Annotated in this window: 85 protein-coding genes, 2 pseudogenes, 1 riboswitch and 1 other annotated feature; of the genes and pseudogenes, 73 read left to right on the top strand and 14 right to left on the bottom strand. The window is 44.4% G+C overall.

Annotation, left to right across the window (positions count from 1 at the left end; all coding sequences use genetic code 11):
* Positions 1-343 precede the first annotated feature (343 nt).
* Entirely contained in the window at positions 344-694 is a 351-nt protein-coding gene (locus UQ64_RS20185; protein WP_082651220.1) for a DUF3221 domain-containing protein, read from the top strand.
* 160 nt (positions 695-854) lie between these two features.
* Entirely contained in the window at positions 855-2,240 is a 1,386-nt protein-coding gene (locus UQ64_RS20180) for an MATE family efflux transporter (protein WP_060625279.1), read from the top strand.
* 210 nt (positions 2,241-2,450) lie between these two features.
* On the opposite strand, the gene UQ64_RS20175 is transcribed toward UQ64_RS20180, so the two are convergent.
* On the bottom strand, positions 2,451-3,314 hold the full coding sequence (locus tag UQ64_RS20175) for a CPBP family intramembrane glutamic endopeptidase (protein ID WP_060625278.1): 864 nt from the start codon (positions 3,312-3,314) through the stop codon (positions 2,451-2,453).
* Positions 3,315-3,873: 559 nt separating this feature from the next.
* Here UQ64_RS20175 and alaS point away from each other — a divergent pair.
* The 14 genes from alaS (at position 3,874) to UQ64_RS20110 (ending at position 19,456) form a co-directional block, all read left to right on the top strand.
* Positions 3,874-6,507 carry an alanine--tRNA ligase gene (gene alaS, locus UQ64_RS20170; protein WP_060625277.1) on the top strand — a complete coding sequence of 878 codons (2,634 nt, stop codon included), beginning with the start codon at positions 3,874-3,876 and terminating at the stop codon, positions 6,505-6,507.
* 315 nt (positions 6,508-6,822) lie between these two features.
* On the top strand, positions 6,823-7,098 hold the full coding sequence (locus UQ64_RS20165; protein WP_042125473.1) for an IreB family regulatory phosphoprotein: 276 nt from the start codon (positions 6,823-6,825) through the stop codon (positions 7,096-7,098).
* Positions 7,098-7,514, top strand: coding sequence for a Holliday junction resolvase RuvX (ruvX, locus tag UQ64_RS20160; RefSeq protein ID WP_060625663.1), 417 nt, complete (start codon positions 7,098-7,100; stop codon positions 7,512-7,514). The genes UQ64_RS20165 and ruvX overlap by 1 nt, the downstream gene beginning before the upstream one ends.
* Positions 7,515-7,527: 13 nt before the next feature.
* Positions 7,528-7,836, top strand: a complete 309-nt coding sequence (locus UQ64_RS20155; protein ID WP_038569507.1) for a DUF1292 domain-containing protein — start codon at positions 7,528-7,530, stop codon at positions 7,834-7,836.
* Positions 7,829-8,137 carry a DUF1292 domain-containing protein gene (locus tag UQ64_RS20150; RefSeq protein ID WP_060625276.1) on the top strand — a complete coding sequence of 103 codons (309 nt, stop codon included), beginning with the start codon at positions 7,829-7,831 and terminating at the stop codon, positions 8,135-8,137. Before UQ64_RS20155 ends, UQ64_RS20150 begins: the two co-directional genes overlap by 8 nt.
* 201 nt (positions 8,138-8,338) lie before the next feature.
* Positions 8,339-9,388 (top strand): endolytic transglycosylase MltG, encoded by a 1,050-nt coding sequence (gene mltG, locus UQ64_RS20145; protein WP_245238116.1) that lies wholly within the window; start codon positions 8,339-8,341, stop codon positions 9,386-9,388.
* A gap of 56 nt (positions 9,389-9,444) precedes the next feature.
* Complete coding sequence (locus UQ64_RS20140) at positions 9,445-10,377, top strand: peptidase U32 family protein (RefSeq protein WP_060625275.1); 933 nt, start codon at positions 9,445-9,447, stop codon at positions 10,375-10,377.
* 97 nt (positions 10,378-10,474) lie between these two features.
* Positions 10,475-11,812 (top strand): peptidase U32 family protein, encoded by a 1,338-nt coding sequence (locus tag UQ64_RS20135; protein WP_060625274.1) that lies wholly within the window; start codon positions 10,475-10,477, stop codon positions 11,810-11,812.
* A 315-nt stretch (positions 11,813-12,127) separates the two neighbouring features.
* Positions 12,128-14,299, top strand: a complete 2,172-nt coding sequence (locus UQ64_RS20130) for a methyl-accepting chemotaxis protein (protein ID WP_060625273.1) — start codon at positions 12,128-12,130, stop codon at positions 14,297-14,299.
* Between the two features lie 162 nt (positions 14,300-14,461).
* The gene (locus UQ64_RS20125) at positions 14,462-16,342 is read left to right on the top strand and encodes a sensor histidine kinase (RefSeq protein ID WP_060625272.1); all 1,881 of its coding nucleotides are present in this window, start codon (positions 14,462-14,464) and stop codon (positions 16,340-16,342) included.
* A 28-nt stretch (positions 16,343-16,370) separates the two neighbouring features.
* Positions 16,371-17,672: an ABC transporter substrate-binding protein gene (locus UQ64_RS20120; protein WP_245238154.1), complete on the top strand. Its 1,302-nt coding sequence runs from the start codon at positions 16,371-16,373 to the stop codon at positions 17,670-17,672.
* A gap of 42 nt (positions 17,673-17,714) precedes the next feature.
* The gene (locus tag UQ64_RS20115) at positions 17,715-18,779 is read left to right on the top strand and encodes a LacI family DNA-binding transcriptional regulator (RefSeq protein WP_060625270.1); all 1,065 of its coding nucleotides are present in this window, start codon (positions 17,715-17,717) and stop codon (positions 18,777-18,779) included.
* Positions 18,780-18,839: 60 nt separating this feature from the next.
* Positions 18,840-19,040 (top strand): GNAT family N-acetyltransferase, encoded by a 201-nt coding sequence (locus UQ64_RS32290; protein WP_245238114.1) that lies wholly within the window; start codon positions 18,840-18,842, stop codon positions 19,038-19,040.
* Entirely contained in the window at positions 18,977-19,456 is a 480-nt protein-coding gene (locus UQ64_RS20110) for a GNAT family N-acetyltransferase (RefSeq protein ID WP_342447607.1), read from the top strand. Before UQ64_RS32290 ends, UQ64_RS20110 begins: the two co-directional genes overlap by 64 nt.
* A gap of 143 nt (positions 19,457-19,599) precedes the next feature.
* On the opposite strand, the gene UQ64_RS20105 is transcribed toward UQ64_RS20110, so the two are convergent.
* The 3 genes from UQ64_RS20105 to UQ64_RS20095 are packed head-to-tail and all read right to left on the bottom strand — an operon-like array spanning position 19,600 to position 22,959.
* Positions 19,600-20,772, bottom strand: a complete 1,173-nt coding sequence (locus tag UQ64_RS20105; protein WP_060625269.1) for a glycoside hydrolase family 130 protein — start codon at positions 20,770-20,772, stop codon at positions 19,600-19,602.
* Positions 20,772-21,986, bottom strand: a complete 1,215-nt coding sequence (locus tag UQ64_RS20100; RefSeq protein ID WP_060625268.1) for an AGE family epimerase/isomerase — start codon at positions 21,984-21,986, stop codon at positions 20,772-20,774. The genes UQ64_RS20105 and UQ64_RS20100 overlap by 1 nt, the downstream gene beginning before the upstream one ends.
* A gap of 22 nt (positions 21,987-22,008) precedes the next feature.
* Positions 22,009-22,959 (bottom strand): glycoside hydrolase family 113, encoded by a 951-nt coding sequence (locus UQ64_RS20095; RefSeq protein ID WP_060625267.1) that lies wholly within the window; start codon positions 22,957-22,959, stop codon positions 22,009-22,011.
* A 287-nt stretch (positions 22,960-23,246) separates the two neighbouring features.
* Between UQ64_RS20095 and UQ64_RS20090 the strand changes: the two genes are divergently transcribed.
* The 8 genes from UQ64_RS20090 to UQ64_RS20055 all read left to right on the top strand — a co-directional run bounded on the left by UQ64_RS20090 (position 23,247) and on the right by UQ64_RS20055 (position 34,221).
* On the top strand, positions 23,247-24,026 hold the full coding sequence (locus tag UQ64_RS20090) for a response regulator transcription factor (protein WP_060625266.1): 780 nt from the start codon (positions 23,247-23,249) through the stop codon (positions 24,024-24,026).
* 318 nt (positions 24,027-24,344) lie between these two features.
* The gene (locus UQ64_RS20085) at positions 24,345-25,715 is read left to right on the top strand and encodes an ABC transporter substrate-binding protein (protein ID WP_060625265.1); all 1,371 of its coding nucleotides are present in this window, start codon (positions 24,345-24,347) and stop codon (positions 25,713-25,715) included.
* A 127-nt stretch (positions 25,716-25,842) separates the two neighbouring features.
* Complete coding sequence (locus tag UQ64_RS20080; RefSeq protein ID WP_060625264.1) at positions 25,843-26,724, top strand: carbohydrate ABC transporter permease; 882 nt, start codon at positions 25,843-25,845, stop codon at positions 26,722-26,724.
* 3 nt (positions 26,725-26,727) lie between these two features.
* Positions 26,728-27,561 (top strand): carbohydrate ABC transporter permease, encoded by an 834-nt coding sequence (locus UQ64_RS20075; RefSeq protein ID WP_042186110.1) that lies wholly within the window; start codon positions 26,728-26,730, stop codon positions 27,559-27,561.
* A gap of 76 nt (positions 27,562-27,637) precedes the next feature.
* Positions 27,638-28,669, top strand: coding sequence for a glycoside hydrolase family 130 protein (locus UQ64_RS20070; RefSeq protein WP_060625263.1), 1,032 nt, complete (start codon positions 27,638-27,640; stop codon positions 28,667-28,669).
* A gap of 470 nt (positions 28,670-29,139) precedes the next feature.
* Positions 29,140-30,102 carry an acetylxylan esterase gene (locus tag UQ64_RS20065; protein WP_060625262.1) on the top strand — a complete coding sequence of 321 codons (963 nt, stop codon included), beginning with the start codon at positions 29,140-29,142 and terminating at the stop codon, positions 30,100-30,102.
* Positions 30,103-30,150: 48 nt separating this feature from the next.
* Complete coding sequence (locus UQ64_RS20060) at positions 30,151-32,223, top strand: methyl-accepting chemotaxis protein (protein ID WP_060625261.1); 2,073 nt, start codon at positions 30,151-30,153, stop codon at positions 32,221-32,223.
* A gap of 189 nt (positions 32,224-32,412) precedes the next feature.
* Positions 32,413-34,221, top strand: a complete 1,809-nt coding sequence (locus UQ64_RS20055; RefSeq protein WP_060625260.1) for a peptidoglycan D,D-transpeptidase FtsI family protein — start codon at positions 32,413-32,415, stop codon at positions 34,219-34,221.
* Here UQ64_RS20055 and UQ64_RS20050 read toward each other — a convergent pair.
* Positions 34,182-35,372, bottom strand: a complete 1,191-nt coding sequence (locus UQ64_RS20050) for an AI-2E family transporter (RefSeq protein ID WP_060625259.1) — start codon at positions 35,370-35,372, stop codon at positions 34,182-34,184. The genes UQ64_RS20055 and UQ64_RS20050 overlap by 40 nt on opposite strands.
* Before the next feature lie 208 nt (positions 35,373-35,580).
* Here UQ64_RS20050 and UQ64_RS20045 point away from each other — a divergent pair, with 208 nt between their 5' ends.
* Entirely contained in the window at positions 35,581-36,981 is a 1,401-nt protein-coding gene (locus tag UQ64_RS20045) for a polysaccharide deacetylase family protein (protein WP_060625258.1), read from the top strand.
* A gap of 172 nt (positions 36,982-37,153) precedes the next feature.
* Here UQ64_RS20045 and ilvD read toward each other — a convergent pair whose 3' ends face one another.
* Both ilvD and UQ64_RS20035 read right to left on the bottom strand, forming a co-directional pair.
* Entirely contained in the window at positions 37,154-38,839 is a 1,686-nt protein-coding gene (gene ilvD / locus UQ64_RS20040) for a dihydroxy-acid dehydratase (RefSeq protein ID WP_042125516.1), read from the bottom strand.
* A 317-nt stretch (positions 38,840-39,156) separates the two neighbouring features.
* The gene (locus tag UQ64_RS20035) at positions 39,157-40,197 is read right to left on the bottom strand and encodes an acyltransferase family protein (protein WP_060625257.1); all 1,041 of its coding nucleotides are present in this window, start codon (positions 40,195-40,197) and stop codon (positions 39,157-39,159) included.
* A 186-nt stretch (positions 40,198-40,383) separates the two neighbouring features.
* Between UQ64_RS20035 and UQ64_RS20030 the strand changes: the two genes are divergently transcribed.
* The 4 genes from UQ64_RS20030 to UQ64_RS20015 all read left to right on the top strand — a co-directional run bounded on the left by UQ64_RS20030 (position 40,384) and on the right by UQ64_RS20015 (position 43,938).
* Positions 40,384-41,127 carry an alpha/beta hydrolase gene (locus tag UQ64_RS20030; RefSeq protein WP_060625256.1) on the top strand — a complete coding sequence of 248 codons (744 nt, stop codon included), beginning with the start codon at positions 40,384-40,386 and terminating at the stop codon, positions 41,125-41,127.
* Positions 41,128-41,160: 33 nt separating this feature from the next.
* Entirely contained in the window at positions 41,161-41,922 is a 762-nt protein-coding gene (locus UQ64_RS20025; RefSeq protein WP_060625255.1) for an HAD family hydrolase, read from the top strand.
* A gap of 37 nt (positions 41,923-41,959) precedes the next feature.
* Complete coding sequence (locus UQ64_RS20020) at positions 41,960-42,700, top strand: NAD-dependent protein deacylase (protein ID WP_060625254.1); 741 nt, start codon at positions 41,960-41,962, stop codon at positions 42,698-42,700.
* Between the two features lie 230 nt (positions 42,701-42,930).
* On the top strand, positions 42,931-43,938 hold the full coding sequence (locus UQ64_RS20015) for an aminoglycoside phosphotransferase family protein (RefSeq protein ID WP_060625253.1): 1,008 nt from the start codon (positions 42,931-42,933) through the stop codon (positions 43,936-43,938).
* A 76-nt stretch (positions 43,939-44,014) separates the two neighbouring features.
* On the opposite strand, the gene UQ64_RS20010 is transcribed toward UQ64_RS20015, so the two are convergent.
* The gene (locus UQ64_RS20010; protein ID WP_245238112.1) at positions 44,015-44,911 is read right to left on the bottom strand and encodes an AraC family transcriptional regulator; all 897 of its coding nucleotides are present in this window, start codon (positions 44,909-44,911) and stop codon (positions 44,015-44,017) included.
* A gap of 188 nt (positions 44,912-45,099) precedes the next feature.
* Between UQ64_RS20010 and UQ64_RS20005 the strand changes: the two genes are divergently transcribed.
* From UQ64_RS20005 to pulA, 13 genes are all read left to right on the top strand, one after another.
* Positions 45,100-46,275 carry a galactokinase gene (locus tag UQ64_RS20005; protein ID WP_060625251.1) on the top strand — a complete coding sequence of 392 codons (1,176 nt, stop codon included), beginning with the start codon at positions 45,100-45,102 and terminating at the stop codon, positions 46,273-46,275.
* Positions 46,276-46,279: 4 nt separating this feature from the next.
* Positions 46,280-47,266, top strand: coding sequence for a UDP-glucose 4-epimerase GalE (gene galE / locus UQ64_RS20000; protein WP_060625250.1), 987 nt, complete (start codon positions 46,280-46,282; stop codon positions 47,264-47,266).
* A gap of 49 nt (positions 47,267-47,315) precedes the next feature.
* Positions 47,316-48,896: a UDP-glucose--hexose-1-phosphate uridylyltransferase gene (locus tag UQ64_RS19995; RefSeq protein ID WP_060625249.1), complete on the top strand. Its 1,581-nt coding sequence runs from the start codon at positions 47,316-47,318 to the stop codon at positions 48,894-48,896.
* A 150-nt stretch (positions 48,897-49,046) separates the two neighbouring features.
* Positions 49,047-50,210: an iron-containing alcohol dehydrogenase gene (locus UQ64_RS19990; RefSeq protein ID WP_060625248.1), complete on the top strand. Its 1,164-nt coding sequence runs from the start codon at positions 49,047-49,049 to the stop codon at positions 50,208-50,210.
* A 262-nt stretch (positions 50,211-50,472) separates the two neighbouring features.
* Positions 50,473-51,009 carry an NfeD family membrane protein gene (locus UQ64_RS19985; protein ID WP_060625247.1) on the top strand — a complete coding sequence of 179 codons (537 nt, stop codon included), beginning with the start codon at positions 50,473-50,475 and terminating at the stop codon, positions 51,007-51,009.
* Positions 51,009-52,583: a flotillin lipid rafts scaffold protein FloT gene (locus tag UQ64_RS19980; protein WP_082651219.1), complete on the top strand. Its 1,575-nt coding sequence runs from the start codon at positions 51,009-51,011 to the stop codon at positions 52,581-52,583. Before UQ64_RS19985 ends, UQ64_RS19980 begins: the two co-directional genes overlap by 1 nt.
* Positions 52,584-52,689: 106 nt before the next feature.
* On the top strand, positions 52,690-53,397 hold the full coding sequence (locus UQ64_RS19975; RefSeq protein WP_060625246.1) for an ABC transporter ATP-binding protein: 708 nt from the start codon (positions 52,690-52,692) through the stop codon (positions 53,395-53,397).
* Positions 53,381-55,003: a hypothetical protein gene (locus tag UQ64_RS19970; RefSeq protein WP_209445847.1), complete on the top strand. Its 1,623-nt coding sequence runs from the start codon at positions 53,381-53,383 to the stop codon at positions 55,001-55,003. Before UQ64_RS19975 ends, UQ64_RS19970 begins: the two co-directional genes overlap by 17 nt.
* Before the next feature lie 129 nt (positions 55,004-55,132).
* Positions 55,133-56,008, top strand: a complete 876-nt coding sequence (gene glcT / locus UQ64_RS19965; protein WP_060625244.1) for a glucose PTS transporter transcription antiterminator GlcT — start codon at positions 55,133-55,135, stop codon at positions 56,006-56,008.
* A gap of 279 nt (positions 56,009-56,287) precedes the next feature.
* Complete coding sequence (gene ptsG / locus UQ64_RS19960; protein WP_060625243.1) at positions 56,288-58,351, top strand: glucose-specific PTS transporter subunit IIBC; 2,064 nt, start codon at positions 56,288-56,290, stop codon at positions 58,349-58,351.
* 99 nt (positions 58,352-58,450) lie between these two features.
* Entirely contained in the window at positions 58,451-58,726 is a 276-nt protein-coding gene (locus UQ64_RS19955; RefSeq protein WP_060625242.1) for an HPr family phosphocarrier protein, read from the top strand.
* Positions 58,719-60,431, top strand: a complete 1,713-nt coding sequence (ptsP, locus tag UQ64_RS19950) for a phosphoenolpyruvate--protein phosphotransferase (protein WP_060625241.1) — start codon at positions 58,719-58,721, stop codon at positions 60,429-60,431. Before UQ64_RS19955 ends, ptsP begins: the two co-directional genes overlap by 8 nt.
* 404 nt (positions 60,432-60,835) lie before the next feature.
* Positions 60,836-63,175, top strand: coding sequence for a type I pullulanase (pulA, locus tag UQ64_RS19945; protein ID WP_060625240.1), 2,340 nt, complete (start codon positions 60,836-60,838; stop codon positions 63,173-63,175).
* Positions 63,176-63,235: 60 nt separating this feature from the next.
* Here the strand turns inward: pulA and UQ64_RS19940 are convergent, their stop codons facing one another.
* Positions 63,236-64,849: a diguanylate cyclase domain-containing protein gene (locus UQ64_RS19940; RefSeq protein ID WP_060625239.1), complete on the bottom strand. Its 1,614-nt coding sequence runs from the start codon at positions 64,847-64,849 to the stop codon at positions 63,236-63,238.
* Between the two features lie 438 nt (positions 64,850-65,287).
* Positions 65,288-65,392, bottom strand: a pseudogene (locus tag UQ64_RS32285) (hypothetical protein); the annotation flags it as partial.
* Positions 65,393-65,395: 3 nt separating this feature from the next.
* Here UQ64_RS32285 and UQ64_RS32280 point away from each other — a divergent pair.
* From UQ64_RS32280 to UQ64_RS19920, 5 genes and pseudogenes are all read left to right on the top strand, one after another.
* Positions 65,396-65,748, top strand: a pseudogene (locus tag UQ64_RS32280) (response regulator transcription factor); the annotation flags it as partial.
* Between the two features lie 268 nt (positions 65,749-66,016).
* Positions 66,017-66,303: a binding site (T-box leader), on the top strand.
* 60 nt (positions 66,304-66,363) lie between these two features.
* Positions 66,364-67,398 carry a phenylalanine--tRNA ligase subunit alpha gene (gene pheS, locus UQ64_RS19930; protein ID WP_060625237.1) on the top strand — a complete coding sequence of 345 codons (1,035 nt, stop codon included), beginning with the start codon at positions 66,364-66,366 and terminating at the stop codon, positions 67,396-67,398.
* Positions 67,399-67,402: 4 nt separating this feature from the next.
* Entirely contained in the window at positions 67,403-67,564 is a 162-nt protein-coding gene (locus UQ64_RS30990; RefSeq protein WP_156417621.1) for a hypothetical protein, read from the top strand.
* A 176-nt stretch (positions 67,565-67,740) separates the two neighbouring features.
* The gene (gene pheT / locus UQ64_RS19925) at positions 67,741-70,185 is read left to right on the top strand and encodes a phenylalanine--tRNA ligase subunit beta (protein WP_060625236.1); all 2,445 of its coding nucleotides are present in this window, start codon (positions 67,741-67,743) and stop codon (positions 70,183-70,185) included.
* A gap of 205 nt (positions 70,186-70,390) precedes the next feature.
* Positions 70,391-72,442 (top strand): hypothetical protein, encoded by a 2,052-nt coding sequence (locus tag UQ64_RS19920; protein WP_483414286.1) that lies wholly within the window; start codon positions 70,391-70,393, stop codon positions 72,440-72,442.
* Positions 72,443-72,677: 235 nt separating this feature from the next.
* Here UQ64_RS19920 and UQ64_RS19915 read toward each other — a convergent pair whose 3' ends face one another.
* Entirely contained in the window at positions 72,678-73,028 is a 351-nt protein-coding gene (locus tag UQ64_RS19915) for a cupredoxin domain-containing protein (protein ID WP_245238110.1), read from the bottom strand.
* Positions 73,029-73,422: 394 nt separating this feature from the next.
* Here UQ64_RS19915 and UQ64_RS19910 point away from each other — a divergent pair, with 394 nt between their 5' ends.
* Positions 73,423-74,415 (top strand): GGDEF domain-containing protein, encoded by a 993-nt coding sequence (locus UQ64_RS19910; protein ID WP_209445846.1) that lies wholly within the window; start codon positions 73,423-73,425, stop codon positions 74,413-74,415.
* A gap of 68 nt (positions 74,416-74,483) precedes the next feature.
* Here the strand turns inward: UQ64_RS19910 and UQ64_RS19905 are convergent, their stop codons facing one another.
* The gene (locus UQ64_RS19905) at positions 74,484-74,831 is read right to left on the bottom strand and encodes a phage holin family protein (protein ID WP_060625232.1); all 348 of its coding nucleotides are present in this window, start codon (positions 74,829-74,831) and stop codon (positions 74,484-74,486) included.
* A gap of 150 nt (positions 74,832-74,981) precedes the next feature.
* On the opposite strand from UQ64_RS19905, the gene UQ64_RS19900 reads away from it, so the two are divergent.
* The 3 genes from UQ64_RS19900 (at position 74,982) to UQ64_RS19890 (ending at position 78,555) form a co-directional block, all read left to right on the top strand.
* On the top strand, positions 74,982-77,348 hold the full coding sequence (locus UQ64_RS19900; protein ID WP_060625231.1) for an endonuclease MutS2: 2,367 nt from the start codon (positions 74,982-74,984) through the stop codon (positions 77,346-77,348).
* A gap of 31 nt (positions 77,349-77,379) precedes the next feature.
* On the top strand, positions 77,380-77,799 hold the full coding sequence (locus UQ64_RS19895) for a DUF350 domain-containing protein (protein WP_042125581.1): 420 nt from the start codon (positions 77,380-77,382) through the stop codon (positions 77,797-77,799).
* A 213-nt stretch (positions 77,800-78,012) separates the two neighbouring features.
* A complete protein-coding gene (locus UQ64_RS19890) occupies positions 78,013-78,555 on the top strand; it encodes a hypothetical protein (protein ID WP_060625230.1) in 543 nt (180 codons plus the stop codon).
* Between the two features lie 92 nt (positions 78,556-78,647).
* Here UQ64_RS19890 and UQ64_RS19885 read toward each other — a convergent pair whose 3' ends face one another.
* The gene (locus UQ64_RS19885; RefSeq protein ID WP_060625229.1) at positions 78,648-79,871 is read right to left on the bottom strand and encodes an NAD(P)/FAD-dependent oxidoreductase; all 1,224 of its coding nucleotides are present in this window, start codon (positions 79,869-79,871) and stop codon (positions 78,648-78,650) included.
* 176 nt (positions 79,872-80,047) lie between these two features.
* Between UQ64_RS19885 and UQ64_RS19880 the strand changes: the two genes are divergently transcribed.
* The 11 genes from UQ64_RS19880 to UQ64_RS19830 all read left to right on the top strand — a co-directional run bounded on the left by UQ64_RS19880 (position 80,048) and on the right by UQ64_RS19830 (position 89,099).
* Complete coding sequence (locus UQ64_RS19880) at positions 80,048-80,281, top strand: hypothetical protein (protein WP_060625228.1); 234 nt, start codon at positions 80,048-80,050, stop codon at positions 80,279-80,281.
* A 31-nt stretch (positions 80,282-80,312) separates the two neighbouring features.
* Positions 80,313-80,702, top strand: coding sequence for a spore coat protein (locus UQ64_RS19875; protein WP_060625227.1), 390 nt, complete (start codon positions 80,313-80,315; stop codon positions 80,700-80,702).
* A 258-nt stretch (positions 80,703-80,960) separates the two neighbouring features.
* Entirely contained in the window at positions 80,961-81,461 is a 501-nt protein-coding gene (locus tag UQ64_RS19870; protein ID WP_060625226.1) for an Lrp/AsnC family transcriptional regulator, read from the top strand.
* Positions 81,462-81,474: 13 nt separating this feature from the next.
* Entirely contained in the window at positions 81,475-82,695 is a 1,221-nt protein-coding gene (locus UQ64_RS19865; protein ID WP_060625225.1) for an aminotransferase class I/II-fold pyridoxal phosphate-dependent enzyme, read from the top strand.
* 248 nt (positions 82,696-82,943) lie between these two features.
* Complete coding sequence (locus UQ64_RS19860) at positions 82,944-83,132, top strand: aspartyl-phosphate phosphatase Spo0E family protein (RefSeq protein WP_060625660.1); 189 nt, start codon at positions 82,944-82,946, stop codon at positions 83,130-83,132.
* A gap of 277 nt (positions 83,133-83,409) precedes the next feature.
* Entirely contained in the window at positions 83,410-83,976 is a 567-nt protein-coding gene (locus tag UQ64_RS19855; protein ID WP_060625224.1) for a cob(I)yrinic acid a,c-diamide adenosyltransferase, read from the top strand.
* A 1-nt stretch (position 83,977) separates the two neighbouring features.
* Entirely contained in the window at positions 83,978-84,967 is a 990-nt protein-coding gene (locus tag UQ64_RS19850; RefSeq protein ID WP_060625223.1) for an RluA family pseudouridine synthase, read from the top strand.
* A gap of 180 nt (positions 84,968-85,147) precedes the next feature.
* Positions 85,148-85,525 carry an arsenate reductase family protein gene (locus UQ64_RS19845; RefSeq protein ID WP_060625222.1) on the top strand — a complete coding sequence of 126 codons (378 nt, stop codon included), beginning with the start codon at positions 85,148-85,150 and terminating at the stop codon, positions 85,523-85,525.
* Between the two features lie 307 nt (positions 85,526-85,832).
* Positions 85,833-86,759, top strand: a complete 927-nt coding sequence (locus UQ64_RS19840) for a 5'-3' exonuclease (protein WP_060625221.1) — start codon at positions 85,833-85,835, stop codon at positions 86,757-86,759.
* A gap of 230 nt (positions 86,760-86,989) precedes the next feature.
* A complete protein-coding gene (locus UQ64_RS19835; protein ID WP_256989830.1) occupies positions 86,990-87,871 on the top strand; it encodes an ROK family protein in 882 nt (293 codons plus the stop codon).
* A gap of 211 nt (positions 87,872-88,082) precedes the next feature.
* Entirely contained in the window at positions 88,083-89,099 is a 1,017-nt protein-coding gene (locus UQ64_RS19830; protein ID WP_060625659.1) for an HRDC domain-containing protein, read from the top strand.
* Positions 89,100-89,182: 83 nt separating this feature from the next.
* Here the strand turns inward: UQ64_RS19830 and corA are convergent, their stop codons facing one another.
* A complete protein-coding gene (corA, locus tag UQ64_RS19825; protein ID WP_042125638.1) occupies positions 89,183-90,118 on the bottom strand; it encodes a magnesium/cobalt transporter CorA in 936 nt (311 codons plus the stop codon).
* Between the two features lie 398 nt (positions 90,119-90,516).
* Positions 90,517-90,648, top strand: a riboswitch (SAM riboswitch).
* A gap of 114 nt (positions 90,649-90,762) precedes the next feature.
* Here corA and metA point away from each other — a divergent pair.
* The 11 genes from metA to UQ64_RS19780 all read left to right on the top strand — a co-directional run bounded on the left by metA (position 90,763) and on the right by UQ64_RS19780 (position 102,304).
* Complete coding sequence (gene metA / locus UQ64_RS19820) at positions 90,763-91,683, top strand: homoserine O-acetyltransferase MetA (protein ID WP_042125640.1); 921 nt, start codon at positions 90,763-90,765, stop codon at positions 91,681-91,683.
* Positions 91,684-91,719: 36 nt separating this feature from the next.
* Positions 91,720-92,892, top strand: a complete 1,173-nt coding sequence (locus UQ64_RS19815; RefSeq protein ID WP_060625219.1) for an aminotransferase class I/II-fold pyridoxal phosphate-dependent enzyme — start codon at positions 91,720-91,722, stop codon at positions 92,890-92,892.
* A 267-nt stretch (positions 92,893-93,159) separates the two neighbouring features.
* Positions 93,160-94,296, top strand: coding sequence for a cyclic dehypoxanthinyl futalosine synthase (gene mqnC / locus UQ64_RS19810; RefSeq protein WP_060625218.1), 1,137 nt, complete (start codon positions 93,160-93,162; stop codon positions 94,294-94,296).
* 212 nt (positions 94,297-94,508) lie between these two features.
* A complete protein-coding gene (locus tag UQ64_RS19805) occupies positions 94,509-95,351 on the top strand; it encodes an SPFH domain-containing protein (protein ID WP_060625217.1) in 843 nt (280 codons plus the stop codon).
* A gap of 11 nt (positions 95,352-95,362) precedes the next feature.
* A complete protein-coding gene (locus tag UQ64_RS30225; protein WP_042125648.1) occupies positions 95,363-95,533 on the top strand; it encodes a type II toxin-antitoxin system antitoxin in 171 nt (56 codons plus the stop codon).
* A gap of 494 nt (positions 95,534-96,027) precedes the next feature.
* The gene (gene thrS / locus UQ64_RS19800; RefSeq protein ID WP_060625216.1) at positions 96,028-97,965 is read left to right on the top strand and encodes a threonine--tRNA ligase; all 1,938 of its coding nucleotides are present in this window, start codon (positions 96,028-96,030) and stop codon (positions 97,963-97,965) included.
* A 136-nt stretch (positions 97,966-98,101) separates the two neighbouring features.
* On the top strand, positions 98,102-98,935 hold the full coding sequence (locus tag UQ64_RS19795; protein ID WP_245238108.1) for a 3D domain-containing protein: 834 nt from the start codon (positions 98,102-98,104) through the stop codon (positions 98,933-98,935).
* Between the two features lie 175 nt (positions 98,936-99,110).
* Entirely contained in the window at positions 99,111-99,254 is a 144-nt protein-coding gene (locus UQ64_RS30985) for a hypothetical protein (protein ID WP_156113077.1), read from the top strand.
* A 239-nt stretch (positions 99,255-99,493) separates the two neighbouring features.
* Entirely contained in the window at positions 99,494-100,570 is a 1,077-nt protein-coding gene (gene liaF, locus UQ64_RS19790) for a cell wall-active antibiotics response protein LiaF (RefSeq protein WP_060625215.1), read from the top strand.
* Complete coding sequence (locus UQ64_RS19785; RefSeq protein WP_060625214.1) at positions 100,571-101,647, top strand: HAMP domain-containing sensor histidine kinase; 1,077 nt, start codon at positions 100,571-100,573, stop codon at positions 101,645-101,647. It abuts the gene before it with no gap.
* Between the two features lie 3 nt (positions 101,648-101,650).
* Positions 101,651-102,304, top strand: a complete 654-nt coding sequence (locus UQ64_RS19780; RefSeq protein ID WP_042186223.1) for a response regulator — start codon at positions 101,651-101,653, stop codon at positions 102,302-102,304.
* Positions 102,305-102,507 lie beyond the last annotated feature (203 nt).

The raw sequence follows: 102,507 nt of genomic DNA, 5'->3' as shown, positions 1-102,507 counted from the left end.
TAACGTAAACGAGCCAAATGTATGCGAAAAACCGAATACAATGTGCCGCCAGTAACGTAAACGAGCCAAATGTATGCGAAAAACCGAATACAATGTGCTGATGGTAACGTAAGCGAGCCAGCGCCGTTATCCGCCCCAAGTCACCCGGGAATGGGCTTGTTATTAGGGAATAAGTACAATACGGTCCTTCTCTCGGAACCTCACTACGAAGGTGTATATGGATACGATTATGGAATTTGCAGTTTTTAGATGTAGTGAAGAGGATATCTGGACAAAATGCTGTATTATTGCAGCGGCTTTAAGTGTTATTAAGATATAATTTAGATGAAATATCATACAATAGGTGCGACATCGTTCAGCCTTGTCAATCGAAGTTCCAACCTTGAAGGAGAGAGTCTATGAATCTAAAAATGAATCTTTTTGTAGTTCAGAAAGCGAGTTGTTTATAGGAACGATCCATACTGTAGATACAGATAACCAAAGAATCCTCGTGATTTCGCAGCTACAAAAAGAAGATCTAAATGAAGATTACAAGAAACTAGTAGCGTCTGGGGAGTATAGTCAGGCTATTTGGGTAAGTAAAGTAGCTCCTAGCAAGTATAAGCAAGGTGACGGCATTGAAGTCTTTTATGAAGGCAGTGATGATTCATTTCCTGCGCAAGTTACTACAAAGAAGATCAATAGATTGAAATGAGATTAAATTAACGGCTCAATCTATTCTCCCTGATTAAAGACTTAATAGTTAATTTATAGTAAACTAAATGTAAAGTGCCCCGGTTTAATGGGTATAATTTGTTGAAAAGCTCTTCGGATGAAGAGTTTTTTCCATTTTACAGAAAAGAATGTGATATGTTATGCAGCTTCGTGCTAGTCTTCAGAAGAAAAGATTGCTGGAGAAATATCTTTCTGGGGAGGGGATGGATTATCGGCAAATTATAGCTTTATTTATTCCAATTCTAATTGACCAAGCCTTCATTATTGGACTTAATCTGGTAAATACCGCAATGATCAGCTCGTCCGGGATGGCGGCGGTCAGTGCAGTGAATATGGTGGATTCGCTGAATATTTTTCTGATCAATGTGTTCGTGGCGGTTGCAACCGGGGGGACAGTGGTAGTCGCGCAGTATAAAGGGAGCGGAAACGACCGGATGGTGTCCCAGGCCACGGCTGCTTCGGTCGCCTCGGTGTCGCTGATCGCTTTGGGAATTGGTCTGCTGCTGATGGGCTTCCATTCTCCTATATTGAACCTTCTGTTCGGAACCGCATCACCCGAAGTGCTGGACAATGCCCGCATCTACCTGATTGGCAGCAGCATCTCATATCTGGGCATCGCGGTGGTTCAGGCGGTATGCGGAGCTCTGCGAGGAGTGGGCAAGACACGGGCTTCTTTGATGCTGTCGCTCATCATGAACCTGCTGTATGTTATCCTGAACGTGGTCTTTATTTACCTGTTGCACATGGGTGTGCTGGGGATGACGCTTGCGATTAATATCGCGCGGTATGCAGGGATGGTTTGTGCCCTGGTGTATCTGTTCAAGGTGGATACGGCCCTGCGGGTGCGTTTTCGTGACCTATTCCGAATCCCTCTGACCATGCTGCGGAGAATCATGTTCATCGGTGTGCCGTTCGCGGCGGAGCAGATGTTCTTCAACGGGGGGAAACTGCTCACCCAGGTGTTTATTGTCAGCCTGGGCACTTATGCCATTGCGACCAATGCCATTGCCGGCTCGCTGGCTCTGGTGTTTCAAATTCCAGCCAGCGCGCTGTCGCTAACTATTGTAACGGTGGTCGGCCAATGTATCGGGCGAGGGAATGTCTCTGAAGCCAGAAAGTTCATCAAGTCCTTCCTCTGGATCGGGTCCGGCTCTTTGGCGTTGATTGCCTTGATTCTGATGCCGCTATTCCACCCACTGGTATCGATCTTTTCCCCACCTTCCGAGATCATTGATGATCTGTTTGTGGTGCTGCTGGTGAATTCCATTGCTCAAGTTCCGCTGTGGGCCATCAGCTTTATTTTGCCGTCCGCGCTGCGGGCAGCAGGAGATTCCCGCTTCACCTCAATTACCTCAATGTTGACGATGTGGCTGTTTCGGGTAATTTTTGGATACATCCTTGGGATCGTACTGGGCTACGGCGTCATGGGTGTCTGGCTGGCGATGAACTGCGAGTGGGCCGTTCGCGGGGGCATTTTTCTGTGGCGCTTCAGGGGCGAAAAGTGGTTTGCGCACAAGCTGATTTAGAATTGTTGATAAGGCTACGTACTGCCTACGCCAGCTGACGGAAACGTAGCTCTTTTATATTAAAAACGTAAAAATACAGCACAGGGCAGCAATTCTCATATTTACTTGAGAATTGCTGCCCTCCGTTTTGGTTATCGACTGCTTGCTTTAGCTGATTATGTTTACAACTGGGTCAGTCGCGATTCTAGAAAATTCTCCGATTCCATCTATTCAGCTTGGCACTGCCCCCTCTGATTTTTGCGCTCGGAATTCCTTCCTTTTGAAACAAATTAAAAGACAAGTCAGTAACAACACACAGATTAAAGTTGCTGTATTAGTGAAACTACTATCCCAAAACATAATTTGAACATTCATTAAGGAGTGGACGCCTATCACGAAAAATAGATTCTTGGTTAAGACATAGAGTAGTGAGAATATGACCCCTAGAATTACAAGGATAATGAAATCATAAACAAAGTCCAGTCCAACTAATCCTGAGTAAATACGGTTTGGAATATGTATGGCGGCAAAAATCGATTGTGAAATAAACATTGCATATACAATGCGTGAAGTATTGTTATTGACCTTTTTTAATAAAAGATAAATTTGAACTAGCAGAAAGCCCCGAAACAAAACTTCTTCCAGTAAAGCATTTCCGAAAATCTGACCCAAGAGCTCAGTAAAGACGACATTCGAATTTCTAAATATATCACTATTGAATGATAAACTAGAGTGAGTCAGCAGTGTCATACCTAAATCAACCATGTTAATAGCGATCCAAAATAGTAAAGTGCCGATCATTCCTGCAAATACTTTTTTCTTTGTTAACCCCAAATCCCTTAGCGATAATTTAGCTATCATACATAAGAATATAACCACTTCTAACACAAGACCGAACAGATTTGCAGCTAACGTTTCGTTGATCCATCCGTTTGTGCTTTTGGCAATAACGCTTAAAGTTCCATTTGCAAAAAGGATAAGGTTAACCACTAGAGTGAAGAGAATATGAATAAAAATGAGACTGACAATAAAACGTAGTGGTATAGACTTAACTTCAAAAATCGATAGCTCATCAGTTACTTTATTGCGCAGCATGATTTGTAATCCTCCTTAGAATTATCTTGAGAAGCATGTGTATCCTGGAGTGCTATTAACGATACATATTTTACCAAAAAAATCAACTGGGATTTTACTATATTCTTCAGTGCTTTAGTTCACCATTAGAAAAATCATACTTCCTCACTTTATCTTCACATTTCCCCAGATTGACAGATGCAAGGGCACTGGCTATACTTGAAATGTTAAAATGCAAATCGGATAAAACGTTGATGAAAATGAAGTACGCCGGAGGATGGCTTGATCAGAGAACGGGTTCCTTTACGAAAGCATTTCGTAATGGCTGTGAGAACCTTGAAGACAGGCCGGTGGAAAGCTAATTTCGGAGTGTGAGATCACAAACTTACCGGGGGCACCCGTTATCAGCCGCGACAAGGCGATCGTCTGTAACTTTCCCGTGAATCGGGTCAAGACGATAACCAGGGTGGTACCGCGATATTAATCGTCCCTGAATTATTCAGGGGCGTTTTTTTGTTTTTTTTTTAGAAAATTCCGGCGCATATGCCGAATTAAAAAGATGAGACGGGAGCTGTAAATAATGAAAGCAAGTGAAATTCGTTCTAAATGGCTTAAGTTTTTTGAAAGTAAAGGTCATAAGATTGAACCTAGTGCGTCCCTAGTACCGCATAACGATCCATCGCTGTTGTGGATTAATGCAGGTATGGCACCGCTGAAGGCATATTTCGATGGTCGTGAGATTCCTGAGAATCCGCGCCTGACGAACTCGCAGAAATGTATTCGTACCAATGATATCGAGAATGTAGGGAAGACACGCCGTCACCATACGTTCTTCGAAATGCTAGGTAACTTCTCTATTGGCGATTATTTCAAAGAAGAAGCTATTACATGGGCTTGGGAATTCTTGACTGGCAAGGAGTGGATCGGCTTCGATCCAGAACGTATCTCCGTAACCGTGTACGCTGAGGATGAAGAAGCTTTCAAGCTGTGGAATGAAAAAGTAGGATTGCCAGCAGAGCGCATCATTAAGCTGGGAGATGAGAACTTTTGGGATATCGGCGAAGGCCCTTGTGGTCCTTGTTCGGAAATCTTTTATGACCGTGGCGAAGCTTACGGCAGCGACATGAGTGATCCAGAAATGTATCCAGGTGGAGAAAACGAGCGCTGGCTTGAAGTGTGGAACCTAGTGTTCTCACAATTCAACCATAACAAGGATGGCAGCTATACGCCGCTTCCGAACAAGAACATTGATACGGGTGCTGGATTGGAGCGTTTTGCTTCTATTCTGCAAGATGTAGATTCCAACTTCGACACCGATTTGTTCCAACCGATTATTCAAAAAACTGCTGAGCTTGCTGGTGTAACTTATAAAGATAATGTTGAGCAGGATATCGCACTTAAAGTTATCGCTGACCATGTGCGTACGGTTACTTTTGCCGTAGGTGATGGAGTACTTCCTTCTAATGAAGGTCGTGGTTATATTATCCGTCGTTTGCTGCGCCGTGCCGTTCGTTACGGAAAGACTTTGGGGCTGGACCGTCCATTCCTGCATGAGCTGACGGAAACCGTTGGCGAGATTATGGGTGTGTATTATCCATCCGTTGTCGAGAATCGTGAATATATCGCAAAGATTATCCGTACAGAAGAAGAACGTTTCCACGAGACATTGTCCGATGGATTGGCTATCTTGGGCGAGATTAGCGCTAAAGCAAAAGCAGATGGACTCAGCACGATTGCTGGAGCCGATGCATTTAAGTTATATGACACTTACGGATTCCCGTTTGACCTGACTGAAGATTTCGCAGCAGAGCAAGGATTAACTGTAGACCGTGAAGGCTTCGATGCCGCTATGCAAGAACAGCGTGACCGTGCAAGAGCTGCACGTCATGACGGTGGCAGCATGAAGATCCAAGGTGGCGCATTAGCAGATCTGACGGTTAAAAGTGAATTTGTTGGATATAATGACTCGGTAACAGAGTCGAAAATTATGGCTATTGTTGTGGGTGGCGAATTGGTGGACACCGCAGGCGAAGGCGTAGAGTGCCAAGTGATTCTTGAGGCAACACCGTTTTACGCTGAAAGTGGTGGACAAGTGAGTGACACAGGCGTGCTTACTGGCGGTTCGGTTACAGCTAAGGTAAAAGGTTTGTTTAAAGCTCCACATGGTCAACATGTACATTTGGTAACTGTGGAAGCTGGAGAATTGAAAGTAGGAGAAACGGTTCGCGCTGAAGTGGATCGTGCACAGCGTGAAGATATCGTGAAGAACCATACAGCCACTCATCTACTGCACAAAACACTTAAAGAGGTTCTTGGCGGTCATGTGAATCAAGCAGGATCTCTAGTAGAAGGCGCACGTTTGCGGTTTGACTTCTCCCATTTCGGAGCGATTACACCGGAAGAGCTAAGCGACATTGAACATCGCGTGAATGCACAAATCTGGCGTGGCCTTGATGTAGTCATTGAGAACAAGCCGATTGATGAAGCTAAAGCTATGGGAGCCATGGCACTATTTGGTGAAAAATATGGAAATATCGTCCGTGTCGTTCAAGTCGGCGATTACAGCCTTGAACTTTGTGGTGGATGCCATGTAACCAACACGTCTCAGATTGGGATTTTCAAGCTGCTTAGCGAAAGCGGCATAGGTTCCGGAGTGCGCCGCATCGAGGCAGTGACTGGTCGTTACGCTTATCAGTTCACTGAGAGTCAACTGGATCTGCTCAAGCAATCCGCGGGTCTACTGAAGTCTTCTTTGAACGATGTTCCAAAACGGATTGAAGCACTGCATAATCAAGTTCGTGAGCTTTCGCGTGAGAACGAATCCTTGCAATCTAAGCTGAGCGCAACATTTGCTGCTGAACTAACAAGCAGTGTGAAGACAGTTGGCGCAGATACGCAGCTTCTTGCTGTTGCTGTTCAAGCCGGAAATATGGACGCTTTGCGATCTACTGCAGATGAATTGAAATCCAAGCTCCCGGATGCTGTACTTGTTCTGGGTGCAGCCATGGACGACAAGGTGAACTTTGTTGTAGCTGTACCACAGGATCTGGTGAAGAAGGGCTTCCACGCTGGTAAGATTGTAAAAGAAGTTGCAGCAGTATGCGGTGGCGGCGGTGGCGGACGTCCAGATATGGCACAAGCTGGTGGTAAAGATGCTTCCAAGCTTAGCGAGGCATTGGCTAAAGCAGAAGAATTAGTGGCTTCCCTAGCATAAATAAAAATCACGAAACTATTTCTTGATTTAAACGTATTACGAAAAACATAGCGGTGCTGAGAGCTTGACATCAGTACCGCTACTCTTTATTAACAGGTGGTTAGATTTTCATGAATAATTGTGCTTGACAATAGCTTAAAAGCCAAAAATATCATTATTTTTGTAGAGGAAATGCCAAAAAAAGCGTTATTCCACGCGCAGGATTTCCTCGTTGGGCTATGAATATGTTATGATAAAGGAAGCAAGTGAGCTGCACAGTAGCAACTTTGCGAAGCCGCCCTTTTAGGGTGATTTTGCAGAAGGAAGGTGTCACAAATGGACTCCATGGACAAAACGGTCAAATTCAATGTGAAGGGCGACGAAAAGGAAGCTTCTCCCCAGGAAATTTTGCTCGCTGTATACGATGCACTGGTGGAGAAAGAGTATCATCCGATCAATCAGATCGTAGGGTATCTACTTTCCGGAGACCCGGCTTACATTCCGCGTCATAACAATGCGAGAAGTTTGGTCCGGAGAAAAGAACGTGATGAGCTGATTGAAGAGCTGGTTAGATTCTACCTCGTCAATCACAAGGTGGATAATCCCAGATGATGAAGAAGTTAGGACTGGATTACGGCGACCGTAGAATCGGTGTAGCCACAAGCGATGTTTTTGGATGGACGGCACAAGCTCTTGAAACGATTGAGCGCCGAGGTACTGGTAATGAGTTCGAACGTATTCGTGAACTTGTTACGGAGCACGAAATTGGAGAGATTGTAGTTGGTCTACCGAAGAATATGAACGGCTCAGTAGGACCCCGGGGCGAAATCTGCATAGAGTTCGCTGACAAGCTGCGGGAGCAATTTGCAATTCCCGTACACCTTTGGGATGAGCGTCTGACGACGGTGTCCGCAGAGCGGGTGCTGATTGAAGGAGACGTCAGCCGGAAGAAACGCAAAGGGATTGTAGACAAAATGGCTGCAGCCCTGATTTTGCAAAATTTTTTGGATGCTAACAGTAAAAGGTGAGGGGTGCGAGGATATGACAAACGAACAGATTGGCCAAGAGGAAGAACCGGAAATTATCTATATTCCCGATGAGGAAGGTAATGAAGAGGAATTCGAGGTCATTATGAAGTTTGAGGTTGATGGCTCGGACGCTAAGTACATGATGGTGGTTCCGCTTGATTCTGAGGACGAAGAAACCGATGAGGTTTATGCGTTCCGTTATGTGGAAGAAGGCGACGATCTTCAATTGTTCATGATCGATAATGACGAGGAGTGGGCGATTGTCGAAGAGACTTTCAACACACTGGTTGACGAGTTGGACGGAGGATCGGAGAATGACTGATGTATCCGCTGATCAAGCGGTATGGACTTCGCGCCTTAAGGAAGCCTATGGAGAAACAGTAGAACTGGAAGATGAGCAGGGCAAGTCTTCCATTTACGATATTATCGCCGAATTTGAAGTCGGTGATCGCGGCTATGCGGTGCTGAAAGGCTCTGATAAAGACGTGGATTATGAAATCCTGCGTATCGTTGTCTCTCCTAACGGACTTCCGGAACTAGAGAACATCGTGGATGATGAAGAGTGGGAAGACATCTCTGAGCTATATGATGAGATGACTTTTCCAGTGGATGACGCAGAATAAATCTTAAACATGTACGTTACATTTATGATGAGCACGGAAGAGGGCGGAGAATTCCGCGCTCTTTTTGCTTGGAATATGTGATATTCTTTTTCGAGAATTCAACTTTCAATTCCTGAGATTCAGGGACGATCAAATGAAGTTTGTATTGAATTTTAAGTAATGCCCTTTTATACTTTATAGTCGGAAAGTGAGGAACCAGACTTGAAATCCGCAATCCGTACTGTGCTTATCGTTATACTTTTGCTGGTAGCAGCAGGAGGCGGGGGCGCTTGGTACATTTGGAACGGGATGCAGCCGGTAGAGCCTGCAGGACCTGCCGTAACATTTACGATAGAGAAGGGCATGGGCAGCGCCGAAATTGCTGATCTGCTCGAACAAAATGGCATTATTCGCAACAGTCTTTTTTTTAAGGGATATTTGAAATGGACCAAAGAAGGTTCCAGCTTCAAAGCTGGTACTTATGTTGCTAGTCCAGGAGACACCTATGACGAGCTCATCGAGAGGTTAAATGCTGGTGATGTTGTTAAGGAAGAGACCATAACGTTTACAATTCCCGAAGGATATACTGCTGAGCAGATTGCCAAGAAGCTTGCTGAAGCTTGGAATCAGGATGCTGCTATTTTTCTCGAAATAATGGATACCGGTGCGGGCTTGAAGGGAATTGATGTTCTAGGTATCCCACAGGATAAGAACCTTCGTCATCGTCTTGAAGGGTATTTGTTCCCAGAAACATATGAACTAGCGAAGGATAGTACACCGCTGGAAGTTGTAGAAGCGTTATTGGATCAGTTCCAGAAGAAACTGGATACGATTCCGAATTGGAAGCAAAAGCTTGAAGCACGTGGAATGTCGCTACATGAGCTGTTGACTGTGGCCGCGTTAGTCGAGCGGGAAGTCGTGGTAGATAGTGAACGTCCGCTAGTCGCTGGCGTGATTTATAACCGATTAAAGAAAGAGCAGAAGCTGGAGATTGATGCTACGGTTCAATATTTGCTCGATAAACAGAAGGAAAGACTGTTATTTAAAGATTTGGAAGTTGACAGTCCGTATAATACGTATAAGAATGTTGGACTTCCTCCGGGACCTATCAGTAATCCAGGGTTGGCCTCTATTCAGGCGGCACTCGAACCTGAGGCTTCTGAATACTACTTCTATGTGACCAAGAAAGATGGTACACAGGGTCATCTGTTTGCTAAGACCTATAAGGAACATTTAGCCAATATCGAAAAAAGCAAGCAAGAATCGAAATAAAATATTAAAATGAAGAGTGGTGCGGTTGAAACAACTGTACAAGTAGGAGGTACAACATGACTAACAAACCGGAATTGCTAGTGACAGCAGCATCCTTAGAGGAATCTGCTGCTTTGCTGGATGCCGGAGCAGATGCATTGCTCATCGGAGATGACCGTTTCGGCATGCGTCTTGCCGGACATTTCTCTCTGGAGGATACAGCCGCTGTTGTAGAAATGGCACATGCGCGTGGCTGCAAAGTATATGCTGGACTGGGTGGGCTCATGTCCAATCGTCTGCTGGATGAGCTCCCCGCCTATGTGAAGGCTATAGGTGAACTTGGTGTTGACGGTGTTGAATTTGGTGATCCTGCTGTGTTAACCACAGTGAAGAAGGAAGCGCCGGTCATGAATCTGCATTGGAATGCGGAAATGACCTCTACCAATTACGCAACCGCGAATTATTGGGGGCGTAAAGGCGCTACTCGCGTCGTTCTTGCCCGTGAGTTGAATATGGATGAAATGACGGAAATGGTTCCGCTCTTAGAGGTTGAGGCACAGGTTCAGGTTCACGGCATGACAAATATATACCATTCCAAGCGTAAGCTTGTAGAAAGCTATATGTCTCATCAAGGACGTCCAAGTGAGGGCGGCAGTCTTGGCAAGGAACGTGGTCTATTTTTGATTGAGGCAGAACGAGATGACCAAAAGTTCCCGATCTATGAAGACGAGAACGGTACCCATATCATGAGTTCAGAAGATATTTGTATTTTGGAAGATCTTCATATTCTTATGGCTGCAGGCGTACAAAGTTTTAAGATTGAGGGATTGTTGAAATCAACAGCTTATAATGTAGAGGTTGTTAAGACTTATCGCAAAGCGATAGATCTCTATGTAGCTGATCCGGAGGGTTATTCTTTCCAAGAGGATTGGATGGAAGCAATCAGAACGTTGCAGGATCCAGAACGGGAGCTAAGCTTCGGATTTTTCTATAAAGAGCAAGTATATTAAGTTTAATTTAATGAGTGTTTTAAGTTCCCTGCAAAGATAAGGTGCAAGTAATCAGGTGTAGATATCACTTTGTGGGGCAATGGAGGGGAGAACAGGAATGGGAACCATGACAAAGCCGCAATACAAGGGTAAACGTTACCGTCTGGACAAACCGGAGCTCCTAGCTCCGGCCGGTAATTTAGAAAAATTAAAATTCGCAGTACATTATGGTGCGGATGCTGTCTATATCGGAGGGCAGAAATACGGTTTGCGTTCAGGAGCAGACAATTTCAGCTTTGAGGAAATGCGTGAAGGTGTTGAATTCGCCAAGAAATATGGCGCTAAGGTATTTGTTGCAACGAACATTTATGCTCACAATGAAGATGTCGCAGGGATTGAAGAATATCTGCGTAACTTATATGAAGCTGGCATTGCTGCCATTATCGTAGCTGACCCGGTCATTGTAGATACAGCACGCCGTTTAGTACCTGGATTAGAGGTGCATTTGAGTACTCAACAGTCTACACTGAACTGGCAAGCTGTATCCTTCTGGAAAGAAGAGGGCCTGCCACGTGTAGTACTCGGACGTGAGACAAGCCTAGAAGAGATTGCTGAGATTAAGAAGCATGTTGATATTGAAATCGAGAGCTTTATCCATGGTGCGATGTGCTCCTCGTACTCCGGTAGATGTGTATTATCCAATCACTTCACAGACCGTGACTCTAATCGCGGAGGCTGCTGTCAGTCTTGCCGCTGGAAATATGATTTGTTCGAGGATGCGCGTCCTGAAGGCACTTGGGTGTCTGAAGAAGATCAAGCTGAAGCTGAAGCACAATCTCCGGCACCTTTGATTCCAGGTGTAACTCAGATTCCACTGCATCAGCAAGGAGACAATCCCTTCTCCATGGGATCTAAGGATTTGTGCATGCTGGAAAGCATCCCTGAACTCATTGAAGTGGGCATTGACAGCTTCAAGATCGAGGGACGGATGAAGTCGATTCACTATGTAGCTACTGTAGTTAACGCTTATCGTAAAGCCATTGATGCTTACATGGCTGATCCGGAAGGATACGAGTTGAAGCAAGAGTGGCTGGATGAGCTTAACAAAGCGGCGAATCGTCCGCTTAACACAGGGTTCTTCCATGATACTCCGGATCATGAAGATCATATTTATGAGCCTGAAGAAAAAGCAGCTCCTTATGATTTTGCCGGACTTGTCCTAGAATACGATGCTGACAGTGGAATGGCACTCATTCAGCAACGCAATCACTTCAAGCCTGGTCAGGAAGTTGAATTCTTTGGACCGAATGATACATTTTTTAAGCAGACTGTAGCGGAATTGTGGGATGAAGCAGGTAACCCGCTTGATGCAGCCCGTCATCCTCTGCAACGTGTTCGCATGAAGGTAGATCAGCCCGTAGCATACTTTGATATGATGCGTAAGAGAAAATTTTAATAAGATACAGGGATGTTCTTTCTATAAGAGCATCTCTGTTTTTCTTTTGACAAAGCTAACAATAAGATATATATATTAGTAACTAACAAATAAATCCAAAAAGGAGGGTAGAACGAAGGGGGTTTTTTTGTCTGAGAATACATAGGTTAAAAGTTATAAAAAAAGTATCGTAAAGCTAAGAAAAAAGGCCTAATAAACCGATATATAATATGGTTAGCGCTTTCATATGTCCTCTAATATTAGCGTGTAGATGATCAAGATGGGGATCCTGATCAAGATAGTATTAGTGAAAAGCATAAAGGGAGAAGGTTAGAGATGAAGAAGAATAATAAAAAGTCCGCAAATGTACAGAGTAATGAAACAGGAAAGACATCAAAGCTAGATGGAAATAATAGGATGTTAGGTTGGGGAAGGCAAGTCAAGAGAGTGAATCCTGTTAAATCCGTCGGCGTAAAGTTATTTCTAATATTCCTGTGCTCCACCGTAATCGCAGTTATGTCACTTGGTCTTATATCGTATTCGAAGGCGAAATCAACGATAAAGAATAACGCATCCGAAGCCTACCGCCAGACTATTATTCAGACTGCTGAGAAGCTAGATATTACCTTGAAACAGTATGAGAATATGGTATTACAGCTTTTTTTTGATGCGCAGTTGCAAACGGATCTTAGATCAATGGCTACTGCGAACACTGCTTACGAGAAATTTGAATCAACAAGTGCAATAAGTAAAAAGTTGTCTAATCAGACTACAACAGATTCTAATATTCTTAGTGTCTCTTTGATTCCGGAGTCACTTGAGCATGATATCATTACATCTGGCAGTGGTGGCATTTATTTTGATGGATTACGAGAACAAGAATGGTTCAAGAATATTGTGGCCGATTCTAAAGAATATAATTCATATTATTCAGACGCTGACAATAGCGACGCTAAGAATATTTGGTTCCCTACCTCTCTTCAAGGAGCGGATGAAAAAGATATTGCGTTGGTAAGATCTCTTAAAAGTCTGGGAGCTGACAAAGGATACATAATCATGCTTGTGTTGAAGAATACACTGTTGGAAGAATCCTTCGCAAGTGTGAAGCTGGGAGACGGCTCCCGTATTCAACTTGTGTCTCCGCAAGGTACAGTTGTGGCTTCTTCTAATCCGATAGACGATGGAAAACCATCGGAGTTTTCTTTTATTAAAGAGAGTAAAAAAAATAACAATAGTCTAGATGTCAAAGATTCAAGCGGCAAACCAATACTGGCTGTGTTAAATCCCATGATGCGCGCGGATTGGAAGCTCGCTGGTATAGTTCCTACAGACGAGTTAGTGAAGGAAGCCCATCCGATTCTGTTGACGACGTTTATAACGGCTGCTGCTGCGGCACTACTGGCGATATTAATCGGGATTTGGATGGTTCGTATGTTTGCCCGTCCTCTGGCACGTTTAAAAGATCTTATGGTTCAAGGTGCCAGCGGCGATTTAAGTGTTCGTACACAATATGTGTCGAAGGACGAAATTGGCCAACTATCAGCGTCCTTTAATCTGATGATGGAGCGTATTACTGAGCTTGTATCGCAAACGAGAGAAACCGCACGAGATGTGCTGGAGACCGCTGGCGAGCTTGGAGAAGCTTCACGTAAAACAGCTATCTCGGCGAAGGAAATCGCAGCCGCTACGGAAGAAATCGCTGGAGGAGCAGGTAGTCTGGCACTTGAGGCCGAACGTGGTAATGAGCTTACAGATGTGATAGCTACACAAATGCAGACCGTGATTAGTGCCAACAGTGAGATGGATGAGGCAGCACGCGGGGTTGGAGAAGCTAGTGCTCAAGGTGCAAAGCAATTAACGAAGTTACTAGATCAGACTAGCCGTACTGGGGAAAAGACGAGTGCACTTGTCGAGCGTGTTAATAATTTGAAAGAAACAGTATTCTCAGTGATTAAGGTGCTCGATGTGATGAAGAGTATCACACAGCAGACGAATATTTTGTCATTAAATGCGACGATAGAAGCCGCACGTGCAGGTGAAGCTGGTAAAGGCTTTATGGTGGTAGCAGATGAGGTGAGACAGCTCGCCGACCAATCTAAGCAGTCTATTGCCCTTGTAGCTGGAATCACCGATAAGATCATAACGGAAATGAACGAAACGGAAGCTGTATTATCTGAAGTGGCACCTCTCTTCAAAGAGCAAATAAACTCGGTGAAGAGCACGAGTGATATCTTTGTATCCGTAAAAGGACAGATGGATGAGTTCATTACTAGTCTGGAATCGGTGACGACAGCGATCAGTAGCTTGAATCATTCACAGGTTGTGTTGTCAGAAGCAATGGGTAACGTAAGTGCTGTAGCCGAACAATCTTCAGCGACTTCCGAAGAAGTGGCTTCACTAAGTAATGAACAGCAAAATGTAAGTGACCAACTCGTTTCGCTGTCAGGCAAGCTGGAAAGTGCTTCAGGACAGTTAAAGGACAAACTGTCATTATTCACTATTAAATAAGAGGATCCCTCATTAATCTTTTTATGGTTTACCTAACAAAACCGCTTCTTCGCTATGAAGAAGCGGTTTTGTTATTGTGTAAAGAAGAACTTGCCCGTATAATAATTTTGTTAGGTAATTAATAATAACAAGTTAGGTAAAAAGGTTAAGGAGAAGGACCATATGAAAGGTAAAGGCATCTTTGGCTGGTGGTCCGTTATCGGGGACATGAGTATGGAACGCAAGCTGCTCCTCGTCTTTTTGATTATCATTACCCTTCCGCTCACCTTCATCAGTGTGTTTACTTACAAGAGTTATTCACAATCCATTCAGGGCAATACCGTTGCTTATTCTGAGAAGTTAATCGAACAAATGATGGATGGAGTATATGATTATATCGAAGATATGAAGCGTATTTCATCTATGCCGGCCTATGTGAACGATATTAAACAAAATTTAATTCGTTCAAACCACTACCATGAGCAGAAAGAGATCATGGATGGAAAATCAGGCAGTGCCTCATTTTCGCCTGGAGATTTTGATCTGCTGCTGTCCATTCAGCGGGGGATAGAGGGTAATATTTCATTTATTAACAATATTAAGCGAGGCGCGAACACGGTTTATATTTTTGACGCGCATGGGAATGGTTATTATTCTGCCAAAGATGGTGGCGTACGCCTCGACCTCGATCAAAGCTATAAGTACTGGAGTCAGCAGACGAAGGATTCCACCGGAGAAGCACTATTGTTTGGTACCCAATCGTTTACGAGTAATTTGCAAAGTACTCGATATGCTTTTACCGTTGTTCGTAAAATTGTGGATGGCTTGTTGAATCCGATTGGGCTGATCGCGGTAGAAGCGAATATTAGCAATCTGGAGAATCGAGTTTCAGAGCTGGATAAAGTAACACATGGCAAATCTCTGATCGTTGATGAGAAAGGGATGGTCGTGTACGACAGCGACAAAAAACTTCTTGCCACGGATGTATCTGATTCAGATCTATTCAAAAGGGTCGGTGGGATATCCGGAAGTTTCTATGATACAGTCAACGGAAAAGAATTTCTGAATATATACTCAAGTTCTAGCAAGAGCAATTGGAAGGCCATTATCTCCATTCCTGTGGATGTGCTGATGCGTGATGTGAAGGTGACTCGTAATGCGACGCTCGCAGCTACATTAAGTATCATTGTGTTGGCGTTAATTATTTCAATTATTCTTTCCTTTGCGCTCACTAAATCACTATCCCAAATGATTCACCTAATGAAAAAGGTTCAGGGTGGCGATCTGGATGTGATGTTTAGGGTTAGACGGCGTGATGAGATTGGTCTGCTCGGGCATCAGTTCAATCGAATGTTGGCTCGGATCAGGCAGTTAATTCAGGATATTTACAGAATCGAAGAACAGAAGAAGGAAGCGGAGCTTCACGCTCTGCAGAGTCAAATTAATCCTCATTTTATCTATAATACGCTGGAGTCGATCCGAATGACCGCTGAGCTCAATGATGATATTGAAGCTGCAGATATGATCTCTATTTTAGGTAAATTGCTAAGGTATAGTACAAGTGATTTGAACGGTAAAACGACAATGAAGAAAGAGCTTGGATATGTCTATAATTATGTTGAACTGCTGAATTGTCGCTACCCTAATCGTTTCGTGCTCGAGATCGACGTGCCGCAGGAGTTAGATAACTACTCTATTATCAAGCTGGTCTTCCAGCCGATCATAGAGAATGCTGCCTATCACGGCTTAGATGATAACAAAACGCAAATGCATCTAAGCATCCGTTACGAGATTACTGAGCAAATGCTGTTGTTTCATATTAAGGACGACGGCTGCGGAATGGATAAGGTCACTTTGGAGAGGTTGAACGATGGGCTGCAGAACGAAAGTCCTCCTAAGAAAAGTATCAATGGTGGCATTGGTATGAAAAATGTACAGCAGCGAGTGCGCCTTCATTATGGAGCGGCATTTGGAATTGAGGTATATAGTGAGCTTGGACAAGGGACCGATGTTATTTTGTCGTTGCCATTGCTTGAACCGGAAATGATTAGATTACCTGACTAATATAAGAGGGGGCTGTCCGTTGAAGGGGATGAGATTACACTGGTCTATGCGTACCATACTGCTGCTTCTCTTTTTGTTATCGATTAGTGGCTGTGAGAACAATACCAAGCAGACGGAATCTATAGTGCCTCCAGTTGGAAACGAGGTGAACTCTGACTTATCCGGCACTATAGTTATGATGACCAATCGAATAGATCTGATTGAGAACGGAACCTTTCAAGGATACGCGGATCAATTCAAGCTAAAGTATCCCGAAGCGAATGTCGAATTTGAAGGTCTGTCCAACTACGCGACGGATATTCTGGTACGGCTGTCCACTAAGGATGCTGGTGATGTACTGCTGCTTCCAGTAAATCTTCCTGCTAAGGAACTGGATTATTTTTTCGAACCGCTAGACGAAAAAACAACTGCTGGTGAGCGTTTTCCTTCTTTTTCTAGCTATGAGGGCAAACGATATGGGTTATCGACGGGAACTACTACGATTGGGATTGTCTATAATAAAAGGGCATTCGAAAAAGCAGGAATCACTTCTGTTCCAAGGACGCTGGATGAATTCTATGAAGCCTGCGCTAAGCTGAAACAGGCAGGAGTTATCCCGCTGTATATGAATTATGGAGCGGTTTGGCCACTGCGTGAGTGGGGAAATACTCTAGTTAACTATATGGCAGGTAACCCTGAATATCTTAATAATATGATAAATGAGGATAGTCCGTGGCAGCTTGATAATGAATGGGGGAAATCCATTTCCATTGCTCGCACCTTAATTGCCAAAGGTTATGTTGAAGATGAACTATTCTCGAACAATTGGGAGATATCGAAGACAAAACTTGCTAAGGGGCAAGCGGGTATGTATTTACTAGGAAATTGGACGATTCGGCAAGTTCTTGATGTTGGGGCTTCGCCAGATGATATTGGATTCTTCCCGTTTCCATATGATAATAATGACACTCATTATGCGCCTATTCATTCAGACTGGTTCATAGGGGTCAGTAAATTCAGCAAGAATAAAGAGCTTGCTATGGCTTGGTTAAATTATTTTGTAAAGGAAACTTCTTATAAAGATGATTGGGGATTCCTACCGGCAGATGGTAGCTTGAAGCCTGCTATGCCGCAATACCGTGAATTTCTATCTTATAAACCTAAGCTACTGGACACTACCGTACAAAGTGATGCTTTCATCGATCTCGCGAATAGAGCCAAGCTATCCTTTTGGTCTGGTGACTATATTCAGGAGTTACTTGCTGCACCTGATTTACAGAAGGCTTTTGATGAACTGAATGCCAAATGGAAGGAAGCGCGAGCGGAAACACAGGTGGCTTCACAGCCTTAGAATAAGTACATTAATTTCAAGTAAATATCTGGAGGGTTTAATATGGCTAAAAAGGTCACCATGCAAAAAATAGCTGATCATCTCGGTGTATCTAAATTTGTTGTCTCTAAGTCATTATCGGGTAAAGCTGGCGTTAATGAAACGACCAGAGAACGAGTTATTCAAGCGGCTTCGCAGTTAGGCTACTTTACGCAAAAGAATGCTTTTGTCCAAGGTATAAAACGAACTCCTCCGGTAGGGGGCAGTGATCGGAATAAGCAATCTGTACTTGTATTAATGCCGAATATCCGCTCGCAGACTCAAGATTCCTTATATTGGGGGAAGATTGTGGACGGTATTGCCCTTGCGCTGGATCAAGAAGGACTAGGGATGGTGATCATCTCTGAGAATCGTGCGGATAATTTCGTTAATATCTTGAACCCGAGTGGGATTCTTGGTTTAGTAGGTGTGGGCGAAATCTCCACTTCTTTACTGCTTGAGGTACATCGCATCGGTCTGCCGATGGTGTTGATTGACCATGAAGATCCATTAATTCCAAGCGATACTGTATTCGCGAACAATGTGGATTCTATGGCTCGGCTTACCAACCATTTGATGGGGACAGGCCATACTCAAATGCATTTTATCGGGAATATTGGATTTTCACGCAGTTTCCGGGATCGGTGGATCGGCTTTCGGAGTGCGCTGGAGGAGAGTGGGATAAGACTGCCTTTGGAGGATGATGCGAATCTCTTTTTGGAAGGAGTAGAGGAAGATGTATTCCAAGAGGATTTTAAAAATTGGGTGATGAAGGGGAAAAAAGCTAAGACACTACCAACTGCCTTGGTCTGCGCCAATGACAAAACAGCGCTCTCGGTCAGTGATATCCTGAAGGCAGAAGGTCTTAATATTCCAGGGGATATCTCGGTTACAGGCTTTGATAATATTGAGGATGCCTCAAGAGGCGTTCCAGCACTCACTACTGTGCATGTCCCAAAAGAAGCGATGGGCCGGGCGGCAGTGGAGAAGCTGCTAAGTCGGATTGGGTACCCCACTGCACCACTGGAGAAGATCCTGATCGCAGCAGACATAGTGCATCGTGATTCTGTGGATATACCGCGAGACTAGAAATTAGCCGATTAAAAATAATTGAAAGTCATGGGATTTTCGTTAGGGGGGAATTCAGTTATGTCAGAACCATTTACAATGCCAAAGATTGAGGGCGAGCGTATTCATCTGCGTGGTGTAGAAGCATCTGATCTGGAGGCCTATTACAACTTTTTACTTGATGAGGAGATGGGACGTCTAACGGGGTCGCAGGAGAAATCTCTCGCGAGCAAACTGCGGACTGGATTCGTAAGATTAGTGTTCCAACTGAGGATCGTGTAGATCTTATGATTATCGTCAAGGAAGCGGATGAGCTTATCGGAGAAGTGGTATTGAACGAAATAGATCCAGACAACCGTAGTGCAAATATTAGAATTGGGATTCGTAGTCATGAACATAGAGGGAAAGGTTACGGTACTGAGGCTATGACTCAAATGCTGCGGTATGGCTTTGAATCCTTGAAGCTGCATCGCATCCATCTAGGTGTATATCCATTTAATCCAAGAGCCATTCATGTCTATGAGAAGCTCGGTTTCAAGCGCGATGGTGTGGAGCGGGATGCTCTTTATGTAGATGGAGAATTTCATAACTTGATTTTGATGTCTATGCTTGAGGATGAAATAAATACATTTGCTCCGGTCCATGGATTTCCTGTTGAATCAAAGGCATATTTATCAACCATAAGGGAGATGGAATAGCTCCATGATTCGTTCTAAGTCCGTAAGCCTTTTTGGATAATAGATATACGGTTGAAGAAGGCATAGAATGATCAAAAAACGCAGAGCAGCGATCCTCCAATAACAGGAGAATCGCTGCTCTGTTGATTTTTAAGGTTATCTATTTACAGTGCAAAATTACGATCAATGAGGGCGATACGTTGTTGTACACAAGCATAAGAGCGAAGCGGGTCTTCTGGTGTGTTCAGTACGTAATCTAACATTTGGTCAACGGTAGTTGTAGCTACATGGATATGAGTATCGGAAGAAGCATAGTAAATATAGATCTCACCGTTATCACGTGCAATCACACCATTACAGAATACGACGTTAGAGACATCGCCGACACGTTCTTCACCGTCTGGTGCGATGAAATGACCGCCTGGTGAATGGGTGACTTTATTTGGCTCCTCCAGATCAGATAAAAAGGCATAAAGCACGTATCTGAGACCAGCAGCGGTATTACGTACACCATGAGCAATATGCAGCCAACCTTTTGTAGTTTTGATAGGTGCAGGACCTTGACCATTCTTTACTTCCTTAATGGTGTGGTAGTGGCGCTCATCCATGATTGTCTCACTGGTGATCACAGCATTCTCAATCGTATCCGAGAGTCCCCAGCCAATACCACCACCGGACCCTGCATCAATGAATCCATCCTGTGGACGAGTATAAAAGGCATATTTTCCATCTACAAATTCAGGGTGGAGCACGACATTACGCTGCTGAGCAGAACCTGTCTTAAGATCGGCCAGACGTTCCCAGGTCTTCAGATCCTTTGTGCGTACAATACCACATTGTGCTACTGCACTAGAAAGATCGCCGTGCGGGGCATCCGGATCTTTGCGTTCTGTACAAAAGAGGCCGTAGATCCAGCCATCTTCATGACTGACAAGACGCATGTCGTAGACGTTAATATCCGGAACTTCTGTCTCGGGCAGCACGACTGGATGATCCCAGAAGCGGAAGCCATCCGAACCATTGTCACTTTCAGCCACAGCGAAAAAAGATTTGCGGTCGTTACCTTCAACACGTGCAACGAGGTAGAACTTGCCGTTCAGTTCAATGGAACCTGGGTTGAATACACCGTTGACGCCAATTCTTTCGGCAAAATAAGGGTTGGTGTCTGGGTTGAAATCATACCGCCAGATTAGAGGAGCGTGCTCAGCGGTAAGCAGTGGATAAGTATATCGGTCATAAATACCGTTTCCATAAGGAAGCTTTTTATTTTTACGGGTGATCAGTGCTTCATAACGATCTGTTAGTTGTTGTTTGCGCTCTTGAAATAATGATGACATTATACAGTCTCCTTTATAGTTGATTTCAGTCGTGCGATCATTTCGAAGCAGGCTCTGCTGTTATGATAAGGACATTTCCAGGCACTAACCTTTGGAGCATGAGCTAAAGGCTGGTAATTCTCATCTACACTCCAGTACCATTCGCCTAATTGGTGATCCACCATATATTTATCAATAAAAGTCCAGGAGGCTTGAGCGGCCTCGTTAAATTTGCTGTCACCGGTCAGCTGATAAGCATTATAGAATCCTACAACTGCCTCAGCTTGTGGCCACCAATCTTTCTCTTTGCTCAGCAATCCGTTCGGGTCAGCTTCATTCCATATCCCGCTATCGCTATCTATGCCTTCTGCAAGAACGGCCTCTGCCATGGAGATAGCGACAGCTTGTACGCGCTGCAGCAGCTTCTCTTCACCAAGGATTTCTGCGGCTTCCACCAGCAGCCAGCTGCCCTCGATATCATGTCCATACGAGATAATATCTGATTTCACATTCCATGCCTCATCTAAGAAAAGATGAAAATGCTTGCCTTCCTCATCAATGATATGATCCAGCATCGTTTCGATTAACTCAGCCAGCTTACGCTCTAGCTCTTCTGACTGCCATACTCGATAAAGTCCGGTATACGCTTCCAACACGTGTAGATGCGTGTTCATAGATTTTTTCTCATTCATGTCTTTGCTGCTAAGGCTGAGGTTATCCGTGACTTGCCATTCCCGAGATAAGGCTTCAACATAACCTTTATAAATAGAATCATAGCCATGTTTCTCAACGAACTGGAATATATGAATTACCTCATCTAACACTTCAGGCCGTCCGGTCGCTTGGTAGAACTCAGCCAGTGCATAGATTGCAAAAGCTTGGCCGTAGATCTGTTTTTTCTCCTGTGAAGGTCTGCCCTTAGCATCAACCATCCAGTATAATCCGCCATATTCTTTATCGATGAAGTGATCCATCAGGTATGCATAGGCGCGTTCTGCCATGGCTAGATATTCTGTCTTGCCGTAGATCCGGTAAGCGCTCGCAAAGGACCAAAGAATGCGGGCATTTAGCACAAGGCTTTTCTCCGCGTCAGGCGCAATGTTCAGCTGATTGTCCATTTCGCCAACAAATCCGCCATTGATTTCGTCCTTCGTTTGTTTCATCCAAAAGCTGAGAATATTACCCTGCAGCTCATCCTCAAGTTGTGTCAGCCATAGTTCTGGTGAATTAATCATTGGTCATTAGTCCCTCCTCACATTACTTATTGATTTTCGAGGTGAAATATTCGTTGATGATTCCAGCGGCTTGCTTGCCATACATACAATAATCATCATTCTGTTCAGCTTCATGAATTGGATAAAGGTGAGTAGGCCAGTCCCAGAGCATAAAGCCCTGAACCCAATCTCTGCGATCACAGCCTTGAAACATTGCCTGATAGAATTTGCTTTGTTCCTCTTGGCTTGGTTCACCCTTCAAGGTCCAATCATTAGGAATCGCCGCGCTCCCGCTCCGACTAGGGCAACCAGCTTCCATAAAAAAGAACGGCTTATTCTGTGATCGCACTACACTTTCAATCCGGTCGAGCTGAGCTTCCCAATCGTTGGCTGGATAATATCCACTTGAAGAAATCACATCGAGCGCATCCCACCAGGTCACGTTATCCTCCTGATACTTATCGCAATTATAAGTAAGAATACCTGAGTAAACCTTCCGAACCTCCGCAATAAGCGTACGCCATTCGGTTTCCCGTCTATCCGTTTGTACAAGCTCGCAGCCGATACAGAACATCTCACAGCCTGTTTCCTCTGCGATGGCAGCATAGTGCAGAATAAACTTGGTATATGAGCTGAACCACTCAGACCATTTAGGCTCGCAAGGAACATCCTTATCGAAAAAGTTAATGTGAGCACGCCAAGTTCCGTCAGCGCAATTCACAATTGGCTTCAGACATACCTTTAGCTGCAGTGACTTCGCTTTACTAATGGCGCATTTCACTTCTTCGTCACTAACGGTTGGAGTTTCCCAATAGGGAATTTCCGTTGAATGAGCGGTAGCTTGAAGCGCACTAAGAGCAATGGCCGTCCAGTTCGCACCGGTGACTGAAGACATGAGTTCCATCGAACGTTCAGCTTCTTTCGTTATCCATGAACCACGTATACCCGAGAAACCCCAGGTTACGCCTGCAATGTATTCGTTGTTAAATCCCATCAAGAATCCCCACTTTACATTGAAAATAGAAAAATTAACTATTTGTTATTAAGTTATTATTAATTTGTTAGTTTATAATAACAACTTAATTTAGTTATATACTTTTTCGAAGATGATTTCAAGGACAATTTATAGTTGCGGCTGGGAAATTTGAATAACTTTCGTTATAGTAAATACAACTATAAATGAGCGCAATCGTACATTGACGTAATCCATGGGGAGAATACTATTCGTGATGATCGCGCAATCATAATAACTGGCAGATACAACTGGAGGGCAGGACTCAAATGATAAATGTTATGATTGCGGACGACGAGGAAGTCATTCGCAGGGGACTCGAAAAAATCACATCCAGAATGGAATTAGACGTACATGTAATTGGATCCTACGGTAACGGATTGGAAGCCTGGGAGCATATTGAAAAGTTATCCCGAGATGAAATGGATCTGCTTATTACAGATATAAAAATGCCTAGAATGGATGGCTTTATGTTGATTGAACAGGTTAGAGGACATATGGAGGATATACCTATTGCCGTTCTTAGCGGTTTTAGTGAATTTGAATATGCACGCCGGGCAATCCGCCATGGGGTGATGGATTATTTACTAAAACCTATTGATAAGACTCAGCTATATGAACTGCTCAAGAGAGTAGAGGATGCAAAGAAAAAGAATGTCAAAGAGCAGGAGGAAATGTTCTCTCAAGCGGCTGATGGTGGAGAGCATTATGTTGTTGAACAGACTAAAAGCATACTGGAGAGGGAGTATGATCAGAACTTCGAACTTGAGCGTTTGGCGGAGATCGTCGGTATGAATGCGAGCTACCTCAGCCGTTTATTCAAAATAAAGACGGGCCAAACCATAACCGATTATCTAATTCGGATTCGTATTACTAAGGCGAAAGAATTGCTGATGGAGCATCCCGACCTGAAAAATTATGAAATTGCCGATAAGGTAGGTTATAGTGATCCAGTTTATTTTAATAAATTGTTTAAGAAAATGTGTGGTATGACACCTAAGGATTATAAAAGCGGCTGTAAATTACCGAAAATGCAACGTGAGTTTTAGACTTATATAGGAAGCTATTATTTAGGAGAGCGGAAAGCTCTCTTTTTTTGTGGTTATTTTCGATAAATTAGATAACAAAATTACTATAATGAAAACAAATATAACAAATACAAGACCAGAAAAAGCAATTCAAACCATCGTTTTGCGTTAAAAATAGATTTATAATGAATTTGTAAGCGATATCATCACTTGTTTTCAAAAGTTATCAATGATTTTAGTGTTGATGATTACTCTTTTAAATCGCAAGTGGTGATAAAAGTTATTATTTTTGTTATTAAACTAAATTAGAGTCAAATTGAAGAGAGGGGTCGTAAAAACATGAAAAAAGGCAAAACAATGATGAGTTTGATGGCATTGACACTTATGGCAGGATTGTTTAGCGGTTGTTCTTCAAACAACAACACTAACAATGAAGGCGCTAAAAACACAGGAAGCAATGGATCCTCAACAGAGGCGAGTGCAGCTCCGGCTGATGATGCAGCAGCCAAGGACATTAAAGGGGATATCACGGTTATTACGCAAAGAACGGATATTGTTGATACCGTATTCAAAGAGTATGCGGCTAAGTTCAATGAGAAATATCCTGATGTAAAGGTAAACTTTGAAGCGCTCGCTACTTATGAGGATCAAATTAAAATCCGGATGAGTACTAGTGACTATGGCGACGTGCTCTTGTTGCCAACAAGCATAGCTATTAAAGATATTCCGGATTTCTTCGAACCACTGGGTAAACTCGAAGATATGCAAAAGCAATATACAGGTGTGGAAGAACGTGCAGTAGACGGAATGGCCTACGGAATTCCAATGACAATCAACTTTAACGGTATTATTTACAACAAACAAGTCTTCAAAGATGCTGGAATTGCAGAGGTTCCAAGAACACCTGAACAATTCTTGACTGCTCTGCAATCGATTAAAGACAAAACAAAAGCTGTGCCTCTGTACACAAACTACGCAGCTGGCTGGACATTAACCCAATGGGAATCAGATCTGGCAACTGTTGCCGGCAATCGTGACTATGTCAACATTGGTCAAGTGGCTAGCGATGATAACTATTCTCCAGGTCAACCTCACTATGAACTGTACAAAATTTTGTATGATGCAGCGCAAAAAGGTTTGATTGAAGAAGACCCAACTACAACAGACTGGGAATCTTCCAAAGCTGATCTAGCAAACGGAAAAATCGGTACTATGGTTCTTGGATCTTGGGCGATTGGTCAAATCAAAGGTCTAGCAATGAATCCTGATGATGTTGGCTTTATGCCATTCCCTACGAATGCAGATAAAGTGCTTGTGCCGCTTGCGGGTGATTACAATCTGGGCGTTAGCGTTCACAGTAAAAACAAAGAAGCTGCTAGAGCTTGGGTGGATTGGTTTATCAACGAATCTGGTTACCCAACGACTGAAGGTGGCGGTATGAGCCCGGCGATCGGTGCAGAGCTTCCAGAAATTCTGAAACAATATGAAGGTACAGAGGTAACATTTGATACCCTTGCTCCTGCTAAAGCTGGCGAAGAAGGCTGGTCTGATGAAATCGACAAACAAGCTGAAATCGGTGCTTGGCAGCCAGACTTTAAGAAACGCATTATTGAAGCAGCGATTGGCAACAGAAAAGAATCCTATGACGACATTATGAAAGACCTGAATGACAAGTGGAAGGCCGCTCGCGCGAAAGTCACAGCACAGTAAAAACTATAAGCTTTCTTAATGCTATAGCGGCAGTGAATGTGGGAAGGGATGTGCTAACTGGCATTTCCCCCTTCATATTTAAACTAGACATAACTAAATGAGGATGCTTTTTCTGGAGGTGTATCGGGTGTTAAAGTTTTCAAATTTGAGCTATAAAAATCAACGGATTGCCATCATATTCTTGTTCTCATTAGTGCCGATCGTATTACTACTTACGTTTGCTTATTATCCAGTAATCAGTATGTTTCGGTACAGCTTCACCAGCTGGAATGGACTAAGTAAAAATATGGAGTACGTTGGGCTGGAGAATTATAAGACCATTTTTACGAAACCTGAGTATTTTTCCGTATTTAAGGTCAGCTTGTATTATTTCTTCACCACCTTTATTCAGATGGCGCTTGCTTTGTATTTTGCAACCATTCTGAGCTTTAGTGTTCGTATGAAAAATCTATTCAAAGGGATTTTGTTCTTCCCAACCTTGCTAAACGGTGTAGCGATCGGCTTTATCTTTCTTTTCTTTTTCAAACCAGATGGAACGCTAGACACGATTCTTAATCTGCTCGGACTTAGTGGATTACAGCAGAAGTGGCTTCTCAATCCGAATTTGATTAACTTCTCACTCGCGGGTGCGTCACTGTGGAGATACATGGGGATGAACTTCCTGATCTTCCTTGGGGCTATTTCCTCTATCGGTTCGGATATTTATGAAGCAGCTGAGATTGATGGTGCAAACAGATGGCATCAGTTTATGCATATTATTTTGCCAAGTATTAAACGTATTCTGCAATTGAACTTGATCCTGGCAGTTAGTGGCGCCATTGGTGTATTTGAAATTCCATACGTCATGACAGGCGGATCTAACGGAAGTAGCACATTTGTTATTCAGACGGTCGATGTAGCTTTCAAATATAGCAAAGTTGGATTGGCATCAGCAATGGCCGTAGTTTTGCTGGGTATCGTTATAGTAGTTACTATTTTGCAGCGCGTTCTGATCAAGGAGGAGAAATAAACTATGCATTCTGTAAAATATACCACTGCTAGTATATTCAAATATCTCACCTTGATTTTGGGAGCACTTGCAGCGTTAATACCTATCGTAGTTGTGTTTTTCGCTTCATTAAAAACAGGGCCAGAATACGCATCAACCGGACCGTTAACACTGCCTGAGAATTGGCTGAATTTCTCCAACTACACTAAGGCTTTTGTTGATGGCAAAATGCTTCTTGGTTTTAAAAACACTGTCATTATCGTTGTGATCTCTATCTTGGGTGCGACGCTGACGGGTTCGATGATGGCTTATATTTTATCCCGCTTCAAATTTAAAGGCAGTAAAGTTCTCATCAGTATGTTTCTGATTGCTACCCTGATCCCGGGTGTTACTACTCAAGTGGCGACTTTCCAAATCATCAATCACTTGGGCTTGTTTAATACCAGATGGGCACCCATCGTCATGTACCTCGGTACGGATATTATCGCTGTGTATATTTTTATGCAGTTCTTGGATTCGATCTCCGAATCACTGGATGAATCCGCGATGCTGGACGGGGCTTCTTATTGGACGATTTATTGGAGAATTATTTTGCCACTGCTGAAGCCGGCGATTGTAACAGTAATTATTGTGAAGGGCGTAAATATTTATAACGATTTTTACACTCCTTTCCTATATATGCCGAAAACTGATCTCCAAACGATCTCCACAGCGCTCTTTAAGTTTAAAGGTCCGTACGGATCACAGTGGGAAGTAATATGTGCGGCGATTATGATCGCAATTATTCCTACATTGGTTGTGTTTACCGCGTTGCAAAAGTATATTTACAATGGATTCTCGCAAGGTTCCGTTAAGTAAGCTTAGTAATAGATTTCATAGCAGTACTAGATAAAATAGCAACCTAAAAAGTTGCATACATTTGGAGGGAATACTAATGAGTGAAGTGAAATTGGTAGGAGCGAGTGCAATTAACATCCCGAACATGCCTTGGCAGGATAAGCCTGCCGGCTACGAGAATCCGATTTGGAGACATAATGATAACCCGGTTATCAAAAGAAATCCTGCAAGAGGTGTAGCCCGTATTTTTAATAGTGCGGTTGCTGCGTATGAAGGTAGTTTTATTGGAGTATTTCGTGTGGAAGATAACACAACTCGTCCGCATTTGCGTATGGGACATAGTGTGGACGGTCTAGATTGGAAAATCGATGATGAGCCGATCCAATTTATAGATGAAGAAGGTAAACCTTATCAGCCGCGTTATGCTTACGATCCACGTCTGGTTAAGGTCGAAAATACATTTTATATTATCTGGTGTACAGATTTTTACGGCGCGGCCATCGGCGTTGCCAAAACACAAGATTTCAAAACATTTGTCAGCTTGGAAAATCCATTCCTGCCCTTCAACCGGAACGGCGTTCTCTTCCCTAGAAAAATCAATAACAACTTCGTGATGTTGTCCCGTCCAAGTGACAGTGGTCATACACCATTTGGTGATGTGTTCCTTAGTGAGAGCCCTGACTTCGTATATTGGGGTAAGCATCGTCATGTAATGACCAAGGGTGGTCAAGGCTGGTGGCAAAGTGTGAAAATTGGGGGCGGACCTGCACCGATTGAGACCTCTGAAGGCTGGTTGATGTTCTACCATGGCGTTACTGGAACCTGCAACGGTCTTGTATATAGCATGGGTGCAGTTATTTTGGATATTAATGAGCCTTCAAAGGTGAAATATCGCTCGAAAAATTTTGTGCTAACCCCTGAAGAGTGGTACGAGGAAAGAGGTTTTGTGAATAACGTTCTGTTCCCATGTGCTACTCTGCATGATGCGGAAACCGGCCGTATCGCCATCTATTATGGCGCTGCTGATACTTACGTAGGTGTTGCTTATACAACAGTTGATGAAATCGTCAAGTATGTCATCGACACCCATGAAGAGGTTGGCGATGATGCCGGTCTAGGCAAAATCTAATAGGGTAGATGCTTGGTGGTCGTGTAGCGCTTGAAAGAAGTGAACTGTGCGCTGCGTTTTGATTCTGGGTTCTGCACATTGTGTGTTTTGGGCTTTGGGCTATTCATTGCATTCTTTGCAATAGAAACTCTCGATTTTGTCTGAAAAATAGAATCTATTACACTTTCTGCAATGGATTTCTGAAAAAATCAATTTTATGCTCGTTTCGCTCGATCTGATTGTACAAAGTGCAATAGAACACCGATTGACGCTCATATGGAGTGATTCTATTGCACAAAGTGCAGCCAAAGGGCGACGAGTGAGTGCTATCCCCTTCATGAGACCTCTATACATCTAAGCTAAAGCCGATAGTTGCAGAAAGTGCAACTATCAAGCTCCTGTTATTAGTAGAAGCCAACGGAAAACCCGCATATGCGGGTTTTCCGTTTCCATTGTTTTTAAGTAAAAAAAACTTTAAGGAGGACCTAAATATGGGAAGCGACATGACATTGTCACAATTAAAAAAATATAACGGAAGCAGCCCGAAGCCGGTCGATTTTGACGCGTTTTGGGAGCGGGCTTTACGTGATCTGGACGCCCAACCGCTTGATTATGAACTAGAGCCTGCGGAGTTCGTCAGCGAGCTAGCGGAATGTTATCATCTTTATTTTACCGGCGTTGGCGGAGCAAGAATCCATTGTAAATATGTAAGACCGAAGAAAAGAGGTTCGGAAAAAGGTTCCGGTGTCGTGATGTTTCACGGATATTCCTGTGACAGCGGGGATTGGATGGAGAAGGTGACTTATGCGGCCCATGGGATTAGTGTCCTTGCGATGGATTGCCGGGGACAGGGCGGACTTTCCGAGGATAATCTTACTGTAAAAGGCACAACCATTCGTGGACACATCATCCGCGGCATTGACGATCCTACTCCGGACCACCTGTACTATCGGAATGTGTTTCTGGATACAGCACAGACTGCTCGAATATTGATGTCTATGGAAGAGGTTGATCCAGCACGTGTAGGTGCTTTTGGTTTATCTCAAGGAGGAGCGCTTACTGTAGCTTGTGCAGCATTAGAGCCTCGTGTGAGCATGGCTGTTCCTGTGTACCCGTTTCTTTCGGATTATAGACGGGCTTGGGAGCTTGATATCACTACGTCAGCTTATGAGGAAATTAACTATTACTTCCGCTTTTTTGATCCCCATCATTTACGTGAGGACGAGATTTTTAATAGGTTGGGTTACATCGATATTCAGAATCTCGCGGAGCGAATTCAGGCCAAAGTGTTGTGGGTTACAGGGTTATCCGATGTGATTTGTCCACCTTCAACGCAGTTTGCCGCATACAACAAAATACTAGCGCCCAAAGAGCTTATGGTTTATTATGAGTACGGTCATGAGTATTTGCCATATCTTTCCGATCGGGTGTTACAGATGTTCATGACCTTGTAAACGATAAGCCAGTAGGCAGAACAGACGACAACGGTGGTGAATGATTAGATGAAAGTACAAGAGAAAAAAGGAAAAAGGCGATTCCAGCTGCATCCATCCAAATCCATTGGGGTGCGGCTTTTTCTCATCTTCTTTGTTTCGACGATGGTGCTCGTGCTCTCTCTCGGCTACACTTCCTATTCCGTAGCTGAGCATACGATCGAGACGAATGCGCTGTCAGCCAATCAACAGACAGTCGTTCAAACCGCTGAGAAGTTTGATGTGGAATTGCTACGTTATGAGGATGGTCTAGGAAGAATCTTGTACAACAATGAAATTCAAAATGCACTCAAACAAGGGAATAATCCCACTACGAGTAATGAGGAACGTAAGGTACTGTCTAACCAGATTAGTGCGGAGCTAAATGATTGGCTCACTGCTTCAAACGGTGTGGAGGCCGTATACCTTATTCCGATGAATGAAGGTTTACCAATTTCTTCGGCGGGTACAAAAGATAACGCTTTTATTGAGAGTTTCAGAGAATCCTCATGGTTCAAACAGCTAGAGGAGAAGCCACAGAGTGTATGGATTCCACGTGAATTACAGGGCCAGGAAGGAAATGCGTCAGGTGTTTTCCATTTGGCCAAATCGATTGCCGGTGATTCCAAAAGCTCGGGATACATAGTCGTTAGCGATATCAGAATTAGCGAGTTAGAAAATCAGCTTCGTAAAGTGGACCTTGGAACAAGCTCCTACATGCAATTGCTGACGAATAAGGATGAATTGATTGCCTCCTCCCAGCAAGTGGGGACGGATACATATCTAAATCTGGGAGGTACGCTTCTGGGTGGTCTGCAGAATACAGCAGGCTCATTGCCAACAAAGGATGAGAAGGGGAAATCAATATTAGCTGTATACGGAACACTAGAAACCTCGGGGTGGAGATTACTTGGTGTTGTACCCGCTGAGAACTTGACGAAAGACGCGCTGCGTATTCTCAAGACTACCTATCTTATTGTAGCTATAGCAGCAGTTATCGCCATTCTGATTGGGTACTGGATGGTAAGAATGGTATCTCGTCCGTTGACCAGACTTAAGAATCTGATGTCTGAGGGAGCCGAAGGGAATCTAGGAGTACGTACAAATATCACCTCACGTGATGAAATTGGTCAGTTATCCAGCTCTTTTAACATGATGATGGAACGGATAACAGAGCTGGTTATTCATACTAATGAAACCGCTCGGAAGGTACTGGAAACCGCCGATGAGCTTAGCGGTGTTTCGCGTAAGACAGCTGATGCAGCCATGGATATTGCTGCGGCCACGGAAGAAATTGCCGGTGGTGCAGGCAGTCTGGCCTTGGAAGCTGATCGTGGCAATGAGTTGACAGGGCAAATTTCGGTACAGATGGAATTAGTCAATTCAGCTACTCACGAGATGGATCACACCGCACACAGCATCGGCGAACTTAGTGAGGGAGGCTTCAACAGATTGAAAGAATTACTTAATGAGACGAATAGGACGGGCCTGAAGACGAATCAGCTTGTGATGAAAGTTAACGAGCTGACAGAAACGGCCTCTTCCGTAATGAAGGTTCTTAATGTCCTGCAAAATATTACACAGCAGACGAATATCTTGTCACTAAATGCCACCATTGAAGCAGCAAGAGCAGGTGAGGCCGGGCGAGGATTCATGGTGGTAGCTGATGAAATACGCCAGCTTGCAGATCAATCGAAAGAGTCTATTGCTGTTGTGGCTGAAATAACAGATACCGTTATGAAAGATATGAACGAGACGGTTGTAGTCCTTTCAGAAGTTGCACCACTCTTTAATCAGCAAATGAGCTCCGTGCAGAGCACTAGCGATATCTTTGTATCTGTGCAGGATCAGATGCTGCATTTTATCGCCCGTCTGAATGCTGTAACTGTGTCGATGGACAGCTTGAGTCAATCACAAAAGGTTCTATCCGATTCGATGAGCAACGTAAGCTCTATAGCTGAGGAATCATCAGCTGCATCTCAAGAGGTTGCCTCTCTTAGTGGAGAGCAACAAAGTGTAAGTGATCATTTGGTAGAGCTTTCTTTGAAGCTGGAGGATGCATCCTTGCAGTTAAAGGAGAAATTATCGAAGTTCAGCGTATAGGGTAGACATAACAGAATACTAAATTAATGAACCGCTTCTTCCTTTAGGAGAAGCGGTTCTTTGTTTTGAGCGGTGACCAGCCAGAATATAAATTTTTGCTTCTGATGTTGTGAAGGCAAATTTATGGCGATTCTAATGGATGTAGGTGGGACATAATAGGTATGGAGAGTCTGATCAGGAGGGAAGACATTGCGTAATAACAAACACCGGCGTGTATTCAGCGGTCTTCTTATTTTATCTGCGGCTGTAGCCGTGTTGATCCTTAGGCTGGCGTGGGTTCAACTAATTATGAAGGAACAGACGGTTTCTGGAACAAAATATACACTTGCGAAGATGGCGGAAATTCAAAGTGAGCGGGAGACTGTACTGGACAGCGGCCGGGGGCGGCTGTATGACCGCAAGAATGAGCCCCTTGCCGGGGAAACCATTTGGACGGCGGCATTTTTTCCACAAGAGGAGATGGCCAAGAAACCTGTGACGAAGGTTGTTTACGAAGAAGCTAAACCCATGCAACGACTGGCGGAGATTCTGGGTGTCAGCTATGAACAACTTTTGAATAAGCGTTCTTCGCTTAAAGAACCTTTGCTTTGGCCATCTTCAGTGGGAAAAGGACCTCTCGCGTTGTCCCAGACGCAGGCAGAAGAAGTAAGTGCGCTGGGGATCGACGGAGTAGGTGTGCTTCCTTTCGCACGCAGATATGATGGGAATTCTTCAGGTCGGCAATGGCTAGGCTATTTATCGGAAGCCACCACGAATGCTGGAGCTAAAGCTTCTCCTACGGGTCTTAGAATACCTATGACGGGAACGGATGGTTTAGAGAAGACATTAGAGCCTTTGCTTCAAGGTGTAGGCCACACCGAAGCTTATGTGCAAGTGGACGCACGCGGGAATCGCCTTCCAGATAGCCCCATCCAAGTAAAAGCCCCAGGCAATCCTTACTTCCCTCTGTCTTTATATACAACAATTGATAAGAAGCTTCAGGAGGGAATTGAGGAGCTAGCGCTCAAATCCGGAATGAAGGAAGGTGCGGTAGTGGTGTTAGACACCGGGACGGGAGATATTGAAGCCATGGTATCTTTACCCTTCTATAACCCGGAGAAGATATCACCTCAAGGTGGGGAGTGGAACAATCGGGCACTCCAGGCTGCCGTTCCTGGATCGATCTTCAAAATCGTTACAGCCGCCGCGGCGTTAGAGGCTGGTGTAACCTCTGCTGACGAGCCTTTTTATTGTTCAGGGCAATATGAGAAATATGGATTGTCTTGTCTGACAGGAAAAGGACACGGACCCCTTACGCTGGCGCAAGGATTTGCCGTGTCCTGTAATACTGTATTTGCTGCGCTGGCAGAGCGCTTGAGTGGTGTTCAGCTTCAATCAACTGCACTGGCGCTAGGACTCGGAAGAGATATCAGCTGGCAAGCCGAGAAGACGCTTGGGTTTCCACTTCTAAAACCACTATCCGGAGAGCAAAAGGGGACCATCTTTACTACCCTACTGCCGGATGACAAGGGAGCCAGAGTACAGACTGCAATTGGACAGCGAGATGTACAAGTCACACCCTTACAAGCAGCAAATCTTATTGTAACGCTACTACATGGAGGGGAAGTAAGGGCGCCGAGGATTCTGCAGCGAGTCACATTTGCGAACGGGCAGAAGCTGGAGGAGCTGCCGGGACATCTGTCCCCTTCCTCATCAGGAAGGATTTCTGAGTCTACAGCCCGCCAGTTACTGTCCATGATGCGCAAAGTTGTGACGGAAGGAACCGGAGCCCGTCTACAAAGCACACACTGGCCCGTTGCAGGTAAATCAGGGACGGCACAGACGCTGGTTAAAGGCGTAGCACGTAACAATCAATGGTTTATCGGCTACGGTCCAGTGGATCACCCAAGATATGCTGTATCAGTCGCTGTAGAGAATGTCGCTCCGGATAGTCCGCATCTTGCTATTAAGCTGTTCGGTCAGATATTTGATTTATTATCGTCTTCTACAGAAGCTTGAGGCTCCGGAGGAGTAGCAGTGGCCGTGCTCTTAGATGAAGGGCCATTTGCAGCAAAGGGTGAAACGATAAACTCCTCTTGAGGCAAATAGATCCAGCTCTGAAGATATCCTTGTTGAATTAGTTCTTTGATCAGAATAAGCAGAATCGGCGACAGGATCAGACCGGCCATACCGAAAGCGGATGTGGACAGAATGACGAAGGACAGCATTAGAAAAGCAGATGATACGCCAATCGAATTCCCGGTAATCTTCGGTTCAAGCAGCTGTCTTACAATCAATACAATCGCCAGGAGTACGATTAAACCGATTGCTAATGAGGTATTGCCAACAATGAACAGATAGATGATCCAAGGGACTAAAATCGTCGTTACACCAAGGAGCGGCAAGACGTCGAATACAGCACAGATAAGCGCCATAGTGATCTCGTTACCCGTCCTTAGAATGAATAAGCCAACCAGTACGATAACAAAGGTAATACTGATCAGAATAAGCTGAGCTTTTAAATAAGAGCCGATGGCTTTAAATACATTACCCTGCAAAAAGGCATAAGCAGTTTTAAATGTTTTTGGCATTTTGTCATGGGCAATCTTGCGCCAATCTTTAATTTCCATACTAAGGAAAAAGGCTAAAATAATGGCGATCCCGAAATTGGCCATGAAGGAGGAGAAGGATCCAAGCACACCGACCATATATTTTAGAATAATAATAAGCCATCCAGTAAGGACATTCGTGGCATCTTTAAAGTATCCATTCACTTTGTCGGTAATATCCGGCGGCAAGCTATCGATTTTTTGTTGAAGGTAGGTTGTGGATTCCACGAAATGTTGTTGTACCACATATGTATACTTAGGAAGATTAACTTGAAAATGAAGCGCTTGGATGGTGACCAATAGCCCAGCGCCAAATAACGTACCCAGAAGAACGATTAGGAACAGAAGCACTGAGATCGCCGAAGCGAAGGGTTTGGCAAGCCCCCGACGGTTCAAGAAACGGGCAAGCGGTTCAATAAGCAAAAAGACAAAAAAAGATAGAAATACAGGTGCAGCTAGCTGATACAATTTACTGAAGGCGAACATAACCAGATAGACTGTGAGGACAATTAATCCAATGTCGAAGAACGTGCGCCAATATTTTTTGTATAACGACAGCATAGATATAAACAACTCCCTTTTTAAATTTTTGATATGTCAGGCTGAATACATTGTACATGATTTTACTTGAAAATCGTCTATTTCTTTGATACATGTGTTAAAATAGGGGGTAACGTATTTTTTATCTAACTTCACTTGGCCGTATCACAGGTTCTGCTTGCAGACGTAAGGCGAGCCAAAGTCAACTCTGGAAAAGCGAGGAATTCATATGCAGACTTTGCTGCTCTGGTTATTTTATATCTCATCTTTTTATGCTTTTATCCCGGGTATGATTAGCCGCATTTTTGGTTACCGTGTCTTTCGTAAAGGAACTGGGCGGAATGAGTTCGCGTTGACCTTTGATGATGGACCTGACCCTCGATTTACACCGTTACTCCTGGATTTATTGAAGAAGTATGATGCAAAAGCAACCTTTTTTGTAGTAGGATCTAACGCTGAACGTTACCCGGAGCTTATTCAACGGATACATGAAGAGGGACATCTTATTGGAATTCATAATTATGTTCACAAGACGAACTGGCTTATGCGGCCCGCAACCGTTCGTCGGCAGATTCAGCGCACGAATGATATTATCTATAACATTATAGGTGAGCGTAGTACGTATTACCGTCCACCTTGGGGGATTGTCAATTTGTTCGATATTTCCAAACGTCGTCAAGTTGAAATTGTTCTTTGGTCGGTAATGTTTGGAGATTGGCGTGAGAAGCTTGGTGCGCAGCGGCTCACCGAGAAGATGCTGGCCCGATTGAATCCCGGTGAAGTGATGCTGCTGCATGATAGTGGCACAACGTTAGGTGCCGATCCGGACGCACCCGAGAATATGCTGCTAGCCCTTGAACTGACGCTGCAGGAGGCCCAAAGAAGAGGACTGCGCAGCATTCGAGTGGACGACATGATCAAGATGGCGGAGCAATCACCGATTCGGCGTTTATCCTTTGGTAAACGAGTACTGGTCGGACTCTGGTTGGCTTGGGAGCAAGTATTTCAAGCACTGTTCCAGCTCAAGACGATTAACCCAGTCGATCCATTCATGCATTATCGAATGCGTAAATATCACGGAGAGCCTGTTGAACTCGGTGATGGAACCCTGCTGAGTAAAGGCGATAAAATCATTGAGCTGCATATTGATAACAGGCAATTATTCGAATTAGGTATTCATTCGCGTTCTTCTGCTCAACTTGCGATTCGTATGATCCGCAGAATGGAGAAGGGGTTGCCAATGCTGGCAGAAGTTATTGCCAAAGATGTAAACCTCGCACAAGCCAAAGCACTTTATGGTGTTAGTATGATTAACCGTGGGCCGGAGAAATTCGGCTTTAGTGTACATGATTTGCCGGATGGTATATTCGCACGCTCCACCAAGTTTTACTTAAAGATCCTGTTAAGTGTGATTCATCCAGATGGTGGTGCTAGGCTCAAGGAGCGGAGTGAGGTCCTTGTACCGAAGCTAATCCTGATGCCTGTCTCAGAATTGCTCAAGAAGATGAATCAGCAATTGCCTCATGATGAAAGATCAGTAAGGAAACATAAACCGCAGCAAGAGGAAGCGTTGTCACTTAATGATTCACGCACAGAAGTGGAATTGCCAGGAGCAACAGTAACGAATTGATTCATGATATTATTTAGTCTTATATAATGAACCATAATGTTGATGCCTCACAATCCAGAAATGGATTGGGGCATCTTTCTTGTGTCCAATAAAAAAAGAGCAGTCCGACCATAGATTTTCTAAGGTGGACTGCTCTTGTATGCCAGGAACAACTAAAACTTAGGTTCGCTAATTAAATCTTCAGTACTGCACCGTTACTTGCGTTGGTAACCATTTTGGAATAGCGAGCCAGGTAACCAGTCTTAACTTTAGGCTCAAACTCTTTCCAGCCCGTACGGCGAACCGCCAATACTTCTTCGTCAACCAGTAGTTCAATCTTACGATTGTTGAGGTCAAGTTCAATGATGTCTCCATCTTCAACAAAAGCGATCGGGCCGCCTTCAGCAGCCTCCGGAGAAATGTGACCGATGCTGATTCCGCGGGAAGCCCCCGAGAAACGTCCGTCTGTAATCAGACCAACCTTAGCACCCAGACCCATTCCCACAATTTGAGAAGTAGGAGCTAGCATTTCCGGCATTCCCGGTCCACCCTTTGGACCTTCATAACGGATAACGACTACATGGCCTTCTTTAACCTTACCGTTAGCGATACCTTCGAGTGCGGATTCTTGGGAATCAAAACAGATTGCAGGACCTTTGTGATATCCGCCAACAGAAGCGTCTACTGCACCTACTTTAATGATGGAACCTTCAGGAGCCAGGTTGCCGTAAAGTACGGCGAGACCGCCTCTTTCGGAGTAAGGGTTATCGATCTTATGAATAACAGAAGTATCTTGGATTTCATGTCCGATTACGTTCTCGGCTAATGTTTTGCCGGTAACCGTCATGCAGTCTCCGTACAGAGCACCTGGTTTCTTGAGCAGTTCATTCAAGACGGCACTAACGCCGCCTGCGCGGTCCACATCCTCAATGAAAATATCGGATGCTGGAGCCAGCTTCGCCAAATAAGGAACACGGTTAGCCACTTCGTTAATGCGTTCAAGCGGATAATCGATACCAGCTTCTTGAGCCAGTGCAAGGGTGTGTAGCACCGTATTGGTGGAGCCGCCCATTGCCATATCCAGTGCAAAAGCGTTATCGAGTGATTCTTTAGTTACGATATCTCTTGGTTTAAGGTCTAACTTAATCAATTCCATAAGTTGAGTAGCGGATCTGCGTACAAATTCTCTACGCTCATCAGCTACAGCTAGGATGGTACCATTACCTGGCAATGCCAGTCCAAGTGCCTCTGCCAAACAGTTCATGGAGTTGGCAGTGAACATTCCTGAACAAGATCCACAAGTAGGACAACCGAATTGTTCTAATTCAAGCAACTCAGCATCGTTGATTTTTCCGACTTGGTGAGCACCTACGCCCTCGAATACGGAGGTAAGGGAGAGCTTTTTACCTTTACTATCTACGCCCGCTTTCATTGGACCGCCACTTACGAACATGGTTGGGATGTTGACACGCAGTGCGCCCATCATCATTCCCGGTGTGATTTTATCGCAGTTAGGGATGCAGACCATGCCATCGAACCAATGCGCGGAAACGACAGTTTCCAAAGCGTCAGCGATGATCTCACGGCTTGGTAGAGAATAACGCATGCCGATATGTCCCATTGCGATACCGTCATCTACGCCGATCGTATTGAACTCAAAAGGAACGCCGCCAGCTTCACGAATCGCTTCCTTAACGATCTTACCGAACTCTTGAAGATGCACATGACCTGGAACAATATCAATATAGGAATTGCAGACCGCAATAAACGGCTTTCCGAAATCTTCTTCTTTTACTCCGGCTGCACGCAGGAGACTACGGTGTGGAGCACGGTCAAAGCCCTTTTTAATCATGTCTGAACGCATTTTCTTAGCTGCCATATTGACATTTCCCCCCTAAATAAATTGCAATGAAATATAGTGTCGCATTAACGCAATGAACTCCAAAGACCTGCGTATATACGGTTTATAGAATGAACGGGGACGAGCTTCCTAGAGAAGAAGGGCGAAGCCGATTCTATAAAAAATGCCGCTGTTTTGGTATAAACGGTTCCCGCCTATAAAGAACGGAGAAGTCATTGTTATTAGTGAGTCTATCACAAAGAGCACGTTTTTTCTACCGGACAATGTGAAGTTTCTCTTGAGGAGACCGAGCTTAAATAGTATAAAAAAAACCTATCCGCTAGGGGATAGGCTACTTATAATGAGCGCCGTAAGGCAACACGCTGTAGGGTGATCATCCAGCCAACGGGGGGCTCAACAATAGGGTGCATCAGTCGTTTTACATTTGGTTGGGCTAAGAGAATGGTCAGTAAGACTGCCGAGAGCACCAATAAGACGGCACCTAAGGAATGATTAATATAGGAGTAAAGGCCAGAAACGGCGGCAAAACGAACGATAAATCCGTGAAGTAGAAAGACATACAATGTACGTGATCCCCAGTCAGTCAGCCGGCTGAGCGAGTAAGGAATACACCCCATAAACGCTAGTGCAGCAGTGATTTGCAGCCCATAAACGGCCAGACGATAAATTCCTGCGTACCATTCTTGAAGCCCAAGCTGCATGTAGGTCATACTTCCGTAAAGCCAGCCTATCGGCAATTCTGATCCCCAAGAAGCAAATAGAAGTAATAGAAGGATGGAGACTGCGGCAGCGGTGATTTTAATCCATTTTTGAAAAAAACGGGAAAAGGACTGGAACGAAAAATGATAACCTAATACGAAAAATGGCAGGTATACAAAAGTGCGACTAATGCTGAACCATACGCCATCAAGCTGTAGGTATCCAACGGCAATTCCAGCGGCGACAGCAAAAATGAATTGAGTGGCAGGCGCCCATTTACGCATCCCGATCATAAGTATACGCCAGAAGGCATGACTTGCCAGGAACCATAAGAGCAAATAGGGGGCGAAAAAGGAATGATGAATACCCTGTACCTGATATATGGTGGCGTCTAGCACAGAGTAGAGGCTTTGAAAAATAATGTACTGCAATCCGATTTGCATGATAATGCGACGGCCTTGTGTACCCGTAAGGTGTTTATTGGCAAAAAAGCCCGTAACGAGCACGAAGAGCGGCATATGAAAGCTGAAGATCCACATATATAAGCTATGCAAGCTGCTCATTGATCCTATCAGTGGTTCTATGGCGTTTCCAACGATTACAGTGACAATGAGAACAAAACGTAAATTTAGAAAAAAGGTCTTTCCAGGCGTGTCTAGCGAGTTTTCCCCTACCATGACTTCCCCCCAAAGATGCTTGATGCTTTAATTTTAAAATACAAGATTTTCTTCAATTGAATTGTGAATTAACTCACTATTGAAAGCGTTATCATAAGTGCCGAATGTGGCGATGTGTTGAAGGTTGTTAGAATAGTGGGTTTCTACTATAATTTTCTTATATGCAGTAACATCCAGGAGTGGAGCATGTTGAAGAAAAGAATAACTAAGGGTCGTATTGGTTTAATTGTATTAATCATTCTTGTTGTAGCCGGATTGCTGTTGTTGAAATATTTAACTCCGTATGCACCGGCTGAAGAAGCCGAAACTGCACTGATTTCAAGTGGAGGAGTTACAGTCGAACAGAATGAAAACTGGATTTCGTTCGAACCTCCCATTACTAAGGGGGCCTCAATCATATTTTACCCTGGAGCTCTGGTGAAACCAGAAGCTTACTCCCCGCTTGCAAAGGGTATTGCTGCTGCAGGGCATCCTTTCTACATCGCTAAAATGCCGCTTAATTTAGCAGTAACAAAGGGCGATGCCGCAGAAGAGATTATTCGTGTGCATCCAAAGCAATCTTTTGTTCTAGGTGGACATTCGCTTGGGGGTGTCATGGCGTCACGTTATGCGATCCAGCATGCGGACCAGCTGGAAGGTGTGTTTTTCCTGGCTTCATATCCAGATGAAAAAGGTAGTCTAAGAGAGACTACTTTGTCAGTATTGTCGGTAGTGGGTACTGAAGATCAGGTTATTGACAGAGACAGCTACAACAAAGGACGTTCCTATTTGCCAGATAATACGGTTTATAGTTCAATCGTCGGTGGAAATCACGCTCAGTTTGGAAGTTATGGCCCGCAAAAAGGAGATGGGAAAGCAACCATTTCCGAAGGAGAGCAGCAAAATGAAACAGTGCGTGCCATGCTGGATTGGCTAGGGAATCTCAGGTAGTCTTCGGTCATTCCAACAAAGGGAGGGATATTTATGCCAGTATTACAGATTAACGATGACTTCATTCCCTGTTCAGGAATATTATTCGACAAAGATGGTACGTTATTGGATCTATTAGCCACTTGGGGGAATTGGGCCGAGCTTGTACTGCATGGAATGGAAAATCAGCTTGCGATTATGGGAACCGATTTTATCGTGGATCGGAGTAAAGTGCTAGGTACACAGCATGATGCTGCAGGTAAGTTGATTGGTTATGATCCAGCAGGGCCGCTCACCATGGCTACAGAAGAAGAAAGTTATGGTGTGCTTGCATGGCAGCTGTATGCTGCGGGTGTTCCTTGGAATGAAGCGTTGACCCGCGTTAAGAGTATAGCTAAGGACGCGATGTATGAATTACGCAAACGCCGCACGGCACTGCCTCTAGAAGGGCTTCTTCCTTTTCTGGAACAGTGCACGGCTGCATCACTCAAGCTAGGCGTGGTTACCTCAGACGGTGCAAAGACTACTCAGGAGCATCTGGATTGGCTTGGTATTGCTCATTATTTCCATTCGGTAGTTACAAGAGACAGAGTATTCAACGGAAAACCCGCACCTGAAATGGCTGAATTAGCCTGCCGGGAGCTGGGGCTTTCTCCTGAAGTGACGATTATTATTGGTGACAGTAATGCAGATATGCAGTTGGGTAAGGGTGCAGGCTTACGCCTCGCCGTTGGAATCTCCAACATGGGTGATGGAAAGCACTTGATTGACGCAGATGTGATTATTTCTAGCTTTAATGAGCTACGGATCACCTAATGATCGGCATATTAATGGAAAGGATGTGCTACAACACATGGATCAATTGCAGACACTTGCTTCTTGGATTAAAGACTGTGACAATATCGTTTTTTTCGGAGGGGCAGGTACATCAACAGAGAGTGGGATCCCGGATTTCCGCTCGGCAGCAGGATTATACCAGACTCAGCACAATTCACCTTATCCACCTGAAGTGATGCTGAGCCGAACTTTTTTTATGTCCTCACCGGACATTTTTTTTGATTTTTACCGCAGTAAAATGATTCATCCCGATGCTCGTCCGAATGGCGCGCATCTGCTGCTTGCAGAATTGGAAAGGCAGGGCAAGCTTAAAGCTGTTATTACGCAAAATATTGATGGTCTACACCAGCTGGCGGGCAGCCAAAAGGTACTTGAACTGCATGGTTCCATTCATCGTAACTATTGCATGGACTGTTCACGTTATTACGGGCTGGAGCATCTCCTAGGTACCACTGAGATTGTCCCTCGCTGCCCTGACTGTGGTGGCATTATTAAGCCGGATGTTGTGCTATATGAAGAAGAATTGGACCACTCGGTGCTGGTGAATTCTGTCGAAGTGATAGCAGCTGCAGATATGCTTATGATTGGTGGAACCTCTCTTACGGTCCAACCTGCGGCTAGTCTGGTCACTTATTTCCGGGGCAAACGTACGGTGCTGCTGAATGGCGACCCGACACCTTTTGATGATCAAGCAGATCTTCTGATTACAGATCGGATTGGGAAAGTACTCGGCAGTGTAAAGGATCTGCTTGATTAGAAGGGATATTCTCAGGGCTTATCACTTGCCAGATTATTAATGCGCTCAGTAGTTTAAAGATAAGGTAGTACAGAAGAAGCGCGTAATGAGAGGCAGGGATAAGCAATGGTATATGTAGCAAATGAAGCACGATATGAAGAGGGTTCGGCAGAAGAGCTCTTTGGTAAGGTGCTTCTGCAAACAGAGAATGGTACTTGATGAAGACGTAGGTGAAGGGATGAGATGCATCAGTGGATTTGCATCATGATGAAAACAGGGTGAAAGAGTGGACTGAAGCCAACTCGCAATCTTTAGAATTAAATAGCTCGAAGATTGAGGCTAAGTATATTTGGAACCCTGGAGGGTTTGTAAACCAGTCTTATCGCATAACGGACGGTCAAACCATTCGCCATTTAAAACTCTCGCAAGAACAAAAAGCAACAGGACTTAAACAGTGGGTAAAGATCAGCGGGCATTTGACTAATAATTACAAGGCTCCACGGTTGATTAGGGAGATTGCACAAGAAATAACGCCTGGTTATTCTTATGGTTTAGTATTTGATTTTATCGAAGGTAAACCATTAAGCTCCATCTCCGATCCACTGCCAGTGATTGAGAAGGTTCTGAAGTCCCTTCATCAATTACATGCGGATACAGAGATTAGGATGGCAGTTGCAAGTGAGGCTAAGGACTACAACTATGCCGCCGCATTTACTGACGAATATATCACCCGATTTGAAGAAGATTTACAAATCATTAGAGCGGAAAAGCATTTGCTGGACTTCGTAACGGAGGACACTTTAGATTGGTTCGATACGGAAGTGGAAGCATTGCGAATAATGGTTAATCAGCACCCTTCTTTTCAGAGAAAGGCGACCGACATTGTCCACAATGATATAAATTGGCAGAATGTCTTAGTCGATGATAGTAATGATTTCTGGATTATTGATTGGGATGACTTAACGGTATTTGGAGACGCTGCAATGGATTACTCCGTACTTCTATGGCCGATCTATAAATCAAAGGATTGGGGTTATTGTAGAGACCTGGTTATTGATTTGGCAGGCCATGCAATATTGGAACGGATGGAGTTTTATTTTAGAGCGAAGCTCCTTGATGATGTGATTGATGTTCTGGCTGACTATGTTGATGCCGAGCATGTGCCAGAACTGAAAGAAATGGCTCAGAAAAGGGCGAAAGAGATACATCTTCGTGCTTACCCCGAATATCTGAGTCTATATGCAGATAACCTAAGCTAACTGAAAGGTTAGCTTAACAAAGGGATTCACATATTGGACTTGTCTAATATGTGAATCCCTTTTGCACTGCCTTCTCTTACTGATCTGTTTTCTTTACATGTCTAGTCGTTGTGAGGCGGTAAGCGGTAGGTGACTGAGCACAAAAGCGTTTAAATTGGCGCGAGAAGTATAGGGCGTCAGTGAGTCCAACGGAAGCAGCAACCTGTTCGACAGACAGTTCTGGTCGCTCACGGAGCAGCTGTCTAGACTTCTCAATACGCAGCTTCAGCAAGTATGTTACCGGAGACAAACCGGTTTCTTGCTTAAATACTCGGGATAGATAGGCTCGGTTATAGCCAAGGGTATCACACATTTGTTCAATAGATACTGGATGAGCGTATTGGGAGGCCATGTAGTGGATCATTTGCTTCACCGTACGCTTAACCTGCGATTCAGCTCCGGGAAGACGAGAGAAAGAAGAGAGCAAATCTGCAGCTTCGCCTACAATGAGATAAAGAAAGCCTAGAGAAGTTAGGTGGGCACTTTCTTTGTTTGCTTTGAAGGCTTGCATGATACTGGAAAGAGCACCTGGGATGACGCTATCACCCGTTGTAGTCACCACAGGTTTTTGAGGTGTAAAGCCTGTCTGCAGCACAAGGTCATCAGCCTCACTCCCAGTAAAAGCTGCCCAGCGATAGCACCAGGGCTGATCCTTATCCGAAATATAACTGACCAGCTGTCCTGGATGAATAAGGAAGAAGTCACCTTTTTCCAGTGCGTATTGATGATGTTCAGTACGGAAAATACCTGAGCCAGACTCTATAAAGTGAAATAAATAATAATCGTAAATCTTAGGGCCAGCTTGATGCATAGGAACCGTCTGACTCTGACCAGCAAACAGTACATGGAGATTTTGTTTATCGTAATACACGGGATTAGATCCTACGGAATAAGTATGCTCCATTTGAGACAGCCTTTCTTGTGTTATTGTCATTTTATGGCTTATAGTTTAGGGTGTATCAATTAAGTATGTAATTATTATATTATGTGAAGTCACATTTATCCATACATTACACACATGATTGCATTATCAGAGGATGACTGATTCTATTATAATGAATACATAAAGAACGCTTTACTAATTTCCACTGGCTGAAGCAGCGAAAGGATGGAGTGGCATTAATGAGCACACAGGAACTTAAAAAGAAATTCATCGAAAAGTACGGGGTAAGCGAGCAAGAGGCCCAAGTATTTTATGCTCCAGGCCGTGTCAATCTCATTGGAGAGCACTTGGATTATAACGGTGGATACGTGCTGCCCGCAGCTTTGGAATTCGGTACAACTTTGATTGTGCGTCCACGCAGTGACAGCAAAGTGAATTTTGCATCTACTAATTTTCCTTATGAAGCATCTATTGATTATAGTGAAATTGGCAAGGCCAAAACTGGGGAATGGATCGACTATCCGGTTGGAGTAATGGTTGAATTGGAGAAGAAAAACACTCCGGTATCCAAAGGTTACGATCTACTGTTCCATGGTGATATTCCGAATGGCGCAGGCTTGTCCTCATCGGCTTCTCTTGAAGTCGTGACTGCTTATGCGTTCCTAACTCTCGAAGGCGGCGACACGGATACCGTTGAGATTGCACTATTGTCTCAGCGTGCTGAGAACCAGTACGTAGGTGTGAACTCCGGAATTATGGATCAGTTCGCAGTTGCTAATGGCAAACGAGATCATGCAATCCTCTTAATGTGCGATACGCTTGAATATAATCTGGTACCTTTCATCACGGGTGCTTACAAACTGGTCATCGGCAACACGAACAAACGCAGAGGACTTGTAGATTCCAAGTACAATGAGCGTCGTCAGCAGTGTGATGAGGCCTTGTCTATTTTGCAAAAAGAAGTTCCTTCGCTAGCTTATCTGGCACAGCTCAATCGTGAACAATTTGAAGCACATCAAGATAAAATCACAGATGAAATTGTTAGACGCCGCGCTCGCCATGTTGTGGAAGAGAATCAACGTGTACTAGAATCCGTTGAGGTCTTAAAGAACAATGATCTGAAGCAGTTTGGACAGTTCATGAATGACTCACATACTTCCTTGCGTGATTTGTATGAAGTTAGCTGTGAAGAGCTAGATATTATGGTTGAAGAAGCACAGCGTATTCCCGGTACACTCGGTTCCCGTATGACTGGCGCAGGTTTCGGTGGCTGTACGGTATCCTTGGTACATGAAGATGATGTAGAACGTTTCATTCGTGAAGTAGGCGAGGCATATACCACAAGATCTGGTTTGGTTGGTGAGTTCTACGTTTGCGGCATCGGTAATGGTGTTCAAGAATTGAAGGGAGTGTAATCAGATGGCAATTTTAGTAACAGGTGGAGCAGGGTATATTGGATCTCATACTGTAGCAGAGCTGTTGGATCGCGGCGAAGAAGTGGTGGTCATCGACAACCTGCTAACAGGACATCGTGAGGCGCTACTGGGTGGCAAGCTGTACGAAGGAGATCTGCGCGATAAGGAGTTACTTGGTAAGCTGTTTGCTGAGAATGAGATTGAGGCAGTCATTCATTTCGCGGCGAGTTCTTTGGTTGGTGAGAGCATGAAGGACCCAGTAAAGTATTATGACAACAACGTATACGGTACACAATGCCTTTTGGAAGCTATGCAAAAAGCCGGCGTGAACAAAATCGTATTCTCGTCCACAGCTGCGACCTACGGTGAACCGGAAAAGGTGCCGATTGAAGAAACAGACCGTACCGAGCCAGCAAACGTATACGGCGAAACTAAGCTGACCATGGAACGCATGATGGCTTGGTTTGATAAAGTACTGGGCATCAAATATGTAGCGCTTCGTTACTTTAATGCTGCAGGTGCACATGCGAGTGGCAAAATCGGTGAAGATCATCGTCCGGAAAGTCACTTGGTTCCGCTGGTATTGCAAACCGCTTTGAAGCAACGGGAGAGCATCGCCGTGTTCGGAGATGACTACCCTACAGAAGACGGTACTTGCGTGCGCGACTACATTCATGTTAGCGATCTGGCTGATGCCCATGTTCGTGCAGTAACTTATCTGCGCAGCGGAAGCAGCAGTAATATTTTCAACTTGGGAAATGGACTTGGCTTCTCGGTGAAACAGGTGATTGAAACAGCGAAGAAGGTTACAGGACTAGAAATCCCTGTAGTTATTCAAGAACGTCGTGCTGGAGATCCAGCAGTTCTGGTAGCTTCCTCCGACAAAGCGCGCTCTATCCTTGGTTGGAACCCTCAGCACGCTGATTTGGAAAATATCATTCAAAGCGCCTGGAACTGGCATTCTGCCAATCCGCAAGGATACGGAGAATAAGGGCTTTAACTCGACATGAGCTTGAGATCCTACTTAAGGAGAATTAAAAATGCACAACGAGAATAAGGTTACGCCTGCTGGCCAGAAAGCACTACATGCGATTGAGCAGCTTGTTCTGTTCGCACTGCGCGAGCAGCTCATTGCACCATCAGATGAAGATTATAGCCGTAATGTGCTGCTAGATCAGTTCGGATTTAGTGAGCCGTTCGTTGGCGAGGTCGATCAAAGTCCACTTACAGGTCCACAGGTTCCACTGGATGCGCTGATTGATTATGGTTTTGAAATCGGATTGATTCCAGAGAATAGCGACACTTACCGTGACTTGCTGGATGCCAAGATTATGGGGCTCCTAATGGCCCGTCCATCAGACGTAAATGCGGAGTTCAATCGTTTAGCTGCTGAAAAAGGCATCTCCGCGGCTACAGATCGCTTTTATAAATTAAGCATAGATTCCAACTATATCCGGATGGACCGGATTTCCAAGAATGTCTACTGGCTGCAAGATTCGCCTTACGGTGACATCGAGATGACAATCAATTTGTCCAAGCCTGAGAAAAGTCCGAAGGAAATTGCTATGGCCCGGTTGCTCCCGCCGCCGGTCTATCCAAAATGTCTGCTGTGCCGTGAGAATGTTGGGTATGCTGGACGGGTTAATCATCCGCCGCGCCAGAACCTGCGTGTCATTCCACTTCAGCTGAATAATGAGAAATGGCTCTTTCAATACTCGCCATATGTTTACTACAACGAGCACTGTATTGTATTCCATCATGATCATGTGCCGATGAAGCTTACCAAGGATACCTTGAAGCGGCTGCTTAGCTTCGTGGAATCTTTCCCGCACTATTTTATTGGCTCAAATGCAGACTTGCCGATTGTTGGCGGATCGATTCTGACACATGACCATTTTCAGGGTGGACGTCACACATTCCCTATTCAGAAAGCACCTAAGGAAGATACCTTCGCGCATGCATCTTATCCGGGTGTAAGCATTAATATCGTAAAATGGCCTATGTCCGTATTACGTTTGAATGGTGAAGATCCTGCGGTATTGCTGGAGTGTGGAAATGCACTTTATGAAGCTTGGAAGGCTTATAGTGATCCTGAGGCAGAAGTGTTAGCGTTCAGCGAAGTTGACGGTGAAGCGCAGCCTCATAATACGGTTACTCCAATCGTTCGCCGGGCGGAAGATGGCAGCTTTGAGATGGATCTTGTGCTGCGTAATAACCGGACTAACGAGCAATATCCTGAAGGGATTTTCCATCCCCATCGGGAGATGCACCATATCAAGAAAGAAAATATTGGCTTGATTGAGGTTATGGGACTCGCAATTCTGCCAGGTCGTCTGAAGGAAGAGCTCGATTCTATTGCGAGCATCCTTGCAGGAGATCAAGCGCTATTAGAAGCGGTGAAGAACGATCCTAGTCAACCACTTGCGCAGCATGCTGCTTGGGTTCAGGAGCTTGTAGAGCGTTTCGGCACGGCATTACAGCATGAAGAAGCCGTCAAGATTGTGCAGAACGAAGTCGGCATCAAGTTTACACATATTCTTGAACACGCGGGTGTCTATAAACGGACTCCGGAAGGGCAAAGCGCTTTCCGTCGTTTCGTGAAGAGCTTCGGCGTGATGTAAGTTTGGAAAGGGGATGTCCTCAAGCCTATGGGCTTAAGAACATCCCCTTTTTTATGTGGCCTGAAGCTACTCCATTTGAATGCAGCTATTTAGAGGTTTATAATACGAGTGAGAAAAACATTATGAAGTAACTAATGGAGGTTTACACATATGCGTAAATTTGAATTTTATAATCCTACCAAGTTGATTTTTGGACAGGGTACGCTGGAAGCTTTGAAGACTGAGGTTCCTAAGTACGGCAAGAATGTATTGTTGATGTACGGTGGCGGAAGTATCAAACGTAGCGGTCTGTACGATAAGGTAATGGCTGAGCTGAGCGCAATAGATGCTGTGGTAACTGAACTCTCAGGCGTAGAGCCGAATCCACGCCTTTCCACCGTACATAAAGGTGTAGATCTGTGTCACGAGCATAATATCGACCTCATCCTCGCTGTAGGCGGCGGTAGCGTGTTGGACTGCGCTAAAGCAGTCGCTGTTGGAGCGAAATATGAAGGTGACATGTGGGACTTTGTAGAACGTAAGGCAGCCGCTCAAGACGCTCTCCCACTTGGTACAGTGCTGACGATGGCAGCTACTGGATCAGAAATGAATAGCGGCTCTGTAATCACAAACGAAGTGACTAAGGAAAAAATGGGCTGGGGCAGCGTTCATGCATTTCCAGCATTCTCGATTCTTGACCCGGAGAACACCTTTACTCTGCCACGTGATCAGACGGTCTACGGCATGGTGGATATCATGTCTCATGTTTTGGAGCATTATTTCCATACCGATGGCAACACACCGGTACAAGACGGCTTCTGTGAGACTTTGCTGCGTACTGTGATCGAAAACGCACCGAAGCTTGTTGAAGATTTGAATAACTACGAGCTGCGTGAGACGATCATGTACTGCGGTACAATGGCACTTAACGGTATGGTTAGCATGGGGTTTGCTGGAGATTGGGCGACTCATAACATCGAGCACGCAGTTTCGGCCGTGTATGATATTCCACATGGTGGAGGACTGGCAATTCTATTCCCGCAATGGATGAAATATAATCTTGATACTGATCCTGCCCGTTTCCGCAAGCTTGCTGTAAATGTGTTTGGTATTGATCCTGCGGGCAAGACCGATAAGGAAATCGGGATGGAAGGAATTGAAGCTCTGCGTAGCTTCTGGGATTCCATAGGTGCGCCTAAGACACTCGCTGATTATGATATTGATGACAGCGAGATCGGTAATATGGCTGATAAGGCGGTTCGTTTCGGACCGTTTGGTAATTTCCGCAAGCTTGACCGTGAAGATGTAGTTGAAATTTACAAAATGGCTCTGTAAATAGATTCTTCAAAGAAGCGATTCTCCAGCTATGGATGAATCGCTTCTTTGCGTGTATGGGTCTAATGTGATTAGCTCCTCATGCTATACATTGCTTTTTTGACAATCCTTTTTCGTTGTCAAAAAAAAAGGGACTCGTGAACATGTTCCGTCTCTAAATGGAACGGATTTGGCTAAATATCCAAAGTTTGTGAAACCAATGACCTACTTTATTCGTTTAAAGTATTATGACAGTCCTGAATGAAGACAGGAGGAAGTGAATATGCAAACGCTGTATTTAGGCTGCTTGGCGCTAGGCGTCATATTTGCCATAGTCAGCGTCCTGGTGGGTGATGTGATCGGAGATGCATTGCATGGAGTCTTTGATTTCGTATCCGTAGATTTTCTGAATCCCACCGTTCTAGCAGGAGGAGTAACCGTGTTTGGCGGAGCGGGTATTCTTCTTACCCGTTACAGCAATCTGGAAGCTGGGGCTATCGCCGCATTGTCCTTGTTGACCGCTGCCTTTCTGGGTGTACTTATGTATCTAGGAGTGGTTAAGCCCATGGACAAAAGTGAAATGTCGAATGGTTTCTCAATGAGTGAATTGCCCGGTAAAATCGGGGAAATCACGGTTCCTGTTCCTGCTATAGGATATGGTGAGGTTATGGTGAAGTTTGGTGCTGGCAATAGTCTACATACGGCAGCAAGCTTTGATCATGAGCTTCTCCCGGCAGGCGTTAAGGTTGTTGTAGTGGAAGTTAGAGATGGCGTTGCAGTGGTATCAGAATTTGAGGAGAGAAAAGGAGAGGATCTTTAATGTTCGGTATTCCTGATTATTTATTAATTCCTGCTGTTGTCGTCGCTGTTCTGTTTGTGCTTGGGATCGCATTTTGGGCACGTTACAAAACGGTAGGACCAGATGAAGGGATGATCGTAACCGGTTCGTTTTTAGGGAGCAATCATATTTCCGACGATGGATCTGGTCGTAAAATAAAAATTGTGCGTGGTGGCGGTGCGTTTATCCTCCCAGTATTTCAGAAGGCTGAATTTATGTCACTCCTTTCTCATAAACTCGATGTGACAACTCCGGAAGTATACACCGAGCAAGGTGTACCAGTAATTGCTGACGGGGTTGCGATTATTAAGGTGGGCAGTTCCACTGAAGACGTGGCAACGGCCGCTGAGCAGTTCATGGGGAAACCGATTGAGGCGCTGAAGAGTGAAGCTCAAGAGGTGCTTGAGGGGCACTTACGTGCAATACTCGGTTCCATGACCGTTGAGGAAGTATACCGTAACCGTGACCGTTTTGCACAAGAGGTCCAAGGTGTGGCGGCACGTGATCTTAAGAAAATGGGTCTGCAGATTGTTTCCTTTACCATCAAGGATGTACGAGACAAACATGGATACCTGGAAGCGTTAGGTAAGCCACGGATTGCTGCAGTGAAGCGGGACGCAGAAATCGCTGAAGCAGAAGCTGTGCGTGATGCGAGAATTCAAAAGGCAAACGCTGAGGAGCAAGGGCAAAAAGCAGAGCTGCTACGGGATACGAATATCGCCGAAGCCTCCAAGGAAAACCAGCTTAAGGTGGCTGCGTTTAAACGGGATCAGGATACAGCGAAAGCGGAAGCCGACCAGGCTTATCATATTCAAGAGGCGCGTGCAAAGCAAACCGTTGTTGAAGAACAGATGAAGGTTGAGCTGGTACGTAAGGAACGCGAAATCGATCTGCAAGCTAAAGAAATTCAGGTTCGTGAGAAGCAGTATGATGCCGAAGTGAAGAAAAAAGCAGAAGCGGATCGTTACGCAGTAGAGCAGGCGGCGGAAGCCGATAAGGCGAAGAGAATGCGTGAGGCTGATGCCTTACAATACAGTATCGAAACGCAGGCCAAAGCAACAGCTGAACAGAAGCGTCTTGAAGGTCAAGCGATGGCGGATGCAGAGCTGGCTAAAGGTACAGCGGATGCCGAAGTTATCCGTTTGCGTGGTCTAGCGGAAGCAGAAGCAAAAGAGAAACTGGCGGAAGCGTTCCAGAAATTCGGCGAAGCAGCGGTGCTCGATATCATCGTCAAAATGCTGCCTGATTTGGCTGGACAAATTGCTAAGCCGCTGGCATCCATTGATAAGCTTACCGTTGTAGATACCGGTAATGGTGAAGGTGCGGCACGTGTCAGCAACTATGTAACTCAGTTGATGTCTACGGCTCCTGAGATGCTGAAGAGCGTCTCTGGGATTGACGTAGAGGCTCTGATCAAAGGGTTGACGAGCAGATCCTCAGGGGCGTCTGGAAGTAAGTCAGTTCCAGCCGCACCCGCAGCTTCCCTTCAACCTCCAGCAGTATCGGGGGGAGTAAGCAAAGCTTCAACTTCTGTGGCTGAGCAACCTGAAGACTAGTTTTAACAATAACTATAGAAGGATTTAACTTAAGGTAAGCTCGGTAATTGCTACCGGGCTTACTCTATTTTATGTCTTAGCTATAGAATAGGAGAGGTGCGCTAGCGTGCAACTGATTTTAGATCATATCCATAAAAGCTTCGATGGTAAACAGGTGATTAAAGGTGCAGATTTCACCTTTGAAAGAGGGAAGATCTACGGACTGCTCGGACGGAATGGAGCAGGTAAAACCACACTTTTTAATTGTCTGAGTGGTGAGACCCAAATGGATAGCGGCGCTGCTTTTATTGGTGAGAAGGATAGTACCCGTCAACTTCGTGACGAGGACATCGGCTATGTGTTTTCTCTACCCATTTTGCCTGAGTTTCTGACAGGGTATGAGTTTGTAAAGTTTTATATGGACATTAACCGTGAGAAGATCGATCCGAATAAAAGCATCGAAGATTATTTTTCCATTATTAAGTTTGAGGAAGAAGATCGACACCGACTGATTAAGGGTTATTCCCACGGGATGAAGAATAAAATTCAAATGCTTTGCTTTATCATTACTCGCCCACCATTGATTTTACTGGATGAGCCTTTAACCTCTTTTGATGTTGTTGTGGCGCTTGAGATTAAGAAGCTACTGCGTGAGATGAAGGAGGATCACATCATTATTTTTTCTACACATATTTTACAATTGGCCGCCGATTTATGCGATGAGTTGGTTATTCTAAATCATGGAACCCTTCAAGAAATTCCACGTGAGACCTTACAAAGCCCGGAGTTTGAGGAGCAGATTATAGCTTTACTTCAGGATGGTAACAATGATTAGTACACTTCGCAGCATCCAGAGGATTAGAGGCTCGTCCGGAGCCAATCGGTTGATTTACTATTTCAAAAAGCTGCCTGTTCTTGGCAAACTTTTAAAAGGGGATATCTACTCTAACATTTTACTAAAACAGGTCTTCGCTGGAATTGTAGTTGTGCTGAAGGTACTGTGGGGATTTTTAAATAAATTCGCTTATTTGGGAATTGTGATCTATTTGCCAATTGTTCTTATACACAAAGAATTACCGCTCGCTGAGCAGTATGCATTGTTCTTACATATCTTTATAATTCTGAGCTTTATAGTGGCTGCAGTTTCGAATGTATTTATATTAGAGCCCAAACGGGACAAATATATATGTGTGAAGCTAATGAGGATTCCGGCTAAACAGTATATGCATGCTACGCTTTTGCTTAAAGGGCTAACGTTCTTTATTTATTTTATACCGGCATTAACCGTGTTTGCGGGAATTTTTGGAGCACCATTGTGGCATGGCGTATGGCTTACACTACTGTTAACGGCCTGGAGAATAGTCACCGAGGCGCTGAATCTTTTGTTTTTTGACAAAAAAGGAATTGTGTTAGTTAAAAAGATGAGCTGGGTATGGTCGGTGATTGGACTAGGTGGCTTACTTGCCTATCTACCCCTTTATCTAGGGAACGCTATTGTAAATGATGCGACCGGATTTAGTGTCCCAGTGAGCCTTGTGATCGTTGTACTTGGAGGCATTACAGCTGTGTATATTGGGAAATATCCTAACTATCGCAGCGCTGTTGATGTCGTTACCAAGATAGATGATCCACTGCTGGACATGAACCGGATGATGAAAGAGGCGAGAGTGGCAGAAGTCCAGACCAAGGAGAAGGACTTTTCGTCGGAAGAACTTAAGGGTAAAGCATTTCAAGGAAAGACGGGTTACGCTTACCTGAATGCTATTTTTTTCTCCAGGCATAAACGCTTGTTGATTCAACCCATCCAGAGACGTTTAACCATCATAGGTGTGCTCTTTATAGTGGGTATCCTAATTATGCTTATTTCGCCGGAGACTTCGTCCAAGTTTACAACCTATCTGCTTGGTGGACTTCCCTTTTTCGTATTCATTATGAACTACACCTCTATAGGTGAGCGAGTGTGCAAAGCGATGTTTTACAATTGTGATCTGAGCTTATTACGCTATGGATTCTATCGTGACCAAGCTGCAATTCTGGACAATTTTAAGATTCGTCTTATTAAATTGAGTGGATTTAATCTTATTCCTGCTTTTGCTATATGTTTAGCATGTACTCTGCTGTTTCTGCTCTCTGGTGCAGATTGGGGTTTGATGGATGCGGTGATTTTTTGGGTAACGATTCTTTGTCTTTCCTTGTTCTTCTCGGTGCACCACTTGTTCATGTATTATATATTCCAACCTTACAGCACAGAGCTTAATATGAAGAATCCATTCTTTTTTATCGTCAACAGCATTGTAATAGGACTAAGCGTGGCTTGTATCGGATTCCCAAAAGCATCGTCAATTTTTACACTAGTTGTGCTGACGGGAACAATTGCTTATATGGTTATTGCAGTGACCTTGGTATACAAGTTCTCCAGCCGAACCTTTCGGGTAAAATAGAACGCAGCGTGTTCTTCTAATATCGGAATGTTGATGATATGATGGTAATGAGAGTTTTTTAATCGTACCGTTTCATGTTGCATTTGCTGCTTGGAAGTCAGGTGTTTAGAGATAAAAGAGGTGGCAAATATGAGTAGCATAACTGTAGCAAAGGTGTTAAATAACAACGTTATCATTGCGGACCATCCCCAATATTCGGAGGTTGTTGTGATTGGCAAAGGGATAGGGTTTAATCGGAAACTACATGATCAGATTAATCTATCCTCTGTGGAAAAGATGTTTATTCTCCGCAGCCAGGAAGAGCAAGAACAATATAAACAGCTTCTTCCCCAAGTCGAAGAGAAGTTGATTGAGATTGTACATGAAATTTTGTTATATATTATGCATAGCAGTAGTCAACCACTTAATGAGCATGTTCATATTGCACTCACTGATCATATCTCATTTGCTATACGGCGTTATGAACAAGATATCCCTATTCATAATCCGTTTCTGTATGAGACTAAGGAAATTTATCCTGAAGAGTATAAGATGGCAGAGTATGCAATTGAGCGGATTAATGAAGGCATGGGTGTGGAATTGCCTGTAGATGAGGTGGGTTTTGTGGCACTTCATATCGTTAGCGCGCTGAGTAATAGACAAATTTCCGAGGTCAGACAGCATTCTCTTTTGATTGGGGATTTGATCGGAATCGTAGAGAATAACCTCGAATATCGAATTCCTCGTGATTCACTTGATTATTCGCGGTTGGTGACTCATTTACGATTTGTTCTAGAAAGACTGCGCCGTGGAGAATCGGTAAGGGAGACTTCTACGTTGGATGGTCTTATGAAACGAGAGTATCCCGAAATGTATACCTTGGCTTGGCAATTAACTAAGGTTATCGAGAACAGAGTGCGAATTCCTGTGTATCCAGCAGAGGTCAGCTATTTGACAGTTCACCTGCAACGTCTTGCTCAGAAGAAAGAGGATGAATTGGATATGGAGACGAAGCGAGAAATATAAGGATAAAGTAAAATGTGAAACTAATACTTTCTAATATTTCAAAAAAAGCTTGTCACTTCAAAAAAACGGTGCTACAATATCCGTGTCCTAATTAAAACAGAATACCAAGCGTGTAACTGATTCGATCAGGCATGAGTGATTTACAGTATTTTGGTTGCTAGTCCCCATCTTGGGGTAATCTAACCTTAGCGTTAGATAACAACCTTTATGCTGTGTTGCTCATGCCTTTTTTGGCATCTGTTTTACTGAAAATGTGAATAATGAAAGGAAGTGACCATAATGTTCAAAAAGCTGTTCGGCGTTTTACAAAGAGTCGGTAAAGCGCTAATGCTCCCAGTAGCCATACTGCCAGCAGCCGGTCTGCTCCTTGGAATAGGAAACATGCTGGTAAACCCCGATTTTCTACAATACGTTCCGGCACTGGAGAACGATGTAGTTCAGGCAATTGCGAACGTATTGATGAACTCAGGGCAAATTGTATTTGACAATCTATCCTTACTATTTGCCGTGGGTGTTGCCATCGGTTTATCCGGTGGTGAGGGTGTTGCTGGTCTAGCCGCTATTATTGGTTTCCTCGTAATGAATGTTACGATGGGTACTGTAATTGGCGTCAATGATTATGTCCTGAGCCAAGGCGATTTTTCCTATGCTAGCGTCTTAGGAATTCCAACACTGCAAACGGGGGTATTTGGAGGTATACTCGTCGGTATATTGGCATCGTCCATGTACAAACGATTCTTCAAAATTGAACTTCCATCCTACCTGGGTTTCTTCGCAGGTAAACGTTTCGTTCCGATCATGACAGCGGTAACGTCTTTGATTCTTGGTTTGGCATTGACCTTAGTTTGGCCGCCAATTCAGCACGGTCTGAACTATGTATCACAAAGTATGATTGATACGAATAAAACGCTCGCTGCGTTTATCTTCGGAACAATCGAGCGCTCGCTGATTCCTTTTGGTCTGCATCACATCTTCTATTCTCCGTTCTGGTATGAATTTGGTACCTATGTTGATAAAGCCGGAGAATTGGTTCGTGGTGACCAACGGATCTTCATGCAGCAGCTTCGTGATGGCGTAGAATTCACAGCAGGAACATTTACAACAGGTAAGTATCCTTTCATGATGTTTGGTCTTCCAGCAGCTGCTTTGGCCATCTATCATGAAGCTAAACCTCACAATAAAAAACTTGTCGGAGGTTTGATGCTTTCCGCAGCATTGACTTCATTCCTGACAGGGATTACTGAGCCGCTCGAATTCTCGTTCTTGTTCGTGGCTCCATTGCTGTTCGCGGTACATGCTGTATTTGCTGGTTTGTCCTTTATGACCATGCACATCCTTAATGTCAAGATTGGTATGACTTTCTCGGGAGGCTTTATTGATTACGTGCTCTTTGGTATTATCCCGAACCGTACGGCTTGGTGGCTTGTAATTCCAGTAGGTCTTGCTCTTGCCGTAATTTACTACTTCGGATTCCGCTTTGTTATTCGGAAGTTTAATCTGATGACTCCGGGTCGTGAGGAAGATACAGATGAAGTTGAAGATACTGACACAGAAGCAGTTTCTAAGACGGGTGATGATTTACCACGAAACATCTTGTCTGCGTTGGGTGGTAAAGAGAACATCGCTCATCTGGATGCTTGTATTACCCGCCTTCGTGTGGAGGTTAAAGATAAATCTGGCGTGGATAAGACTCGTCTGAAGAAGTTAGGTGCATCAGGTGTACTCGAGGTGGGTAATAACATTCAAGCGATCTTCGGCACACGTTCCGATACCATAAAATCGCAGATTCAAGATGTAATTAGCGGGAAGACACCTGCACCAACGCCGGTTGCGGTTACGCCACAGCCTGAAGAAGAACAGCAGGCAGGTGAAGCAGGTGAAGCGATTATCAAAGAAGATATCGTCTCTCCGATAAATGGTGAATTAGTGGATATCACTGAGGTTCCAGATGCAGTATTCTCCCAAAAAATGACGGGTGATGGTTTTGCATTCCTATCCGATGATGGGAAGATTGCTTCGCCGGTCTACGGTAAAGTGTTCAATGTGTTCCCGAGTAAGCATGCGATCGGCATTATGTCCGATGGAGGCAAGGAAGTGCTCGTTCATATAGGGGTTAATACAGTTAAGCTTAAAGGTCAAGGCTTTACAGTTCTAGTTGAAGAGGGCGACCTTGTAGCTGCTGGACAGCCGATCATGGAAGTGGATTTAGAATATGTAAAAGCACATGCACCATCTGTAATGTCTCCTGTTATTTTCTCTAATTTGCCAGAAGGCTCTTCCGTAACCTTGAAGAAGCCAGGCAAGGTATCTATTGGGGATAAGGATATTATTACCATTCAGTAAAAGTGCAAGGGCGGCGCTTCCTTTATACATTAAAGGGAGCGAAGCCTTCACTATAAATTTAAAAATATTCTATTTAAAGAAAGCGAGTTGGATAATATTATGCAAAACACATTCAGAATTATTGATGAAGATGGAATTCACGCACGTCCGGCAACTGCCTTGGTAAATACAGCTACGAAATTCAAAGGTACAGAAGCTTATGCAGAAGCAAAAGGCAAAAAAGTTACATTGAAATCTATCCTTGGCGTATTGTCATTGGGTCTTGAAGCTGGGGACACTTTGTCTTTGATTACTGAAGGTAGCGAGGAAGCTGAAGCTCTGAACGCACTAACTGAAGTAATGATTAAAGAAGGGCTAGGGGAAATCCATGAGTAAAATTTCAGGAATCGCGGCTTCAGCAGGGATTGCAGTAGCCCGTGCTTTTATCCTGAAACATCCGGATTATACAATTACGAAGACTACTATCAGTGATCCTGAAGCAGAAGTCGCTAAGTTGAATGACGCGCTTGCTAAATCAAGTGCTGAACTGCAAATCATTAAAGAGCGTACTTTAGCAGAACTAGGAGAGAAGAAAGCAGAGATTTTTGCATCCCATCTGCTGATTCTTGAGGATCCTGAGCTGATTAATCCCGTAATTGATAAAATTCGTCAGGAATCGGTTAACGCGGACTATGCACTTAACGAAGTAGCTACACAATTCATTGAAATGTTCGAAAACATGAAGAGTGCTTACTTACAGGAACGTGCTGCTGACATGCGTGATGTGACCAAACGCCTGCTGAACCACTTGCTGGGTATTCATTATGTTAGTCCTGCAGAAATCAGTGAAGAGGTTATCGTTATCGCTGAGGACTTGACGCCTTCTGACACAGCACAGCTAAACCGTAAGTATGTTAAAGGCTTCACAACAAACATTGGTGGACGTACGTCCCACTCAGCGATTATGGCACGCTCTTTGGAAATTCCAGCGGTTGTTGGAACTAAGAATGTCATGTCAGAAGTGAATTCTGGGGATCTAGTGATTGTCGATGGTCTGAACGGAGACGTTCTTATTAATCCTAGTGAAGCAGAAGTGGCAGAGTACGTTCGCAAGCAGGAAGCTTACGACTTGCAAATTGCAGAGTGGAAGAAACTTCGTGATAAACCAACGATTTCTGCAGATGGTAAGCATGTGGAGCTAGCTGCTAATATCGGTACACCAAACGATGTTAATGGTGTGATTGAGAATGGTGGCGAAGGTGTTGGCTTGTATCGTACTGAGTTCTTATACATGGGCCGCGACAAGCTGCCTTCTGAAGAAATTCAATATAACGCCTATCGTACTGTGCTTGAGAATATGAAAGGCAAACCGGTAGTCGTACGTACACTTGATATCGGTGGCGACAAAGAACTTCCTTATCTGGATCTTCCAAAGGAAATGAATCCTTTCTTAGGATTCCGTGCGATTCGTCTTTGTCTGGATCGCCAGGATATTTTCCGCACGCAACTGCGTGCTTTACTAAGAGCAAGTGTTCATGGGGATCTTCGCATTATGTTTCCTATGATCGCCACACTTGGTGAATTCCGTTCAGCCCGTGATCTTCTACTTGAAGAGAAAGCGAAGCTTCGTGAAGAAGGCAAGGAAGTATCTGACAACATTCAGCTCGGCATAATGGTTGAGATTCCATCCACTGCTGTACTGGCTGACCAGTTTGCAAAAGAAGTTGATTTCTTCAGTATTGGTACGAATGATCTTATCCAATATACAATGGCTGCTGACCGTATGAATGAACGGGTGTCTTACCTGTATCAGCCTTACAATCCGGCCATCCTTCGTTTGGTCAAGAATGTAATTGATGCAGCACACGCAGAAGGTAAATGGACAGGAATGTGCGGTGAAATGGCTGGAGACGCAACAGCGATTCCACTCTTACTAGGTCTTGGGCTTGATGAATTCAGTATGAGTGCAACATCAATTCTGCCAGCACGTAGTCAAATTTCTAAATTGTCGGCTGCCGACATGAAGGAACTGGCTGCAAAAGCACTGCAACTGGGCACTGCTGAAGAAGTAGCTGCACTTGTTCAAAGCATCACTAATTGATTATTTCCATATGCATTACTCCGTTTAAGCGTTTTATAACGTTCCAACTACTATTACCGACTTCCGATGTTTGGAGGTCGGTTTTTTTGTGTTTATATCGATTATTTTATTTCGTACATTGGCTTATGTACATACGTGAGCGTTATACTCCGTTTAAAATAACTAAATTCACTTTTTATTTGCTTTATTGCGCAGATGTCTATGCCGATAGTAATAGTGATGAGCATAAAGTCGGTAAGAAACCCAAACCTGTAAGTATGTCTTACATATAATAGTATAGAAAGTTTATACTCCTTTATCGACTTGCAGAGCTGTGCAAGTATTAATATGATCGTATTTGGAAATATTTGGACTTATAAGCATCCCTATAAGTTAAGCAGGGAGCCATAGGATGGTGTTAACTCATGAATAAAAATGTTATAAATACAGAATTAATGTTGGAGATCTATGAAGGCAAAGACCTGGGCTTGACGTATTCGGTGGAGTACAGTGTATTTAAAGTCTGGGTACCTACTGCTTTTGCTGTATCTCTAGTGTTGTACGATACGGATGGAAATCAACTTAACATTGGATTTGATTCGAGTTCTACAGATAGTGGGCGTATTATATATATGCAGCGTCAGGACGGTGGAGTCTGGCAGACTAAGTTGTCAGGTGATTTAAAAGGGAAATATTATATGTACCGTGTTGTATATGCTGATGGAAATGTGTCGGAAGCAGTAGATCCCTATGCAACAGCCGTATCGGCAAATGGTTCAAGAACAGCAATCGTTGATTTGGGGGAGACCAATCCTGAGCGTTGGGAGCAGGACGTTGCTCCTCCACTGCAGCATCCTGCTGACGCGGTTATTTACGAGCTGCATGTGCGTGACTTCTCCTCACATGAGAGCTCCGGCATGTACTATAAGGGTAAATTCAAAGCATTTACCGAATGTGGATTAAGGGATTCGGAAGGAAATGCAATAGGTATTGATCATCTGGTTGAATTGGGTATCACCCATGTACATCTGATGCCTGTGTTCGATTTCCAGACCGTAGATGAGTTAAGTGTAATGAAGCGGGGTTCTTCAATAGAACATACCGACTACAATTGGGGTTATGATCCTCAGCATTATAACGTACCAGAAGGATCATATAGCACCGATCCTACCGATCCAGAGCTGCGAATTCGCGAATTTAAAGAAATGGTTCAGGCTTTGCATAGTCGTGGAATTTCGGTGATCATGGATGTGGTTTACAATCATACGTACGCTGTGGAAAAGGGGCCCTTCGAGCCGCTTGTGCCAGATTACTTCTATCGCCGTGACTACTTGGGACGTTTATCTAATGGCTCGGGAGTTGGTAACGAGCTAGCGACAGAGCGTCCGATGGTACGCAAATATATTAAGGATTCGTTGTTTTACTGGGCTAAGGAGTATCATATTGATGGCTTCAGATTTGATCTTATGGGTCTGATGGACAGTGTGACCATGCGTGAAATAACGGAAGAGCTTCGACTTGAAGTGAATCCTAATTTGCTGTTATATGGAGAACCTTGGACAGGAGGAGATTCTCCGCTAGCAACAAAGACGTTAAAAGGTGTGCAGCGGGGGAAAGGATATGCCGTCTTCAACGATAACTTTCGTTCGGCAATCAAAGGAGATAGTGATGGATGGGGAAGGGGCTTCATTACAGGAGAATACGGCAAAGAAGGGGCTATTGCTTCCGGAATCAAAGGAGCTATCCACGAATTTACGGACTCCCCTGTGGAATCTGTGAACTATGTAACCGCCCATGACAATTTGAATTTGTGGGATAAGGTGCTTACCGTTCAAGGGGGATTTCAGGATGCCGTTTCACGGGCTAATCCATACCTGAATGTAGATCTTGGGAATATTCTTAGCAATGAAACCGTACGCCGTTCCTTGCTTGCTAACGGAATCATCCTGACATCACAAGGTATTCCATTTCTGCACGCTGGTGATGAGCTATTGCGTAGTAAATTTGGAGATCATAATAGCTATCGTAGCGGTGATATGATTAACGCGATCCGCTGGAATATGAAGAGTGTGTTTAAGCCTGTATTTCAATATTATAAAGGCTTGATCGAACTGCGGCGTACACATCCAGCATTTCGTCTACATGGTCGGCAGGAAATTGAGCGTTCGCTGGAATTTCTGCGCTGTGATGGTGGTATAGTGTCGTACCTGCTTAGTAATCATGCAGGTGGCGACCTTTGGAACAATATAATAGTCATTTTTAATGCCAATAATGATCGAGTAAGGTTGTCTCTTCCTGAAGCTAATAATGGTTGGAACGTGGTAGTGGATCATACCCGAGCGGGGACAGAAGCATTCCGAAAGACTGCAGATAGTGAGGTAGAAATTGAAGGCTTGTCGATGATGGTGCTCTATGATGAATGTGGTGAACCAGCACCACGGTCCAAGATTATCGAAGTACACTATGAACGGCCAGATGGAAATTATCAGGGCTGGAATCTTTGGGTTTGGGATACAGGAATTCAGGATGGACAATGCGACTTTCGGTATATGGAGGATGGGCGTGCAGTTGCACGAATTGAGGTGTTGCCAGATACCGATTCTATCGGGTATATATTACGACTTAATGACTGGGAAGAGAAAGATGGGGATGGCGATCGCTTCATTGATTGTTCCAAAGATGACAAGCTTATCAAGGTCATGGTTATAGATCGTGATCAGGAGAATGATGGAATCTCAGATGATCATCTACAGTTAACCAGTTAAAAGAATAAAAGGGAGCTGCTTCAGGGTTTAGTTACCCCGGACCAGCTCTTTTTGTTGTTCTTATGGGTTCCCGATGGTCAGATTGGATAATCCTACATCCAAAAGCTCGTAGTAGAGATTAGCTTCATTTCCTCCATGGTCTTTGGAAAGATACATAGCGAGATCGGCGGCACGCAGAAGTTCATTAATACTGCTTCCGTGTTCAGGAAATAGAGCTACGCCAATACTTGCGGAGGTGTGGAAGCTAGATCCATTGTCAATAGACCAAGATTTGTTGAATAGCTTAAGCAACCGCTGCAGCATTTCATCTAACATTTCTGGAGAGGTGAATCGGTGCAGTACCACCGCAAATTCATCACCGCCTATCCGAAACGCCTGACCTACACCTTTGACCGTTTGCAAAAGCTCGCGAGAGAGCAGCTGGAGAAATTCGTCTCCAGCCAGATGTCCTAAGGTATCGTTTAGCTGTTTGAATCTGTCACAATCCAGCAGTGCGAGTGCAATATTCTTTCTCCGTTCTTCCGGTTGGTTAATGAGATTCTCCATGTACATTTTGAAATGAGCCCGGTTGGGGATCGCGGTTAAGTGATCATAGAAGGCTAACTTATGTAATCGTTCTTCGTATTGCTTCCGTTGTGTAATTTCACGGGACACTAACATAAATTGCGCTGGGAAATTACTACTTCCTCGAACAGGTGAGACCTTCGTTTCCAGCCATACCCATTGCCCTTCAGATCCCCGCATTCGTAGCTCTGAGATACGAGGGGTTCCTTGTACGACACTCTTTAGTTTAGCCCAAGCAATCTCCGGTTCGCGAATGTAGTTGGATAGAGGGTCACCCTTTTTAGGAACATAGCCGAGAACACTTGAATGTGAAGGGGAGCTATACAGGATCAACCCGTTAGGATCAGTCAATATAATAAAGTCAGACATAGTTTCACCAATTAGCTGATAGAGTGTTTTTTCCTCCAGCATTTCATTCTTGAGCCAAATGATTTTTCGTCCAAGATAAATAATAACTAGAAGCAGTATAAAGAAGACCAGTGAGTATAGCGCGAAGAGCGCGTTCTTTTTATCTTGGAACCCATCTGTTACTTGCAAGGCGTATTTGTCTATCAGGACTTCTGATTGATCTAGATGAGTTCTAACTTCATTTAACTGCATGTTCAGGTTTACAGCATAATAAGAATCGGGGTCCCATCCAATCTGCATCCGTTCAGCTATCAATGAATCCCCTGTGCTCTTCCATATGACTAAGGACGTTTCGAAGGCATGGAGCTTGTTCTCTAATTCAGTAAGTATATTATTTGCTTGCTTCATACCGCTGTAGGGTTTGTTGATAGATTTGATGTCTGAACCCGCTAGACTTACCCGTTCTTCTGCTTGTTGATTATTGACCTTAAATTCCTGAATGAACTGATCACGTTCAGCTTCAGTGAGGTTCGAGCTCATTGAGGAGTGCAGAGCGATTGCGCCCTGATATAAATCACGATCAGCACTCAATATGAGCTCAGAGTTCTCAAATACATCTTCATATAAAGAATCTGAGATTCTGTTAATGGTCTGATTTAGATAGAGTAAAGAAGCTACACTAATCCCAGTCAGCAGAATGGAGATCGCAGCAAAAATAAAGATTAGTTTGCGTGTTACTTTGATATCGAATAATCCAGCCACGGTCATCTTCTCCCCGCATAAGATGATTAAAAAATCTTATTGCTGCTAACGTATAACCTGCGGAACATCCATTTGTGGCAGGTGTGTTATTTTGTTAGGTAAAGTTGTTGAGAGTGATTAAGTGAAAAAGAGGTGTTCTAACATAGTGGGAAATGAGGCTTGGGAAAGATAAATTGTGTGTGGATCGCAGTTTGTCGTACAACAAGTATATAGGACGTCCTACTTATAGAGCAATTGCTTCCTCAAATAAATCTCAATAATAAGAATTTAAATGATTATGGTATGGGCCTATTGCCTTATCTATATTCAAATCCATAAATCCTATTACCCAACGCCTTCGTAAATGATACCCAGCTCAACCCCTAAAATATGCGTTCTGTTATGTTAAAAAAGCTGCCCCAGTCATAATAATGACTTTGACAGCTGACTTTGAATTAACTATTCGTTACGTAGTGCATGAATGGGGCGAAGTCGTGCGGTTTTATTCGCAGGCATCATTCCGAAAATCACGCCGATAAGTAAGGAGAAAACAAAAGAATATACCGGCAATGCCAGCAAGTGCCATCGAAAGCCATAGGCGGTGACGATTACATCACCAAGCCGTTCAGTCCGAAGGAAGTGGCTTACCGGATTAAAGCCCGTTTGAGTTAGACGAACAAAAATTTGAACTGATGAAAAACAGCGAAATCATCGAGCTCAAACCGAGAGAGCTTGGCCACATTAGCTATTTGCTGAAACACCCGAACCGAATTATAAGCAAGGAAAGCCTGTACGATCAAGTGTGGGGGGAGGAATCCTTCGGTTATGACAACACGGTCATCGTTCATATTCGGCGGCTGAGGGAAACAGAAAAGGCTGGACCGGATGAAAGAAGATTGGATCGCGAACATTTCGCATGATATCAAAAATTTGATTTCCTCCCAATATGATAAGTTCTTAGTCTGAGAAGGAGCTTCTGAGAGAATGAGTAATACTTCCAAGTAATGGAGATTATCAAAGCTCCTCTGAACGTTAGCTGAAAAAAAAGTCCCCAAAACAGCTCTAAACCTTAAAGCCAGATAAAAATTGCCCTAATTATGCTTGAACTTGTCAAAACGACAGATTTTGCATATAATAAATAGACATATCTCTTGCATAAAAGAGATACCTGACAATTAGATTGAATTGTGAAATGCAGTGATGGAGAAGAGTACACAGTGCCTGACTTACAGGGAGGAGACGCCGGTGATTGAGAGCGTTTCTAGGAAACAGAGCTGTCGAAGTTCACTCCGGAGCAGTTCCTTGAATTCCTTAAGATTGCCTTGTAAGGAAGCGTAGGGGAAACCGGTCGCAGACCGTTATTTCTGTATAAAGTGAGATAGGTATCTGTCCAGCCAAAAGAGGGAATGAAGCTCTTATGGGGAACAGATCAGCTTGTCTAACAAGGGTGGTACCACGGTCTTTTCGTCCCTTACCGGGAGGAAAGGCCTTTTTTTGTTGAACTAGATAATGATTGAAGGGGGCTGTACACGGCCATGAAAGAGAAGTTGGAAGCATTGAAGGTTGAGGCGCTGGCTAAGTTGCAGGAGGTTATGGATCCACAGGTTCTGAATGACTTAAGAGTGAAATATCTCGGTAAAAAAGGCGAGCTTACAGAAGTTCTACGTGGTATGGGAGGACTTAGTGCTGAGGAGCGTCCGGTTATCGGGCAAGTAGCGAATCAGGTGCGTAGTGCCATTGAGGAGATTATTGGAGCGAAGCAAGAGGCTTTTCAACAGCAAGAGACTCAGCAGCGCCTGCAGGCTGAAAAAGTAGACGTAACCCTACCAGGTCGCCGCTTGCAGCAAGGTGGTATTCACCCACTTAGTAGAGTGGTTCAGGAAATTGAGGATATTTTCATTGGCATGGGTTATCGTGTGGCTGAAGGTCCGGAAGTGGAGACCGATTATTATAACTTTGAAGCCCTAAATCTGCCTAAAAATCACCCGGCACGCGATATGCAGGATTCCTTCTATTTGACAGATGACCTGCTTATGCGCACTCAAACGTCTCCGGTACAGATTCGTACCATGCAGGCTATGAACGGTGAAGTTCCAGTTAAAATCATTTGCCCTGGTAAAGTATTCCGCCGCGATGATGACGATGCAACGCATTCCTTCCAGTTCCATCAAATCGAAGGTTTGGTTATTGGAAGCAATATTCGGATGAGTGATCTGAAAGGCACCCTGCAACAATTCGTACAAGAGATGTTCGGCCCGAATACAGACATTCGTCTTCGTCCGAGCTTCTTCCCATTCACCGAGCCAAGCGTTGAAGTGGACGTAAGCTGCTTCAAATGTGGCGGCGATGGATGCAGACTGTGCAAGCAAAGCGGATGGTTAGAGATTCTTGGTGCCGGCATGGTGCATCCAAATGTTCTGAAAATGGGTGGCTATGATCCTGCTAAGTATAGCGGCTTCGCATTCGGAATGGGTGTTGAGCGGATTGCTATGCTTAAATACGGCATCGATGACATCCGTCATTTTTATAACAACGATATGAGTTTTGTAAAGCAGTTCAAGGGCGTTTAGATTTTTGGTGGGCGAGCTGGCTTGCGGGTTAGGAGATGAAGCAATTGGGTTGTCGATCTTGCTTAATAAAAGACTATTTATAGAAGGAACGGAGAAAAGTTTTGGAACTGTAGAAGCGTTAGCGTTCGCCTTTATCCTCGGATTTCTACCGCGAGAAGCGGTTTAAATCAGGAAATCTGAGGATAACAGCGATCGGAAGTCCAATATTTTTCGTAGTGACTGCTCTAAATAGGACGGGTATGAAGCTTTGATCGAGTAATCCTAAATTGTACTACTCCCACAGGAAGCAGATCGAACGGCAAGTAGATAAATACATCTGAAACATAAAGGAAGTGAGCGGACATGAAAGTATCAACCGGATGGTTGGCTGATTATACATCGATTGAAGGAGTAACCGCTGAAAAGCTAGCGGAGAAGATTACCGCTGCCGGCATTGAAATTGACGGAGTAGAGCGCCGCAATAAAGGGATTTCCGGCATCGTAACCGGCTATGTGAAATCGAAAGAAAAACACCCTGATGCGGATAAGCTGAACGTATGTATCGTGGATGCCGGTCAAGGTGAAGATCTGCAAATCGTATGTGGCGCAAAAAATGTGGCTGCGGGACAAACCGTTCCTGTAGCTCTTGTTGGTGCTAAGCTGCCAGGGCTGGACATCAAAAAAGCGAAGCTGCGCGGGGTATTATCGCAAGGGATGATCTGCTCGGCAAAAGAATTAGGACTCAATGATAAATTGCTTCCTAAAGAGCAACAAGAAGGAATTCTTGTACTTCCTGAAGGCACAGAGATTGGTCAAGATATTTCAAAATTGCTGGGTCTAGATGATGAAATTCTGGAATTCGATCTGACTCCGAACCGTTCAGACTGCCTAAGCATGATTGGTGCTGCTTATGAAGTGAGCGCGATTCTTGGACGCGAGATCAAATTACCTAATCCAGCGGGCGAAATCATTGAGATCAGCGGAGCAGCTGCTCAATCTATTTCCGTTAAGATTGAGAATGAAGAACACTGTAATCATTATGCAGTTCGTTATATCTCAGGCGTTAAACCTGCAGCATCACCGCTGTGGATTCAGAATCGTCTGATGGCGGCAGGGATTCGTCCAATTAACAACATCGTAGACATTACCAACTACGTGATGCTCGAATACGGACAGCCGCTGCATGCTTTTGATGCAGATAAAATAGAAGGTGGAGAACTCGGCGTTCGTCTTGCCCATGAAGGTGAAGTCCTGACTACACTTGACGGTCAAGAGCGGAAGCTAGAGCCGCAAATGCTCGTTATCGCTGATGGAGCTAAAGCAGTAGGTCTGGCTGGAGTGATGGGAGGCCTGGATACGGAAGTTACTGCTGAGACGGTAAATCTCGTTCTGGAATCCGCTAAGTTTGATGGAGGAACCGTTCGTAAAACCTCGCGTCAACTGGGACTTCGCTCAGAAGCATCGCTTCGTTTCGAAAAAGAAGTGGATCCAAATGCAGTGATCCCTGCATTGAATCGCGCAGCAGTACTTATTGCACGTTATGCTGGCGGATCTGTGAATGAAGGAATTGTGCAAGCAGGAACAGTCGCTGCTCCAGAGAAGGTCCTGACGTTGTCCTTGGAGAAGCTGAACCGTTATCTCGGAACAGATCTGTCCTTACTGGAAGTGAAGACATTGTTTAGCCGTCTTCATTTCAAGTGTGGGGATACCGCACAAGGGCTGATCGAAGTTCAGGTGCCAACTAGACGTGGCGATATCAGTTATGATGTTGACCTTATCGAAGAAATTGCTCGTCTGTACGGGTATGACAATATTCCAACGACTCTAATTGAAGGAGTTACAACGCCAGGTACACTGACGCATAAGCAATCACTCCGTCGTGAACTGCGTCGTCTGTTGTCGCATGGCGGTTATCAGGAAGTGATGGGTTACTCCTTTATCCAGCCGGAACAAAGCAAAATGTTCCCTGAGCTATCAGAAGGCTCTCAAGCGGTTAAATTAGCTATGCCAATGAGTGAAGAACGCAGCGTATTGCGTACTAGCCTTCTGCCACAGCTTTTGGATATTGCTAGCTACAATACGAACCGTCGTCAAAGTGACCTAGCGTTGTTTGAGATTGGCAATGTCTTCTTCACAGATGAGGAACAGTTGACTCGTCAGCCACGTGAACTGCCGGTGCTGGGGTTGTTGCTTAGCGGTAGCCTAACCGTGAAGCAATGGAACGTTTCTGCACAGCCTGTAGATTTCTTTGATTTGAAGGGTGCGCTGGAATCGGTATTTGCTTATTTGGGTCTTACAGACAGAATTATCTACGAGGGAGATAGTCCAGAAGGGTATCATCCTGGACGTTCCGCGTCGGTATATTTAGTCGGAGACGAGGGTCGTGTGAAGATTGGAACGATGGGCCAGCTCCATCCGGAACTGCAAAGAGAGCTTGATCTAGTGGATACTTATGTAGCTGAGATTCTATTGCAGCCGCTGTATGATAACACGCAAAGCCGTCTGCAATATAATGACCTTCCACGTTTCCCAGGAATGGAACGGGATATTGCAGTGGTTGTAGATTCAACTGTACCAGCGGGCGATCTGCTAGCTTCCATCCGTGCAAACGGAGGAACTTTGCTGCAATCCGTACAGGTATTCGACGTGTACACTGGTGGCAAGTTAGAGAGTGGAAAGAAGAGTATTGCGATCTCACTGCTGTATCGTCACGGTGAACATACATTGACAGATGAAGAGGTTGGAGAAGTGCATGATAAGCTATTATCAGTCCTTCAACAAACTTTTGGTGCAGAATTAAGAAAATAGCAGGAATTGTGTAAAGCCGCAGCGAATCCATTTAGAAACTGAGATTCGCTGCGGCTTTTTCTGGGTAGAGTGAAATGCGGAGGATATCAGCGAGAATCTATTGATTACAAGGGATTTTGCCAAATGCTTAAGAAAAAAGCTACAATAGAAACAGTAAGACTAGCTTAGAATCCGCACACATACAAAGGAGGGCACAACTGTGGCTATGGACCGGACACGTGTCGCCGTGGAGATATACGGAACTTCCTATAAACTCGTCGGAAGCAGCACTGAATATATGAAACAAGTGGCCCGTTATGTTGACGAACATATGCGCACGATTTCTAAATCACACAACAGACTGGATACGCCGCGCATAGCGGTGCTTGCAGCAGTACATATGGCGGAGCAGGCTATTCAGGTTCAGGATTTTAAAAATGAACTCAACATGATGACAGGTGAACGCAGTGAACTGCGATTGGAAGTATCTCGCCTGCTGGAGGTTCAGCGGGAGCGACAAGAAGAATATGAACGCCTTGAAGCGGCGGCTAAGGAAGAAGCTGCGCGACTGATTGCTGCGGTTGAAGAAGAGCGCAAGCGTCATCTGGAAATTCAGGAGAATGAGCGTAAAGTACATGCTAACCAGCTTCAGGAAGCAACCCAAGCGGCTGAAGCCGCACGAGAGAAGCTGGAGGAGGAGCTGCTCGCGCATGAGCAGGAGCTGCAAGCACTGCGAGTAAGCTATGAGGCAGAACAGGCTGCTATTCGGGAGAGTCATCGAGAGGAACTAGCAAATGCAGAAGCCATCCGTCTACAGCAGTTGGAAGAGCAGAAGGCGGCGCATTTGCAAGAGCTGGAGAATACTCGTGAGACGCTGACTAAAGAGAAGACAGATACCTTGTCTGCTCTGGAGCTTGAGTTAACCGAGACCAGGTCAACATTAGAGAAACAGCTTGAGGAAACCAAATCAACATTAGGTAAGGAACTCGAGGAGACTAAGTTAACACTGGGTAAGGAGCTTGAGAATACGACAACGAAGCTAAGCAAGGAACTGGCTGGAGAGCGGGAAGCTTTACAACGGGAGCTTGTTAAGAACAAGGAACTTCGACAGTCGCAAGGTACTCAGGAACATAGACATAAGCAAAGCATTCAAGAGCTTGAGAAACAGATGGCTGAGCTTCGTGGTGGAACAGGACAACTTCAGTCTAGACTCCGTGCGGCTGAAGCCAGTCTTAAGAGTGAACGAGATGCTCGTCAAACGCTGCTGGGACAATATGAAGCAGTGGTTAAACGCGAAGAGCAGCTCAGTGAGGAGCTGCGTACTGCTACTGAGCTAGGTACGCTGTTGAATGAAGAAATGGAAGAATTGCGCCAGCGTTATCAGCTGTCACAGAATGAAACATTAGAGCTGCGGAAGTCATTACAGGAAACGAGTGACAATCTGCACCGTGTTCAGGAAGAACTCGCAGGATCTATGGCGGAGGCAGCGAATTGGCAGGAGCTCTCGGATAAACGGATGGATGATATTAGTGAACTTGAAATGAATCTACTGGAGACCGAGGAGAAATCATTGGAACTTCAGAAGGAGATTGAGATTCTTCGTGGTCAAGCAGATGGATTAGTACAACAGTTAGATAGGGAAGTTGAGCTTCGTACGGATGCAGAACACGAAACTGCAGCACTCCGTGAACAAGGTGGACAGGTTCAGAAGGAACTGTCTGCGCTTCGTGAACGCTATGAGGAACTGATCTCTCAATATGACGAAGTACTGCAAGATGGAGAACGTCTGCAGGAAAGATATCAATTGTTGCAAGAAGAAGGCGAAGAGGCTGCCCGTCGTTTAGAGGAGCTGTCTGAAGCTAGCCGTGAAGCCGCTGCTACTGTTGCTGAGCAGCAGGAAGTGCTGAAGGAGGCAGAGGCGTACGGAGCTTCCTGGAAGCACAAGTACGAGGAGTTATTCGAACGGCAGCAGCAGTGGAGTGATTTGGAAGCGAAGCTGCGCGAAGAGATAGATATTTGGCAGCAGGAGGCCGGTGAGGCTGAGGCGAAGCAGGAATCTATTGAACGTGAACGCAGTGAGGTGCTTCAGCAGCTCGGAGAAGTCGGCGAGAACTATGAATTGGCTCAAGGACAACTTCGTCTGCTACAGGTCCAGTTTGAGATGCATCAGAATGAGCTACAGAAGATGACGGATGAGCATCGTAATCTTCAAGAGGAATATGCCAAGCTTCAGAATGAATATAATGAATGGATTCAACTGATCGAACAGGACAGTTGAATGCCGGATGCAAGAAAGAGGGCTGTACCTGATGTGTAGAGAGATCTATTTCAGGTCAGCCCTCTTTGTTTAAAATATAAGAAAGTATAAGTTTCACACCATACTTTCTTATATTTCTTGCTTGAACGCTTACCGTCCTAGAGACGCCGAAGGCGTTTATACTTGTGACCACAGAGTAAATAAAAAGCCGATCGTCAGGGCGATTCCCTAACGATCGGCTGTTTTATTGAGTCATCTATTCTACGATGATTTTTGCGTTCATACCGCTATGTCCGGATCCGCACATAATCGAACAAGTCATTTCGAATGTGCCAGCTTCTTCTGGAACAATTACTTTTGAGGATTTTTTAGCATTAAGCTGCAGTTCAAATTCAGGAACAAGGATGCCATGATTGCCACTATCGTTTTTAAAAATGATTTTGACGGGTACACCTTTTTTTAGATGATATTCTTCCTGATCAAAGCTGTAATTCGTAGCTGTAATTATAAGTTCTGTTTCTGCCTCGATCTCCGGCTCCGATGTGTTAGCATTGCCAGCAGCACTATCATTGCTGTTCCCACAGGCTGTAAGTGCTATAACGAACACAATTGAAAGTAGAATTGCAAATTTTTTAATGATCTAAATCCCCTCCCAAGAAGTCCAATCATAGTGAAAATGTGACAATTATGTAGACATCATAACTTAAAATTTAAGTAAGCGCTTTGATTAAATGTGAAAAATCTGTGAACAGGGAGACTGTTCAAACTTTGTCGTAAATTGCAAAAAAATGATGAAAATATAACTAAAATTTATTATAATGAAAGCTATTACATTAACGTATAAAAAGTAGGGGATACATATTTCAAGTATTAACGATACGCTAAGTACGGAGGTTTGGCACCGTAGAATCTTAAAAGGGTATTGGATGGTAGTCATTCTTTTATTAATCTCACAGTTGCTGTTTTTGTCGAATATTGACAGACTTCAAATAAAAACAACCTTGGACACGAATCTATGGCATTTATTTATAGCCTGTAATTTACTAATTGTGGTCCTTATGATTACTGCAGAGCTGTGGCTTCGTTATAGTAAACAATCCCCTAAATATGGGGTGGTTAGTTGTGGGTTTTTAGTGTCCTACCTTATGTATTTTGTATTAGAGCCCTTTATAGATGGTGCTCAGATGACGCTTATGATGCCGATTATGGTCGCTCTGATTTATTTTGATCGTAAGCTCCTGTACCTAATGGGATTATTTAGTATTGTGTTTTATGCGGGGGTATATTTCGGGTTGGAACGGCCATTCCTACATAAGCCGCTGCTTGAGTTCTTGATGGTAGAGTGCGTTTTCATGGTATTTGTGCTGATGGCTATTGCAGTAATTGTTCGTGCTCGTGAAGCGCGGATTAATTTAGAGAGATTAACGAAGGAAGGCCAAGATCTAATGGTGGAGAGGGCTATTTCGGATAAGCTGCTGAAGATAGATGCACTCACTGGACTATATAATCATAAAACCTTTCATGAATATTTGGATTCATTATTGGAGCAATGTGAAAGCAACAACCTTCAACTACAGCTGGCTCTTTTCGATATAGACAACTTCAAGCAAGTTAATGATACCTACGGGCACAGGGTTGGAGATCTTGTTCTTAAGGTAATTGCGGACAAGGTAGGCGGTATGATTGGGTTAAATGATTTTGCGGCTAGGTATGGCGGTGAAGAGTTCGCTGTGATTTTTACAGACAAAAGTTTTTCAGAGTCTTATGAAGCTGTAGAGAAATTACGGATCAATATTGCTCAAATCGAGCATTTGCAGGCTGGCAGCAAGCCGATTACCGTCAGTATTGGAATTTGTGAGTATCAGCTTGGGGATGGGAAAGAGCTTCTTTTTCGTAAAACGGACAAAGCGCTCTATACCGCTAAAAAGCAAGGCAAGAACAGAGTGGTCAATCGTGCTGAGAGTCATGAAGAGGAAATTGTGTCTCATGGATAAAAACAACACAGAACCCTTATTACCGGAAAAGAACGGGAATAGGGGTTCTGTGTTGTGGATAGCTTTCGTTACTTTGCTGCCTCAAATGGTGTGGAAACCGGCAAGAACAAATCGACAATACCGATGACCAGAGCTGCAAGGATAGCTCCGAGAATGGAAACGCTGACTCCACTCACTACGAATTGGGCGACCCAGATGACTAATGCACTAACGATAAAACCGACGATACCGCGACCGAAGGGCGTTGCTTTTTTGCCGAAGATTCCTTCGACTACCCAGCCGAGTAACGCAATCACCAGTGCAAGGATTAGAGCACTCCAGAAGCCACCAATGGTGAACTGTGGAACAATCCAACCGACAACCATCAGAACAAGCGCTGCTACAATAAAACGACCCACATGACTCAAGAAATTCACTGTACTAACCTCCTTTGGCCCAAGCTAAGGATATGTGCAGTTCTTATTGTGACCTTAATACTTGTTTTTATGCTTACCTCGATACCAAATAGCGAAATTGACTTGAATTCTGTATAATGGAAACATCTATGAAGGGAGCTGTGACTGTAATTGGACGACAAAATTTTGCATACGCTTGAATATCGCAAGATTTTAAATAAATTAATGCAATATACGCAAACCTCAATGGGGCGAATGACTGCGGAGCAGCTAAGACCCTCCGGTGATTTTGAAGGTGTGAAGAAGCTACTTCAAGCCACGGATGAAGCGGCTAATGTGGATCGTCTGAAGGGCATTCCTTCATTCGGCGGGATAAGCGATATTCGAGCGGCACTAAAACGTGCCTCTATAGGCGGAATGTTGGGAACAACTGAATTGCTGGCAGTGGGAACTACCATTGGCGGCGCACGAAGAGTCAAACGATTCCTGGCAGCCATGCATGAGGAGGAAAAGATTGAGTTCCTATTTTCACTCAGCGATGTATTGTCGGAGCAAAAACATGTAGAAGATGCCATCCGTTTATGTATAGACGAGAACGCAGATGTACTTGACACAGCTAGCTCTGAATTGGCTACGATTCGCCGTGAATTGCGCGGAGGAGAGACTCGAATTCGTGAAAAGCTGGATTCCATGATTCGTTCTTCATCCGTTGCTAAAATGCTGCAGGATCAGCTGGTAACCATTCGCGGAGATCGGTTTGTTATTCCTGTAAAAGCGGAGTATCGTGCGCATTTCGGCGGTATCGTACATGATCAGTCCGGATCAGGAGCCACTTTATTTATCGAGCCTGAGTCCATTGTAGCGATGAATAACAAACTGCGTGAAACACGGCTGCGTGAAGAACGGGAAATCGAGATCATTTTGCATAGGTTGACAGCGCTTGTAGCTGATATAGCTGAAGAAATGACTTATGATATCGATATTCTTGGCGAGCTTGACTTCATCTTCTCTAAGGCGCGTCTTGCCCGAGACATGAAGGCTACGCAGCCACGCATGAATGACCGCGGTTATCTTAAGCTGCGCAAAGGACGGCACCCGCTTATTCCTGCAGAGCATGTGGTTCCTCTGGATGTGGAGCTGGGCAACCAATACAGCTCGATTATTGTAACCGGACCGAATACGGGTGGTAAAACCGTTACACTCAAGACCATTGGACTGTTGAGTCTCATGTCGATGTCTGGTTTGTTCATCCCTGCAGAAGAAGGCAGTCAAATGTGTGTGTTTGATGCCATTTATGCAGATATTGGCGATGAACAGAGCATTGAGCAAAGCCTAAGTACGTTCTCCAGCCATATGACGAATATTATTTCCATTCTGCGGAGAATGACTCCCAAGAGTCTTATTCTGCTTGATGAAGTGGGCGCAGGGACGGATCCGGCAGAAGGTTCCGCGCTGGCGATTGCCATTCTGGAGCATATTCACCGGACTGAATGCCGTATGGTCGCTACTACGCATTATAGCGAATTGAAAGCTTACGCTTATGAGCGTAAAGGGGTCATCAATGCCAGCATGGAATTCGATGTCCAAAGTCTCAGCCCTACCTACCGTTTGCTGATTGGTATTCCTGGACGAAGCAACGCCTTTGCAATTGCAGAGCGATTAGGTCTGCCAGGCGCGATTCTGGAGCATGCACGCGGCGAAGTGAAGGAAGAGGATCTACGTGTAGAGCATATGATTGCCTCTCTCGAAGAAAATCGACTTGGAGCGGAACAGGAACATGAGCGAGCAGAGAGTATCCGTCGCGAAGTAGAAGAGCTGCGCAGCAGACAGCAGCAGGAGCTCGAGAAGCTGGAAAGCCAGCGGGATAAACGACTGGAGAAAGCGGAGAAAGATGCCAGCTCAATCTTGGAGAAAGCGCGTAAAGAGGCTGAAGAAATCATCAGCGATTTGCGCCGTTTGGCTATGGAAGAAGGCGCTTCGGTCAAAGAGCATAAGCTGATTGAAGCACGGAGACGTCTGGATGAAGCAGAACCTTCACCACGTAAGAAAGCCGCTACTCGCAAGCCTGCTAAGGCTCCGCGGACGATTGGTCCTGGTGATGAAGTGAAAGTAGATAGCTTAAACCAAAAAGGCTTTGTAGTGGAATTAAGCGGATCTAAAGAGGCTTTAGTACAGTTTGGGATCATGAAGATGAAGGTAAGCCTGGATGACTTGGAACTGCTCTCTTCGAAGGCTGCCTCTGTACCAACGCCCCTTCGGCAGGCGACAACCGTAAAACGCTCCCGTGATGAGAATATTCGTAGAGAACTGGATTTACGTGGCACGAATCTGGAGGAAGCGATTATGGAGACGGATCGTTTTATTGATGAAGCCTTCTTAGGTAATCTGGGCCAGATTTCCATCATTCATGGTAAAGGGACAGGCGTGCTACGTACAGGAATTCAGGAATATCTGCGTAAGCACAGACATGTTAAGAGCTATAGGCTAGGAAATTATAATGAAGGCGGCGCAGGCGTAACGGTGGCTGAGCTGCAATAGCGGGATTGCCCGGCAGAAAGAAGGGGAAAGTGTGCAGGGAGATATTGATCTTTTGCTGGGTCATCCGCTAGGTGCCTTACTTGGCTACTTTGCAGTAGCAATTCTCGGGCTTGTTGTATTTCTGTCTATTTTTGAAATGGTAACGAAATATAATTGCTGGGAAGAAATCCGCAAGGGGAACTTGGCCGTAGCCATGGCTACTGGTGGCAAAATCTTCGGAATTTGCAACGTGCTGCGTTTCAGTATTGAATCAGGTGTCTCGATTTATGAGACGATGAAGTGGTCGGTCGTCGGTTTTTTGCTGCTGCTGCTTGCCTATTTTTTATTTGAATTCCTAACCCCTGTGTTCTCTATTGATGAGGAGATCGCTGCGGATAACCGCGCTGTTGGGCTAATAGCGATGCTGATCTCGGTTTCGTTGTCTTATGTGATCGGTGCAGCTATATTCTGAAAAAAAGAAAGCTTTGCACCTCCCTACAAAGGATTCCAGATGAAGCTGGACAAGCTTTGAAATGAGCAGCTCCACTTTGTGGGGTATAGGAGGATATCATGAAGATTCTTACCCGAGTTCTGTTTGTGTCAGCTATTGCTTTTATAGCAGCCGGTATTATTTATTTAATGATGAACTAAATTTAACCGTGAAGTATGAAGGAGATTATAAAAGATGGAAACAACTGTTTGCCCTTGGTGTCATACTGAAATCGTATGGGACGAGGAATTCGGACCCGAGGAAAATTGTCCTCATTGCAACAATGAACTTAACGGATATCGTACAGTTACTGTTGGAATAGACGGCATCGAAGAAGAGGAAGAAAAAGTTGTAGAAGAGCCTAAACAAGAGGTTATTAATGATGATGATCTTTGGGGAGATGTCGACAAAGACAGTGTGGTTCCTATCTACAACACGCTCAACCAATTCGGTGATGATTATGACTTGAATAAGTATGAAGAGCGTGTATCGGGCATCTTAGCGATTCAGGAAGAAGCTCCGGAATGTACACAATGCCATGAGTTAACTATCCTTGCTGGTAAGCAGCTTGTTAGCAACTTCGAGCCGTCTGCACCGGCTACACTGGGTGGACCTGTATTAACATCTCCATTTTCCCTTAATGTGTATGTGTGCCCTTCGTGTTTCCATGTACAGCACAGTCTAGCGCAGGAAGACCGTATTCAGCTCGTACGTAATCTGAGTACCGATAAAGCATAAGTATTCTCATAAAAAAGCTTAGTTCTCTTATTAACCATAAGAGGACTAAGCTTTTTTTAAAACAACAATACTGCTTATCCACGTCCGTATTTTTAAGAAGGAGAGGGCTTAGCTGATCGTGTCAGCGAAAATAGATCAAGCTCCGGCCGATGTTTACCCGCAATCGTATCTGCTAATAACTCCGCAGCAATCATGCTGTACACCGTCCCATTGCCTCCATAACCCTCGATGAAGTAGCAATGGGGGAACCTTGGATGAGGGCCGATATAGGGAAGCCCATCATACGTAGAGCCGAATACAGCTCCCCAGGAGTATTCTATCTCGATGCCTTTGATTTCAGGAAATAAAGCTTCCAGCTCTTCCAATAACCTTTGACTCCGTGAAATCACTCGGACATCACGGCGCTCGGAGTCCGTCAACGGTTCATCTTTACCTCCTGCAATAATGTGTCCCTCTGGTGTGGTCCGAAAATACAAATATGGTCGGGCGGTTTCCCAGAGGAAGCTGCGCTCATGCCACTTCGGAAATTCCTTTACAGGTTTGGTCATCATAGCATACGTATTGATCAGCTTAGCGCCTCGGTCTTTTTTAAACTCCTGTGTTTCGTAGCCCATTGCAAAAATAACCTTCTTCGCAACAATCCGTCCATACTCTGTGTGGCAAATCACTCCATCTTCAGTAAACTCATAGTGTTTAGCTTCAGTTTGCTCATAAACGCGTACACCGTTCATCGCTGCCTTGGCGATCAGACTGTGTACCAACCGATAAGGGTTCGTCTCTGCATCACTACGTGAATAAAGCGCAGCTGGTTTAGAAAAAGAATAGACCGAAGCGATTCTTTCTTCGTCCCAGAATTCAGAATCGAATCCGTGCGCAACGAGATTCTCATATTCTTCCCTTAGAGTCGACACGTCTGCTGGTGTGCTGGCATATAAAAGGCTGCTGCGTGGAATGATCTGGGCATCGATATCCAGCTTGTCCCGGAAATCCAGAATGTTTCTAACGGCTGTTTGGCACAGCTTATAAAAGAGCAAGCCATTCTTTTGTCCAAAGGAGTTCATGCATGAGGTTAGCGATTTATCGTTAGATATCTGCAGTAGACCGGTATTGGCATGAGAGCTTCCACTTCCGACACGTCTTTTTTCGATCAGAACAGTCTCAGCACCGCTTAAAGACAAATGATAGGATGCCATTGCCCCACCTATTCCGGCGCCTACAACCAGACAGTCACAGTGAACGGTATCCTCTAGAGCAGAATAAGTTGGTGGATGTTGTAAAGTGCTTCTCCAAGGTGTATTGCCACTATTTAAAATCATGAAATGATCGCTCCTTCATTCATACCGTAATTTAGTATTGGCGGCACTTTAACGTCTCATTCGCAGCATGTTCTTATTTCTGTCATAACTATCTAGTGCTGTTGGGCAAATAAATGATGTGCATTGGCGGTATACTAATGCCTGTTTGAATCAACTATAAGGAGGGACTACAACACATGCAATCAAATCAAATGCAGGCCTTAAGCGGAAAAGAATTGGAATATATTGCTGACACCATCTCCAACGAGGATTTGCTCCTCAAGCAATGTGTGGCTACAGCTGCGACAACACAGAATGAGAAGGTTCGTCAAATTTGTATGCAGCATATGCAAGATCATACACAGAACATGACTACACTCACTCAGTTAATCCAGCAACATCAGCAATATGCGCCTACAAGCCCACAATAACTGCATTATTAAATCTTAAGGAGGTTATTTTATGAACGCACAAAATTCAGCAGCATTTATGCCAGATGAGGATTTGATGAACACCATTTTGTGTGACTTGAAGCGGACGGTCCGTGAATACGCGACTGCTGCTACAGAATCCGCATGTCCAGCGGTTCGTCGGGTCTTTAACGACATGACCATGAACACGCTTCGACTTCAGGGCGATCTTTATACGCATATGTCCGAACTGAATATGTATCCTGCACCTGGCAAAGCATTGCGTCAGGATGTGGACAAGCAGCTTCAGACCGCACAGCAAATGCAGCAAAAAACCGGACAGTTTGTTCAACAAAAAACCGGACAAGCTGGATCTTTTGCTCACAATGCGAACGCTCACCTTCAATCGAATGGGCAACATCAATCGTCTCATTTAATGTAACCAAGATGGTTATCGGATGAAGCACCTTACGGCATAACCTTAAGACTCTGCCCGTTTATTCCGGAGAACTCCGGTATAAACGGGCTTTTTTGTATTTAAATCCATTTAGCTGAGTAAACATAGTCTACTCTACGGACTTCATATGGGGTTATTTTGTTTGCAGAGATGCTCAATTCATGTCATATTAGTATTAAACTCTTTTCGCGGGACGAAGCATGAATAACGCAACGTCATTTGCGAACTATCCGGAGGGAAGGCATGAAGGAAATGAACGAACTAAAGAGGAAAGTGCTGGAACTGCTTAAAGAGGATGCGAGAAGATCTACTGCACTCTTAGCTACGCTACTTGGTGCTGAAGAAGAAGACGTAAAGACGGCAATTGGACAGTTAGAGAAAGACCATGTAATTGTTAAGTATGCAGCCGTTGTGAACTGGGATAAAGTGGATGATGAGAAGGTAACCGCGCTGATTGAAGTGCAAATTACACCCGAACGGGGCCGCGGCTTTGAAGGTATTGCGGAAAGAATTTACTTGTATCCACAAGTGAAATCCGTATACCTGATGTCAGGTGCTTACGATCTCCTGGTAGAAGTAGAAGGCCGAAACCTACGTGAAGTGGCCAATTTTGTTTCTGAGAAGCTGTCTCCAATTGATTCAGTACTCTCAACTAAAACGAACTTTACCCTCAAAAAATACAAACAGGATGGGATCATCTTCGAGGAGCATGAGGAAGACAACCGTCTGATGATCTCTCCATAAAGGAAGTAATCATATGATCACGAATAAATCGCAGCTAACTGGAGAAGACAGCAAATCAATGAATTCTTATTTGGCCCCGCTAGTACAGCAAATTCAGCCTTCGGGTATTCGTAAGTTTTTTGATCTGGCTGCAGGCAGCAAGGATATCATATCACTTGGAGTCGGGGAGCCTGATTTCAAGACCCCGTGGCATGTCAGAGAAGCTTGTGTCTATTCGCTCGAAAGAGGGTTTACAGGCTATACATCCAATGCAGGTATGCCTGAGCTACGGGAAGGAATTGCGAACTATTTGCACAACCGTTTTGCAGTGGATTATGATCCTGCCAATCAAATTATAGCAACGGTCGGCGGAAGCGAAGCCATTGATCTGGCTCTGCGTGCTTTGATCACGCCGGGCGATGAGATTCTCATACCAGAACCTTGCTATATTTCCTATTCGCCAATAACAGCTATTGGCGGAGGAATTCCTGTAGGTATTGAAACGGTTGGAGAGAATGACTTTAAACTTACTGCAGAGAGTTTGGAAGCGAAGATTACGCCACGCTCCAAAGTTCTAATTCTGTGCTACCCGAGTAACCCAACGGGAAGTGTTATGACCCGAGAGGATTGGGAGCCGATCGCCAAGGTTGTAGAGAAGCATGATCTTATTGTAATTTCTGATGAGATCTATGCGGAATTGACGTATGGAATTAATCATGTCAGCTTTGCTTCATTACCAGGTATGATAGATCGTACGATTCTGGTCAGCGGTTTCTCCAAAGCTTTTGCTATGACGGGATGGAGAATGGGTTATGCTTGTGGTCACCCTGATTTAATCTCCGCTATGCTTAAGATTCACCAGTACACTGTGATGTGTGCTCCTTCTATGGGCCAGGTGGCTGCACTTGAGGCACTGACCAATGGGATGGAAGAGAAGGATCGAATGGTCGATTCTTATAACCAACGGCGGAGGCTGATTGTTAAAGGTTTGCGTGATGCCGGACTGGAATGCCATGAACCACAAGGTGCATTTTATGCTTTTCCTAGCGTGCGTAAAACAGGACTGACTTCTGATCAGTTTGCACAACGATTATTGCTTGAATATAAGGTGGCAGCTGTACCTGGAAGTGTCTTTGGTTTAGGTGGTGAAGGATACCTACGCTGCTCATATGCTACGTCAGTATCTCAACTAAATGAAGCTATAGAACGCATTGGTGCTTTTGTCACACAATTGGATCGAGAGAGAATGGAATAGAGAAAATTGGACTATAGCCTATCCCATAATCCTATGGTATTATTTTACTTTGAGAGTAATTACCCCCTATATTAGAACTAACAAGGATGCATTTTACTCTGGAATTAAGCGTTGCTTTGAAGTTGCTTTTATTACTTTGATGATATTTTGTAGCGCGCTCAATAATACTTTTAGGAGGGATGATTGTGCTTAGTGCCGATTATTACTTACCTTCCTATGGAGGGCAATGTTATTCTGGAAGTGGGAAACTGTCCCCCAAGGGTGATGCTTCTGCTCGCATACTCTCTCTGGAAGATGAAATTAGAATACTCCGTACCAAGATGGAGCAACTTTTTTTGCAGGAAAAATCATTCACTTCAGAAAATGTGATTGAAATTAGCAGTTTACTGGATCTCAAGATAAATGAATACATGAAGGGGCGTCCAGTTGGAAAATAACGCCGCTACATGCTGATGAAGAGGACCCCAGGGTCCTCTTTTTGTTGTTAGATTTCTCTGGCGCCTGATTTGGGTAATTCCCACTATTCAACCTTAAAGATATTTCTATTGTGGGTATGTTGATTGACGGGCAGATTGTTTATGATAATGGTCTTATCCTCATAAGGCATCATGCGGTAAGTGTCGTTTACTAACTATACTCTTCATTTGCCATTTTTATATAAGAAAGCTTAAACTAGCATTATGTGATTTGAAGAATGGATAGGAGGAATAAGCCATGGTGATCTATACACGTACGGGTGATGCAGGCCAGACTTCAGTGATTGGCGGACGAGTTGGCAAGGACGATGTCCGAGTTGAAGCCTACGGAACCATCGATGAACTGAATTGCTTTGTAGGGCAGGCACGGAGCCTGATGGAGGACGATCAGTTTGATGATGTACGCGAGCAGCTGCTGGAAATCCAGCATGAACTATTCGATTGCGGAACCGATCTGGCATTTATTAAGCTAGGTGATGGTGGTCAATATATGGTAACCAGCGAGATGGCTAAACGGCTGGAGGGCTGGATTGATGATCTTCAAGCAGAGAATCCGCCACTGGAAAAATTCATCCTCCCTGGGGGAAGTCCGCTAGCTTCGGTTCTACATGTGTGCCGTACGGTTTGCCGCCGGGCGGAACGTCGGGCAGTTACACTTGGACGAAATGCGGACATTAACCCGGAAGCCGTTATTTATTTGAACCGGTTATCGGATTATTTCTTTGCACTGGCTAGGACGGCTAATACACGGGCAGGGATTACTGATGTAGAATACATTCGCAGTAAAAAGGTGTTCCGGGACTAATATGACAAGCTATTATTCACCTATTACTTACATCATACCTCCTGAAGAGGATGACTGGCTCTTGAAGACGATTCTGCATAAACGGATGGATGTCTCACGCAAATTACTATCACGCCTTAAGCAAACAGAACAAGGCATCACATTAAATGGAGAGCGTGTTTATATCAGCGTACATGTTAAGGCGGGAGATATTGTTCAGATTCGCATGGAGACGGAGACTTCGGATGATATTTTACCGCAGCCGATTCCCTTTGAAATTCTATTTGAGGATGAGCATCTACTCGTTGTAAACAAGGCTGCAGGGATCATCGTACATCCTACACATGGACATTACACCGATACACTGGCTAACGGAGTAGTTCATTATTGGGCGCAAAAAAATGAACGTTTCCGCTTCCGACCCGTCCATCGTTTGGACCAGGAAACCTCCGGTGTGTTAGTTATCGCTAAGAATCCATATAGCCATCAGCATATATCCGAGCAGATGATTGCTGGCACGGTGGACAAACGTTATACTGCATTTGTTCATGGGGCTCCTGCAGAGTCTTTCGGAGATATCGACGGACCTATCGACCGTGATCCTGAGGAGCCACATCGGCGTATCGTGACACCGGATGGTTATCCTTCTCTGACTCGGTATGAGGTTAAAATCGTATACGCACAAGGTTCAAAAGTTGAACTGAAGCTGGAGAGCGGTCGTACCCATCAAATTCGGGTCCATATGACCTCAATTGGCTGTCCCCTGATTGGCGACAGCATGTATCGTCATGAGCTGTATAATCTACCGGAATTGACTTCAACACAAAGTGAACAGTTGGAGTCCGTTGCAGTACTAGATGCTTCCATCCCACGTCAAGCGCTGCATGCGGTGCGTCTAACGTTCAAGCACCCGGTACTGCTGCAAGAAATGATCTTTGAAGCCCCTTTGCCGCCTGATATGGCGGTCATGGAGAATATATTGGAGCAAGGCCCGATAGCGAATTTGAGGTAAAATTATTTTAGTGATGTTAGCGGAGAGGGCGAATTGGTTCTGGAGAAACGGAGTGTTCGCCTTTATCCTCAGATTTCATCCGCAACAAGCGCACTAAATCAAGAAATCTGAGGATAACAGCGATCGGAAGAATAATTTGCCAGCGTAGCGCACTCATCACTACCATTAAAGGAGCACAACATGAGCAAACTAAAAGTATATCAATATCCAAAATGCAGCACCTGCCGCAGCGCAGTGAAGTGGCTGCAAGCTCAAGGTCATGAGCTTGAGCTTCAGCACATCGCAGAACAGCCACCTACCGTTGAGGAACTGCGTGAATTGCTGGCCAATAGCGGTCTTGAACTGAAAAAGTTTTTTAATACAAGCGGTGAAGTCTATAAAGCGCTGGGTCTTAAGGACAAAATGGCACAGCTTAGTGAGCAGGAGAAACTTGAGCTGCTCGCGAACCATGGCATGCTAAATAAACGTCCGATTGTCACTGATGGCAATAAGGTTACCGTAGGCTTTAAGGAAGAGCAGTATGCTGAAGCTTGGACTAATACTTCTTCCAAGGCATAATTTCGTAAAGGGATGTCCCAGCAGTCATTTCATGGCTGTTGTGACATCCTTTTTTGGATATCTAGCAAAATTACAAAAGACCATGATTCTATAATATACTTATATTTCTCGCTTAAGCTTACCGTCCTTACAAGGGGACCGATGGTGTTTTTACTCGTTAAATTGAATGGATAAGAATAAGCTCCCATATGTGTAACTTTATGATCCCTTATCAGATCAAGTATTTTCTGATAGAATACTCTTTGTGCAATAGCACGTACAAGTGCTAAATATAAATACAACGAACGTTTAAGGGAGAGGTTTATACATGAGAGCAGAAACAACGGGCCGTGTAATGCTTGTAGATGGAATGGCTCTGCTGTTCCGGGCCTTTTATGCGACCTCTTATGGAGGATATATTCGCAAGACAAAAGCTGGATTGCCGACGAATGCGGTTTATGGTTTTTTACAGTATTTTTTCGATGCAGTAAGTACATTCGAGCCTTCTCACGTCGTATGCTGCTGGGATATGGGCAAAGGAACGTTCCGCACCGAGAAATACGATGGGTACAAATCGAATCGGATTGAAGCGCCGTTAGAGCTGATTCCACAGTTCGATCTAGTAAAAGATGTAGTAGCTGAGCTTGGAGTGCCGAATATCGGACTTGCTGGCTACGAAGCGGATGATTGCATTGGTACGCTGGCTTCTTGTTACAGTGAAAATTCTGAGGTATATATTTTGACGGGTGACCATGATATGCTTCAGCTCATTGATGAGAATGTTAAAGTCGTCATTATGAAAAAGGGACGCTCTAACTATAAAGTGTATGACCTTGCAGAATTGCTGGAGGAAAAGGGTCTAACCCCTAGACAGGTGATTGACCTGAAAGGCTTTATGGGCGATACCAGTGATAATTATCCCGGCGTAAAAGGGATTGGTGAGAAGACTGCGCTGAAGCTGCTGACTGAATACAGTACAGTTGAAGGTGTAATTGAGAATCTGCATCTGCTCCCTAAAGGTGTGCGTACCAAAATCGAAGCAGATCTGGATATGCTGCATTTATCGCGAGAGTTAGCTGAAATCCGTTGCGATGTACCAGTGGTCTGCGAGCTGACAGAAGCCTTGTGGCAACTACAGCGGGAAACAGCTGCACGCAAATTTCAAGAGCTGGAGTTCGGCAGCTTGATGCATTTGATCGCTGAGGTGCAAGACGAACGTGGAATCGTACAGATTGAGTTAGGTGATTTGGGTTAAGATCAGACACCCTTCATGCAAAGATGCATGGAGGGTGTTTTGTTAAAATATAAGAACGTATAAGTTTCACGCTATACCTTATATTTCTCGCTTAAACGCTTACCGTCCTTATAAGGACACCGAAGGCGTTTATACTTGTTGTGATAGCGCTTCATTCAACGTATAATTAGGGCTGATGATTGCTTTTTTTAATGTATCAACTTCTAACTAGAGAAAGGGAGATAATTGCTGTGAAGCTATTGGGAGCGATTGAAGCAGGCGGAACAAAGTTTGTATGTGGGATTGGTTATGAGGACGGTACCATTGTTGACCGAGTTAGCTTTCCGACGACAACACCGGAAGAAACGATGGGACTAGTAATAGACTATTTTAAAGAGAAAAATGTAGAAGCATTCGGAATCGGATCTTTTGGACCGATTGATCCCGTGCTGGACAGCCCTACTTATGGTTACATAACAACGACACCAAAACCTCACTGGGGACAATATAATCTGGTAGGCACAATGGCTGAGCAATTTAACGTTCCGATCGGCTTTGACACCGATGTGAATGGTGCAGCGCTTGCGGAGAGTAAATGGGGAGCGGCTAAAGGTCTGGACAGCTGTCTTTATATTACGGTTGGGACAGGCATTGGGGCAGGAGCAGTTGTTGGCGGCCAGATGGTTCATGGATTGTCACATCCTGAGATGGGACATATTCTAGTTCGTAGACATCCAGAGGATACGTTTGAGGGTTACTGTCCATATCATGGTGATTGTCTTGAAGGATTAGCCGCAGGGCCGGGTATCGGCAAACGCTGGGGACAACCGGCAGGAGAGCTACCAGTGGACCATCCGGCATGGGAGATGGAAGCTCACTATCTCGCGCATGCACTCATGAATTATGTACTGATTCTGTCTCCTCAAAAAATCGTAATGGGCGGTGGTGTTATGAAGCAAAGCCACCTGTTCCCGTTAATTCGTACTAAGCTGCAAGAGCTATTGAGCGGATATGTTCAGCATCCATCGCTTAATGTCGACATCGATAATTATGTGGTGTCACCAGGTCTTGGAGACAATGCAGGGCTTGCTGGAGCGATTGGATTGGCTACATTAGCTCTAGCTAGAAGCTAGTATAAAAAGACATTGACTGTTCGGTAATATATGGTATTCTAGGATCTAACAGTATAGCATTTAATGAGGGAGCACCTCTTTCACGTTTATCGTGAGAGAGGTGCTTTTTTGCGTTTCGGGGTCTGATTGAGAAAGGATTTGTTCGCTCCGAAGGAGGCTCTTCCCGGGAGGTTATTGTGCTTGCTGTAAGCTGAGAAAGGTAGGGATGAATATGCAAATTGTATTTATGAACCGTTTATCCAGAATATCTGGAGTGGATCAAGAGGTGTACGCCCAGCTGTGGATTGGAGAGGAAGAGGGGATCTGGAGTTTGGGCTGGCGTGATTTCTCAGGAGGGGAGAATTACATCGAGAATTTATGGTATGAAGGTGGATCTTGGAATGAAATGCTCTGTGTATACAGGCATGAGCTAGCGGTGAAGATGGGAGATGGCTATCGACCCTTAATAGATGGGATATTCCACGAGGAGGATAGTCTTACTGGACGTAATCAGGAACAGCTGAAGCTTCAATATTACAGCGAACATCATGGGAATGAAATTGTTTATGAGGAGTTATGTGCTTGGCGCCGTGGTAAGGCTTCGAGTGAACGGAAGGCGCCTTATATTCTCGCCAGCAATCGTCTATTGCGCTTGTTAAGCACATTTCTGCCGCATACGCCAGAGGAGCTGCTGCAAATTCCAGGTGTAGGAGAAGGTAAGATAGCACAGTTTGGAGCCGATTGGCTGGCTATAACTACTGCAGCGGCAAGGGAACATTCCTTTCCTCTAAATTGGGTTCATGAAGTAATCGAAGAGGAGTCTTTTATATCTTGGCTTTATAAACAGAAAGAGGTCAAATATAAGAAACAGCTAGAACGACTGCGCTTACGGCGGATTCTGCTACAGGGTATCGAGAATGGGCTAGGGTTGGAACAGCTTAAAGTGAATAGTGGAGTAAACCGGCGTGAATTGATTGAAGCGGTAGAGGAACTAGAAAGAGAAGGTTATTCCGTGGAGAAGCTGATCCATGTAGAGCTTGGCAATATGCCGCAGAATGAGCAGGAAGCGGTATGGAATGCCTACGTGGAGCTCGGGGATCTTTTCCTAAAACCGGTGCTCCATAAGGTGTATGGTGAAGATTTATCCGCTGCTGAAGGATTGGATGTTTATTATGAGCGTCTGCGGTTGATCCGCATTCGTTTCCGTCGAGAGCAAACGCATAAAGTGGGCATGGCGACCAGTTTTTAAAATTTTCGCATACCAAAAAGACGAAGGCTTCCTTATACCTTACGGTTACAGGGCCTTCGTCTTGCTTATTCGTCCGATTCGTTTCATAGCCATTCCTTCTTGCGGAAAACATACAGCATCCCACAGCCTAAGGTCAGCATGACGCCTATAACGCCATAATAGCCGTATTTCGTATGAAGCTCGGGCATATGATCAAAGTTCATACCGTAGATTCCGGTAATTACGGTCAGGGGCATGAATATTGTTGTGATCGCAGTAAACACTCTCATAATTTCATTCGCTCGGTTGGCGATACTGGATTGGTATGCCTCTCGTAAGTTGCCCATGAGATCGCGATACGTCTCAAAGGTTTCAGATATTTTAACCGCATTTTCATAAATGTCGCTAAAATATTTCTGCAGCTGATCATCAATCAGACGGAGGTCTTTTTTGTTTAGGGTATTGATCACTTCTTTTTGTGGTCCCAGCATTTTCTTCAACCATAAAATTTCACTTCGCAGACCGATAATTTCACTGAGATGTGACTTCTTGGTATGCATGAGGATATCTTCTTCCAGCTTCTCAATCCGAGCTTCAATCCGGTCGCCGACGGAGAAATAGTTATCCACGACAAGGTCAATTAGTAAGTAAAGGAACATATCCGGTTCACTTACTTCTTGCTCCCAGAGCATAGGCTTCAGGATTCGTAGTTCATTGATCTTTTGTTTCGTGACAGTGATGATGTAATGTCTTCCAAGGAATACATTGAGCGCCCGCAGGAAAATTTCTTCATCATCAAAGCGGATGCTATTTACAACTATAAAGTAGTGACTTTCGTATATTTCGATCTTCGGACGCTGATCCTCTTCGCTAAGGCAATCCTCAACAGCAAGATCATGCAGGTTGAACAAAGGCTGAAGCAGCTCTAAATCCTCTACATCGGCGTCAATCCAATAGAACCCTTCCGTTGGGGGTGTTAGTGTTTCATCAATTTCATCAATAGGTGTAAAAACCCCTGCATTTACCAGTCGGATTTTCATCTGATTTCACTCCTCCTATCCCCAGGTCTTCACTAGGGACTGCTAAATTAAGCACAGGGGAAAAAATCAGCTTGGCCGGCGTTACAATCAATACATAGGGCCAAATGACGTTTCGAGGGCATGAAGAAGAACTGCTCCCGCCGCCGGCAAGCTGATGATTATCCTGTGTGGTTGCTCATTCTGTACACTTATTTGCGAGCTCGGGTCGCCTTCCATTCTTCTTCTCACCTCTTCTTTTCGTTCAGGTATGAAATACTTGTCTAGTATAACAACGGAGTATGCCTCTTTCAAGCAAATTTATTGTGATTTTGAGGCTTCTTCAGCATTGTATGGACTTGACGAAAAGGAGGTTCATGATTTAAAGTGAATTTTAAAGTAATTTAATTGAATACAGCTAAATCTTATCAAGAGCAGGTGGAGGGACTAGCCCTATGAAACCCGGCAACCGGCGTGTAAACGCACGGTGCTAATTCTTGCGGAATTTCTGTTGACGCCTAAATCGTCTTCAGAAACATTCTGGCAGATGAGAGAGGCGCATATGACTGTAGATATGACCTTTCTTGATTTCCGAGGAAGGTCTTTTTATTGTTCAGCAAGCCGCAATGCGGCAAAACAACTAAATTCAGCTAAGGAGTGGAAAGACAATGCCAATTAAAATTCCCGACAGTTTACCGGCGAAAGAAGTACTATCAGGAGAAAATATTTTTGTGATGGACGAAAGTCAGGCTTTCCATCAGGATATCCGTCCACTACGGATTGCTATTCTGAACCTCATGCCGACTAAAGAGACGACAGAGACTCAATTGCTGCGTTTAATTGGAAATTCGCCACTACAAGTTGATGTTACTTTACTGCATCCACGTTCCCATATTTCCAAGAATACTTCTGCTGAACATTTGAAGAGCTTTTACAAAACCTTTGATGAGATCAGCCACCGTCGTTTGGACGGCTTAATCGTTACAGGTGCTCCTGTAGAACAAATGGAGTTCGAGGAAGTATCCTATTGGGAAGAACTAAAAGAGATTTTTGAATGGAGCAAGGACAATGTGACTTCAACCATGCATATTTGTTGGGCGGCACAGGCAGGCTTATATCATCATTTTGGTGTTCGTAAAGTGGCATTGCCTGAGAAATGCTTTGGCGTCTTCGCTCATACGATTAATCAAAATAACATTAAATTGTTGCGCGGCTTTGACGAGGTATTCCATGTACCACACTCCCGTCATACCGATGTCTCGCGTGAAGATATTGAGAATAATCCAGATCTGCAGATTCTGGCGGAATCCGAAGAAGCTGGTATGTATCTAGTGGCTACAAACGACGGTAAACAAATATTTGTGACCGGACATTCCGAATATGATCCTCTATCCTTGAAATGGGAATATGACCGTGATGTGACAAGAGGGATGGAGATGGCTTTGCCGAAACATTACTTCCCTAAAGATGATCCGGAACGTACACCTCCAGCAGTGTGGCGCGCGCATGCCAATTTATTATTCTCTAACTGGCTCAATTACTATGTATATCAAGAAACGCCTTATGATATCGACCCCATTGTTTATTAATAAAAGCGCTACAATATAAATTAGGAGGCATTAATCATGGATGACAAACTTAGGATTGAAAGCAGACTTGCTCAAATAGGTTCTCAAGAAGATCCAGCCACAGGAGCAATTAATTTTCCGATTTATAATGCAACGGCATTTCGTCATCCAAAACTCGGTCAGAGCACAGGGTTTGATTATAGCCGCACCAAGAGTCCGACCCGTTCAGTGCTTGAGAATGCTGCTGCTGAACTAGAATCTGGAGATGCAGGATTTGCTTGTAGCTCAGGGATGGCGGCTATACAAACGGTTCTTACCTTGTTCGCTCAAGGCGATCATCTGATCGTTTCGCTGGATCTTTACGGCGGTACCTATCGTTTGTTGGAACGGATTATGTCCAAGTTTGGAATCACTGCTTCTTATGTAGACACGAATGATTTGGATGCACTGGAAGCTACGCGTCGTCCCAATACGAAAGCTGTATTTATTGAAACGCCAACGAATCCACTGATGATGATCACGGATATTGAAGCTGTGTGCACCTGGGCACGTCACCATGGGTTACTTAGTATTGTAGATAATACGCTGCTGACACCATTCTTCCAACGGCCAATAGAATTAGGTGCGGATATTGTAGTTCATAGTGCTACTAAGTATTTGGGTGGTCATAATGATGTGCTGGCAGGTCTAATTGTATCCAAGGGTGTAGAATTATCAGCTGAAATAGCTATTCTGCATAACTCTATTGGCGCCGTGCTCGGACCAACAGATAGTTATCAGTTGATGAGAGGCTTGAAGACATTAGCACTGCGTATGGAGCGTCACGAGAGCAATGCACTAGCGATTGCCCACTACTTGCTAGAGCATCCAGCGATTGCGGAAGTGTTCCATCCAGGATTGCCGGATCATCCAGGACATGAAATCCAGAATCGCCAATCTTCAGGCAATACCGGTATTTTTTCTTTCAAATTAAAAGATGCCAGATACGTAGAGCCGCTTCTTCGCCATATTCGTCTTATTGCATTCGCAGAGAGCCTGGGCGGCGTAGAGTCACTTATGACGTATCCGGCTGTACAAACACATGCTGATATTCCTTTGGAGATTCGAAATGCGGTGGGTGTAGATGATCGTTTGCTTCGCTTCTCCGTCGGTATTGAACATGCTGAGGATTTGATTGCCGATCTTGGTCACGCACTAGAGGCCGCTAGGGCAGAAATTGAGTCCGAGTAACAGGAAGATATGTTCCATCGAGCGTTGGTGGAGAAATAGAGTATAACTAGCAGTATCGCTTAGTGCGATGCTGCTTTTCTTCTGGATGGGATTTTGCGAAGAATGTAAAAGCATTTTTCAAGCTGTTCAGATTGTGATACGATGAGGAAATGAACTGTTCATTTGTATGAGAAAGGGTTGTCGTCTTGAAAGGAGACAACGTTTTTTCTTCCTGTTATTTTGTGATTCTACCAATACCCCTAAGGGTTTAAAAGGAGGATGCGAACGATGAGTGCGATAGATCTTATTTTGGACAAAGCCCTACGGGGTGAACGTCTCCAATTGGAAGATACCATCCGACTGTTCGAGAGCAACGAAATTGAGAAAATGGGTGCTGCTGCAAACACCATAATGGAACGCTGGCATCCGGACCCGATGGCCACATTTGTAATTGGTCGTAATATTAACTATACGAATGTATGTGATGTCTACTGTCGTTTCTGCGCATTTTATCGCAGACCCGGCTCTGATGAGGGTTATGTACTGCCGGATGAGACGATTTACCAAAAAATCGCTGAGACTATCGCTGTAAATGGTACAGAAATACTGATGCAAGGCGGTACGAACCCAAATCTTCCTTTCAGCTATTATACCGATATACTTCGTGGAATTAAGCAACGTTTTCCTGAGATTACAATGCATTCCTTCTCTCCTGCAGAGATTATGAAGATGAAAGAAGTATCTGGATTATCGCTCGAGGAAGTGGTACGTGAAATCCATGCTGCTGGTCTGGATTCATTACCAGGTGGGGGAGCGGAAATTCTCGATGATCGCACACGCCGCAAGATCAGCCGACTTAAAGGCTCATGGCGCGAGTGGATGGACGTCATGCAGACAGCGCATAAGATCGGTATGAATACGACAGCTACGATGGTCATTGGACTTGGTGAGAGTATGGAAGAACGGGCATTGCACTTACTTCGTGTACGTGAGGCTCAGGACGAGTGTATTGCCAACAAATATGATTCAGAGGGTTTCTTGGCCTTTATCTCTTGGACATTCCAACCGGACAATACTAACCTGAAGCTGGATAGACAAACGCCTGAGGAATATCTGAAGACGGTAGCCATTAGTCGTCTTGTTCTAGACAACATTAAGAACTTCCAGTCCTCTTGGGTAACCATGGGACCAGAGGTCGGCAAGCTTTCCCTTCAATATGGCTGCAACGATTTTGGCAGTACAATGATTGAAGAAAACGTAGTATCTTCTGCGGGCGCGACCTACAAGGTTAATATCGAATCTATTACTGGGCTGATCCGCGAAGCAGGCAAAATCCCGGCACAGCGGAATACACGCTACGATATTCTGCGCGTGTTCGATGATGCTAATGCGAAAATTGATAATGATTTCATCATGCAGAACTAATATTAAATATCATACGGGTATATTTAACGCTTGTTTATCGTTCATCTTCAAAGGGATGAATGATAAATAAGCGTTTTTTGTGCGGGACGGATTATACCGGTATTTACCTGTGAACATAAATTCATTATTTTATTACATTTCTGTATACACATTATTATCCAAAAGTGATATCATAAACATATCAAAAGAATATCTTATGGAGGTGCTTTTTTATGAAGGAGAAAACGCTTCGTCCTGTCAGCGGTTTTTGGGTTATCGCATTGATTGCAGTTTGTTTGGGTGGTGGAATCTATGGTGCTCTTCAAGAGTATGTAGCAGTATCAGTCATTCTGTTCGTTGTAGCGGGAATACTATGTACAAGTATTACGGTTGTACAACCCAATAAATCGGTTGTAGTCACCTTTTTCGGCCAATATGTAGGGACTATTGCAACGAGTGGATTGTTTGCAGTCATTCCGTTCAGCGTTCGTAAGACGGTTTCCCTGCGCGTTCGTAACTTTAACAGTGTGAAGCTCAAGGTCAATGATGTGGAAGGTAATCCGATTGAAATTGCTGCAGTTATCGTCTTTAAGGTGATTAACTCCGCTAAAGCCCTCTTTGATGTAGATAAATACATGGCTTTCGTAGAGATTCAGAGTGAAACGGCGCTGCGTCATGTAGCCAGTAAATACCCTTATGATAACTTCAATGAATCCGGCATGTCCTTGCGTGCCAATGCAGATGAAATTGCTAAGGAATTAGCGACTGAGCTTCAAGAGCGCTTGTCCTTATCTGGTGTAGAAGTCATTGAAGCCCGGCTTACACATTTGGCTTATTCAACAGAAATCGCCAGCACCATGTTGCAGCGGCAGCAAGCATCTGCCATTCTATCTGCTCGTCAAATCATTGTTGAAGGTGCAGTTGGTATGGTCGATATGGCGATTAAACAGCTTAAAGAGAGCGGTGTAGTGGAGCTTGACGAAGAACGTAAAGCGGCCATGATCAATAATCTGATGGTGGCGATCGTGTCGGAGCGAGGAGCGAGTCCGGTCATTAACGCCGGCTCGTTGTATTAAGGCGGTGCATCATGGCGGCCAAGAAAAGCTTTCCATTGCGGATCGATCCGGATCTGCATGAGGCGTTGGAACGTTGGGCGGGAGAGGAATTTCGCAGTGTAAACGGACATATCGAATACTTGCTGCGTGAGTCTTTGAAACGTGCAGGCCGCTTACCTGAAAGGAAACGACGAGAAGAGTAACCTGTTAAGGACAGTTCTAGTGCTATTTCCAGATGCAGAATTGTTCGTGCAGGTAACTGCTACCCGGGGTTTACAAAATTTTGCCCCCTCTACAGACTTGACTGTCAGAGAGGACAGATTTATAATTACTCCATAATTCACGTTAACAGCATTGACAAAGATATGAATTGATTGTTCTGGACCGTATCAGAGAGAGGGAACATAGGCTGTAATTTCCTCCGGTACCTACTATCGATTTACCCCTTTGTAGCTGCGGTTATGAATTCCCAGAAATGGGATAGTAAGAACCGCCGGTTCATGGTCGTTATTCCATGCTTACGAAGGATTCTGTCTCAACTCTGCTTTAAGTGAGGATTGGGAGAATCGAATTTGGGTGGAACCACGGGTGCAATCGCTCGTCCCTTTGCGGGACGGGCGTTTTTTGTATGCGTGGATATTTCCGCTTCGTAATTTAAAATTGTTGTTTGGCTTAAGGAAATGAAGGGGGAATTTAAATGGTAAGTATTAAACTTCCGGACGGCTCCGTTCGGGAATACGCAGAAGGTAGTAATATTGACGATGTAGCAGCTTCTATTAGTAGTGGACTTCGCAAAAATGCGGTGGCAGGGAAATTGAATGGTATTGTCGTGGATCTGTCCACTCCGCTTGAGGAAGGCGCATTGATAGAAATCGTAACTTTGGATTCGCCTGAAGGTTTGGAAGTTATGCGTCACAGTACTGCCCACTTGATGGCGCAAGCTGTAAGACGTTTGTACGGATCAAAAGAAGTTAAGCTAGGTGTAGGTCCGGTTATCGAAGATGGCTTCTACTACGATATGGATTTGGAACATCCGCTTAATCCTGAGGATCTACTAAAGATTGAAAAGGAAATGGATCGTATTATCTCTGAGAACCTTCCAATCGTACGTAAGGAAGTTAGTCGCAAGGAAGCGTTAGAAATATTCGGTGAACTAGGCGATCCTTACAAGCTTGAACTGATCGAAGCATTGCCTGAAGATAGTGTGATTTCGATCTATGAACAAGGTGAATTCTTCGACTTGTGCCGTGGACCACATGTTCCGTCGACTTCCAAGATCAAAGTCTTTAAATTGATGAATGTAGCCGGTGCTTACTGGCGCGGCGATAGCAAGAATAAAATGCTTCAACGCGTATACGGTACAGCTTGGATCAAAAAAGCGCAGCTTGATGAGCATCTTCGTCTGCTTGAAGAAGCGAAGAAACGCGACCACCGTAAGCTGGGTAAAGAGCTCGAAATCTTCACATTTAATCAATTGGTAGGCCAAGGCTTGCCTATCTGGCTGCCTAAAGGTGCCAAACTGCGCAGTATTCTGGAACGTTACATTGTGGATCTGGAAGCAAGTCTAGGATACCAGCATGTATATACTCCGGTTCTAGGTAATGTTGAACTTTATAAAACTTCTGGACACTGGGAGCACTATCAAGAGGATATGTTCCCTAAAATGACTATTGATAATGAAGAGTTTGTTCTTCGTCCAATGAACTGTCCGCATCACATGATGATTTATAAGAGCTCCATGCACAGCTACCGTGATCTGCCGATCCGTATTGCTGAACTGGGTATCCAGCATCGTTATGAAATGTCAGGAGCATTGACTGGTTTGCACCGTGTGCGTTCGATGACTCTTAATGACTCCCATATTTTCTGTCGTCAGGATCAAATTAAAGGCGAGTTCATTCGTGTAATCGAGTTGATTAAACAGGTATACAGTGACTTTGGTATTAATGACTACCGTTTCCGGTTGTCTTATCGTGATCCTAAGGATACTGAGAAATATTACGCGAATGACGAAATGTGGGAAACTGCACAGCGCATGCTGCGTGAGGTTGTAGAGGAAGCTGGTCTGCCATTCTACGAAGCGGAAGGCGAAGCTGCCTTCTACGGTCCGAAGCTGGATGTACAGATCAAGACTGTACTAGGCAAAGAAGAAACTCTCTCCACTGTACAGATCGACTTCTTGCTGCCTGAACGCTTTGAATTGGAATATATCGGTGACGATGGTCAGAAACACCGTCCAGTCGTTCTGCACCGTGGTATTTTAGGTACTATGGAGCGCTTTGTTGCTTTCTTGTTAGAGAACTTTGCAGGATCACTTCCGCTTTGGCTGTCTCCACAGCAAGTTAAAGTTATTCCTGTATCTACTGCTTTCGACGATTATGCTAAGGAAGTTACGGACAAGCTGCGTCGCCGTGGTATCTCTGCTGAGGCAGATTTGCGTAATGAGAAGCTTGGTTATAAGATCCGTGAAGCTCAGCTGGAGAAGCTGCCATACATGTTCGTAGTCGGCGAGAATGAAATGAATGCTGAGACAGTTTCCATCCGTAAGCGTGGGGAAGGCGATATCGGAGCTAAGCCACTTCAAGAAGTTATTGAGCTACTGGCTCAGGAAATTGCAGACCGTGTAATCTCCTAATTACATGAAATAATCTACACCAAAAGTACGTCGAATAACGACCTCTGTCCTATGCCCATGAGGATCTAAAATGGATCTTCATGTATAAAATTTTGTGAATCGGGAAACCTTCGCTAATAAGGGGGAGGTTTATCACATGAACAAAATGGGCATATTTCAGAGGTTTTGGTGTCTTTTTGTCACAATAGTCCTACTGTTGACTGCTGCAGGTATCATTCCTGAATCCAAGCATCAAGCAGTTGTGGCCAATGGGACAGGAGACACATTACAGCACACAGATTTTAGCAAAACGCTTTCGAACGAATTGCAACATACTCAGGCTAACTCTGGTTCAATGAGAACCAAAGATCAACAAGCTATTCTCACCACGGACCGTGCTACCTTGTTGTCAAATGAGCCACATTCCAGCATACCGATCGTTCCTGCGACAACAAAAAATAAACCAGTAGCTACAAAGTCACCACAGAGCACTAAAGCTCAGAGTGGGGGCAAAGGCTCTTCAAAATCACCGAATTCTGTTCCTGTAGCTGCACCAGCTCCTGATCAGATTATTACTTCAATGAAAGTGATGGCGACGGGTTATACTGCGGGTTATGAATCTACGGGTAAAACATCTAAACATCCCGAATACGGAATCACCTATTCAGGTGTGAAAGTACGTAGAGATAAGAATACAGTCTCGACCATTGCTGCTGACCCTAAGATAATCCCGTTAGGGAGTATACTTTATATACCAGGTTATGGATACGGCATCGTTGCTGATACAGGATCTGCCATTAAAGGGCGGAAGATTGATTTGTATTTTGCTACTACGAAGCAGGTATATAAGGAATGGGGTAAAAAATCAGTTGTAGTTCAGCTCATTAAGCGAGGAAACGGTACATGTACGGAAGTCATGCTGAAGAAGCTAACCCAAGCGATTGAGACTTATAATGCTGTACCGCAATCCCTGCTGGAAGAATCCATTTAAGATATAGATGTTTATTTCAATGAATTTGGTGGATTGAACTTAATTTCACTTGGTCATGCATAATAGTGACATCACCTTGCCATAATACGGACTGGGGCAGAGCATTAGCCTCATCCGAGATGTTCTCTTAGTAAGCATTATCTATGCTGCATAAGGGATAAGGGAGGTGAATTCCGTGGCTAATAATAAAAAATCTAAAGTTCAAGAAAATTACAAAACACCGAATGAAAAATACAATGCTGAGTTTGCTGTTGAGAATGACGGCGCTACTAAGCAAAGTGGAAATACTTCTAAACCAGCTCAGAAACCGCAACAATAATGCACTACTGAAGCAAAAGACTGTTGAATAAAGAGACTGTCCCAGATCAGTTTATAACTGAGGGACGGTCTTTTTTTCATATATATAGGACTATATAGAATAATATCCCATACGTCTCCGTCTAGAGACTGAGTGGAAGTTCCTTCTCTCGCCGCTGTTTATGAGCGCTTTCTTCCTGTAGACTAAGGCTATAAGATTGAAGAAGAGAGCGTTCCACTAATTTAAAGGGGAAATGGTATATGAAAAGAAGGTTCACAAGTCAGATTTTTGGCGGCTTGATCCTGATAGGGATTGGAGCCATGTTTCTACTCAGACAATTGGGTTACACCGATTTCAGCTTAGGTTATTTGATCTCAAATTATTGGCCTGTTATCCTGATCCTCATGGGGATGAAGCGACTTCTGGGTACGGGAGACGAACAACAAAAAGGTGGATCTTCACCAATCGGCGGTTTTTTCTTTCTGGCAATCGGAGTGTTCTTCCTTGGGCGGAATTTGGACTGGTTCGATATTTCAGCAGGGGATTTTTTCAAAATGTTCATTCCAATCATGCTTATTGGCGGCGGTCTTTATGTGATTTTTAAACCACGAGGTTCAGTACCACCAGTGCCACCTGCTCCAACTTCACCACCTGATAACTTCCCTTCAGGAAAAAGCTCACTGGACGTGGAGCCGCCAAAACCGCTGGATTCCACGCTAGATGAACAATTCGAACAGAAATTCGGCAAACCTTCTGGTGGGCGAGACTGGAATATTAATCTTCAAAAAGATGAAGAAGAGGATGAAGACGGAACTGGAGCTTTTAAATCCACCGCTGAATCACGTTGGCAGGAGAAACAGGAACGCCATGAGCGCAGACGTCAGGAACGTCATGAGCGTAACGCTAGAAGACATGGGGAATGGCATGAGGAGTTCCATGAGGCAGAGAGTAACAAGGAGTCGACCAATCGCTCTGCTTTTATCGGGGATGTTCACATGGGTCGCGAGCATTTCCAACTGAAGAATACGAATGTCTCACAGTTTATTGGCGATACTGTACTGGATCTGACGAACGCACAAATTGCTTATGGAGAGACGAAAATTAATATTTCCGCTTTTATAGGCGACATTAAAGTGTACATTCCGAATGATATGGATCTTGGCATCTCAGTGAACAGCAGTTCTTTTATCGGCGATATGGAAGTTCTGGATCAGTCTCGCAGTGGATTTATGAGCAGTGTTCAATGCAAGACGCCTTATTATAAAGAAGCGGGTAAAAAAGTCCGCATTAACGTAAGTGCTTTTATAGGTGACATTAAAGTTAAAACGGTGGGTTAGATGGGAACAATCTTCAGTAATACCAAATGGTTGTTGTTGTTTTACTTTTTGCTCACTGGAGCCGTAAGCGCCGGGTTGATGTATGCAGGCACTTGCCTTGGGTATATCGAAGTAATGGATTATCGCATGTGGCTGTACTTATGTCTTGGGATCGTGTTGTTCACTGTTGTGATCGGCTATATGGCAGGTCAGCGGATTCAGCGGCGGATTGATCATCTGGATCTAAATATGCTGCAGGTGGCAAAAGGGAATCTGTCCGTACGTATGCCAGAGAGTGATGATCAGTCTTTTGCGAGAGTGTACCACGAATTTAATGTCATGATGGATACGGTTGAGAACAAGATGCAGCTTTTGCAGCGATTAGGTGAACAAGAGGTTATTGAGAAGGAACAGGCAGCGGAGAGTGCGGTGTTGGAGGAAAGAAGGCGTATGGCCCGGGATTTGCATGATACGGTGAGCCAACAGCTTTTTGCCATCCATATGTCGGCTTCTTCGCTGCCTAAAGTGCTGAAGGTTAATGAAGCTCAAGGCCAATTGGTAATGGATCAGTTAATTGCAATGTCCCAGATGGCACAAAAGCAGATGAGAGCGCTCATTGCACAGTTGCGACCGGTGGAGCTGGAAGGCAGGAATCTTTTCGAAGCACTGGAAAAATGGTTCCCTGATTATTGTCGCCAGAACGGTCTAAAAGGAATGAAGGAGCTTGAACTGCAAGGAGAATTGTCTGAGGCTATTGAACATCAGTTATTCTTGATTATCCAGGAGGCTATGGCGAATATTGTGAAGCATGCTGAAGCTAGACTGGTCAGCCTATCGCTGCGTGAAGGGTCAAGACAGGTTGTGCTGAGTATTAGTGACGACGGTCAAGGCTTTGAGCATATACAGCAAAAACAGGGTTCGTACGGTCTTACCACCATGCGTGAACGTGCGGAGAAACTGGGTGGGCAAGTAGAGATTATTAGCCGTAAGGGTGCAGGAACGACCATACGTGTACATATCCCTAAATTTGTGCAAGGGAATTCTGAGTCAGAGGAAAAAAGAGCATTAGGAACAGATACAGAGGACGAGGAGGAATAGAGCATGAGTGTCATAAGAGTGTTGCTCGTGGATGATCATGATATGGTGCGGATGGGTCTCAAAACATATCTGATGCTGGAGCCGACGTTTGAGGTTATAGGAGAAGCAGCAAATGGACAGGAAGCACTGGAGATGCTGCGTGCTGGCGGACATGAAGGCTTACCCGATCTCGTGCTAATGGATCTGATGATGCCTGTGATGAATGGTGTGGAGACTACTCGTGCAGTGCTGTCAGAATTTCCTGGCCTCAAAATCGTTATCTTGACCAGCTTCCTTGAGGATGACCTCGTCGTGGACGCTATAGAAGCTGGAGCAGTCAGCTATGTGCTCAAAACCGTGTCAGCAGAGGAGCTGATCTACGCACTGCAAGGCGCATTTCGCGGCATGCCAGTTATGACTGGTGATGTATCGCAAGCGTTGACACGTGGCATTCGCCAGCGTACCGTGCAAGGTGATTCCTCCGGCTTGACGGAGCGTGAGAAAGAGGTTCTGCTGCTCATTGCTGAGGGCAAAACCAATAAGGATATCGGTGAGGAGCTACATATCAGCATTAAGACAGTGAAGACGCATGTCAGCAACTTGCTGATGAAATGCGAGCTGGATGACCGTACCCAGTTGGCTATATATGCTCATCGGAAGGGTTGGGCCCAGGGGTAGAGGTTTGTTGTTTGTGAAGATTTGCGGTAGGTTATTAGTGTCATGCGGTTCTGTATGATGCAATACGCTAGGTGATCGGTGTTTAAAGGGATGTTATAGGGAAAACTGGACCTCTGTCAAGAAAGTAGACACCATTAAACTGCCTTTCTCTTATTAAATTGCGCAGCAAACCGTACCGGCGAAAGATAGCCTAGCGCGCTGTG

This window comes from Paenibacillus etheri, assembly GCF_001012825.1.
Taxonomy (GTDB): Bacteria; Bacillota; Bacilli; order Paenibacillales; family Paenibacillaceae; genus Paenibacillus_AQ; species Paenibacillus_AQ etheri.
The sequence above is the reverse complement of the archived record's forward strand: the minus strand, read 5'-3'. Positions and strand labels throughout refer to the sequence as shown.

Coding starts and splice junctions, on each gene's coding strand:
- UQ64_RS20180 (WP_060625279.1), top strand. CDS start 855: ATGCAGCTTCGTGCTAGTCTTCAGAAGAAAAGATTGCTGGAGAAATAT.
- UQ64_RS20175 (WP_060625278.1), bottom strand. CDS start 3,314: ATGCTGCGCAATAAAGTAACTGATGAGCTATCGATTTTTGAAGTTAAG.
- alaS (WP_060625277.1), top strand. CDS start 3,874: ATGAAAGCAAGTGAAATTCGTTCTAAATGGCTTAAGTTTTTTGAAAGT.
- UQ64_RS20165 (WP_042125473.1), top strand. CDS start 6,823: ATGGACTCCATGGACAAAACGGTCAAATTCAATGTGAAGGGCGACGAA.
- ruvX (WP_060625663.1), top strand. CDS start 7,098: ATGAAGAAGTTAGGACTGGATTACGGCGACCGTAGAATCGGTGTAGCC.
- UQ64_RS20155 (WP_038569507.1), top strand. CDS start 7,528: ATGACAAACGAACAGATTGGCCAAGAGGAAGAACCGGAAATTATCTAT.
- UQ64_RS20150 (WP_060625276.1), top strand. CDS start 7,829: ATGACTGATGTATCCGCTGATCAAGCGGTATGGACTTCGCGCCTTAAG.
- UQ64_RS20140 (WP_060625275.1), top strand. CDS start 9,445: ATGACTAACAAACCGGAATTGCTAGTGACAGCAGCATCCTTAGAGGAA.
- UQ64_RS20135 (WP_060625274.1), top strand. CDS start 10,475: ATGGGAACCATGACAAAGCCGCAATACAAGGGTAAACGTTACCGTCTG.
- UQ64_RS20130 (WP_060625273.1), top strand. CDS start 12,128: ATGAAGAAGAATAATAAAAAGTCCGCAAATGTACAGAGTAATGAAACA.
- UQ64_RS20125 (WP_060625272.1), top strand. CDS start 14,462: ATGAAAGGTAAAGGCATCTTTGGCTGGTGGTCCGTTATCGGGGACATG.
- UQ64_RS20120 (WP_245238154.1), top strand. CDS start 16,371: ATGAGATTACACTGGTCTATGCGTACCATACTGCTGCTTCTCTTTTTG.
- UQ64_RS20115 (WP_060625270.1), top strand. CDS start 17,715: ATGGCTAAAAAGGTCACCATGCAAAAAATAGCTGATCATCTCGGTGTA.
- UQ64_RS32290 (WP_245238114.1), top strand. CDS start 18,840: ATGTCAGAACCATTTACAATGCCAAAGATTGAGGGCGAGCGTATTCAT.
- UQ64_RS20105 (WP_060625269.1), bottom strand. CDS start 20,772: ATGTCATCATTATTTCAAGAGCGCAAACAACAACTAACAGATCGTTAT.
- UQ64_RS20100 (WP_060625268.1), bottom strand. CDS start 21,986: ATGATTAATTCACCAGAACTATGGCTGACACAACTTGAGGATGAGCTG.
- UQ64_RS20095 (WP_060625267.1), bottom strand. CDS start 22,959: ATGGGATTTAACAACGAATACATTGCAGGCGTAACCTGGGGTTTCTCG.
- UQ64_RS20090 (WP_060625266.1), top strand. CDS start 23,247: ATGATAAATGTTATGATTGCGGACGACGAGGAAGTCATTCGCAGGGGA.
- UQ64_RS20085 (WP_060625265.1), top strand. CDS start 24,345: ATGAAAAAAGGCAAAACAATGATGAGTTTGATGGCATTGACACTTATG.
- UQ64_RS20075 (WP_042186110.1), top strand. CDS start 26,728: ATGCATTCTGTAAAATATACCACTGCTAGTATATTCAAATATCTCACC.
- UQ64_RS20070 (WP_060625263.1), top strand. CDS start 27,638: ATGAGTGAAGTGAAATTGGTAGGAGCGAGTGCAATTAACATCCCGAAC.
- UQ64_RS20065 (WP_060625262.1), top strand. CDS start 29,140: ATGGGAAGCGACATGACATTGTCACAATTAAAAAAATATAACGGAAGC.
- UQ64_RS20060 (WP_060625261.1), top strand. CDS start 30,151: ATGAAAGTACAAGAGAAAAAAGGAAAAAGGCGATTCCAGCTGCATCCA.
- UQ64_RS20050 (WP_060625259.1), bottom strand. CDS start 35,372: ATGCTGTCGTTATACAAAAAATATTGGCGCACGTTCTTCGACATTGGA.
- UQ64_RS20045 (WP_060625258.1), top strand. CDS start 35,581: ATGCAGACTTTGCTGCTCTGGTTATTTTATATCTCATCTTTTTATGCT.
- ilvD (WP_042125516.1), bottom strand. CDS start 38,839: ATGGCAGCTAAGAAAATGCGTTCAGACATGATTAAAAAGGGCTTTGAC.
- UQ64_RS20035 (WP_060625257.1), bottom strand. CDS start 40,197: ATGGTAGGGGAAAACTCGCTAGACACGCCTGGAAAGACCTTTTTTCTA.
- UQ64_RS20030 (WP_060625256.1), top strand. CDS start 40,384: ATGTTGAAGAAAAGAATAACTAAGGGTCGTATTGGTTTAATTGTATTA.
- UQ64_RS20025 (WP_060625255.1), top strand. CDS start 41,161: ATGCCAGTATTACAGATTAACGATGACTTCATTCCCTGTTCAGGAATA.
- UQ64_RS20020 (WP_060625254.1), top strand. CDS start 41,960: ATGGATCAATTGCAGACACTTGCTTCTTGGATTAAAGACTGTGACAAT.
- UQ64_RS20010 (WP_245238112.1), bottom strand. CDS start 44,911: ATGACAATAACACAAGAAAGGCTGTCTCAAATGGAGCATACTTATTCC.
- UQ64_RS20005 (WP_060625251.1), top strand. CDS start 45,100: ATGAGCACACAGGAACTTAAAAAGAAATTCATCGAAAAGTACGGGGTA.
- galE (WP_060625250.1), top strand. CDS start 46,280: ATGGCAATTTTAGTAACAGGTGGAGCAGGGTATATTGGATCTCATACT.
- UQ64_RS19995 (WP_060625249.1), top strand. CDS start 47,316: ATGCACAACGAGAATAAGGTTACGCCTGCTGGCCAGAAAGCACTACAT.
- UQ64_RS19990 (WP_060625248.1), top strand. CDS start 49,047: ATGCGTAAATTTGAATTTTATAATCCTACCAAGTTGATTTTTGGACAG.
- UQ64_RS19985 (WP_060625247.1), top strand. CDS start 50,473: ATGCAAACGCTGTATTTAGGCTGCTTGGCGCTAGGCGTCATATTTGCC.
- UQ64_RS19980 (WP_082651219.1), top strand. CDS start 51,009: ATGTTCGGTATTCCTGATTATTTATTAATTCCTGCTGTTGTCGTCGCT.
- UQ64_RS19970 (WP_209445847.1), top strand. CDS start 53,381: ATGGTAACAATGATTAGTACACTTCGCAGCATCCAGAGGATTAGAGGC.
- glcT (WP_060625244.1), top strand. CDS start 55,133: ATGAGTAGCATAACTGTAGCAAAGGTGTTAAATAACAACGTTATCATT.
- ptsG (WP_060625243.1), top strand. CDS start 56,288: ATGTTCAAAAAGCTGTTCGGCGTTTTACAAAGAGTCGGTAAAGCGCTA.
- UQ64_RS19955 (WP_060625242.1), top strand. CDS start 58,451: ATGCAAAACACATTCAGAATTATTGATGAAGATGGAATTCACGCACGT.
- ptsP (WP_060625241.1), top strand. CDS start 58,719: ATGAGTAAAATTTCAGGAATCGCGGCTTCAGCAGGGATTGCAGTAGCC.
- pulA (WP_060625240.1), top strand. CDS start 60,836: ATGAATAAAAATGTTATAAATACAGAATTAATGTTGGAGATCTATGAA.
- pheS (WP_060625237.1), top strand. CDS start 66,364: ATGAAAGAGAAGTTGGAAGCATTGAAGGTTGAGGCGCTGGCTAAGTTG.
- pheT (WP_060625236.1), top strand. CDS start 67,741: ATGAAAGTATCAACCGGATGGTTGGCTGATTATACATCGATTGAAGGA.
- UQ64_RS19920 (WP_483414286.1), top strand. CDS start 70,391: ATGGACCGGACACGTGTCGCCGTGGAGATATACGGAACTTCCTATAAA.
- UQ64_RS19890 (WP_060625230.1), top strand. CDS start 78,013: ATGGAAACAACTGTTTGCCCTTGGTGTCATACTGAAATCGTATGGGAC.
- UQ64_RS19885 (WP_060625229.1), bottom strand. CDS start 79,871: ATGATTTTAAATAGTGGCAATACACCTTGGAGAAGCACTTTACAACAT.
- UQ64_RS19880 (WP_060625228.1), top strand. CDS start 80,048: ATGCAATCAAATCAAATGCAGGCCTTAAGCGGAAAAGAATTGGAATAT.
- UQ64_RS19875 (WP_060625227.1), top strand. CDS start 80,313: ATGAACGCACAAAATTCAGCAGCATTTATGCCAGATGAGGATTTGATG.
- UQ64_RS19870 (WP_060625226.1), top strand. CDS start 80,961: ATGAAGGAAATGAACGAACTAAAGAGGAAAGTGCTGGAACTGCTTAAA.
- UQ64_RS19865 (WP_060625225.1), top strand. CDS start 81,475: ATGATCACGAATAAATCGCAGCTAACTGGAGAAGACAGCAAATCAATG.
- UQ64_RS19855 (WP_060625224.1), top strand. CDS start 83,410: ATGGTGATCTATACACGTACGGGTGATGCAGGCCAGACTTCAGTGATT.
- UQ64_RS19850 (WP_060625223.1), top strand. CDS start 83,978: ATGACAAGCTATTATTCACCTATTACTTACATCATACCTCCTGAAGAG.
- UQ64_RS19845 (WP_060625222.1), top strand. CDS start 85,148: ATGAGCAAACTAAAAGTATATCAATATCCAAAATGCAGCACCTGCCGC.
- UQ64_RS19840 (WP_060625221.1), top strand. CDS start 85,833: ATGAGAGCAGAAACAACGGGCCGTGTAATGCTTGTAGATGGAATGGCT.
- UQ64_RS19830 (WP_060625659.1), top strand. CDS start 88,083: ATGCAAATTGTATTTATGAACCGTTTATCCAGAATATCTGGAGTGGAT.
- corA (WP_042125638.1), bottom strand. CDS start 90,118: ATGAAAATCCGACTGGTAAATGCAGGGGTTTTTACACCTATTGATGAA.
- metA (WP_042125640.1), top strand. CDS start 90,763: ATGCCAATTAAAATTCCCGACAGTTTACCGGCGAAAGAAGTACTATCA.
- UQ64_RS19815 (WP_060625219.1), top strand. CDS start 91,720: ATGGATGACAAACTTAGGATTGAAAGCAGACTTGCTCAAATAGGTTCT.
- mqnC (WP_060625218.1), top strand. CDS start 93,160: ATGAGTGCGATAGATCTTATTTTGGACAAAGCCCTACGGGGTGAACGT.
- UQ64_RS19805 (WP_060625217.1), top strand. CDS start 94,509: ATGAAGGAGAAAACGCTTCGTCCTGTCAGCGGTTTTTGGGTTATCGCA.
- UQ64_RS30225 (WP_042125648.1), top strand. CDS start 95,363: ATGGCGGCCAAGAAAAGCTTTCCATTGCGGATCGATCCGGATCTGCAT.
- thrS (WP_060625216.1), top strand. CDS start 96,028: ATGGTAAGTATTAAACTTCCGGACGGCTCCGTTCGGGAATACGCAGAA.
- UQ64_RS19795 (WP_245238108.1), top strand. CDS start 98,102: ATGAACAAAATGGGCATATTTCAGAGGTTTTGGTGTCTTTTTGTCACA.
- liaF (WP_060625215.1), top strand. CDS start 99,494: ATGAAAAGAAGGTTCACAAGTCAGATTTTTGGCGGCTTGATCCTGATA.
- UQ64_RS19785 (WP_060625214.1), top strand. CDS start 100,571: ATGGGAACAATCTTCAGTAATACCAAATGGTTGTTGTTGTTTTACTTT.
- UQ64_RS19780 (WP_042186223.1), top strand. CDS start 101,651: ATGAGTGTCATAAGAGTGTTGCTCGTGGATGATCATGATATGGTGCGG.